General features: G+C 60.2%; 110 protein-coding genes and 5 pseudogenes (1 of these 115 running past the window's edge). 37 read left to right on the top strand and 78 right to left on the bottom strand.

Features of this window, described 5'->3' with window-relative positions:
* A protein-coding gene (locus SB822_RS27545; RefSeq protein WP_007733430.1) for a MaoC family dehydratase N-terminal domain-containing protein crosses the window boundary here: on the bottom strand, positions 1–156 show its 5' end (the start). Its footprint begins 369 nt before the window's first position; 156 of the gene's 525 nt are visible here — the first part of the coding sequence; its start codon is at positions 154–156; the stop codon falls past the left edge of the window.
* Between the two features lie 218 nt (positions 157–374).
* On the opposite strand from SB822_RS27545, the gene SB822_RS27540 reads away from it, so the two are divergent.
* Together SB822_RS27540 and SB822_RS27535 are read left to right on the top strand one after the other, a co-directional pair.
* The gene (locus tag SB822_RS27540) at positions 375–1,463 is read left to right on the top strand and encodes an Ldh family oxidoreductase (protein WP_410856101.1); all 1,089 of its coding nucleotides are present in this window, start codon (positions 375–377) and stop codon (positions 1,461–1,463) included.
* Positions 1,463–3,037 (top strand): UxaA family hydrolase, encoded by a 1,575-nt coding sequence (locus SB822_RS27535; RefSeq protein WP_410856100.1) that lies wholly within the window; start codon positions 1,463–1,465, stop codon positions 3,035–3,037. The genes SB822_RS27540 and SB822_RS27535 overlap by 1 nt, the downstream gene beginning before the upstream one ends.
* Positions 3,038–3,145: 108 nt before the next feature.
* Here SB822_RS27535 and SB822_RS27530 read toward each other — a convergent pair whose 3' ends face one another.
* From SB822_RS27530 to SB822_RS27475, 12 genes are all read right to left on the bottom strand, one after another.
* Positions 3,146–4,012, bottom strand: coding sequence for an oxaloacetate decarboxylase (locus tag SB822_RS27530; RefSeq protein WP_410856114.1), 867 nt, complete (start codon positions 4,010–4,012; stop codon positions 3,146–3,148).
* 70 nt (positions 4,013–4,082) lie between these two features.
* Positions 4,083–4,703: a cysteine hydrolase family protein gene (locus tag SB822_RS27525; RefSeq protein ID WP_007733435.1), complete on the bottom strand. Its 621-nt coding sequence runs from the start codon at positions 4,701–4,703 to the stop codon at positions 4,083–4,085.
* 9 nt (positions 4,704–4,712) lie between these two features.
* The gene (locus SB822_RS27520) at positions 4,713–6,785 is read right to left on the bottom strand and encodes a hydantoinase/oxoprolinase family protein (RefSeq protein ID WP_410856099.1); all 2,073 of its coding nucleotides are present in this window, start codon (positions 6,783–6,785) and stop codon (positions 4,713–4,715) included.
* Positions 6,782–8,452 (bottom strand): hydantoinase B/oxoprolinase family protein, encoded by a 1,671-nt coding sequence (locus SB822_RS27515; protein ID WP_410856098.1) that lies wholly within the window; start codon positions 8,450–8,452, stop codon positions 6,782–6,784. The genes SB822_RS27520 and SB822_RS27515 overlap by 4 nt, the downstream gene beginning before the upstream one ends.
* On the bottom strand, positions 8,446–8,991 hold the full coding sequence (locus tag SB822_RS27510) for a 3-isopropylmalate dehydratase (RefSeq protein ID WP_079487285.1): 546 nt from the start codon (positions 8,989–8,991) through the stop codon (positions 8,446–8,448). The genes SB822_RS27515 and SB822_RS27510 overlap by 7 nt, the downstream gene beginning before the upstream one ends.
* Positions 8,988–10,256 (bottom strand): 3-isopropylmalate dehydratase large subunit, encoded by a 1,269-nt coding sequence (locus tag SB822_RS27505; RefSeq protein WP_009771112.1) that lies wholly within the window; start codon positions 10,254–10,256, stop codon positions 8,988–8,990. Before SB822_RS27505 ends, SB822_RS27510 begins: the two co-directional genes overlap by 4 nt.
* Before the next feature lie 3 nt (positions 10,257–10,259).
* Entirely contained in the window at positions 10,260–10,970 is a 711-nt protein-coding gene (locus SB822_RS27500) for an ABC transporter ATP-binding protein (protein ID WP_007733440.1), read from the bottom strand.
* On the bottom strand, positions 10,967–11,722 hold the full coding sequence (locus SB822_RS27495; RefSeq protein ID WP_007733441.1) for an ABC transporter ATP-binding protein: 756 nt from the start codon (positions 11,720–11,722) through the stop codon (positions 10,967–10,969). The genes SB822_RS27500 and SB822_RS27495 overlap by 4 nt, the downstream gene beginning before the upstream one ends.
* Positions 11,715–12,713: a branched-chain amino acid ABC transporter permease gene (locus tag SB822_RS27490; protein ID WP_009771115.1), complete on the bottom strand. Its 999-nt coding sequence runs from the start codon at positions 12,711–12,713 to the stop codon at positions 11,715–11,717. Before SB822_RS27490 ends, SB822_RS27495 begins: the two co-directional genes overlap by 8 nt.
* A gap of 3 nt (positions 12,714–12,716) precedes the next feature.
* Positions 12,717–13,589 (bottom strand): branched-chain amino acid ABC transporter permease, encoded by an 873-nt coding sequence (locus SB822_RS27485; RefSeq protein ID WP_007733443.1) that lies wholly within the window; start codon positions 13,587–13,589, stop codon positions 12,717–12,719.
* An 8-nt stretch (positions 13,590–13,597) separates the two neighbouring features.
* Complete coding sequence (locus tag SB822_RS27480) at positions 13,598–14,803, bottom strand: ABC transporter substrate-binding protein (protein ID WP_007733444.1); 1,206 nt, start codon at positions 14,801–14,803, stop codon at positions 13,598–13,600.
* 20 nt (positions 14,804–14,823) lie between these two features.
* Positions 14,824–15,630, bottom strand: coding sequence for a GntR family transcriptional regulator (locus SB822_RS27475; protein ID WP_007733445.1), 807 nt, complete (start codon positions 15,628–15,630; stop codon positions 14,824–14,826).
* Positions 15,631–16,229: 599 nt separating this feature from the next.
* Between SB822_RS27475 and SB822_RS27470 the strand changes: the two genes are divergently transcribed.
* A complete protein-coding gene (locus tag SB822_RS27470) occupies positions 16,230–17,420 on the top strand; it encodes a porin (RefSeq protein WP_086915441.1) in 1,191 nt (396 codons plus the stop codon).
* Between the two features lie 168 nt (positions 17,421–17,588).
* Here SB822_RS27470 and SB822_RS27465 read toward each other — a convergent pair.
* Positions 17,589–17,711, bottom strand: a pseudogene (locus tag SB822_RS27465) (IS5/IS1182 family transposase); the annotation flags it as partial.
* 860 nt (positions 17,712–18,571) lie between these two features.
* Between SB822_RS27465 and SB822_RS27460 the strand changes: the two are divergent.
* Positions 18,572–19,468 carry a LysR family transcriptional regulator gene (locus SB822_RS27460; protein WP_007738031.1) on the top strand — a complete coding sequence of 299 codons (897 nt, stop codon included), beginning with the start codon at positions 18,572–18,574 and terminating at the stop codon, positions 19,466–19,468.
* Here the strand turns inward: SB822_RS27460 and SB822_RS27455 are convergent.
* The 10 genes from SB822_RS27455 to leuC all read right to left on the bottom strand — a co-directional run bounded on the left by SB822_RS27455 (position 19,459) and on the right by leuC (position 29,098).
* Complete coding sequence (locus tag SB822_RS27455) at positions 19,459–20,382, bottom strand: SMP-30/gluconolactonase/LRE family protein (RefSeq protein ID WP_007738030.1); 924 nt, start codon at positions 20,380–20,382, stop codon at positions 19,459–19,461. The genes SB822_RS27460 and SB822_RS27455 overlap by 10 nt on opposite strands.
* A gap of 18 nt (positions 20,383–20,400) precedes the next feature.
* Positions 20,401–21,426, bottom strand: coding sequence for an ABC transporter substrate-binding protein (locus tag SB822_RS27450; protein WP_410856097.1), 1,026 nt, complete (start codon positions 21,424–21,426; stop codon positions 20,401–20,403).
* Between the two features lie 44 nt (positions 21,427–21,470).
* A complete protein-coding gene (locus tag SB822_RS27445; protein WP_410856096.1) occupies positions 21,471–22,313 on the bottom strand; it encodes a fumarylacetoacetate hydrolase family protein in 843 nt (280 codons plus the stop codon).
* A 14-nt stretch (positions 22,314–22,327) separates the two neighbouring features.
* On the bottom strand, positions 22,328–23,083 hold the full coding sequence (locus SB822_RS27440; RefSeq protein WP_007738026.1) for an SDR family NAD(P)-dependent oxidoreductase: 756 nt from the start codon (positions 23,081–23,083) through the stop codon (positions 22,328–22,330).
* 43 nt (positions 23,084–23,126) lie between these two features.
* On the bottom strand, positions 23,127–23,933 hold the full coding sequence (locus SB822_RS27435; RefSeq protein ID WP_007738024.1) for an ABC transporter permease: 807 nt from the start codon (positions 23,931–23,933) through the stop codon (positions 23,127–23,129).
* A complete protein-coding gene (locus SB822_RS27430; RefSeq protein ID WP_007738022.1) occupies positions 23,914–24,768 on the bottom strand; it encodes an ABC transporter ATP-binding protein in 855 nt (284 codons plus the stop codon). Before SB822_RS27430 ends, SB822_RS27435 begins: the two co-directional genes overlap by 20 nt.
* Entirely contained in the window at positions 24,765–25,790 is a 1,026-nt protein-coding gene (locus tag SB822_RS27425; protein ID WP_410856095.1) for an ABC transporter substrate-binding protein, read from the bottom strand. Before SB822_RS27425 ends, SB822_RS27430 begins: the two co-directional genes overlap by 4 nt.
* Before the next feature lie 168 nt (positions 25,791–25,958).
* The gene (gene leuB / locus SB822_RS27420; RefSeq protein ID WP_007738018.1) at positions 25,959–27,029 is read right to left on the bottom strand and encodes a 3-isopropylmalate dehydrogenase; all 1,071 of its coding nucleotides are present in this window, start codon (positions 27,027–27,029) and stop codon (positions 25,959–25,961) included.
* Between the two features lie 39 nt (positions 27,030–27,068).
* Positions 27,069–27,665 (bottom strand): 3-isopropylmalate dehydratase small subunit, encoded by a 597-nt coding sequence (gene leuD / locus SB822_RS27415; protein ID WP_079487290.1) that lies wholly within the window; start codon positions 27,663–27,665, stop codon positions 27,069–27,071.
* 2 nt (positions 27,666–27,667) lie between these two features.
* Positions 27,668–29,098 carry a 3-isopropylmalate dehydratase large subunit gene (gene leuC / locus SB822_RS27410; protein WP_079487291.1) on the bottom strand — a complete coding sequence of 477 codons (1,431 nt, stop codon included), beginning with the start codon at positions 29,096–29,098 and terminating at the stop codon, positions 27,668–27,670.
* Between the two features lie 71 nt (positions 29,099–29,169).
* Between leuC and SB822_RS27405 the strand changes: the two are divergent.
* From SB822_RS27405 to SB822_RS27395, 3 genes and pseudogenes are all read left to right on the top strand, one after another.
* A pseudogene (locus tag SB822_RS27405) lies at positions 29,170–29,409 on the top strand (hypothetical protein); the annotation flags it as partial.
* A gap of 172 nt (positions 29,410–29,581) precedes the next feature.
* Positions 29,582–30,064: an IclR family transcriptional regulator C-terminal domain-containing protein gene (locus SB822_RS27400; protein WP_086915470.1), complete on the top strand. Its 483-nt coding sequence runs from the start codon at positions 29,582–29,584 to the stop codon at positions 30,062–30,064.
* A 263-nt stretch (positions 30,065–30,327) separates the two neighbouring features.
* A complete protein-coding gene (locus SB822_RS27395; protein ID WP_009771130.1) occupies positions 30,328–30,462 on the top strand; it encodes a hypothetical protein in 135 nt (44 codons plus the stop codon).
* On the opposite strand, the gene SB822_RS27390 is transcribed toward SB822_RS27395, so the two are convergent.
* From SB822_RS27390 to SB822_RS27365, 6 genes are all read right to left on the bottom strand, one after another.
* The gene (locus SB822_RS27390) at positions 30,459–31,196 is read right to left on the bottom strand and encodes an amino acid ABC transporter ATP-binding protein (RefSeq protein WP_009771143.1); all 738 of its coding nucleotides are present in this window, start codon (positions 31,194–31,196) and stop codon (positions 30,459–30,461) included. The genes SB822_RS27395 and SB822_RS27390 overlap by 4 nt on opposite strands.
* A gap of 27 nt (positions 31,197–31,223) precedes the next feature.
* Positions 31,224–31,895: an amino acid ABC transporter permease gene (locus tag SB822_RS27385; protein ID WP_410856094.1), complete on the bottom strand. Its 672-nt coding sequence runs from the start codon at positions 31,893–31,895 to the stop codon at positions 31,224–31,226.
* A gap of 12 nt (positions 31,896–31,907) precedes the next feature.
* Complete coding sequence (locus tag SB822_RS27380) at positions 31,908–32,663, bottom strand: amino acid ABC transporter permease (protein WP_009771145.1); 756 nt, start codon at positions 32,661–32,663, stop codon at positions 31,908–31,910.
* Between the two features lie 30 nt (positions 32,664–32,693).
* The gene (locus SB822_RS27375) at positions 32,694–33,593 is read right to left on the bottom strand and encodes an amino acid ABC transporter substrate-binding protein (protein WP_410856093.1); all 900 of its coding nucleotides are present in this window, start codon (positions 33,591–33,593) and stop codon (positions 32,694–32,696) included.
* Between the two features lie 202 nt (positions 33,594–33,795).
* Entirely contained in the window at positions 33,796–34,467 is a 672-nt protein-coding gene (locus SB822_RS27370) for an RraA family protein (protein WP_007737991.1), read from the bottom strand.
* Positions 34,468–34,607: 140 nt separating this feature from the next.
* Complete coding sequence (locus SB822_RS27365) at positions 34,608–35,555, bottom strand: LysR substrate-binding domain-containing protein (RefSeq protein WP_009771147.1); 948 nt, start codon at positions 35,553–35,555, stop codon at positions 34,608–34,610.
* A gap of 104 nt (positions 35,556–35,659) precedes the next feature.
* On the opposite strand from SB822_RS27365, the gene SB822_RS27360 reads away from it, so the two are divergent.
* Genes SB822_RS27360 through SB822_RS27345 form a run of 4 tightly spaced genes read left to right on the top strand, consistent with a single transcriptional unit; the run spans position 35,660 to position 39,024 of the window.
* A complete protein-coding gene (locus SB822_RS27360) occupies positions 35,660–36,328 on the top strand; it encodes an RraA family protein (RefSeq protein ID WP_410856092.1) in 669 nt (222 codons plus the stop codon).
* The gene (locus tag SB822_RS27355) at positions 36,325–36,987 is read left to right on the top strand and encodes an RraA family protein (RefSeq protein WP_009771149.1); all 663 of its coding nucleotides are present in this window, start codon (positions 36,325–36,327) and stop codon (positions 36,985–36,987) included. Before SB822_RS27360 ends, SB822_RS27355 begins: the two co-directional genes overlap by 4 nt.
* Positions 36,987–38,225: a pyridoxal phosphate-dependent aminotransferase gene (locus tag SB822_RS27350; protein ID WP_410856091.1), complete on the top strand. Its 1,239-nt coding sequence runs from the start codon at positions 36,987–36,989 to the stop codon at positions 38,223–38,225. Before SB822_RS27355 ends, SB822_RS27350 begins: the two co-directional genes overlap by 1 nt.
* Positions 38,218–39,024 (top strand): alpha/beta fold hydrolase, encoded by an 807-nt coding sequence (locus SB822_RS27345; RefSeq protein WP_410856090.1) that lies wholly within the window; start codon positions 38,218–38,220, stop codon positions 39,022–39,024. Before SB822_RS27350 ends, SB822_RS27345 begins: the two co-directional genes overlap by 8 nt.
* Before the next feature lie 343 nt (positions 39,025–39,367).
* Here SB822_RS27345 and SB822_RS27340 read toward each other — a convergent pair.
* Positions 39,368–39,628 (bottom strand): annotated as a pseudogene (locus tag SB822_RS27340) (hypothetical protein); the annotation flags it as partial.
* 1,571 nt (positions 39,629–41,199) lie between these two features.
* Between SB822_RS27340 and SB822_RS27335 the strand changes: the two are divergent.
* Positions 41,200–41,577, top strand: coding sequence for a YybH family protein (locus tag SB822_RS27335; RefSeq protein WP_410856089.1), 378 nt, complete (start codon positions 41,200–41,202; stop codon positions 41,575–41,577).
* Positions 41,578–42,372: 795 nt separating this feature from the next.
* Positions 42,373–43,107 (top strand): hypothetical protein, encoded by a 735-nt coding sequence (locus tag SB822_RS27330; RefSeq protein ID WP_024163069.1) that lies wholly within the window; start codon positions 42,373–42,375, stop codon positions 43,105–43,107.
* Here SB822_RS27330 and SB822_RS27325 read toward each other — a convergent pair.
* The 4 genes from SB822_RS27325 to SB822_RS27310 all read right to left on the bottom strand — a co-directional run bounded on the left by SB822_RS27325 (position 43,029) and on the right by SB822_RS27310 (position 45,667).
* On the bottom strand, positions 43,029–43,532 hold the full coding sequence (locus tag SB822_RS27325; RefSeq protein WP_410856113.1) for a gamma-glutamyltransferase: 504 nt from the start codon (positions 43,530–43,532) through the stop codon (positions 43,029–43,031). The two genes, SB822_RS27330 and SB822_RS27325, sit on opposite strands and share 79 nt — an antisense overlap.
* Positions 43,533–43,655: 123 nt before the next feature.
* Positions 43,656–44,141: a YybH family protein gene (locus SB822_RS27320; RefSeq protein WP_007734639.1), complete on the bottom strand. Its 486-nt coding sequence runs from the start codon at positions 44,139–44,141 to the stop codon at positions 43,656–43,658.
* Positions 44,142–44,153: 12 nt separating this feature from the next.
* Positions 44,154–44,633 (bottom strand): YybH family protein, encoded by a 480-nt coding sequence (locus SB822_RS27315; protein ID WP_244196713.1) that lies wholly within the window; start codon positions 44,631–44,633, stop codon positions 44,154–44,156.
* Positions 44,634–44,785: 152 nt separating this feature from the next.
* On the bottom strand, positions 44,786–45,667 hold the full coding sequence (locus SB822_RS27310; protein WP_410856088.1) for an NmrA family NAD(P)-binding protein: 882 nt from the start codon (positions 45,665–45,667) through the stop codon (positions 44,786–44,788).
* 79 nt (positions 45,668–45,746) lie between these two features.
* Here SB822_RS27310 and SB822_RS27305 point away from each other — a divergent pair, with 79 nt between their 5' ends.
* Both SB822_RS27305 and SB822_RS27300 read left to right on the top strand, forming a co-directional pair.
* Complete coding sequence (locus SB822_RS27305; RefSeq protein WP_410856087.1) at positions 45,747–46,388, top strand: TetR/AcrR family transcriptional regulator; 642 nt, start codon at positions 45,747–45,749, stop codon at positions 46,386–46,388.
* 105 nt (positions 46,389–46,493) lie between these two features.
* Positions 46,494–47,003 carry a hypothetical protein gene (locus SB822_RS27300; protein ID WP_410856086.1) on the top strand — a complete coding sequence of 170 codons (510 nt, stop codon included), beginning with the start codon at positions 46,494–46,496 and terminating at the stop codon, positions 47,001–47,003.
* 194 nt (positions 47,004–47,197) lie between these two features.
* On the opposite strand, the gene SB822_RS27295 is transcribed toward SB822_RS27300, so the two are convergent.
* The 6 genes from SB822_RS27295 to SB822_RS27270 form a co-directional block, all read right to left on the bottom strand.
* A complete protein-coding gene (locus tag SB822_RS27295) occupies positions 47,198–48,340 on the bottom strand; it encodes a mannitol dehydrogenase family protein (RefSeq protein ID WP_410856085.1) in 1,143 nt (380 codons plus the stop codon).
* Positions 48,341–48,375: 35 nt separating this feature from the next.
* Positions 48,376–49,386 (bottom strand): zinc-binding alcohol dehydrogenase family protein, encoded by a 1,011-nt coding sequence (locus SB822_RS27290; protein ID WP_410856084.1) that lies wholly within the window; start codon positions 49,384–49,386, stop codon positions 48,376–48,378.
* 259 nt (positions 49,387–49,645) lie between these two features.
* On the bottom strand, positions 49,646–50,662 hold the full coding sequence (locus SB822_RS27285; RefSeq protein ID WP_410856083.1) for an aldo/keto reductase: 1,017 nt from the start codon (positions 50,660–50,662) through the stop codon (positions 49,646–49,648).
* Positions 50,663–50,744: 82 nt separating this feature from the next.
* Entirely contained in the window at positions 50,745–51,653 is a 909-nt protein-coding gene (locus SB822_RS27280) for an ABC transporter substrate-binding protein (protein ID WP_410856112.1), read from the bottom strand.
* Positions 51,654–51,729: 76 nt separating this feature from the next.
* Entirely contained in the window at positions 51,730–52,764 is a 1,035-nt protein-coding gene (locus tag SB822_RS27275; protein ID WP_009770575.1) for an ABC transporter permease, read from the bottom strand.
* On the bottom strand, positions 52,757–54,307 hold the full coding sequence (locus tag SB822_RS27270) for a sugar ABC transporter ATP-binding protein (RefSeq protein ID WP_007734663.1): 1,551 nt from the start codon (positions 54,305–54,307) through the stop codon (positions 52,757–52,759). The genes SB822_RS27275 and SB822_RS27270 overlap by 8 nt, the downstream gene beginning before the upstream one ends.
* 245 nt (positions 54,308–54,552) lie before the next feature.
* Between SB822_RS27270 and SB822_RS27265 the strand changes: the two genes are divergently transcribed.
* Entirely contained in the window at positions 54,553–55,278 is a 726-nt protein-coding gene (locus SB822_RS27265) for a FadR/GntR family transcriptional regulator (protein WP_009770577.1), read from the top strand.
* Between the two features lie 212 nt (positions 55,279–55,490).
* Here the strand turns inward: SB822_RS27265 and SB822_RS27260 are convergent, their stop codons facing one another.
* The 4 genes from SB822_RS27260 to SB822_RS27245 all read right to left on the bottom strand — a co-directional run bounded on the left by SB822_RS27260 (position 55,491) and on the right by SB822_RS27245 (position 59,260).
* Entirely contained in the window at positions 55,491–55,946 is a 456-nt protein-coding gene (locus SB822_RS27260) for a RidA family protein (protein WP_079500904.1), read from the bottom strand.
* Between the two features lie 177 nt (positions 55,947–56,123).
* Entirely contained in the window at positions 56,124–56,705 is a 582-nt protein-coding gene (locus SB822_RS27255; protein WP_039902344.1) for a carboxymuconolactone decarboxylase family protein, read from the bottom strand.
* Between the two features lie 222 nt (positions 56,706–56,927).
* Positions 56,928–57,716 carry an alpha/beta fold hydrolase gene (locus SB822_RS27250; RefSeq protein ID WP_410856082.1) on the bottom strand — a complete coding sequence of 263 codons (789 nt, stop codon included), beginning with the start codon at positions 57,714–57,716 and terminating at the stop codon, positions 56,928–56,930.
* Between the two features lie 572 nt (positions 57,717–58,288).
* Positions 58,289–59,260 carry an AraC family transcriptional regulator gene (locus SB822_RS27245; RefSeq protein ID WP_079487310.1) on the bottom strand — a complete coding sequence of 324 codons (972 nt, stop codon included), beginning with the start codon at positions 59,258–59,260 and terminating at the stop codon, positions 58,289–58,291.
* Positions 59,261–59,620: 360 nt separating this feature from the next.
* On the opposite strand from SB822_RS27245, the gene SB822_RS27240 reads away from it, so the two are divergent.
* The 8 genes from SB822_RS27240 (at position 59,621) to chrA (ending at position 68,398) form a co-directional block, all read left to right on the top strand.
* The gene (locus SB822_RS27240; protein WP_114222330.1) at positions 59,621–60,682 is read left to right on the top strand and encodes a DMT family transporter; all 1,062 of its coding nucleotides are present in this window, start codon (positions 59,621–59,623) and stop codon (positions 60,680–60,682) included.
* A 223-nt stretch (positions 60,683–60,905) separates the two neighbouring features.
* Positions 60,906–61,883 carry a chromate resistance protein ChrB domain-containing protein gene (locus SB822_RS27235; RefSeq protein WP_410856081.1) on the top strand — a complete coding sequence of 326 codons (978 nt, stop codon included), beginning with the start codon at positions 60,906–60,908 and terminating at the stop codon, positions 61,881–61,883.
* A complete protein-coding gene (locus SB822_RS27230) occupies positions 61,880–63,064 on the top strand; it encodes a chromate transporter (RefSeq protein ID WP_079487313.1) in 1,185 nt (394 codons plus the stop codon). The genes SB822_RS27235 and SB822_RS27230 overlap by 4 nt, the downstream gene beginning before the upstream one ends.
* Positions 63,065–63,099: 35 nt before the next feature.
* The gene (locus SB822_RS27225) at positions 63,100–63,834 is read left to right on the top strand and encodes a superoxide dismutase (protein ID WP_242684073.1); all 735 of its coding nucleotides are present in this window, start codon (positions 63,100–63,102) and stop codon (positions 63,832–63,834) included.
* Complete coding sequence (locus tag SB822_RS27220) at positions 63,831–64,259, top strand: chromate resistance protein ChrB domain-containing protein (protein WP_410856080.1); 429 nt, start codon at positions 63,831–63,833, stop codon at positions 64,257–64,259. The genes SB822_RS27225 and SB822_RS27220 overlap by 4 nt, the downstream gene beginning before the upstream one ends.
* On the top strand, positions 64,246–65,502 hold the full coding sequence (locus tag SB822_RS27215) for an MFS transporter (RefSeq protein ID WP_035538489.1): 1,257 nt from the start codon (positions 64,246–64,248) through the stop codon (positions 65,500–65,502). The genes SB822_RS27220 and SB822_RS27215 overlap by 14 nt, the downstream gene beginning before the upstream one ends.
* A gap of 9 nt (positions 65,503–65,511) precedes the next feature.
* Positions 65,512–66,561, top strand: coding sequence for a hypothetical protein (locus tag SB822_RS27210; RefSeq protein ID WP_079487316.1), 1,050 nt, complete (start codon positions 65,512–65,514; stop codon positions 66,559–66,561).
* 601 nt (positions 66,562–67,162) lie between these two features.
* The gene (gene chrA, locus SB822_RS27205) at positions 67,163–68,398 is read left to right on the top strand and encodes a chromate efflux transporter (RefSeq protein WP_410856079.1); all 1,236 of its coding nucleotides are present in this window, start codon (positions 67,163–67,165) and stop codon (positions 68,396–68,398) included.
* 114 nt (positions 68,399–68,512) lie between these two features.
* On the opposite strand, the gene SB822_RS27200 is transcribed toward chrA, so the two are convergent.
* The 5 genes from SB822_RS27200 to SB822_RS27180 all read right to left on the bottom strand — a co-directional run bounded on the left by SB822_RS27200 (position 68,513) and on the right by SB822_RS27180 (position 72,322).
* Positions 68,513–68,695, bottom strand: coding sequence for a hypothetical protein (locus SB822_RS27200; protein WP_410856078.1), 183 nt, complete (start codon positions 68,693–68,695; stop codon positions 68,513–68,515).
* Between the two features lie 148 nt (positions 68,696–68,843).
* Complete coding sequence (phaC, locus tag SB822_RS27195) at positions 68,844–70,574, bottom strand: class I poly(R)-hydroxyalkanoic acid synthase (RefSeq protein ID WP_410856077.1); 1,731 nt, start codon at positions 70,572–70,574, stop codon at positions 68,844–68,846.
* A gap of 86 nt (positions 70,575–70,660) precedes the next feature.
* On the bottom strand, positions 70,661–71,062 hold the full coding sequence (gene phaP, locus SB822_RS27190) for a TIGR01841 family phasin (RefSeq protein ID WP_086915466.1): 402 nt from the start codon (positions 71,060–71,062) through the stop codon (positions 70,661–70,663).
* A 360-nt stretch (positions 71,063–71,422) separates the two neighbouring features.
* The gene (locus SB822_RS27185; protein ID WP_410856076.1) at positions 71,423–71,551 is read right to left on the bottom strand and encodes a hypothetical protein; all 129 of its coding nucleotides are present in this window, start codon (positions 71,549–71,551) and stop codon (positions 71,423–71,425) included.
* A 528-nt stretch (positions 71,552–72,079) separates the two neighbouring features.
* Entirely contained in the window at positions 72,080–72,322 is a 243-nt protein-coding gene (locus SB822_RS27180) for a hypothetical protein (protein ID WP_410856075.1), read from the bottom strand.
* Positions 72,323–72,360: 38 nt separating this feature from the next.
* Between SB822_RS27180 and SB822_RS27175 the strand changes: the two genes are divergently transcribed.
* On the top strand, positions 72,361–72,879 hold the full coding sequence (locus SB822_RS27175) for a DUF1643 domain-containing protein (protein ID WP_410856074.1): 519 nt from the start codon (positions 72,361–72,363) through the stop codon (positions 72,877–72,879).
* A gap of 26 nt (positions 72,880–72,905) precedes the next feature.
* Here SB822_RS27175 and SB822_RS27170 read toward each other — a convergent pair whose 3' ends face one another.
* Positions 72,906–73,163 (bottom strand): hypothetical protein, encoded by a 258-nt coding sequence (locus SB822_RS27170; protein WP_410856073.1) that lies wholly within the window; start codon positions 73,161–73,163, stop codon positions 72,906–72,908.
* Positions 73,164–73,289: 126 nt separating this feature from the next.
* Here SB822_RS27170 and SB822_RS27165 point away from each other — a divergent pair.
* From SB822_RS27165 to SB822_RS27150, 4 genes and pseudogenes are all read left to right on the top strand, one after another.
* Positions 73,290–73,643, top strand: a pseudogene (locus tag SB822_RS27165) (SET domain-containing protein-lysine N-methyltransferase); the annotation flags it as partial.
* Positions 73,644–74,105: 462 nt separating this feature from the next.
* Positions 74,106–74,399 (top strand): hypothetical protein, encoded by a 294-nt coding sequence (locus SB822_RS27160; protein WP_007741962.1) that lies wholly within the window; start codon positions 74,106–74,108, stop codon positions 74,397–74,399.
* A gap of 47 nt (positions 74,400–74,446) precedes the next feature.
* A complete protein-coding gene (locus SB822_RS27155) occupies positions 74,447–74,665 on the top strand; it encodes a hypothetical protein (protein ID WP_007741957.1) in 219 nt (72 codons plus the stop codon).
* Positions 74,666–76,286: 1,621 nt separating this feature from the next.
* Complete coding sequence (locus SB822_RS27150) at positions 76,287–76,583, top strand: hypothetical protein (protein WP_094298161.1); 297 nt, start codon at positions 76,287–76,289, stop codon at positions 76,581–76,583.
* A 368-nt stretch (positions 76,584–76,951) separates the two neighbouring features.
* On the opposite strand, the gene SB822_RS27145 is transcribed toward SB822_RS27150, so the two are convergent.
* From SB822_RS27145 to SB822_RS27125, 5 genes are all read right to left on the bottom strand, one after another.
* A complete protein-coding gene (locus tag SB822_RS27145) occupies positions 76,952–77,227 on the bottom strand; it encodes a hypothetical protein (protein WP_410856072.1) in 276 nt (91 codons plus the stop codon).
* A gap of 161 nt (positions 77,228–77,388) precedes the next feature.
* Entirely contained in the window at positions 77,389–79,581 is a 2,193-nt protein-coding gene (locus tag SB822_RS27140) for a penicillin-binding protein 1A (protein ID WP_410856071.1), read from the bottom strand.
* A 261-nt stretch (positions 79,582–79,842) separates the two neighbouring features.
* On the bottom strand, positions 79,843–80,022 hold the full coding sequence (locus tag SB822_RS27135) for a hypothetical protein (protein WP_410856070.1): 180 nt from the start codon (positions 80,020–80,022) through the stop codon (positions 79,843–79,845).
* Between the two features lie 390 nt (positions 80,023–80,412).
* A complete protein-coding gene (locus SB822_RS27130) occupies positions 80,413–80,907 on the bottom strand; it encodes a hypothetical protein (RefSeq protein ID WP_410856069.1) in 495 nt (164 codons plus the stop codon).
* 407 nt (positions 80,908–81,314) lie between these two features.
* Positions 81,315–81,656: a hypothetical protein gene (locus SB822_RS27125; protein ID WP_410856068.1), complete on the bottom strand. Its 342-nt coding sequence runs from the start codon at positions 81,654–81,656 to the stop codon at positions 81,315–81,317.
* Positions 81,657–82,476: 820 nt separating this feature from the next.
* On the opposite strand from SB822_RS27125, the gene hpnJ reads away from it, so the two are divergent.
* Positions 82,477–83,898, top strand: coding sequence for a hopanoid biosynthesis associated radical SAM protein HpnJ (gene hpnJ, locus SB822_RS27120; RefSeq protein ID WP_007741938.1), 1,422 nt, complete (start codon positions 82,477–82,479; stop codon positions 83,896–83,898).
* A 421-nt stretch (positions 83,899–84,319) separates the two neighbouring features.
* Here the strand turns inward: hpnJ and SB822_RS27115 are convergent, their stop codons facing one another.
* Positions 84,320–85,312, bottom strand: a complete 993-nt coding sequence (locus SB822_RS27115; protein WP_410856067.1) for a lysylphosphatidylglycerol synthase domain-containing protein — start codon at positions 85,310–85,312, stop codon at positions 84,320–84,322.
* Positions 85,313–85,691: 379 nt separating this feature from the next.
* Positions 85,692–86,927: a bacteriohopanetetrol glucosamine biosynthesis glycosyltransferase HpnI gene (gene hpnI / locus SB822_RS27110; protein WP_007590246.1), complete on the bottom strand. Its 1,236-nt coding sequence runs from the start codon at positions 86,925–86,927 to the stop codon at positions 85,692–85,694.
* Between the two features lie 862 nt (positions 86,928–87,789).
* Here hpnI and SB822_RS27105 point away from each other — a divergent pair.
* Positions 87,790–88,194, top strand: a complete 405-nt coding sequence (locus SB822_RS27105) for a cupin domain-containing protein (RefSeq protein WP_007741935.1) — start codon at positions 87,790–87,792, stop codon at positions 88,192–88,194.
* Positions 88,195–88,369: 175 nt separating this feature from the next.
* Here SB822_RS27105 and SB822_RS27100 read toward each other — a convergent pair whose 3' ends face one another.
* Positions 88,370–88,657, bottom strand: coding sequence for a DUF1330 domain-containing protein (locus tag SB822_RS27100; RefSeq protein WP_410856066.1), 288 nt, complete (start codon positions 88,655–88,657; stop codon positions 88,370–88,372).
* A 78-nt stretch (positions 88,658–88,735) separates the two neighbouring features.
* Between SB822_RS27100 and SB822_RS27095 the strand changes: the two genes are divergently transcribed.
* Complete coding sequence (locus SB822_RS27095; RefSeq protein ID WP_410856065.1) at positions 88,736–88,966, top strand: hypothetical protein; 231 nt, start codon at positions 88,736–88,738, stop codon at positions 88,964–88,966.
* A 319-nt stretch (positions 88,967–89,285) separates the two neighbouring features.
* On the opposite strand, the gene SB822_RS27090 is transcribed toward SB822_RS27095, so the two are convergent.
* The 15 genes from SB822_RS27090 to SB822_RS27020 form a co-directional block, all read right to left on the bottom strand.
* Positions 89,286–91,247 carry a sigma-54-dependent Fis family transcriptional regulator gene (locus SB822_RS27090; protein ID WP_410856064.1) on the bottom strand — a complete coding sequence of 654 codons (1,962 nt, stop codon included), beginning with the start codon at positions 91,245–91,247 and terminating at the stop codon, positions 89,286–89,288.
* Positions 91,248–91,564: 317 nt separating this feature from the next.
* Positions 91,565–92,884 (bottom strand): Nramp family divalent metal transporter, encoded by a 1,320-nt coding sequence (locus tag SB822_RS27085; RefSeq protein WP_410856063.1) that lies wholly within the window; start codon positions 92,882–92,884, stop codon positions 91,565–91,567.
* A 62-nt stretch (positions 92,885–92,946) separates the two neighbouring features.
* A complete protein-coding gene (locus SB822_RS27080) occupies positions 92,947–93,153 on the bottom strand; it encodes a hypothetical protein (protein ID WP_410856062.1) in 207 nt (68 codons plus the stop codon).
* A gap of 91 nt (positions 93,154–93,244) precedes the next feature.
* Positions 93,245–94,882: a molecular chaperone GroEL gene (locus SB822_RS27075; protein ID WP_079487332.1), complete on the bottom strand. Its 1,638-nt coding sequence runs from the start codon at positions 94,880–94,882 to the stop codon at positions 93,245–93,247.
* A gap of 44 nt (positions 94,883–94,926) precedes the next feature.
* Positions 94,927–95,766 carry a metal-sulfur cluster assembly factor gene (locus SB822_RS27070; RefSeq protein WP_410856061.1) on the bottom strand — a complete coding sequence of 280 codons (840 nt, stop codon included), beginning with the start codon at positions 95,764–95,766 and terminating at the stop codon, positions 94,927–94,929.
* Positions 95,763–96,788: an amidohydrolase family protein gene (locus tag SB822_RS27065; protein ID WP_079487334.1), complete on the bottom strand. Its 1,026-nt coding sequence runs from the start codon at positions 96,786–96,788 to the stop codon at positions 95,763–95,765. Before SB822_RS27065 ends, SB822_RS27070 begins: the two co-directional genes overlap by 4 nt.
* A 79-nt stretch (positions 96,789–96,867) precedes the next feature.
* Positions 96,868–97,221, bottom strand: coding sequence for an MmoB/DmpM family protein (locus SB822_RS27060; protein ID WP_007590215.1), 354 nt, complete (start codon positions 97,219–97,221; stop codon positions 96,868–96,870).
* A gap of 43 nt (positions 97,222–97,264) precedes the next feature.
* Entirely contained in the window at positions 97,265–98,350 is a 1,086-nt protein-coding gene (locus tag SB822_RS27055) for a toluene hydroxylase (RefSeq protein ID WP_007590210.1), read from the bottom strand.
* 62 nt (positions 98,351–98,412) lie between these two features.
* Positions 98,413–99,495 (bottom strand): NADH:ubiquinone reductase (Na(+)-transporting) subunit F, encoded by a 1,083-nt coding sequence (locus SB822_RS27050; protein ID WP_410856060.1) that lies wholly within the window; start codon positions 99,493–99,495, stop codon positions 98,413–98,415.
* A gap of 59 nt (positions 99,496–99,554) precedes the next feature.
* The gene (locus SB822_RS27045; RefSeq protein WP_007590207.1) at positions 99,555–101,225 is read right to left on the bottom strand and encodes an aromatic/alkene/methane monooxygenase hydroxylase/oxygenase subunit alpha; all 1,671 of its coding nucleotides are present in this window, start codon (positions 101,223–101,225) and stop codon (positions 99,555–99,557) included.
* Between the two features lie 654 nt (positions 101,226–101,879).
* Positions 101,880–102,083: a hypothetical protein gene (locus tag SB822_RS27040; protein ID WP_007590206.1), complete on the bottom strand. Its 204-nt coding sequence runs from the start codon at positions 102,081–102,083 to the stop codon at positions 101,880–101,882.
* A 41-nt stretch (positions 102,084–102,124) separates the two neighbouring features.
* Positions 102,125–103,219 carry a WD40 repeat domain-containing protein gene (locus SB822_RS27035; protein WP_410856059.1) on the bottom strand — a complete coding sequence of 365 codons (1,095 nt, stop codon included), beginning with the start codon at positions 103,217–103,219 and terminating at the stop codon, positions 102,125–102,127.
* Positions 103,216–104,238: a CobW family GTP-binding protein gene (locus SB822_RS27030; protein WP_007741900.1), complete on the bottom strand. Its 1,023-nt coding sequence runs from the start codon at positions 104,236–104,238 to the stop codon at positions 103,216–103,218. The genes SB822_RS27035 and SB822_RS27030 overlap by 4 nt, the downstream gene beginning before the upstream one ends.
* Positions 104,235–104,513 carry a hypothetical protein gene (locus SB822_RS27025; RefSeq protein ID WP_122984813.1) on the bottom strand — a complete coding sequence of 93 codons (279 nt, stop codon included), beginning with the start codon at positions 104,511–104,513 and terminating at the stop codon, positions 104,235–104,237. Before SB822_RS27025 ends, SB822_RS27030 begins: the two co-directional genes overlap by 4 nt.
* 67 nt (positions 104,514–104,580) lie before the next feature.
* Positions 104,581–105,624: an NAD(P)-dependent alcohol dehydrogenase gene (locus tag SB822_RS27020; protein WP_007741897.1), complete on the bottom strand. Its 1,044-nt coding sequence runs from the start codon at positions 105,622–105,624 to the stop codon at positions 104,581–104,583.
* Positions 105,625–106,549: 925 nt separating this feature from the next.
* On the opposite strand from SB822_RS27020, the gene SB822_RS27015 reads away from it, so the two are divergent.
* Complete coding sequence (locus SB822_RS27015; RefSeq protein ID WP_410856058.1) at positions 106,550–106,861, top strand: DUF6966 domain-containing protein; 312 nt, start codon at positions 106,550–106,552, stop codon at positions 106,859–106,861.
* Positions 106,858–107,070 (top strand): hypothetical protein, encoded by a 213-nt coding sequence (locus tag SB822_RS27010; RefSeq protein ID WP_079500870.1) that lies wholly within the window; start codon positions 106,858–106,860, stop codon positions 107,068–107,070. Before SB822_RS27015 ends, SB822_RS27010 begins: the two co-directional genes overlap by 4 nt.
* A 650-nt stretch (positions 107,071–107,720) precedes the next feature.
* On the opposite strand, the gene SB822_RS27005 is transcribed toward SB822_RS27010, so the two are convergent.
* The gene (locus SB822_RS27005; RefSeq protein WP_007590196.1) at positions 107,721–107,924 is read right to left on the bottom strand and encodes a hypothetical protein; all 204 of its coding nucleotides are present in this window, start codon (positions 107,922–107,924) and stop codon (positions 107,721–107,723) included.
* 178 nt (positions 107,925–108,102) lie between these two features.
* Between SB822_RS27005 and SB822_RS27000 the strand changes: the two genes are divergently transcribed.
* Positions 108,103–108,339: a hypothetical protein gene (locus SB822_RS27000; protein ID WP_007590193.1), complete on the top strand. Its 237-nt coding sequence runs from the start codon at positions 108,103–108,105 to the stop codon at positions 108,337–108,339.
* Positions 108,340–108,451: 112 nt separating this feature from the next.
* Here SB822_RS27000 and SB822_RS26995 read toward each other — a convergent pair whose 3' ends face one another.
* The 3 genes and pseudogenes from SB822_RS26995 to SB822_RS26985 all read right to left on the bottom strand — a co-directional run bounded on the left by SB822_RS26995 (position 108,452) and on the right by SB822_RS26985 (position 111,635).
* Positions 108,452–108,670: a hypothetical protein gene (locus tag SB822_RS26995; protein WP_007590192.1), complete on the bottom strand. Its 219-nt coding sequence runs from the start codon at positions 108,668–108,670 to the stop codon at positions 108,452–108,454.
* A 488-nt stretch (positions 108,671–109,158) separates the two neighbouring features.
* Positions 109,159–109,617 (bottom strand): annotated as a pseudogene (locus SB822_RS26990) (SDR family oxidoreductase); the annotation flags it as partial.
* Between the two features lie 437 nt (positions 109,618–110,054).
* Positions 110,055–111,635 (bottom strand): isocitrate lyase, encoded by a 1,581-nt coding sequence (locus tag SB822_RS26985; RefSeq protein ID WP_410856057.1) that lies wholly within the window; start codon positions 111,633–111,635, stop codon positions 110,055–110,057.
* Between the two features lie 533 nt (positions 111,636–112,168).
* On the opposite strand from SB822_RS26985, the gene SB822_RS26980 reads away from it, so the two are divergent.
* Both SB822_RS26980 and SB822_RS26975 read left to right on the top strand, forming a co-directional pair.
* On the top strand, positions 112,169–112,513 hold the full coding sequence (locus SB822_RS26980; RefSeq protein WP_007741876.1) for a hypothetical protein: 345 nt from the start codon (positions 112,169–112,171) through the stop codon (positions 112,511–112,513).
* 815 nt (positions 112,514–113,328) lie between these two features.
* A complete protein-coding gene (locus SB822_RS26975; protein WP_410856056.1) occupies positions 113,329–114,030 on the top strand; it encodes a hypothetical protein in 702 nt (233 codons plus the stop codon).
* Positions 114,031–114,131: the final 101 nt, after the last annotated feature.

Here is a 114,131-nt window from a genome sequence, read left to right as displayed (position 1 = left end):
AGCCCAGTCTTCGTCCCAGTAGCGGCGCGCGTCGTCCATCGTCGCGTGATGGAAGCGGCGCACTTCGCCCGCTTCGACGGGATGTGTCGACACAACCCAGTCGGTCTGCGCACCGATGATGGCTTTCACCTTGCCGGTGATGTATTCATTGCTCACAGATGTCTCTCCTCGATCCCCGTTGCTGTCAGCGAGAAGATGCAGCCAGCGCTGTGCTGCATCGGCGAGGCCAGTCTAGGTGAGCATCCGTGCAGCGCACAATACTTGATCATTGAATCAACGTCTTCTCAGCCTTCGTTCATTCGACTATCGTCCGTCTCATACCGCAATGGCCGGCATTCTGTGCGAGCCGCTGCATGACATCGACGAGGGGAGACATGGCGATGGAAAAGAACCGCTACGACGCAAATGCGCTGCGTGACTATGCGCGCAACGTGCTGGGCAAAGCGGGCCTCGCCAGCGGATACGCGGACGACGTTGCACGCACGCTCGTCGAAGGCGACCTGATGGGACACGATACTCACGGCCTCGCGCTGTTGCCCGGTTACGTCCGCGAACTGCAAGCGGGCACGATGACGTGCGACGGAAAGCCCGAAGTTGTCTCCGACCGCGCTGCCACTTTGCTGTGGGATGGTCACCGGCTGCCGGGGCCGGCACTCGTCCACGCCGGAATTGATGCGCTGATGCCCCGCGTGCGAGAACTCGGCAGCGCAACGCTCGTCATCCGACGCAGTCATCACATCGCGTGCCTTGCCGCGTATCTGCTGCGCGCCACCGAGTCGAATCTGGTGATGATGCTGGCGAGCTCCGATCCCAGCGTGCAGAGTGTTGCGCCTTTCGGTGGCACGCGCCCGTTGTTTACACCCAACCCCATCGCGCTCGGTATGCCCACGTCGACCACGCCGATATTGATCGATATTTCGGCATCCGTAACGACCAATGCGATGAGCGCACGCCTTCACCAGAATGGCCAGCTGTTCGACGAACCATGGATGCTCGATGCGCATGGCGAGGCGACACGCGATCCGGGCGTGCTGTTTGCCGATCCGCCTGGCACGATCCTGCCGCTTGGCGGACTGTCGGCGGGTCACAAGGGGTTCGGTCTCGCGTTGCTGATCGAGGCACTCACTGGGGGTCTCGCTGGATTCGGCCGCGCCGACCCTGCGGAGGGCTGGGGCGCGACCGTCTTCATGACGCTGTACGATCCGGCCGCACTGGGTGGCATCGAAGCGTTGCGACGGCAAATGGACTGGCTAGGCGATGCCTGCCGCAGCAATGCACCGCGCGTCCCGCATGATCCCGTGCGCCTGCCCGGCGACCGCGCGATGGCCCGGCGCGGCGAGCAGCTCGCGCATGGCGTGCGCCTGCGTCCTGCTGTCGTCGCGGCGCTCGAAGCATGCGGCGCACGGTACGGCATACCATCCCTTGCGGCGCTGGACGTAGAAACCGGCAAGGAAGCCGTCTGATGCGCACGACCACGGACTCTGAAGCGACGCCGCTTGCCGCTGCCGCGGCATCGACTGATCCCATCATCCGGCTGCATCCCGATGACGATGTCGTGATCGCGCGACATCAACTGGTTGCGGGCATGTGCCTCGGTAACGGCATCACCGTGCGCGGCCTGGTGCCGCCCGGACACAAGGTCGCCCTACGGTCTGTCCAAAGTGGCGCGCCCGTACGACGTTACGGGCAGATCATCGGATTCGCGACGCGCCCCATCGAGTCCGGCGAGCACGTGCACACGCATAATCTCGCCATTGGCACGTTCGAGCGAGACTATGCGTTCGGCGCCGGCGTCCGGCCGACGATACACGTGCGACCGCCCGCGCAGTTTCAGGGCATCGTCCGCAGCAATGGGCGTGTCGCGACCCGCAACTACATCGGGATACTGACGTCGGTGAATTGTTCGGCCACGGCCGCACGCGCCATCGCCGACTACTTCCGGCGCGACGTCAATCCGCAGGCACTTGCCGACTATCCGAACGTGGATGGCGTCGTCGCCCTCACGCACGGACAAGGCTGTGCGATCGACGCCAACGGCGAGGCGCTCGAAGTGCTTCGCCGCACGATCGGCGGCTACGCGCGCCATCCCAACTTCGCCGCTGTGTTGATCGTCGGGCTGGGCTGCGAAACCAATCAGATCGACGGGTTGATGGAGGCACAAGGTCTCGCGGGGAGCGCCACGCTGAAGACGATGATGATCCAGAGCAGTGGCGGCACCTCACGCACGGTGGCGGCAGGCATCGACCAGGTCAAGGCAATGCTTGCCGGGGCCAACCAGGTGCGACGTCAGCCAGTCGATGCCAGTCATCTCCTGGTTGGGCTGCAATGCGGCGGCTCCGATGGCTACTCGGGCATCAGCGCCAATCCGGCATTGGGCGCAGCCGTCGACCGGCTGGTTGCGCACGGCGGCACGGCGATTCTCTCTGAAACGCCGGAAATCTATGGCGCCGAGCATCTGCTCACGCGCCGCGCGGTGTCGCAGGCAGTGGGCGAGAAGCTGGTTGCCCGTATTCGCTGGTGGGAAGCTTACTGTGCGCGGATGAACGCGAGTCTCGACAACAATCCGTCGGCCGGCAACAAGGCGGGAGGACTGACCACGATCCTCGAGAAATCGCTTGGCGCGGTGGCCAAGGGCGGCACGACGAATCTCGTCGACGTGTACAGCTATGCCGGACAGGTCGACGCTCATGGTTTGGTGTTCATGGACACGCCCGGCTACGATCCCGTTTCCGCCACGGGACAGGTCGCGGGGGGCGCGAACCTGATCTGCTTTACAACAGGACGTGGCTCAGCATACGGATGCGTGCCGTCGCCGTCACTGAAACTCGGGACGAATACGGCGCTTTGGCATCGACAGCAGGAAGATCTCGATCTCAACTGCGGCGCGGTCATTGACGGAACACGCACCGTCGAGCAGATGGGGGAGGAAATTTTTCAACTGATGCTGGCGACCGCTTCCGGGCAAAAGTCGAAAAGCGAGTTGCACGGATACGGCCACAACGAGTTCGTGCCGTGGCAACTAGGTGCCATCACCTGAAGCTCGCCACTTGTTTGCGACCGCGTCTGGAATGCCCTGTGACGATGACGCGATCGCCGTCGCGGTTTGCCGGTGGCGGCGATCTCCGCGAGCAGGCGATGAGCGTCTTTAACCGTACAGCTTCGATTCTGCCATCAACGCCTGCGTCCCGATCACGTCGTTAATTCCGTCGAAATCGAGCATGCGATCTTTCCAAGGGTAAGTCGTTCCGGTCTCACGCAGACTGGAGAAATACCCCTGCAACGTATGGGCGACCGCGCGCGCCGTGCCGCCGGGAAAAATAACAATGCGAAATCCCAGTTGCGTCAGCGCCTGCACGCTGTGCACCGGCGTTTTACCGCCCTCGACCATATTCGCGAGCAACGGAACCCGTCCTGCGAAGCGATCGCAGGCCGCTTTCATCTGTTCGACCGAGCGCAGCGCTTCAATGAACAACGCATCGGCACCTGCTTCCAGATATCGCTCGGCGCGATCGAGCGCAGCGTCCAGTCCCTCGACGGCCACCGCATCGGTGCGCGCCAGGATCATCGTCTCGCTGTTCGATCGCGCATCGACTGCCGCGCGCAATTTGCCGCACATCTCTGCAACCGGGATTAATGACTTCCCGTCCAGATGCCCGCAACGTTTCGGGAAGGTCTGATCTTCCAGCTGGATCATGGCCGCGCCAGCGCGTTCGAAGCCACGCACCGTGCGCTTGACGTTCAACGCATTGCCGAAGCCCGTATCGGCATCGACGATCAACGGAACATCGACACGCTCGGTAATCCGCGCAAGCGTATCTTCGACTTCGGATGACGTCGTCAGACCGACATCCGAGCGGCCAAGCCGCGTGTAGGCGATCGATGCGCCGGATAGATACAGCGCCTCGAAGCCAGCCTGTTCGGCGATCAACGCTGTCAATGCGTCGAAGACGCCAGGGGCAAGGACTGAACCTTGCTGAAGGATGGTCTTAAGTCCGTTTACTTTTGTCGCCATCGTCTCTACTCCTGTTTTCGGTCGGGTGATGCCGCCGCCATCCATGGCGACCAACCAGCCTCTTTTCTGCTCACGCGCCAAGGCGGCTCTGGAAAGCCTCGCACGTCGTCACCTCACCGACCGTGCAAAGATCGGCAAGCGCGGCGTCGTGCGCTGCTTGCGTCGATGCCGCGCAACCGTCGCCCAAAACGAGCACGCGATAGTCCCGCATATGCGCGTCGCGCGCGGTGCTGGCCACGCCGCCGTTGGTGACGATGCCGCAGATCGCCACGACCTCGATGCCCGCGCGACGCAACACCCAGTCGAGCTGCGTGTTGAAGAACGCGGAATACGCGACTTTCCACACCGACACATCGACCAGATCGTCGAGTGCGGCGACGGTCGCGTGACCGTTCGACCCAGCGACAAAGTCACCTCGACGCAGGAACGGGCGCAGTTGCCTGAGATGCGGCGAGATCATCGGCTCACCCTGGGCGTCGGGCCATAACGTGAACTGGCTTGCCGCGACAAATCCGCCTCGTTGCTTGAGCACGCGAGCCACTGGCGCCACGCGCAGCGGCAATGCGCGCGCCGCGTCCGACGCCGCGCCGCCGCGATGATAGGCGCCGCCTTCGCTCACAAAGTCGTTTTGCAGATCGACGATGATGAGCGCGGTCTGTCGCGGATCGAGTTGCGTGCCGGAAGTCATCATGCGTATCTCTCAGGTCGTGCGGCGCGTGATCAGCAGATTACCCAATGGGTCGACTCGACCGCTGAAACCGGGTTCGAGCCAGATCGTGGTATCGGCCTGTTCGAGGATCGCGGGACCGTCCACCGTTGCGCCCACCGGCAAGTCGAGGCGTGCATGGCGCACGGCGTCCCACCACTGGCCGTCATGAAATACCGCTTGCGTGCCGGGCGAGGCCGGCATCGTCGTTGCCTTCGGTGCCAGCACGGCCAGATCGAACTTGGGCCGGACACCGATGCGCGCATAGCGGAGGTTCATGATGCGCACGGGAATGCCGTCCAGCGCGCGCCCGAACGCCGTGCGGTACGCGGCTTCGAACGCGGCGCCGATCGCCGCACGATCGAGCGCGTCGCGCTGCACTTCGACGCGAACCGTATGGCTCTGGCCGACGTACAGCATGTCCAGTTCGACGTTCTCGCGCACCGCTTCGAAGGCAACGCCCGCCGAATCGAGCCGCTGCTGGCACGCGTCGGCCATGCCCGCGACGCGGGCACGCAGATCGTCGACATCGAGTTCGGCCAGCCCCCGGTTCAGCGTCTGCACGGCGTCGTGGCGCATATCGGCAATCACGCAGCCGATCGCCGACGTCACGCCCGGAAAACGCGGCACGATGCCCGTCGTGGTGCCAACTTCGCGCATCATCGCGCACACGTGCAGCGCGCCGCCGCCGCCGAACGGCATGTAGGCAAACTCGCGCGGATCATGGCCCCGCTCGATCGACACCAGGCGAATCGCACCCGCCATCTTCGCGTTCGCCACCGTCAGGATCGCTTCGGCCGCGGCGTACGCATCAAGTCCTAGCGGCGCAGCGACGTGCATGTCGATCGCCTCGCGCGACTTGCCGGCGTCCATCCGTGACAGAAGCCCGCCGCCCAGCGGACGATCGGCTGCTATCCGACCGAGCAGCACGTTGGCATCGGTGACGGTCGGGCGCATGTTGCCGCGTCCGTAGCACGCCGGGCCTGGGACGCTGCCGGCGGACTCGGGGCCGACCTGCAGCAGGCCGCCCGCATCGACCGATGCAATCGAGCCGCCGCCCGCGCCGATCGTCTCGATCTGGATCATCGGCGCGCGCACTACCATGCCGAAATCGATCGAGGTCTGCGCGGACAACGACGCTTCACCGCGCGCAACCAGCGACACATCGAACGATGTGCCGCCCATGTCGCCCGTCACCAGATTCGGGAAGCCCGCGGCACGTCCGATCGCGGCACAGGCGATCACGCCCGCAGCCGGGCCGGACAACGCCGTGCGCACGGGCACATCGCACGCGGTCTGGCGCGACATGATCCCGCCATTGCTCTGCACCACCAGCAATTCGCCGCCGAATCCATGCGCTTTCAGATCGCTCTCGAGACGCGTCAGATAGCTGCCTACGACGGGCTGCAACGACGCGTTCAACGTGGCCGTCGAGCATCGTTCGAACTCGCGGATCTCGGGCAACACTTCGGTCGCTGCCGTGACGTTCGCGTTGGGCCAGATCGCGCGCACCGCGGCCACTGCGAGCACTTCATTGACGGAATTCGCGTAGGCATTGACGAAGAACACGCACACTGCCTCGCAGCCGCGTTCGAGCAACGCGCGCGCGGCGGCCTCGACCTGGGCGATGTCCACGGGTGTATGCAACGTGCCGTCGGCCAGCACGCGCTCGCTCACTTCGAGTCGCAGATCGCGTGGCACGACCGGCTCGAACGTCCCGCGCAAGCCCCAGGTGCGCGGCCGGTCGCGGCGCCGCATTTCGAGCACGTCGCGAAAACCTTCCGTCGTGATGATGCCGGTGCGGGCAACCTTTCGTTCGAGCAGTGCATTGGTGCCGACCGTCGTGCCATGCACGACCGTCGCAATCGCACGCGCGCCGCCATGCCCTTCGCCTTCGCCGCCGATGCGTTCGATGCCGTTCATGAAACCGCGCGCTTCTTCGCCCCGTGTCGACGGCACCTTGACCACGCGCGCGGTGCCGGCGGCTTCGTCGAGGACGAACAGGTCGGTGAACGTGCCACCCACGTCGACGCCGACGACCAGAGAACCGTGTGCCGCATCCTTCATGCCTGTTGCTCCTTCACATCCATCGTGACATAACCCATCGCGCGGTCGTGTTCGCGTGCCGCATCCGATCGTTCCGACGGCGCGCCATAGCCGCCCCCGCCGGGCGTTTCCAGCCGCACGCGTTCGCCGCGCTTCAGGCGGATGCCGAGCATCTTCGACGCCATCGGCGGCGTGTGCCATTCGCCATCCTGCTGATAGCGGAACACGTTGCGCACCGACGCCGCGCCGCCCGCGATGCCTTGCGGCGCGGAGCGTCCGCGCTCGCCGAAGATGAACGCTTCCGCTTCGTCTTCGAGCAGTTCGATTTCATAGATCGCGCCCAGCCCGCCACGATAGGTGCCATCGCCGCCCGAATCGGGACGTAACGCCCATTGCGTAAAGCGCACCGGATAGGCGGCCTCCAGAATTTCCAGCGGCGGGATCGTCGCGGTCGAAATCGGCGCATTGCCGTGGCTCAGGCCGTCGCCTTGCGAATGTCCGCCGTGACCGCCGCCAAAGAAACTGAACATCACCCAGCGCTGACCTTTGCGTGCGCCGCTGCTGCGATGACCGGCTATCGACAGCGCGTTGATCGTGCCGTAAGCCTGCGCCATCGCGAGTTCCGGCGCGGCCTGGGCCATCGCACAAAAAATCACGTCGATCATGCGCAAGATAGTTTCCGTATAGCCGCCGACCGGACGCGGCCGGTCGGCTGAGATCACGAGCCCATCCGGCAATACGAACGACACGGCGTCGAGCACGCCCGCATTCGCGGGCACGTCCGGGAACAGATGCTTGAGCGCGACATAGCAGGCGGCGATCGCCGTGGCCCGCGAGATGTTCACAGGTCCGGCGCAAGCCGGCGACGTGCCGGTGAAATCGAGTGTCAGCGTGTCGCCGGCAACGCGCATGCATAAGGCGATCTTCAGCGGCTCGTCGCGCACGCCGTCGTTATCCAGCATGTCGTCGAACGTATAGTCGCCGTCGGGCAGCGCTGCCACGTGCGAGCGCATCAGCCTGACAGCCCGTTCGCGCAACAGCGCGAGCGATTCAAGCACGACGTTGTCGCCGTAGTCGCCGAGCAGATCGTTCAGGCGGCGCGCGCCGAGTTCAAGCGCGGCAAGCTGGCCGTTCAGGTCGCCCCACAGGCTATCGGGCAAGCGGGTGTTCGCTTTGAGAATGGCGAGCACGTCGGCATCGAGTTCGCCGCGCCGCACGATCCGCACGGGCGGAATCTGCACGGCTTCCTGCCAGCACTCCGTAGCGGCCGGGTTGTAATTGCCGGGCACCGCGCCGCCGACGTCGTGCCAGTGAGCCGCTGACGCAAGGAAGCAGAACAGCTTGCCGTCGCGGAACACGGGACGCACCAGCTTGAAGTCGTTCGCGTGCGTGCCGCCTTCGTACGGATCGTTGAAGAGCCAGACGTCGCCGTCGATCATGCCGCCGCGCTCGCCTGCTACGCGGATTGCCGCCTTCACCGCGAACGCCATCGCGCCGACGAACACCGGCAGGCCCGACTTGCCCTGCACCAGCGTCGCGCCCGAAACGGCGTCGTAGATACCGTGGCAGGCGTCGTGTGCTTCCGCGATGATCGGATTGAAGGCGCTGCGGTACAGGGTCGCGTCCATTTCATCGGCGATCTGTTCCAGCCGGCCCTTGAGGACCGCCAGCGTGACCGGGTCTAGCATGAGATGACTCCGTTGGGTGTGGGGTAGCGCTGCTTGAGCAAATTGAGCAGACCGCCTGCGTCGACCATGTCGAGCAGAAATGCAGGGACGGGATCGCACGGCAGCTCGCGCCCATCGGCCAGCAGGATGCCGCCGCCGTGGGGGTCGATCGCGATGCGCTCGCCCTCTCCGATCGTTTCGGCGTCGGCGCACGTCAGCAGCAACAGGCCGACGTTGAATGCGTTGCGAAAGTACAGGCCATTGAACGCTGGTGCGATCACTGCCCGCACGCCCAGGCGTACCAGCGCAGCGGCAGCCTGTTCGCGCGATGAGCCGATGCCGAAGTTCGGCCCGGCCACGAGCACGTCGCCCGTCTGGACGCCCGCTGCAAAATCGGGGCGCTCGTTTTGCAAGCAATGGCGGGCGATTTCGTCGATACCGAATTTCATATACGCGCCGGGCGCGAGCGAATCGGTATTGATATCCCCACCGACCCGCCATACGCGATGCAGATCGGAAGTCCACCCGGTTTCGGCGAACGCCGTGCGGCAAGCGGTCATGCGAGCACCTCGCGAGGATCGGTAATGCGTCCACGTAACGCAGACGCCGCAACCGTATAGGGCGAACCCAGATAGACCTGCGCCGTCTCGGCGCCCATACGGCCTTTGAAGTTGCGCGCGGTGCTCGACACAACTGTGCTGCCTTCGGGAATCGAGCCGCCATAACCGGCACACGCGCCGCATGTCGTAGCGAGCACTTGCGCGCCAGCTGCTTCTAGCACATCCATCACGCCTTCGCTTGCCGCTTGCGACTGGTCGCGGATACTGGCCGGTGCCACGACGAGTTGCACGCCCTCGGCCACCCGGCGCCCGCGCAATATTCTGGCCGCCGCGCGCAAGTCTTCGAGTTTCGCGCCAGTGCACGCGCCGATATAGGCGACCTGCACGGCGACATCGCCGAACGCGCCGACATCGCGCGTATTCGCCGGGCTGTGCGGCGCGGCCACTTGCGGCGCGAGTTGCGCGGCGTCGAAGTCGTGCGTCTCGACGCGTGCTTGCGGATCGCTTTGCCAGCGAGCGACATCGATCTCATCTTGCACGCCCGCGGCGCGAAGATAGTCGACCGTAATCGCGTCCGGCGCAATCAGGCCGACCTGCGACCCCAGTTCCGCGCTCATGTTCGACAGCGTCATGCGTTCCTGCATCGACAGCGCGTTGATGGCTTCGCCGCAGAATTCGACGGCCTGATAGCGGCCGCCGTTCATGCCGAAGCGGCCGATCATATGCAGCATCATGTCTTTCGCCGTCACGCCGCATGAAAGGCGATGACGCCAGTTCATCTGCAAGGTCTCCGGCACCTTGACCCAGATCTGCCCGGATACTGCGACGCCGAGCATCTCCGTGCTGCCGATGCCGAACATGTATGCGCCGAACGCGCCGCCTGTCGGCGAATGCGAGTCGCCGCCCACGCAGAACATGCCCGGTCGCAGGTGGCCACGTTCCGGCAACACCACATGGCAGATGCCGACACTGTCGTAGACGTTCGGCAACTGCTGTGCGCTTGCCCATTGACGCGCGATGCGCACGATCCGGCGCGATTCGTCGTCGGCCTCCGGCACATAGTGGTCGATCACGAGCACGACCTTCGACTTGTCCCACAACGATGCGCCGAGCTGTTCGAGCATCGGCTGCAACCGGCGCGGACCGCTCGAGTCATGGAACATCGCGAGATCGACGTTGCACGTGACGATTTCTCCAACTTCGACTTCGGGCCGCCCGCAGGCCGCCGCAATCAGCTTTTGCGCAAGCGTTTGTGCTGCTGCCATCGACTACATCCCCAAATAGGCGCGACGCAATTCGTCGCTGGCCATCAACTCCGCGCATGTGCCGGAGTAACGGACCAGCCCGTTCTCCAGCACATAGCCACGTTGTCCGGTTTCGAGCGACTGGCCGACGTTCTGTTCGACCAGCAGAATCGCGAGTCCCTCGTTCTGCAGCCGCGCAATGAGCGCGAACATTTCTTCGACCATCAACGGCGACAAACCCAGCGACGGCTCGTCCAGAATCAGCAAACGCGGCTCGGCCATCAAGCCGCGGCCGATCGCGAGCATCTGTTGCTCGCCGCCCGACATCGTGCCCGCCGGCTGATCGATCCGTTCGCCAAGACGCGGGAATATCTCCAGCATCCGCGCGAGGTTGCGGCTCCGATTCGGCTTGCCGCGCGTATATGCACCAAGCTCGAGGTTTTCGCGCACACTCAGGTTCGGGAAAATTCGCCGACCTTCCGGCACCTGGATCAGGCCGGCTCCGACGACGGCGCGGTAGTGTCGCCCGGTCAGGTCGTGACCGTCGAACCGCACGGCGCCCTGCCACGCAGGATTAATGCCGCACACGGTGTTGTTCAGCGTGGTTTTGCCGACACCGTTACTGCCGAGCAGCACGACAATCTCGCCTTCGTCGACACGCATATCCACGCCGCGCAGCACTTCGGTGCGCCCATAGCCTGTGCGAAGCCCGCTCACTTCGAGCAATGCGCTCACCGACGTTCTCCTTCACGCGCCAGCCGTTGGGCCGTGCCGTGACCGAGATACGCTTCGATCACGGACGGATCCGATGTCACTTCACGCGGCGTGCCGCCCGCGATCAACCGGCCTTGCGCCAGCACCCATACGTGTTCGGCCAGGCTCATCACCGCGCGCATCACGTGCTCGATCATCAGCACCGTGACGCCGCTGTCGACCAGGCCACGAATGACGGGAATCATCTCGTCGATCTCGCTTGGATTCAGTCCGGCGAGCACTTCATCGAGCAACAGCAAACGAGGCTTCGTCGCAAGCGCACGCGCCAGTTCGAGACGCTTGCGGCCGCTCACGGTCAGATCTGCTGCTGGTTTATCGAGGTTGTCATGCAGATTCACCCGCGCCGCGACCTCCTCTGCGGCCGCCAGCGCGGCCCGCCGCCCAGGTTGATGCAGGTGTGCGCCAACCGCAATGTTCTCGCGCACAGTCTGTGCGCCGAACGGCTGCACGATCTGGAACGTCCGCGTCAAGCCAAGCCTTGCCGACTGATGCGGCGCCATCCCCGTAATGTCGCGCCCCAGATACTGGACGCGCCCGGCGCCGGGCCGAAGAAACCCCGACAGCAACGCAAACAGCGTCGTCTTGCCGGCACCGTTCGGACCGACGAGTGCCGTCAGCGTGTTGGGCATGACATCGAGACTGACGTCCTGCACCGCCTTCAGGCCGCCGAACGTGATGGACAGGCCACGGGCCTGCAAAAGCGCATCAGACACGGGCTTCCTCCTTGCGCTCGCTAGTGCGATTCGGTTTCGCCGGCCGGCCCATCATGCGACGCACCGACATGCCCGCACCCGTCAGGCCGCGCGGCAAAAACATGACGATCACGACCAGCACCACGCCATAGATCACCATGCTGATACCCGGCAATTCGCCGAACAGGTTGCGGGTCGATTCACCAAGGACATAAAGGAGTGCCGCGCCCAGTACCGGTCCCCACAACGTGCCGACTCCGCCGACAATCACGCCCACCAGCGCTTCGATCGAGATCGACGGGCCGAACGCGATACCTGCATCGATGTACTGGAACATCTGCACATAGCACGCGCCCGCCGCACCCATGAACGCAGCCGACAACGCGATCGCGCCCAGCTTCACGCGCACCGGATCGACGCCGATCGCCCGTGCGGCGCTTTCGTTGTCCCGCACTGCTTGCAGGTATGCGCCGAAACGCGAATGACGCAACCATGCGGTGACCAGCAACGCGGCAATCACGAATGACAGCAGCAAATACACATAGCCGCGCCTGGACCCAAATTGCAGGTTCGCCGCGCTCGCATGCAGCGGCACCATCAGACCCACGCCGCCGCCCGTAAACGACACCGACACCGCGAGAATGCGCGCCACTTCGGCAAACGCCAGCGTCACCAGCGCGAAGTAGGAACCCTTTAATCCGCCGCGAAACGCTAGCGCACCCACCACCAGCCCGGCAAACGCGCCGAATGCGATTGCAACCGGCAACGCGAGCCACGGATTCCAGCCCCAGCTCAATTGCGCAATGGCCTGCGTGTATGCGCCGACGCCGAAGAACAATGCATGTCCAAACGACAATTGCCCGCCATAGCCGCCGAGAATGTTCCATGATTGCGATAGCAACACCGCATATAGCGACATCATCAGAAACGTGAGCAGCACGCCAGATTGCAACACGCTGGCGGCCACGGCCAACAGCACACCGAAGATCAGGATCGAACGAACGTCGCGCATCGGTTAGGCCCTCGCGCCGAAAAGCCCTTGAGGGCGTACCAGCAGCACAACAATGAAGATCGCGAAGATGCCCATCTGGCCGAGCGAATCACCGAACCACAAACCCCCTAGTGATTCAACCACGCCGATGAGCAGACCACCGACCAATGCGCCCGCAAAGCTGCCCATGCCACCCAGCACGACGATCGTGAAGGCGATCAGCACAAAGCCGCTTCCGACCTGAGGATTGACGTAGTACGTCGGCAACAGGAAACAGGCCGCCGCGCCGACACACGCCATGCCGATACCGAAGGACAGCGCATAGACCTTGTCGACATCGATACCCATCAGCTTCGCGCCGTGCTTCTCGCGAGAAACGGCGCGTATCGCGCGGCCCAGATCGGTCATGCGGATGATCAGGAACAACACCGCCGCGACGACCAGCGCACCGAAAAAGGCGATTACCTTGGGTAACGCAATCATGGCCGGGCCGATTTCGATCGTCGACAGCGTATAAGCCGTTTCGATGTTGCGCGTGTCGGAATGGAACCATACGAGGGCGAGGTTTTCGAGCACGATGGACAGGCCGAGGGTAACCAGCAGAATGTTCTCGTCCTTGCCGTGGCTCGCGCGGTTGATCACGAAGCGCTGCAGCAGGTAGCCAAACGCGAACATCCCGAGCATCACGATGGGCAAGGCCATGTACGGGTCGATGCCCAGTCGCTCCTTCAGCAGGAAGACCGCATACAGCGCGATCATCAACGCCGCGCCGTGCGCGAAGTTGATGATATGCAGCACGCCGTAAATCAGCGTGAGGCCGAGCGCGATGAGTGCATACACCGCACCCGTCGTCAGTCCGTTGAGCAGCGCCGACAAAAGGATGACTGGATCGAACATGCGCGGCCTCAGCTCTTCAGCGGAAATTGCGGCGCGACTTCGCGGTAGGCGGGCGGCAGCACGACCTTGATGTCGCCGCCGAGCACCTGTGTCAGCAGCGGCTGCGCCCCCGTGTTCTGACCGTTGACGAAATGCGTCGGCCCATACGGCATCATGTGATCTTTAAACGCGCTCGATGCAAGCGCCGCATTGATTGCCGCGCGATCGGCCGATTTGGCGCGCTCGAGCGCATCGGCAAGCAGCATCGTCGCCGTGTACGTCATGAACACTTCGTACGAGAAATACGCCCCCTTTGCCTCGACCCGCTTGCGCAACGGCTCAACTCGCGCATCCTTCGGATTGAACCAGTGGTTGCAATCGATGATGCCGTCGGCAATATCGGGAAACTCCTTCAGAAACTTGTAGCTCGACGCCGCGCCGCCCAGCACCGAATAGATTGCTTTCGGACGAACCTTCTGCTGCTTCATCGCTCGCAGCAGCAGAGCGTACTCGTTGTAATAGTTTGCCGGAATCACGATATCCGGATTGACCGCGCGCATGCGCAACACGATATTGTTGAAGTCGCGTGTCGGATTCGGATGCTTGATGACTTCCTTGATCTCGAAGCCGTACTTAGGAAGCTCGCTGCTGAGCAACGTGGCGGTGCCCGTCCCGAATAACGACTCTTCGTGCACGATCATTACCGTTTTGGCCGGCTTGCCGGCGTCGGTATTCAGTGCGTTGAGGTTCTCCACCGCGCGTGCACTGCACATCCGGTAGCCGGGGCCGAAGCGAAATGTGTTGGTCAAGCCGCGTTCAACAATCTGATCCGCCACACCCACATCGACGACATGCGGCAAACCGTATTTCGCAGCGGTTTGCGTCGTCGCGAGACAGATTGCCGATGCATATGCGCCGACAATCGCCGAGACACCTGCCTCGTTCATCTTCTCGACTTCGGCCGCACCGGCCTCGGGACGCGACTGCGCGTCGCCCAGCACCGGCTCGATCAGCGCACCGCCCTGCGACTTGATTCCGCCTGCGTTGTTGATGTCTTCAATAGCCAGCAGTGCACCGAGACGACATTGCTGCCCCGAATAAGCCAACGCTCCCGTGACAGGATGCAGCACGCCGACCTTGATGCTCTTGCCGTTCGCCGCGCGAGCGACCCAAGGTGCGGCAACCAGTGCTGCTGCGGCGGTGGACTGGCGCAGAAATGTGCGACGCGAACTCATGCGATCTCCGTTGGATAGCGTTAGTTGAATGTGGCGGACAGTTCTTCGCTGACCCAGACCTTGGCGTCGATGTCGCCGATTCGCGAGAGCTGTAGTTGATATTGATAACGGTCAGGCCTGTAAAGGCCTTGCAACAGTTGTACGGGTCGCTCGTCGGTGTCACGCACCAAACGGGTGACCGCGAGCAGCGCCGAACCGACAGCTACGTCCAGATGGCGCGCCACCACGGCATCGGCAAGGCGCGCGGAAATGGTTTGTGTCGCACCGCCAAGTTGCACGCCCGCTTCCTCGAGCAGCATCAGCAAGGGCTTGCGCTTGAGGTCGCGGCTTTTGATTTCCGCCACTGCTTTCGGCACGTGCGTTGTGATGAACGACACAGGCCCCGCCGACGTGCTACGCACCCGCACGCTTTTATAGACGGCATCGCCCACAGCCAGGTGCAGCGCTTCGGCGACGGCCTCCGAGGCGAGTACCACCGTGCTGTCGAGCACTTCGACCGTGGTCCGCAGGCCCATATTCACGATGTTTTCAAGCAGACCGGTCAGATGCGCTTTCTGGCGCGAAACCGGCGCAGCTTTCGAATCACCCTGCTTTTTTCCTAAGTCAACGCGCAGTGGCCATGTGCCTACGCCCGGTCGCCGTGTTACCAGCCCGTCCGCGACGAGCATCTCCATTGCTTTGCGTATTGTGATACGCGCGACCGAAAACTGTTCGGCGAGAAGATGTTCACCAGGCATGCCTTCGTCGTCGAAGCGGCCTTCCTGAAGTTGCTCGCGCAACACCAGGTAGATCTGGTGGTATTTCGGCAGTGGCAGCGTCGTTTCCATAGAGGTCACTCTAGAAGTGTCGTAATGTCAGGTCAATAGAACAAACTGGAAAATAAAGATTGTTCTACTTCGTATGCGCCTATGAAGGCCAAACTCCTCGTAAGAGGTTCGCAAGCTTTGCTTCCGTCGTCGGATCTTCTCCGGGGCGAATCAAAAACATGCACGCAACGGGTCGCATAGCCGGCACCGCATAACCAATGGAACAAGCACCGTACGAGCTTGTTCCATCGGGAAAACACCCAAAAATCCGTGCATCGCAGACGACTCAACATTCTGCACGGCAATAGGACATTTTGCGCATCAAATGTTCTATTGACAAGACAAAATAGGATGCTTAATTTTCGTCGCAAATGAAATCCGCTGCGGTTCTGATTAGCTATCCGTCGATTGTGACGAGCGCCAGTAGAGCGACCCGAGTGCGCTTGCATGCGCTCCTTGTCCCCACGCGCTGTAGACGATCGAGCCGATATTTCATCGATTTTCTTTGTTTAGGATGCCTGCTTTGCAATTAGCCTCGCGGCCGGTGAATCATGACCGTGAAAAATGCCCTTGGCTTCGCACTAAGGGACCCGACGTCAACGAACAATTCTGGAAACAGGATGAAAAAATCAATTTGCATCGCCGGATTCATCGGAGCACTTGGAACATATTGCGCTGTCGCACAGGCGCAGAGCAGTGTCACCCTTTACGGCATTGTCGATGAAGGCCTGACGTTCAATAACAACTCGCATGGCGCGCGCCAGTACAGCCTCGTCAGCGGTGAAATTCAGGCAAGCCGGTGGGGTTTGAAAGGCGTCGAAGACCTTGGCGGCGGCACGAAGGCGCTATTTGTCCTCGAAGGCGGCATGGATCTCAGCAGCGGGAAGCTTGGTCAAGGCGGGCTGCTCTTCGGGCGCCAGCTGTATGTCGGCCTGGGCACACGGTATGGCACGGTGACACTTGGACGACAGTATGATTCCGTGGTCGACTACGTCGGCCTGTTCGAAGTCGGCGATCAATGGGGCGGATTCTATACCGCACATCCTGGCGACCTCGACAATATCAACAACTCGAACCGGGTCAACAACGCGATCAAGTACACGAGCAACAACTATGGCGGCTTTACGTTCGGTGGCGTGTATAGCCTCGGCGGCGTAGCTGGCCATCTCAGCCAGAACCAGATCTGGTCGCTTGGCGGCTCTTACTACAACGGCCCGCTCGGACTCGGTGTCGGCTACCTGAACATCCGGAATCCGAATACCTCGTTCTACGGCACCAGCGCACTCGCGAATACAACGGGGTCCGCACCGCTCGCGTCACTCAATAACATCGCGTCGCCAGTGTTCTCCGGCTTCGCCGATGCACGCACCCAGGAAGTGTATGCGGCGGGCGGCGCGTACACCTATGGCGCAGCCACGTTTGGCGGAACCTATTCGAATACGCGCTTCGACGATCTCAACGGTGGCGGATCAGGTCCGAATCCGTTCGGCAACCGCGGCACCGCCGTGTTCAACAACGTCGAAGCCAACTTCAAGTATCAGATAACGCCGGGATTCCTCGTCGGCGTGGCCTATGATTACACGAAAGGCAGTTCGGTAAGCGGCAGGGACGGCGCGACCTATCATCAGGCGCAGGCAGGCGCGGACTACTTCCTGTCGAAGCGCACGGATGTGTACTTCGTCGGGATCTATCAGAAAGCATCCGGTACGGATTCGACCGGCAGCAGCGCGGTTGCTGCAATCAACGGCGTCACGCCGTCGAACGACAACCATCAGGTTGTGCTGCGGGTGGGGATGCGTCACAAGTTCTGATGTGAAGCGGCGACGTATGTCGCCGCACTGAGGAAAACTAAACTGATTATGGGTGTGATTCCGCCTGGCAGATGGCGATTGGCTATCCGTCTGAGCGGTTCGCCTGTTATCCACCGGAGCAATTGCATCTCGACACGTGCTCCGGCGAAAGCATACGACACGCAACGTCGCGACGTGCCACTGGACCGCATCCGTCTCGCCCCGCTTCTCGATGTCTACATAGCCCGCATCGGCAAAGGCAATCTGCTCCTTGCCGCGTAACAGATCATGTGCCACCGTGATGTCGTGAACTGGCTTCTTCTCCACATATGATTGTGGCGTCAAAGGTGGACGTCCGGTCATGAGCAAGGCAGTGCGCATCCTCGTGCTACTCCACTCTCGAGCCAAGTCCGTCGAGCGATTGAACAGCGGTAATCTGGCGCCGTCCGACGCGGACGCCGAAACTGCGCTTTCGCTACTGAGCCTGATATACAGAGAGCTGAGATGGGCTCGCTGATACGCGCGTACTTCCTCTCTGATCGAAGTGTCACGACCTTGCGTCGGCCATAACCGGCGCCGCTTTCGAGGATCGCCGTTAGTCCCTTTGCAACTGTGATCGTTTAAAAAGCAGGGGACACATTCAATACGTCTGGCTGCCGCTGCATGAAAGCACTCGCAGATCGGAAGGTCACTGACACGTTCTCCGACCTCTGCTCATCTACCGTTGGCATTTCAACCGGCTAAAGCGCTGAGCACATGCGGACCATCAGTACCGTCTGCCCGACGACGGGCAATTCGGGCGAATTCTGCAGCCAACCCACGGCGTTGCGCTCATCACGAGGTTTGAACCCTACTGCCGGCGTCGATCCTTGCCCGTCTTTCGGATGGACGGCCACGCTACCGTGCTGTCATGCTCCGTGCCGGCACTCACCGCCGCCTATGTCGTATCCGAACCGCTACAGCTCATCATCTGGCCAGGAATCCGTATGCCGCTGGCGGACGTAGCTCCCCTCGCCCGTCCCGCTCGGCCCACGCAAATAGACGCTGGCGGCGTAGAGGCGCGTATAGAGCGAGCGGCTTAAATTTTTGCACTCGGGACCGCCCCCGTGCATACTCTCTTTCCGCCACGAGAAAGTACGGCGCGGCGAGAAGACCGCGCTTCCGGAGACTCAATGCGTTTCGATTTCCAGTCGCTGAAACTGTTCGTTGCCGTCTGCGAGCACGGCAGTATTGCCCGCGCGGCGGAAGCTGAAAACATCGCGCCTTCGGCGCTCAGCAAGCGAATGTCTCATCTTGAGGACACCCTCAAGACCGCCCTCTTTGTGCGAAGCAACAAAGGACTCGAGCTGACGATCGCCGCTACCGCCCTATTGCAGCACGCCCGCGTGCTGCTGCGCGATGTCAAACAAATGGAAAGTGAACTGCTCGACCACGCCGAAGGCGTGCGCGGACAGATCCGGCTACATGCGAGCCTCTCGACCATCGTCCAGTACATTGCCAACGACATTCGCGACTTCCTGGCACTGCACCCGGGACTACGCATCGACCTGCAGGAAAGTTTGAGCCCGGCCGTGGTCCGCGCAGTCGCGGAGAACACAGCCGACATTGGCGTGTTCGGCGGCACGACAGTGACTGCCGGCCTGCAGGTATTTCCCTATCACAGTGACCGGCTGGTGGTGATCATGCCGCCTGATCACCCACTCAGCCGTGCAGACAAGGTGAAATTTCGCGAGATGGCCGAGTACCCACTGGTGGGACCACAAGCTGGCAGCTATCTGAATTCGCTGGTCTTGCGCGCGGCAGCAGACCTGGACCACCCGCTCAAGCTGTCGATCCGGGTAAATGGCTTTGAGCCCGTACGCAGCATGGTCGAAGCGCGGCTTGGCATAGGGCTGGTACCTGAACATCATGCCCACCGCTACGTGAGTTCGGGGCCACTGGTCGCCGTGCAGCTTGACGAAGTCTGGGCCGAACGACACTGGAAGATCTGTGTGCGCGAGGCCGAGACGCTCCCCGCACCAGTTCAACTCTTTCTCAAGCACCTGCTTGCACGTAGCAGTCAGGAATAAGCCAGTCTCAATCCCGCTTGCGGCCAGGCCAAGGTCCCCAGGCGCCCCGTGCCTGAGAGCGTAAGGTAAGCCGTCTTCATGTCGGCACCACCAAAACAGATGTTGGTCACCATGCCATCTGGTACCGTCACCTGGCGCAGTACCTCACCAGAGGGCGCAACCACCGTGATGCAACCCGTGACCAGCGTGGCTACGCAGATATTTCCCTCTGCGTCCACGGCCAGGCTATCAAAGCGTTGGTAGCCCGGTAGCCCGCAAATCAGGCGACCGCCGTGCGGGGACGGATAAGGATGCTTGCGCGCCCGGCCTGGCACCTCAAGATCGAATGCCCATAAGCGCGCGGTCTCGGTCTCCGCCACATACACAACACTATCGTCTGGCGACAGGCCAACCCCGTTGGCCGTCGTGAGCGGATAGGCTACTTCAACGATCATTGATCCGTCGGCTCGCCCGTAATAGAGACCTGCATGATCACGCTCGCGCAACCGGTTCTTGCCGAAGTCGGTAAAGTAGAAGCCGCCGTCGTGGTCAAAGACGATGTCGTTGGGACCGCATAGCGGGTATTCACCACAGTGGTCGTACAAAGTCTTCAGGTCCCCCGTGTGTGGGTCGAAACGCTCGATGCGCCCGCTGGTATAAAGCGGGTGCACGCCTGGTTTGGTGCGATTCAGACCGGCAACGGTACGGAACAGGAAACCTCCGTTATTGCAGATGTAGAAAGCTCCATCCGGCCCCAAGGCCAATCCGTTGGGCCCGCCACCCACCTCCTTCAATACACTGACCGTGCCGTCCGGCGTCACGCGACTGATGGTCTCGCGCTCGATTTCGACCAGGACGATTGAGCCATCGGCCATCGCCACCGGCCCTTCGGGAAACTTCAACCCTTCCGCCAGGATTTGAACGCAGTTCTCCATTATTAAGTTCCTCGCAAGTCAGTGCTTGATGGCATTCTCGACGAAGCGGTTGTCGTACGTGGCTTTCAGGTCGATTGAGGCCTTGCCGATGTCGGGATCGAAGGCGGCGAGCACATCGCGTACCGTGTGCGCGGCGGCGTCCGTCATCAGGCCGTCGCGCGAAATGCAGTTCTGCATGTTGCCGTAGGCTTGGGCGAACACAGCCTTGTCGGCCAGCGCGTATTGCGGCGGCACTGCGGCGGCAACCTGCTCGGGCGTCGCATGCGCCATCCAGCGCTCGGCCTCCAGGATGGCATTCGTCACCGCTTGCACGGTATTCGGATACCTGGCTGCGAATTCCCTGGTGGTGTAGACGGAAGCTTCCGGATAGTCGCCGCCCAGCGTCGCGCGAGTCCCGGCCGGATCACGCATCACCGCCAGAGGAAAAAGGTCACCACTGCCCTGCAGTACGGTTGCGACCGGGTCGTTGCTCATCAATGCATCAATCTGCCCGCTGCGTGCTGCGGCAATCGCACCAGCAGACGAACCAACGCCAATGATTGAGACATCACCCGGTTTGAGGCCGGCCCTGTTTAGCAGATAGTTGACGCCCATGTGGAAGCTGGAACCGGGTGAGCTTACTCCGATGCGTTTTCCCCTGAGGTCCGCATACGTCTTCACCTTGTCGTGGCTGGCGCGGGTCACACCAAATACCCAGCCCGGACACGAGGCCAGGGTCACGAACGACACCAGCTTCTGCCCCTTCGCCGCCATCGTGATCGTGTTGGAATAAGCGCCCGCGACGATATCGGCGCTGCCGCCTAACATCGCCTGCAGAGCCTTCGCGCCACCGCTGAACACGCCAATCTCGACATCCAGTCCAGCCTGCTTGAAGTATCCCCGACTTTCCGCAATGACGAACGGAAGATAGGGGAAGCCCACGCCTGCAGCAGCAAGGCTGAGCTTCGGTTTCTCTGGCGCAGACGCCGCGCTCGCGCCCGACTGGCTCAGGAAGGCCGCGCAAGCGGCTAGTAATGGCAACAGCAGGCGCCTGACCGTTATCACGATGTTTGTCTCCTTGTTGTCCAGACCCGTTCGGCCGCGAATATCTAACCCTGGAGAACGTTCTGGCGTTGCTGCCCCAAGCCCTCGATGCCAAGCGTCACCACGTCACCCGGTTTCAGGTAGACGGGCGGCTTTTGCCCCAACCCAACGCCCGGCGGCGTGCCGGTGGAAATAATGTCGCCCGGCTGCAGCGACATGAACTGCGACAGGTAGGCTACAAGGTAACGCACTCCGTAAATCATGGTGGCCGTATTCCCGTTCTGGTAGCGATGGCCATTAACCTCCAGCCACATGGGTAATGCTTGCGGATTATGCACTTCGTCTGAAGTCACTAGCCACGGGCCCGTCGGACCGAAGGTGTCGGCCGACTTGCCCTTGGTCCATTGCCCCTGACGCTCTGCCTGAAACGCGCGCTCAGAAACGTCATTGATCACGCAGTAGCCGGCCACATGATCCATAGCATCGCTCTCGCTCACGTACTTTGCGGTCTTGCCGATGACGACACCCAGTTCGACCTCCCAGTCCGTCTTGAGAGCGTTGCGCGGGATCTCAATGGCATCGTTCGGACCTACGATCGCGCTGGTAGCCTTCATAAACACGATGGGCTCCGGCGGTATCGCGGCGCCTGTCTCGGCGGCATGGTCGGAGTAGTTCAGCCCGATGCAGATGAATTTTCGCGTACCGCCCACGCACGGGCCCAGGCGTGGATCGCCTCCCACGCGCGGCAGCGAAGTGACGTCGAGCGCTTTCAGGCGGGCCAAACTGTCGGGCAGCAGAACGTCGCCGGAGATGTCGGCCACATGGCCCGACAAGTCCCGCACGTTTCCATCGGTGTCGAGCAGGCCCGGCTTCTCCCCGCCGGGCGGACCGTAGCGTAACAGCTTCATCTTTTAAGTTCCCTTCAATAGGTAGCCCGGCCACCAGACAGATCAAAAACCGAGGCTGTGGTAAATGAATTCTCTTCACTGACAAGCCAGGCGATCATTGCGGCTGCTTCATTGAGTTCGAGGAAACGGCCACGCGGAATCTTGCCCAGCATGTAGCGGATATGCTCGGGCGATTGTTCCATCGCGCCGGGCGTACGCGCCACTGCGGGCGTGACGCAGTTGACCGCGATATCGTGGCTCGCCAGTTCCTTTCCGAGCGACTTGGTCATGGCAATGACAGCAGCCTTGGCTGAACTGTACGCTGCGGCGTTGGGGTTACCTTCCTTGCCGGCGACGGAAGCCAGATTAACGATGCGACCGTAGTTCTGCCCGACCATCACGGGTACCACAGCGCGGCAGCAGTGGAAAGTGCCGTTGACGTCGATGTCGATCACCTGCTTCCAGACGTCGATGGGATACTCGGCCAAGGTCGCATTTGGGCCAACGATCGCCGCGTTATTGATCAGGATATCGATGCGTCCGGCGACTTTCAGCGTACCCGATACAGCAGCTTCGACGCTGGCATAGTCGGCGATATCAACACGTTCGACGTGAATATCGGAATGTCCCAGTTCTGTACGGGCCCGCTCCAGGCCTGCGGCATTGATGTCCCAGATCACGAGGCGCGCGCCGGAGGCCAGCAGCCGGCGGCCGACCTCCAGACCGATGCCTTGCGCGCCGCCGGTCACAACAGCGACGCGGTCGTTCAGATTTATTGCGTTGGTCTGCAAGATAATTTCCTTAACGTTGATGTGTCGATCGCGGTGCACATGCTCATGCGCTCGCGGCCACGGTCTGCCCGGCGACAGGACGCCAGCGCAGAAGGTAGTCCTCGACGAGGGATACCGCTGTATCGAGCAACAGTGCAAATAAGGTCAACACCAGAATGCCCGCGATAACCGAGTTGATGTCGAACACGCCCTCTGCCAGCAGAATCAGATACCCTACGCCCTTCTCCGAGCCTAGATACTCACCGACCACGCTTCCAACAAACGCGATGCCGATCGCGTTGTGCAAGCTTGAGAACACCCAGCTCGTCGCCGAAGGGAGATACACGTGCCGCATTAGCTGACGCGCATTGGCGCCCAGCATTCGGGTGTTGGACAACACCGCAGGGCTGACCTCGCGCACCCCCTGGAAGACGTTAAAGAAGACCACGAAGAAGACGAGCGTCACGCCCAGCGCCACCTTGGACCAGATGCCGAGGCCAAACCAAAGCGCGAAGATCGGTGCAAAGATCAGTCGCGGCATGGAATTCATGGCCTTTATAAATGGATCGAACACGACCGCGAGGAACGGATTGAGCGCGAGCCATAGACCGCAAGCCAGACCGGACACCGTACCGATCGCGAACGCCAGCATGGTTTCGAGCAGAGTTGTGTACAGGTGGCGAAACACCGAGCCGGTCACAGTCCATTCGACGATACGATGCGCAACGCCCAGCGGATCGCCGAAGAAAAAAGGCGACAACCATTTCTGACTGGTGCAGATCCACCACAGGAACAGAACGCCGAACAGGAGTGCGAGCCGCGTGACAAGAACAGCAACGCGATTGTTTGGGTCAAACACGATTGCGCGCATAGCTTTTCAGAACCTCCCCTCGAAGCACGTCCCAGATCTGGGTGTGCAGTTGCAGGAAACGCTGCGTCATACGGATTTCTGACATTTCGCGTGGACGCACAAGGTCGATTTCAAACTCCGCGATAGGCCGCGTACCGGGCCCTGCCGACAGCACGATGACGCGGTCCGATAAGGAAATAGCCTCTTCGAGATCGTGGGTCACGAACATCACAGACTTGCGGTCGTGCGACCACAGCCGCAGTAGCTCGTTTTCCATCAGGTGCCTGGTCTGGATGTCCAGCGCACTGAAGGGTTCGTCCATCAGGATGATGCGAGGATTCAGCGCCAGTGCTTGCGCCAGGCCGGCACGCTTGCGCATGCCGCCCGACATCTGGTGCGGATACTTTTTGCCGTGGCCGTGCAAACCCACCCGCTCAAGCCATTCGTGCGCCACCTTCAGCGCCTCATCGTGGCGCGTGCCACGGAAGATGAGGCCCATGGCGATGTTCTCTTCGGCCGTCTTCCAGGGCATGAGTGCGTCGACCTGGAACAGGTAGGCAGCTTGCTTGTTCAGGCCATTGGTCAGCTTCTCGCCGAACACGCTCAAGCTGCCCGACGATGGCCGGGTGAGCCCGGCTGCCACATTCAGCAACGTGGACTTGCCACACCCCGTAGGTCCAACTATCGAGACGAACTCTCCGTCGCCGATCGCCAGATTGCCGCCGGAAACGGCCGTGTAGGTCTGAGCGTTCTTGCCATTGCCGGCGAAAGTGCAGGTTACATTGTCAAAGCGCAAAGCCTCACGCATTGCAGTCTGGCCACGATCAACGACGATATTGCACGGCACAGTGCTCATGGCTGGATCTCCGCCGCTTTCTCGACAAACCGGTTGTCATAGGTCGAGGAGAGATCAATTTTGGCCGCCGCCACGTTCGGGTCGAACGCCGACAGCACATCACGCACGGTCTGTGCACCTTTGGCCGTAATCTCCCCGTTCTGTGCGATGCACCGGCGGCTATTTGTGAAGGCTTCGGCATACAGTGCCTTGTTCTCGCCCAGGTACTCAGGCGGCACATTGTCCGCGACTTGCTGGGGCGTGGCTTTGGCGATCCACTTCTCCGCGCGCACGATCGCATTGGCGACCGCCTGTACCGTCTTCGGATTCTTATTGATGAAATCCTGAGTCGCAAACAGGCTCGACTCCGGATAATCCGACCCGAACACCTTGACGTTACCCTCTGCGGTACGCATGTTCTCCAACGGTTTGAGGCTGCCGTCCTTCGTCAGGATTGTGGCGCTCGGATCATTGACGATCAGCGCATCGATCTGGCCCGCCCTCACTGCCGCTACGGCTCCCGCAGCCTGACCAACACCGATGATGGATACGTCCGATGGCTGAAGCCCCGCCTTGTGCAGGATGTAGTTCAGTGCCATATGTGTGCTGGAGCCCGGCGCACTCACGCCGATACGCATACCCTTCAGGTCCTTCGTCGACTTGACTTCGGCCTGGCGCTTCTGGGACACGCCGAAGATCCAGCCTGGACAATTGACCTGCGCTGCGATCGTCACCAGGTGCTGCCCCTTGGTAGCCATCGTGATGGTGTTTGAATAGGCGCCCGCTACCATGTCGGAGCTCCCTCCCAACAACGCCTCTAATGTCTTGGAACCCCCTGAGAAGGCAGCGATGTGCACATCTAACCCTTCGTCCTTGAAATAGCCGCGTTGCACGGCGACGAGCATCGGCAGATACGTGATGCCGACGGAGGCCGCCGCAATGTGAAGTTCGGGTTTTTCAGGCACATCCTTGGCCACGGCCGCGACAGAACCGCAGCCAAGCTCGAACGCGGCACAAAGCGCGATGGCAAATTTCAGCTTCATGGTTGTCTCCTCCCTTTTAGGGAATATTTTGGTGCGACCTACTGCCGAGGATGGACCGGGGTCTTCACGAACCCGATACCTTTGATGCAGAGAACTGCCGAGGATCATCGGCTCCTCATGCCCCCGATCCTCTTGCTTCTGACCTTCTTCCTGCTGCGCGATGCGCGCTTACGCCGCCTGCTTGCGCAGTGCCTCGACCACCGCATCGCCCATGTCTCGGGTACCCACGGATTGCGTGCCTTCCTGATGGATGTCGGCAGTTCGATAGCCGGCGCCTAGCACTGCACGCACGGCCTGCTCAACGCGGGTCGCGGCATCTTCCATCTCGAAGCTCTCGCGCAGCATCATCGCAAGCGACAGGATCGCGGCGAGCGGATTGGCGATATCCTTGCCTGCAATGTCCGGCGCCGAGCCGTGCACAGGCTCGTACAAGCCCTTGCGGTTATAGCCCAGCGATGCTGAAGGCAGCATGCCGATTGAACCGGTCAACATCGCCGCAGCATCCGAGAGAATGTCTCCAAACAGATTGCCCGTGACGATCACGTCGAACTGCTTGGGTCGACGCATGAGCATCATGGCGGCGGCATCCACAAAGAGATGGGTCAGTTCGACATCCGGGTAATCGCGCCCGACGCGCGTGACAACTTCGCGCCATAACTGGCTTGCCTCGAGCACATTCGCCTTGTCCACTGAGCACAACTTGCGGCTGCGGCGTCGAGCGCTTTCGAAGGCAGCACGCGCAACCCGCTCGACCTCTGATGCCGAATAGCGCATTGTGTTGAAACCCACGCGCTCCCCGGCCTGGTTGGTTTCGAACCCACGCGGTTGACCGAAATAGACGTCGCCATTCAATTCACGCACGATTACGAGATCCAGCCCATCGACCACCTCTGGCCGCAAGGTCGAAGCACCGATCAGTTCCGGGAACATATAGGCCGGCCGGAAGTTGGCATACAGGGTCAGCGCTTCGCGCAACTGCAGTAATCCCGTACCGGGACGACGTTCACGCGGGATATCGGCCTCGTCGGCCACACCCACCGAGCCGAACAGGATCGCATCGGCCTTGCGAGCCAGCTCCAGAGTGGGTTCGGGAAGTGGCACTCCATGGGCCTGAATGCCTGCCTCGCCGATGGACGCCTCCTGAGTCTCGGCATGAGGCGCCACGACCCGTAGCACCTTGACCGCCTGCGCCACCACCTCTGTGCCGATACCGTCACCCGGCATGACTGCAATCTTCATCTGAGCTTCTCCTTGGTTGTTATCCGTAAGGGTGCGCCTTCAATACGCGCGGGCATGGTTGCGCTCGAACGCGTCGATGCGATCCTGATGCGACAGCGTGTAGTCGATCTCGTCCATCCCTCGCAGCAGACACTCTTTCGCGAACGGCTCCATCTCGAAGACATGGGCCGAGCCGTCGGGCAACGTCGCGGTCTGTGCGGGCAGGTCGATGGCAATGCGACTGCCCGGACTGGTCGACAAGGTGTCCAGCAGCGGCAAAACCACGGCCTCTGGCAATACGATGGGCAGTAGCCCGTTTTTCAGGCAGTTGATGAAAAAGATATCGCCGAAGCCTGGCGCAATCGCCGCCCGGATACCGTAGTCATACAGCGCCCAGACGGCGTGCTCCCGCGAAGAACCGCAACCGAAATTGTGGTTGGCTACGACGATGCGAGACTGCCGGTAAGGCGTCTTGTTGAGCACAAAGTCCGGTCGCTCCGCACCATCGTGGTCGAAGCGCAGTGCACGGAACAGAAATTGGCCGAAATCGTCGGAACGAGGTTTCTGGAGGAAGCGTGCTGGCAGTATCTGGTCGGTATCGCAGTTGATTTCGGCAATTGGCACCGCGACGGAGTCAAGGTATTTCAGGCTGTCCATTTTCAGGCTCCCAAGAGGAGGCGCACGTCCGTCAGATGACCCATCACTGCAGCGGCAGCAGCCATGGACGGGCTCATCAGGTGTGTGCGCACGCCCGGCCCCTGACGGCCCACGAAATTGCGGTTCGAGGTAGAGGCACAGCGCTGGCCGGGGGCAGCGACATCGCCGTTGGTTGCAAGGCACATCGAACAGCCGGGGAAGCGCCACTCGAAACCGGCTTCCCTGAACACGTGATCCAGCCCTTCGGCTTCGGCCTGCGCGCGTACCAGGTGCGATCCGGGCACCACCCATGCCTCGACGCCAGGTGCAACGCGGCGACCGCGCGCGACCTCGGCCGCGCTGCGCAGGTCCTCAATCCGTCCGTTGGTGCATGAGCCGATGAAAACCCTATCGATCGCGACGCCTTCCAGCGCCTCGTGAGGCTTCAGCCCCATGTACTCAAGTGCCCGCAACATTGCCGCACGGAGATCGGGGTCGGCCTCCTCCGCAGGATCGGGCACGCGGTGGTCGATTGCGCACGCGTACTCGGGCGTGGTTCCCCATGTCACCATGGGAGCGATATCAGCCACGTCGATATGCACCTCGCGATCGAACACCGCGCCTGCGTCGGTAAAAAGCTCGCGCCAGTGCACCATCGCCCGATCCCACTGCTCGCCTGCAGGGGCATAAGGGCGGTCAGACAGATAACCGAAAGTGGTGTCGTCGGGAGCGATCATTCCGGCACGGCCGCCCGCCTCGATCGTCATGTTGCATAGCGTCAACCGTCCTTCCATCGATAGGCCCGCGACAGCCGAGCCGGCGTACTCGATTACGTGGCCTGCCGCGCCAGCCACGCCAATCCGCGCAATCACGGCGAGAATCAAGTCTTTAGCAGTAACGCCCTGACCCGCCTTTCCGTCGAGGATGACGCGCATGTTGCCCGATTTGCGCTGCCAGAGGCATTGTGTGGCGAGCACGTGCGCCACCTCGGTTGCGCCGATGCCGAATGCCAGCGCCCCGAGCGCGCCATGCGTCGACGTGTGGCTGTCGGCGCAGACGACGGTCATGCCAGGCAGACTTAAACCTTGCTCGGGTCCGACGACATGGACGATTCCGCGCCGCGAGTCATCCATATCGAACAGCGTGATGCGCGACTCCGCGGTATCACGTTGCAAGGCCGTGATCATGGCTCGCCGCTCGGGGTCTGCCACGGACGCCATATCGTTCGCCGCGCTGGAAACGTAGTGGTCGGCCGTGCCGAAGATGCGATCGGGCGAGCGCGGTTTGAGTCCACGCTCACGCAACATGTCAAACGATTGTGCAGTGACGTCGTGAACGAAATGCCGGTCTATGAACAGCAGGTCCTGCCCATCGTCACGCGTCATCACCCGGTGAGCGTCCCAGATCTTGTCGTAAAGGGTTCTCGGACCACCCATGGCTTGGTCAGATTGCATTGTTTTGTCTCGCTCCATCAATTTATCGGCCGTGGCAAACACGACCGTGCGGTTTCGCAATTGATTCTGGTGTGAAAACATCATGCATCAGGCACGTCGGCTTGTTCGTGGTCTTTTGGAAAGGCACCATCGCCGATCGCGATGACGAGAATCATCAATGTCGATGTTCTCGTCGACGCGACAAAACTTGCCAGGCGGACCGCGATTTCATCGGCGCGTTCGAGAAGGGGCTTGCCGTCATTGATGCATTCAATGCTTCGGAGGTCGCGCTCACAGCGGCAGTCGTCGCCGAGAAGACGGGACTTACGCGTGCCGGGGCACGCCGTTATCTGCTGACGCTCACAAAGCTTGGATACGCGGAGTTCGATGGCAAATTTTTTCGCCTGACGCCGCGTATCCTGAAGCTCGGCTATGCCTACTTGTCGGGCGCGTCGCTGACAAAACTCGCACAGCCGATCCTCGAGGTGATCGGCGAACGCATGAATGAGGTCCATCGCTCACGCTGCTCGATGGCGACGAGGTTGTATTTGTCGGCCGCTCATCCGCGACGTGCATCGCGTCGGTGTCGATCGGCATCGGCACGCGGCTACCCGCCTACCCGCCTGCTGCACGGCTTCCGGCCGCGTGCTGATGATGCACCGTACCGATGCTCAGATCCGGCAGTATCTCGAGAGCATCGACATCAAGCAGTTCAGCGCGAAGACGATTACCGATCGTGCGCAAATCCTTTCGCAGTTTCAGCAGACACGCAACGAACGGCATTCGGTAATTGACGAGGAGTATGAGATCCGATTGCGCTCGATCGCGGTTCCGGTTATGAACGTGCGAAATCAGCTGATCTGTGCGCTAACGGTAAGTGTGCATTCGAGCCGGATGACGCCGGCGCAAATGGTCGACGAGTATTGCCTGCGCTCGAAAGCGGGGCGCGCACACTATCGTCGATGGTTTGATGGTAGTCCGCAATGACCTGAGAATCGCCATGGAAATCAGTCGGTCACAGTTAGCTGGCTAACATCAGCGGCAGCACAATGCGTTGCGTGACTGCGTGAGTGGTTCGCATAATTTTCATTGAAGCAGTGTCGCTGGAACAGCAGTGTCGCTACGCGACGGGCGATTTACTGTTCCAGATGCTAGCTGCGAATTGACAGACAGCCTGAACACGACACCGCCCCCACGTTCGAGGAAAGGGGCTCATCAGGCAGCGTAAGGGGCATCCGGTCGATGCCGGCGTGCTCGAGACACTCTCGCCTTACGGGAAGGACCATATCAACCGCCTCGGCTCCTATCTGCTCGACCTCCAGCGAAAGGTGCCACCGCTCGATCCGACGATCGACTTCGATTTCTCGTTGAGATCAGCGGCTTAGTGCTGAATGATCTTGCTCAGAAAATCCTTTGTGCGCGGCTGCCGGGCCGTCGGATTGCCAAAGAACTCGTCGCGCGTGCAGTCCTCGAGAATGCGCCCGCCGACATCCATGAAGACGATGCGACTACCGACGCGTGAAGCAAATCCCATCTCATGCGTCACACACATCATGGTCATGCCGTCGTCTGCGAGCGCGGTCATCACGTCGAGCACCTCGCCGACCATTTCCGGATCGAGCGCAGATGTAGGTTCGTCGAACAACATGACGACGGGATCCATCGATAACGCACGCGCAATCGCAACGCGCTGTTGCTGCCCGCCCGACAACGTGCCCGGATATTTGTCCTTGTGCGCCAAGAGGCCGACGCGAGCGAGCATTTTGAGGCCACGTGTTCGTGCCTCGTCGAAGCTGCGTCCGAGCACCTTTGTCTGCGCGAGCGTGAGGTTGTCGGTGACGCTCAGATGCGGGAACAGCTCGAAATGCTGAAAGACCATACCGACACGGCTACGCAGCTTCGGCAGGTTCGTGCGTGGCGAATTGACGTGCGTGCCATCGATATGGATAGCACCTTTCTGGATTGCTTCGAGCGCATTGATGGTCTTGATCAGCGTCGATTTGCCTGACCCCGAAGGCCCGCATACGACAACAACTTCGCCCTTCGCGATCGACAAGGAGCATCTGTCCAGCACCTGGACCGTGCCGTACCACTTCGAGACATCGCGCATTTCGATCATGGGCTTCATCTGGCTCATGGATATCCTTCAACGAATAATCTGAACTCGCTTCTGCACGAGTCGCACAGCCGTGGACAACGCCATGCAGACGAGGAAGTACACGACTGCGGCAAGCAGGTAAGCTTCCACCGGCCGGCCGACATTCTTTCCCGCTGTTTCAAATCCCTTTAGCAGGTCGTACGCGCCGATGGCATAGACGAGCGAGGTGTCCTGAAACAAGATGACGACTTGCGTCAGAAACACCGGCAGCATGTTGCGGAACGCCTGCGGCAGCACGACGAATCGCATGTTTTGCCCGTACGTCATCCCGAGCGCAAAGCCCGCATTGAACTGCCCTCGTGCAATAGCCTGAATCCCCGCGCGGACGATCTCAGAGAAGTACGCCGCATCGAAGGCGACGAACGTCACGACCGCCGACATTTCCGCGCCGACGGGTCGGCCCGTCACGAACGGAATGATGAGGAAGAACCACAGCAGCACCATGACCAGCGGAACGGAGCGCATGATGTTGACGTAAATGGCGACCGGCCGTTCGAGAGTCGGTTTGCCGAGCAACCGCACAAGTGCCAGCACCGTACCGAAGCAGATTCCGCCAAGCGTCGCGACGATGGTCAGCCACACGCTGTAGCCCAGACCTTTCGCGACGAATGGCGCGACGACATCCCAGCGGAAGAAATCGAGGTCGAGAGTGCCTGGCATCGCTCCGACTCCTCAATGAACGGCGGCGGCGCCAGCCGACCCGAACCCAGGAATCCGCGCCCTGCGCTCGATGACATGCATCAGGCGGTTCACGCCGAAGGCCGTCAATCCATACAATACAGTGGCCGCGAGATACATCTGAATGGGTGCGGCGGTTTCCTCTCCCGCCTGTCGGGCGAAGAACGTCAACTCGGTGATAGAGACGGCAAAGGCGACAGACGAATTCTTCACGACGTTCATCGCCTCCGACGTGAGCGGCGGAATGATGATGCGCAAGGCCATCGGTAACAGCACATGGCGATAGGTTTGCGCTGTGGTCAGCCCAAGCGCGAGCGCCGCATGACGCTGACCGCGCGAGAGCGAGCGGATGCCAGCGCGCACCTGCTCCGCGATGCGCGCCGACGTGAACAAGCCGATCGCAACGATGACGAGCAACGCGGGCGAGCACTTCTTGAGCAACGGAAAGGCATCGGGAATGACGAAGTACCAGAGAAAGATCTGAACGAGCAACGGAATGTCGCGGAAAAGCTCAACCCATGCCGCGCCAAGTGACGCAAGCCACGGTCTGTCCGGCAACGTGCGCAACGTTCCCACAGCCACGCCGACGATCAACGCGACCAGCAGCGCGCCGAGCGAGACCGTCAACGTCCAGCTCCATGCCGAAAGAATCCAGTTCAGATAGGTCTGGTCGCCACGGCTGCCGAAGCAGTCTGCGATCAAATCGCCCGTCGTCGTTTCCTTGCAGAACACGCTCCAGTCCAGCGCCATCTCCTCTCTCCCTGTGTCGATACAATTGGGTTACTGCGCCGCGTAGCTTTCCATCGGCAGATCGTTTGGCTGCGCCCACAGCTTGACCAGCGCTTCGGGTGGCTCCATGTTCATCCGGATTCCGCGTGGGGGAATCGGCTGAACAAACCATTTGCTCCACAGCGTTTTCATCTCGCCGCTGGCGTCCATCTTTCGGATCGTGCCGTCAACGACCTTCTTGAAGTCGGGATCGTCCTTGCGGAACATGATGGCAATCGGTTCCGTGTTGAACGGCTCGCCCGTGACCGTATAAGCGGCCGGGTTACGCGAGATCGCGATGGTCGCGCGCAGCACGCCCTGATCGAGCACCCACGCATCGGCACGGCCCGATTCAAGCATCAGGAAGCTATCGGCGTGATCCTTGCCGTAGAGGTCCGTCCAGTTCAGGCCCGCCGCGCGTTCATGCTGACGCAGGTGCTGGATCGCAGTCGTTCCCGTCGTCGCCACCACCGTTTTGCCGGAGAGGTCGCGCAGGTTGCGAATGCCTGAATCCGCCCTTACGGCCATGCGATCTTCTTCGATATAGGTCGTGACCGAGAACGCGACGTCCCGCGCACGCGCCTGGTTGTTCGTCGTCGAACCGCATTCGAGATCCACCGTACCGTTCTGCACGAGCACGACACGATTCTGCGAATTGACGGTCTGATACTTCACATCGAGCTTAGGCAAGCCCAGCTGCGTTCGAATGGCTGAGACAATCTGTTTGCAGATATCCATCTGAAAGCCGATGGGCTGGCCGTCGCCGCCCGTGTACGACAGCGGAATCGAACTGTCCCGCACACCAAGCGTGATCGACTGCGACGCCTTGATTTTCGCGAGCGTGGATTCTTCCGCTGCGGCGATCTGGGTCGTTACGCAGCAGGCCATTGCGACAAGCATCCATGTTTTCATCGTCATCCTCCGATTCTTGCGAGTCCGCGAATTGCAGTTTGTGGACACATGCTCGGATGCGCAAAAAGCCACGTCTATTCCGATTTCAGGAAGAGTTCGATACGTCGAGCCTATTGAAACGGCGATAAAAAAACGGCGATGCCAATCGACATCGCCGCCAGGTGTTACGGGAGGGAAGTTTCGAAAAATCGATGCCGATGTGCTATTCGCTCAGCCCATGCGCTGCCAGCACCTTATGAAGCCATGCCTGATCGCGAGCGCCCGTCGCGATCTCATCCTTGATGCGAGACTCGTTCGCAGCAATCTTCGCGACTGCATCGAGGATTCTTCGTGCGTCGCTCGCCGGAAAGGACACGACGCCGTCTTCGTCTCCGACAACCAGATCGCCCGGCGCAACGACTTGTCCGCCGACAGACACGGGCACATTGATCGTGCCCGGTCCGACTTTATAAGGCCCACGATGACTCGAACCGCGCGCATAGCAAGGGAAATCAGCCTCGAAAAACGCGGCGCTGTCCCGGATAGCGGCGTCCAGCACGAAGCCTGCGCATCCGCGCTGTTGCGCGTAAAGCATGATGAGTTCGCCGACCAGTGCGTTGGTCGTGTCCGCGCCGCCGTCCACGACGAGGACGTGACCGGGCGACATATCCATCAACGCCTTGTAGATCAGAAGATTGTCGCCAGGGCGCGTCTTGACGGTAAACGCGGTGCCGACCAGCTTCCGACTGCGGTGATATCGCGTCAGGCCGACCACACCTGAAACGCGCTGAAGGCTGTCGCTGATATGCGGCGTCACGATCTGCCGTAGCGCCTCGACGATCTCGGACGGCGCCAGCGCGGGCGGCGGATGAATATTGAACTCGGAACTCGACACGGCAACGCTCCTCTTCGGTGGCGGATCAACTTCCCGCAAACACGCGGGAGAGCGCGGCCAATATCGGGCTTCGTGTCCATTCTGTAAATTCCGAAGATCGGAACGAATTATTCTGCCGGGCGTATCGAATATGCCGGGTCCTAAGCTCGATCCGTCCGCCTCTTGCGCGCCGCAGGCGCCTTCCCGACCTGAACCATTCTGCTCCTGGATAGCGTCTCAACAGCTGTGTCGACGATCGGATTCGCCCGCTCGGTAGACCATGCGACGGCCGTGGTGACGACAGTGACCGCCTCTTTCAGCGGCCGGAATACAACGTTATCCGCCGCCAACTTTTTCAGCGAATCGGGCACGAGCGCGATCCCCTGTCCACATCCGACGAAAGCGATTTGCGACGCCACAGAACGCACTTCGTGCAACACGCGTGGCGAAAACCCTGCGCCGCGGCACGTCGCGATGATGCTGTCGTAGTAATTCGGACTGAAGTGCCGCGAAAACATGACGAACGCTTCGTCCGCAAGCGATGCAAGCCGCACGCGCGGCAATTCTGCAAAGCGGTGCGTCTTCGGCAAGGCCACAGCAAGGCGGTCCTGCTTGAGCGCCAGCGACTGAATTGACGGCCCCTGCTCTCCCTCAAGACGCGCGAATGCAAGGTCGATGTCGCCGCGCTCGAGTGCTGGCACCGCCTCGACACTGTCGATCTCTTTGACCGAGACGGTTAGCTGGGGAAACTGTGCCTTCAGATGCTCGATGAAAGGCGGAAGCGTATCGATCATCGCGGACGCGATGGCGCCGATCGTCAATACACCGCTATTTCCCTGCGTCGCTTCCTGTACTGCCAGTTCCAGGCGTTCGAGTTGCTCGGCGAATTTTCGGACTGCCGGCAGGATTGCAGCGCCGACCTGCGTGAGCTTCGCGCCATGCCGTCCGCGCTCGAACAACTTGACCTTCAGCGCCTGTTCGAGCACCTGGATCTGTTCGGTCAAAGGCGGCTGGGACATACCGAGTCGCTGGGCGGCGCGGCCGAAATGCTCTTCTTCGGCGACGGCGAGGAACAACCATAAATGGCGAACGAGTCGAAAGTTGATCATGACATTGATAGCTTCGGCGTATGAAAGGGTTCCGTTCTTCGGAATTTACATATGCGACTCTAACGCCGAGACTGCAAGCTCTGCAACGCATCTGGCCATTGACCATGACGCCCCCTTCCCTGCTCGACCGGCTTGCCTCGCTGGATTCCAACACGGTTTCCGATGCGCTCGATTTTCTCGGTCTTCCCGGCGCCACCTTTGGCATCCGGCCGCTTTGGGACTGCCCGCGCATCGTCGGACGCGCGAGCACGATTCAGCTCGGGCCCAAGACGGATGCGACGCCGACTGTTCATCTCATCACCCCCGTGATCGACGAAATTCGCACGGGCGACCGCGTTCTCGTCATTGCCGGCGGCCTCGAAGGCATTTCGTGCTGGGGCGACATCATCGCCAACGCGGCGACGGCAAAGAAGATTCGCGGCTCGGTGATAGACGGATGTAGCCGCGATATCGAAGGCAGCGAATCAATCGGCTATCCCGTGTTCGGGCGCGGCATCACGATGATAAGCGCACGCAATCGCGTCGCGCAGATCAGTTCCAGCAAGCCCGTGACGTTCGCGGGCGTCGTCGTGCATGAAGACGATTATGTCGTCGCGGATCGCTGCGGCACGGTGTTCGTGCCCGCCGCACGTATCGAAGAAGTCGTCGATCTTGGCGAACGCATAGCAAAACGTCAGGACGGCATGGTGAAGGCCGTTCGCGCGGGCCGCTCCGTTGCGGAAGTCATGCACGACAAGGAATTCGAAGCCATCTACGTCAAGGAAGCCAAATGAGCGCTGAAGACAAGGAACTCGTCGCCCTTTTTGAAGGACTGGACACGCCCGGCGTCTCTGATGCAATGGACAAGCTCGGCTTGCCCGGCCAATGTCTCGGGATCGCTGCACTGGACGACTATCGGAAAACCGTCGTCGGTCCGGCCTTCACGGTCAAGTATGTGAGCGCGAGCACGCCGCCGGGCAGCGTCGGCGATTTCATCGACGATGTCGCAGAGGGCGATGTGATCGTCATCGACAACGATGCCCGAACGGACTGCACTGTCTGGGGCGACATCATGACCCAGTATGCAGGCGCGCGCAAAATCGCGGCGACCGTGATCGACGGCGTATGCCGCGATGTGGCCAAAGCGCTCGACGACGGCTATCCCATGTTCAGTCGCGGACGCTTCATGCGAACCGGCAAGGATCGCGTGCAAGTGGAGTCGATCAATGCGCCCGTTTCGATCGGCACGGCGCGCGTGAGCGCGCGTGACATCGTCGTCGCGGATGCGAACGGCGTCGTCGTCGTGCCGCGCAAGCGCGCACGCGAAGTTGCCGCGCTCGCGCGCAAGATCGAGGAAACGGAATCGCAGATCCGCGCGCGTATTGCGGATGGCATGACGCTCGGCGAAGCGCGTGCGGCGCTCGGCTATCACATGTTGCAGAGGAAGTCGTGATGGATCAATCTGCTCACTGGCTCAATGTGAATCTCGCGCGTGCGCAGCCTTCGGCAACCTATCGGATGATGGATCGCGCCGCAGCGCGGCGCGCGAGCGGTGCAAGCGTCATCTCGTTGAGCGCAGGCGAACCGGACTTCGATACGCCCGAGCACGTTCGGGAAGCTGCAATCGAAGCAATCCGCGCCGGACATACGCGCTACACGCAAGTCGCCGGCATGCGCAGCCTGCGCGAAGCGGTTGCTGCGAAGTTTCAGCGCGAGAATGGGCTAGACGTCTGTTGGCAGGACACCATCGTGTGCAGCGGCGGCAAGCAGGTCATCTACAACGCTCTGGCTGCAACGCTCAACGAGGGCGACGAAGTCATCGTGCCCGCGCCTTACTGGGTGAGTTATCCGGAGATGGTCGCGCTTTGCGGCGCACGCGCTGTCGTCGTGCCGTGCGGCATCGAAAGCGGATTCAAACTGACGCCGCACGCGCTTTTGAAAGTGATCGGCCCACGCACGCGATGGGTCATCCTCAATTCGCCCTCGAATCCGACCGGCGCCGTCTATACGCGCGACGAACTGGCCGCCCTGGCAGATGTATTACTCGTGCATCCGCATGTCCTCGTGCTTTCGGACGATATCTATGAACATCTGATTTTCAATGGCGCGCGTTTCTTCACGATCGCTCAAGTCGAGCCTCGGCTCGCAGCGCGCACGCTGACGATGAACGGCGTCTCCAAAGCCTACGCGATGACAGGCTGGCGCATCGGCTACGGAACAGGTCCGCGCTGGCTGCTCGATGCGATGGAAAAGCTGCAGGGTCAGCAGACCTCGGGCGCGAGTTCGATCTCACAATACGCCGCGCTTGCTGCGCTGACCGGTCCGCAGGACTTCATCACCGAATCGTGCATGGTGTTCGAACGCCGACGCAACCTCGTGGTCGACCTGATCAATGCCGCGCCGGGATTGACGTGCTCGATACCAGGCGGTGCTTTCTACGCATTTGCGTCATGTTCGGCCCTGATCGGCCTGACCACTGCAGGCGGCACGACGCTTCGCAACGATGAGGATGTTGCGGCAGCCCTACTCGACGAAGTAGGCGTAGCGACGGTTCATGGAAGCGCGTTCGGGCTCGGTCCGTACATCCGGATCGCGTATGCGCTCGACGACGTGGCGTTGACGGGTGCATGTCGCGCTATCGAAACATTCTGCTCATCGCTTTCAAGGGGAGGGCTCGTCGGACATGGCTGAACTCGAAAAGGAAAACGTAACGCTCGTGGTGGAAGGCATTACGCTCGATCTGGCAGTCATGCGGCGCGCGGGGAACCGCGCGCCAATACTCTTTCTGCATGGATTCGGGTCGACGAAGGAAGACTACGCCGATATCGTGCGTTATCCAGCGTTCGACGGTCATCCTGTCATCGCTTATGATGCGCCCGGCTGTGGTGCAACACACTGCGCTGATCTGTCGAAGATATCGGTGCCCTTTCTTGTTTCGACCGCAAAGACTGTACTCGTGCACTACGGAGTTGAGTACTTTCACCTGGTAGGCCATTCGATGGGCGGACTGACCGCACTCATGCTCGCCGACGAAATACCCGCGCGCGTACTCAGCTTCGTCGATATCGAAGGCAATGTCGCTCCGGAAGACTGCTTCCTGAGCCGGCAGGTGAACGACTATCCTGCGGCGGACTCGCAATCCTTCTTCGACCAGTTCATAGAACGCACATGGCATTCGCCGTTCTTCTCGTGTCCGCTCTATGCCGCGAGTTTGCGACATAAGGTGCGTGCTGACGCGGTGCGACACATTTTCCGCTCGATGGTGGAACTCTCGGATAATGCGTGCCTCATGGACCGCTTCCTCAAGCTGCCATTTCCCCGGATGTTCATGTATGGTGAGCAGAACGCATCGCTTTCCTATTTGCCAACGCTTCGCGAGCACGGCGTGCAACTGGCCGAAGTGAGTCACAGCGGACACTTTCCGATGTACTCGAATCCAGTAGAGATGTGGCAACGGATCGCGCAGATCATCGGACCGGTGCCACGCTGACGGCGAGCGGCGCACGACCGAACGTAGAGGCACGTGTCTACATCGATCGCATATAGCGGTTCGATTCGTCGCAGGCATGTTCCGATGGTGCGGATCGCATCCGGGGCGCTCTTATACAGTTACAGGAGATGGCCGAGAACGGAAGACCGAAGTCGGTCAGTCTCCCTCTCCGACGCGCCGGCCCCGTCTTCTGCAACCAATCCACATCAGTCGGTGGCCCGGTCGCGATTCCAATGGCCGATTCCGTCGGGTGAACCGGCCATTGGAACCACGGCTTTCCAAGGGGCCACGCGCATTCACCCTCTGGCAGATAAGTCAAAGCGAGTGGTGGATTACCGACCAATTACGGTGCACAACATGGTCGTGGCGAACCAATTTTGACCGCAACAGCCGAAGCCACGATCAGATCAGCACGCGTGGCGGGCGCGAGCGTCACGACGGGCACGTTGGCCGGCACCGTGATTGAGTTGCTGCCGCCCTTGTACGAGAGTTTCAGGTCGCGTCCGCTTGTGCTCTCGACAACCGTGTCCACGTTCGCATTCGTCATCGAGTTGTTGGCCCCGAGATCCCATGCATAGTGACCTTCGCCCGTGCCGCGCGCGGCTGCTGTTTCCCGTTCGTGCTCCGGCCCACCCACCGGGAATCGACTTTTTTCAGCGTCCGAACTCTCCGTTTGCACACCAAGGGAGTTCTCGTACCAACCTATTCGTGTCGCATTGACATGCAGACGCTTAGATTTTCGATGTTCTACCCCCTTGATAGAAATCGCATGCCTCAGGTTGTTGATCGCTTCGTCACCTGCATCGCCCACACACGCCCCAGACGGCGCACTCTGATGCGCCCGCAATTCTCGGACTTCGCGTGAAGCAGCAGAGTCGAACGGCGATTCTATATTTTCACTCGAGGGCGGCTAATCGGCGGCCCTACCTGGCATTCATTCATCCGCCATCGAGAAGCAGCTAAGATTTGCGTTACAGCGTTCGCTCGTCGGCAACTGCGAGTGACCGCTCTGGCTGCACTCGAATACGTGCTTACGACCCTCAGCGGTCGGCCGTCACCGAGTCCTTGCGATGGCCACTTGCGAGGTACAACGGCCGTTCGAATTTCTGGTTCGTCCGGACGTCATCGGCCTTTACCGACGTTCGTCGAACGATGCTACGACGACGGCTCAACGAGTCAAACTAGCCGGAGCCAAGGCTGACGCAACTTCGTCGCTCAGGCTTACGTGTAGTCGAGTGCCTTTCTACGGGCTAAGCTCGTTTTTTGTCTCAACAGGGGGGCGTGTTTTTGGGGCTGGTTTGGTATTGGCATCCGGTGTCCCACATTCTTCCAAGGCCGCTACGGCTTTTTTAGCGAGCGCAATCGTTTCGTCGCATGCGGCAGGGTCGCCGCTGGCGATTGCCTCGCATCCGCCGCCGTTATTGACGCGCGCCAATGCGTTGCGTGCCTTCGCGAGGGCTGCTTCCGGAGAACCGCTGTCCGAAATTAGCGCCGCTACATTAAATGCGCTCCCGGCCCGGGTAACGACCCAGCTTGGACAAGGGGATTTCGCTCGGGCGCCGACGGCAACGAAGATTAACAAAAGGCCAGCCGCTGGCCATCGGCGGAGCCATAACTTGGGTAAAAGAATCATGGGATCTCTCAGGTCGGTCTTTTAATGATTTATTGAATTCAAAGCAGATTTATATTTTTATTAATTTGTTTTAAATGGAACATTATTATAATTTTAATTTTTATATTGAAAGCTGTACGATAGGTCATAGGCAGATAATTGCAAGGTAATCCATGAAGCGAAATCTGATATTCACCCGCCGCTAAGGTAGAGCGGGAGGTCATCGCGGACATCGATTAAGGCCTAGTAGTAAAGAACCTATACAAACCAAGTGCCCAGCACGATTCGTGACGACTGCTTCGTGGTCCGGATAAGGCAACCCTTGTAGAAGCATTCCCTGAGGCTTAAGGGCACCCAGAAATGTCCGTTGTATATGCGAAGTTCGGGGTTCCGGGCACGGTGCCGCCGAACGCGGCGATATGGGAGTTATGCTGGACGCCAGGAGGCCAGGAGGCCAGGAGGCCATATGCATCATAAATCTCAACGCGCCTTTACTCGGTTAGCCGTTTCTTAGGTCTTAGGTGCTCTCAGGTCTTTGGACTACGGCATTAGCGCAGGACACGGTGCGCGCGTCGATCGAAGCCAGCAATAAAAAGTTCGAGCAGGCCGTGAGTCATGGCGATGCCGCCGGCATCGCCTCAACATATACGGAAAGCGCGAAGCTCCTTCCGGCTAACGATCATGTCGTCAGTGGGCGCAACGCGATCACTCAATATTGGCAGGCGGCGATCGACTCGGGGCTGAGGGCAATCAAGCTGACTTCAGTTGAAGTCGAGGCGCACGGCAGCACCGCCCACGAAGTCGGTAAATATACGGTTCCAGGTGAAGGCGGCAAAGTCTACGACGCAGGAGACTATGTTGTTATCTGGAAACGAGCGAACGGGCAGTGGAAACAACATCGCGACATCTGGACAACGAACACGCCTGTACCTCGGCAATGAGACGCTATTCGCAAGCCATCGGTTCCCGAGTTTTCCCTGTCTCATCTCAGCCGCCAGAGAAACGCAGTGGGCTCAACACAACTATGCACCGCATAGTCTGGCCACACTTTCATCGCGTCGGTAGACATCTAATTCGGGGTGCCCGTCACTGGCCAATCTGGCGTTGGAGGCTCATAGGGCTTTGTCCCCAATGGGTCACATAGCCACCCTGCGCGAGAAAGAGTTCCGTCGGAAAAGTGGAAAGAAGCTCTTGCCCCCCATTAAGGTAATGGCCGTGTTTCGTGACCGTGAGGCAATCTTTCGACTCGTACCAGTCCAGCAGAAAATCTTCTCCCGTAGGGCCGGCTGTATATGGCCGCGGCCACGGCTTCGGCGAATCGAATCGAATCGCACCCAAAGGACTGTACCGTCCGACACCGCATAAATGATTCGGAAAGCACCAGGTGCCCTGAATTCAACGTCCTCGATGACGTAGGGGCGCACAGAAACGCCGTCCGGAATCTCGGCACACACCTCGTTCGCAAGCCCAATTGCAGGCAGGCAGAGTGCCAGCCATCCCAGTGTTACCTTCGCAAAATTCAAGGATCCATCTCCAGTCTTACTTTCCGCCATCGAGCAATAGCGCATGGTCATTTATCGAGAGTGATGCTCCTCAGTTAGATACCGCCAACTTAAAGTTCACGCAAACAGCGCCGTTAAATAGCTTGCCTGTGTCTGAATGTTGTCGTGAGAGTGACCTCCATCCAAAGACACTGGCCAATGGCGTCCGCACTCTCAATCCACAAATAAAAGATCATGGATAACAAAACGCTTTCAACTTCTGCAGTCGCGAGTTTTATCGTTGCAACAATAGTACTCACGGGCTGTGCTTCACTTCCGAAAACAGATCTCGCCGCCAACAATCGTGAAAAGCTCCATTCGATCGCTATGCTGGATGTCACCGAACCGCGCGGAGAGAGCGTGGTCAACCTCGGTGGTGCCGCCGGAGCATTTGGATTGATTGGTGGACTGGTGCAAGGTGGGATCAACGCCAATCATACGAGTACATACACGCAGCGTGTGGCAAGCGAAAAGATTGCCTTTGCTCCCGTCGTTAACGATAGCCTGACAACGCGACTGTCCAGTAACGGCTACGAAATTGTTCCGTTGCACGACCAGCACGCCAAGCTTTCAAGCGACGGCAAGTCCGACGACTTTTCCGATGTCAAGACCAACGCCGACGCCATCCTGAGCGTGTGGATTACTTCGTTCGGTTACGTATCCCCGCCGGAATCGAGCGATTTCATTCCGTGGGTCGTCGTCCGCGCTCGTCTGCTCGACTCGAAGTCCAAGCAAGACATGTACTTCAAGACATACGCCTGCGGCTGGGATATCAAGGCCAACTCTGTCCATGTCGAAGCGGATGCAAAATATCACTATGGCAGTTTCGGCACCTTGATCGACCAGTTCGATCAGTCGGTCGCAGGTCTCAAGGATTGCGAGCAGGCAGTTGTCGCCGCAATTGGGCAGGATCTAACGAAGCCGCAGTAAAGGTGGTGATGAGTGCAGCCGTCCTCGGCATTGCGGAGAGCGGCCATGTCGACATGGCCGCGAGTAATCGCCCAGGACAGGCATACGAAGCCGCAACGCGTGCGTGTGTGCAACTTGGCAGCCCGGGTGACAATGCGTTGGCCGACTGCATGTCCTGTCCGTAGTCCAGCACCTTCGACAGAAAGCAACCTGAGCACGGGCACGCTGGACGCCTGCGGCGCCCTTCCGGAGCCATTGGAGGCGATGATGCCGTCGCCGCCGCCACGCGAATACAGCGGGAAGCAATCGCCGCCTATCCCCGTCGAGCCGGCCTCGACCACACACGGCACGGCGCAGCCAGCAATCGCTGCATCCCTGGCATTGCCGCCCGCCTCCGGAGTCTTCACGGCGGCAAGCGTCGAAGCGGAATGCGAGGTCGCCGCCATGCCTTCCTTCGACATCACCAGCTATCGTCCCGGTAGCTCGAAATCTCTCATGCTGTTTGCCCTCCCATCAGTTGTTGTGCAGCGGGCCCGGCTGACGAGAGCAACATGAGGCAATACGCGCTGCTACTGCGCGGGCACCGGCACAATCGACGCAATGCGCCAGCCGTCGGCGGTTCGTACTGCTGTTTCATAGACGAGAAACGACGCGGTTTTCGCCGTGGCTTCCGAAGCGCCTGCCGTGACCCGAGTGGGTGCGTATAGCTGCGCGACGTCAGCACTCAGCGGAACAACGCGGATCTTCGCGACGTCGGGCTCGAACTTCCACACGCCCTTGAAGGTTTCCTTGAAATGCTCGATCAGCGCCGGCTTGCCCCAGAACTGATACGAACGGGCGAGGAGCACGATCGGGTCGGGTTCGCCGGCCGGCGCCGAGGCTAGTACGCCGGCGAACGCATCGATGTCGTGCGCGGTCGCAGCCTCCGCCTGCCGGATGAAAACTGCTTCGACCGCTTGCCGGTCTTCATCGGTAAATCGATGCGGCGCTTCAGCATGCGCGGCGCTCACCATCGCAATCGCAGCGCAGCAGGCCAGCACGGTTTGAATGCTCATGTGCGTCTCCCGTTATTGCGCCGGCACCGGAATCACCGCTGCAACCTTCCAGCCGGACGGGCTGCGGACCATAAACTCGTTGATCAGAAACGTCGCGGTCTTCGCTGGTTGGCCCGGCGCACCGATGGTCACCTTGGTAGGCGCGTACACCTGTACCGTATCCTGATTCAGCGGAATGATGCGCAGCGCACTCTGATCCGGCTCGACCCGCCATGTCCCGGCGAAGGTCTCCCTGAAATGATCAAGCACCTCGTCTCTGCCCCAAAAGCGATATGCGCGAGCCACGAACGACACGGGATCCGGCTGTCCCGGTGCGGTGGAAGCGAACATGCCGCTCAGCGCGTCGAGATCATGCGCAGTCTCGGCGGTCGTCTGCTGTAGAAACAGCGCGCGAACCGCCTGAGTATCGGCGGGCGTCACATCGGCTGCTTGCGCGCAGCCCCCTCCCGTCAGCAACGCAAGCAACAAAACAACCGGCAGGCCGCGCCGCACACGCAATGATCGATTAGTCATGGTTAGTCTCATATGCCCGTATTTGCGAAGGAGAGCGGCCGGACGACGGGAACCTCCAGCCGTTGCAACCCAACTACAAACCGCCGCATTCTCACCGCTAGAACGCATCCCGGTGTGAACGCTGATACGTGTCACTGGAAGAGCGTGATGTTTTCACGCAGCCACTCAGACAATGAACGCGGGGGCTTGCCCGTCAATTTTTCGAAAGTCGCCGTGGTCTCCGCGAGTGCAGATTCACGAAAAAGCCTATCCAGGCCAAGAAGCAGGTCAACAACCAGTGGCGGCTGGCCACTCGCGAGCAAGGCCCCGCGATGTTCCGTGGGCGACCGGTCGTTGTAGACGACACGGCGTCTGAGCAGTCGAGATAACTCCTCAGCAACCTGTTGCATCGTCCAGTTCCGCGGCCCGCTCAGGTGATACGCCCGCTGAGATCCGTCGGGAACGTCTTCGAGCAACGCAATGCGCGCCGCTTCGGCAACATCTCGCGTATCGATGAAGTTGACGGCTCCATTGCCCGCCGCACCGGCCCAATTACCGGCAGCAACCGGCGCGCCGGCGCGCTTGAGCACGTCGGCGAACGTCGTCGGCCTGAGCGCGGTCGACGCCACCGGCTGGCGAGCCAGATGTGCTTCGATCCGCATGTGCCAGGCGAATGGGTTGAGCTGCGTTGCGGGTCCCATGACGGACAGCTTGACGATGTGGTGTACTCCCGCGGCGACGGCAGCATCGATGAGCGCAATTTCATTCTCCACCTGCCGGGCGGATGTGCCGTGCGCCACGAAGACCTTGTCGACGCCGACAAGTGCGTCGGCGAGCGTGGCGGGTCGGTCGAAGTCCACCGTCGCGACGGTGACGTTCGGTGCAAACTGCGCCGTAGCGCTTTGGCGAGTAAGGGCGACGATATCGACGGGATCCGAGCCCAATCGATCGATTAACGTACTGCCGACGCGGCCGGTCGCCCCTGCCACGGCTATGCGCATGGGGCGCGATGCATAGGCTGTCTGATTGAGCATGTCGACTCCTTGATGTATGATGGAACGATCAGTCCAAGAATGATGGAACAATCGTTCCAGCTTGTCAACGGGAAGATTTATGAGTGGGAAACCCCAATACGACGAGGCCGCCGTTATCGCTGCTTCAATCGACGTTTTCTGGCGTCACGGCTATGCGACGGCATCCATCAATGACCTCACGGAAGCCACCGGCCTATCGCGCTCCAGCCTCTACCAGCGGTTTGGCGACAAGGACGGCCTGTTCCGCGATGCGCTGGCGGTCTACACCGAGCGCGTGCTACGGCGGATGAGTTCAGCCCGCGTGGACTCTGCGCGGGGAAGCGTGGCAGCAATACTGCGGGATTTTCTGCCGACGCCGGCAGCATCGCGACGGCCGGCCGGCTGCCTGTTGTCGCGAAGTACTGCCGAACTGCTGGATCTTGCAGCGGCGGGAAAGACGACAGCACTTGCTGGTGTCGCACGGCAGCGCCAGATCTTCGCCGATCTACTGCGGGAAGGCATGGCGAACGGCGAAGTTGCGCCGGAGACCGATGTGGACGCCTTTGCCTGGTACTATCTCGGCGTCTTGCGGGCCGTTTTGAATCTTCCGCAGGCGGGCGCATCGGGTGAAGAGCTTGGCAGCATGATCGACATTGCCATGTCCGCGTGGCCAGACGCGGACAAACGCGGATCGCGCGACAAAGGAGATGCGGAAATGCGCGGAGGGTCAGCTGTCCAGTGAGAACTAGTCATTCTCTAAAGGCGAAATTTCCGAACTACGATTACAGCGACATCGTCGATCTCCAGTACAAGCTGGTGACTGAAACGCTGGGCATCGCGCATCTGCATGCGATTTCTCGGCATGTCGATGGGCTGCATGAATGCGTGGCAATGGGCCGAAGCGTATCCCGACAAGATGGACGGCGTGATGCCGGTGGTCTCGCTGCCGATTTCGGTCTCGGGACGCAATCTGCTGTGGCGGCGCATGGTGATCGACGCGATCCGCTCCGATCCGGATTGGAAGAACGGGGATTACACGCAAACACCGCGCGGGTGGATCGACGGCTTCCGGATACTTCGGATGATGATCGACAGTGCCTCCGCGCTGCAGCAGGAAATTCCAGATGGCGCAGCGGCCGACAAGTTCCTCGCAACCACCCGCTTCCAGGCTGAGCACGTCGATCCGAATGACATCCTTTATTCGCTCAGGTCATCATTCAGCTACGATCCCGAGCCGGCGCTTCCTGCCATCAAGGCCAGGCTCTTTGCCCTGAATTTTTCAGACGACGAGTTTAATCAGACACGCTACAGGTCCTCGATAAACTCGCTCCGAAACTACCACAGGGCCGGTACGTAGTGCAGCAGGGCACGCCGTCGTCGCCTGGCCATTTCCCCATGACGCGTCCCGACCTCTGGGCACAGCATGTGGGCGACTTCATGCAATGACCGCGGCTTCAACTGACACATCGGTGTCCAACGCCCGGAGTGCCAAAGCCATGCTGTCATCGTCACGGACGATAAGCGTCTATTTCCTCATGATTTCCGGCCCACCTACGCTGCCTGTGCCAGCCCGTGCCTCGCCAGCGTGCTTCGCAAGCGCGGCTGGAATCCCCGCAATTCGAGAGAATTCGCTAGCCTGATGAGCGGTACTATCCGACGCTGCACTTTCTCAACGTGATGGTGCGCGATGTCTGCGATCCGATGATGCAGATAAGGGTTCAAGAACCGCTCGCGCACGCTCGCGACGTACGTCTCGGCGCGGCCTCGCAGTCCCATCGCGGCAAACACCTCGAGCACTTCTTCCTGCCACACCGCTTCGATTCCGTCACGAAGACGCACATCTGTCATTGCCTCGAGCACTGTCTCACCCGGATTCCGGTGCTCGCTGAGCCACTGATCCGCAAGCCACGTATGACCGAGATTAAGAAAGAACAGCTTCAGCCACTCATAGCTTCGGAGGTCATCGGTGAGCACGATATCCTTGTGCACACATGGCAGCTCGAGGCCCGTGCGTCGTTCGATGGCCCACAGAGCATAAGGCTCTGCTACTGCGCCAACGGGATCGATGGGCTCCGAGACGATCCGGTCTACCAGAGAGTTAGCCCATACGCATTCGTGCTTCAGGTAATCGAGAAATTCTTCTGGCATCGCCCAATGCTGCCCCAGACCGACCACGACGTCCCGCAGCGTATCGCCGTTGCTAGCCACTAGCTCGCACGGGAAGATCGATATGCTGGCGCCGGGACGCTCGCGCCAGCGTGCATGGAGCAATGTCAGCAGTTTGGCGGGATAGCTGCGCGGCACCTGGTCGGTGTTGCTCAACAGCGCGGCCGAGTCGCGTTCGTCGAGGCAATAACCTGCGTCCCCCGTGTTCGATACGATGACCCGCACGTGTTCTATCGTCCCTCGACGAATCGCGGGCCAATCCTGATCGGCAGCCCATGCGGTACGTACAGCATGGCATTCGATCAGGTCATCGACGACCCCGCCCGCTTCCACGCCGCGAATTTTGACGGGATATTTACCCGCTTGCGAGAGAGCACTTACGCGCGCGCGACTCGACGGATTCCCGGTGGTCTGCACAACAGCGATTCCGCCTATCGCGTCTCCACGCTCAAGCGCCTGCGATACGAACAAGGCCACATGCGCGAGGAGAAACCGGCTTGTGCCAAACTGGAGTATGGGTTCGCTCATTGCGCCACCTGCCCTGCATGCATTGCCCTCACTGTTCAACACTCCACAAGTGCCTTCACGACGGTCTGCCCAGGTTCGAGCAGGCGCGCAAACTCGGCTGGAACATCCACAAGCTGCATTCGGTGGGTGTTGAGCGCCTGGTCGGGAATGTGCCCCGCCCGCATTGCTTCCAGGACAGTCTCAAAGTCCTGCGCGGTGGCATTGCGGCTCGCGAGCAAGGTTGCTTCGCGCTTATGGAACTCCGGATCGGAAAAGGCCACTGTACCCGGTACGATCGAAATAAGCGTGTACTTCCCGCCATGGGCGATGAAGCCAAACCCGCGGTTCATCGCATCGATGTTCCCCGTTGCATCAAAAACGGCGTCGAAAAATTCGCCGTCGGTCAGTCTCGCGAGTTGAGCCGTGTCATCGTCGCCGACAGTGACCACCGCGTCCACACGCAATTCTTTCTCACAGAACGAAAGACGATCGGCACGCGTGTCGAGACTGGTCACGTTCGCGCCGCGAAGCTTGGCAAAGATCATTGCGGCCATGCCTATAGGGCCGGCTCCGACCACCAGCAAGCGCTGCCCCGCCTGAACGTCTGCGCGCCGCACGGCATGGGCCCCTATTGCAAGGAATTCCAGCATGGCAGCCTGATCGAGCGTCACGCCTTCGGCCTTGTGAACGAACTCTGCCGGCACACAGAGATATTCGGTGAGCGCACCGTCGCTATGCACTCCCAGCACCTTTATGTTGACGCAACAGTTAGTTTTGCCCTGGCGACACGCGATGCAGTTCCCACACGACAGATACGGCATGACATAGACACCGTCGCCGGCGGCGAGCCCGGAGGCGCGCTCTGCTTCGACGACGACTGCGGAGAGCTCATGCCCCATCACACGGGGATACTGAAGATAGGGCTGAGTCCCAGTGAAGATGTGCAGATCGGTACCGCAAATTCCGACGCGGCTTACGCGCAACAGCACTTCGCCCTTCGCCGGCACGGGTAGCTCCCGCTCCTGTGCGCGCAAGACGCCCGGGGATTCGCAAATCACGCTAAGCATGGTGATGTCCTTTTCGTCATGTTTATGGAACCGTCAACGCGGTCGTAGTCGTTACGGCGATGTGGCGCAAATACTGAGTGTCCATGGCCGCCGGAAGGGACCGCGCGACACCCCCTGCTCCCGATGCAGATCGACGCGAGCAAGGACGCCACGCCATCGAGACGGACGTCACGGCATATTGGCTCAAGCTCGGGAGGCGACCAATAACCTGCCCGCTCGCTCCCACACCAGAGGCGCTGATGACCATCGACGGGTTGCATCACATTTTCCGGTTGGGAAGCGGCGCAGCGGCGGCGACCAACCCTTCATTGCGCAGTGCGATCCAAAACTCCTCGGGCACGCCTTGCTCGAGCCACGCTATGTTCTGCTTCAATTGAGACACAGTGCGCGCGCCCACCACGCATGACATGACTGACGGGTGAGCGAATGGAAATTGCAATGCGGCCGCCGGCAAGGAAACGCCGAAACGCTCGCATAGCGCAGTCAGCCGCCGGACCTTCTCGATGACTTCGGCAGGGGCGTCCGCATAGTTGAATTTTCCGTTCCCGGCAAGGATGCCTGAATTGAAAACACCACCGATGACGATTGCCGTCTGCTCCCGCACGCAGCGGTCAAGCAACGGTACCGACGCTGTCTGTTCGAGAAGCGTGTAACGCCCTGCGAGCAAAATGACGTCGATAGGCAACTCGTCCATCGCGTCTGAAGCGACTTCCCACTCATTCACGCCGAGACCTATCGCACCGACCCCGCCACTCTCGCGCAATTGCACAAGGGCACGAAACCCGCCGCCCGCAACCAGCTGGTTCCAGTAGCTCGCGTGACGCTCGCCGTGCGTCATCGAGCCAATGTCATGCACGTAGACGATGTCGATACGCGGCATACCCAGCCTCTGCTGGCTATCCTCGTAGGAACGCATGATGCCATCGTAGCTGTAGTCGAAAGTGGGCCGGAAAGACAGCGGTTCGGCCCAGCCGTCGTCGCCAGGTAGCACGCTTGCATCGGGCCGCATCAGGCGGCCGACTTTCGAACTCAACGTGAACGCGTCCCTGTCCCGCCGCACAAGTGCATCTCCAACGCGCCGCTCAGAAAGCGTATAGCCGTAGTACGGCGCCGTATCGAAATAGCGCAGGCCTGCCGCCCACGCCGCATCGATCAGCGCCGTCGCATCCATCGACGACATCGGACTGTAAAGTCCACCAAGCTGGGAACAGCCGAGGCCGAGGGCGCTCAGCTTGAGCCCACTGCGTGGCAAGACTCGTATTTCATTTGCGTTCATAGACCAGGGGCGTGAATGGCATATACCGTAGCGGACGGACCGCTTCGAGCCGACACGCGCTCGCTGCAGGTCCGCAGCCTCATCAGTACAAGACGTTCCTGGCATCCTGTGAGTCGAGGTTCTGCTTGTCGACCAATACGACGCCCGTGTCGACCTGCTTGGGGACAGGTTTATGCTCGATGACGTTCACGACCGTCTGGATGCCCTTGTATCCCATTTGATAGGATCCCTGAACGGCTATGGCCTGAATCGTGCCGCCGCGCACAAAATCCTGCAAATCCTGGTTCCCGTCAAACCCGACGGCAACCAGCTTGTCGGCCTTCCCGGTCTGTTTTAGCGCGCGTCCCATTCCAACGGCGGTCGGCTCGTTTGCGCCGAAAATGCCCTTCAGGTCGGGATTCGCTGAAAGCACGTCGGTTGTCTGATTGAGTGCGGTGGCCATTTGCGACTGCGAGTAGTACGGGCCTACGATCTGCAGTTTCGAGTGCGCTTCGATGTATTTGCGAAATCCGCCCACCCGTCCGATCTCCGACCCGGCACCGGGCACGTAAGACATGATCGCGATCTTTCCGTTCTGCCCGACCCGATCAATCAGCGCCTTTGCACACATTTCCCCGGCTTTCTCGTTGTCAGTGGAGAGGAACGACTGGTAATACTGCTTGCCGGCATCTGACAGCGACGAGTCGATCAGCACGACGGGTATGTGGGCTTCCCATGCTTTCTTGATTGCGGGGACGAGCGCGTCCGGGTCAGACGGTGCGAGGACAATTCCCGCTACCTTCCGGTTGACAGCGTTCTCAACCATGTTGACTTCGTCCGCGATGGCCGATTCTGCCGCCGGTCCCTGGAAAGTCATCGTGTAACCCTTGGCTTCGCCAACGGCGGTTTTCGCGCCTTTCTGGACGTTCTGCCAATAGTTGGAGTTGACGGTCTTTACGATCACGGCGATCTCGCCACCCGCGGCGTATGCCCCCGTCGTGGCCATCACCATAACGGCCGATACTGCCAGTAGATAACATTTGCGCATGTCTCGCTCCTTTCTCGCGTGGTTGATAGTCTTCTTGTTGCTACTTGCGGCTTCGCATCCGGTCGATCCACACCGTACCGAGGATCACCAATCCGATAATGATCTGCTGGATAAAGCTGGATACCCCGTTCATGTTCAGACCGTTGCGAAGCACACCGATCACAAATGCGCCGATGGCCGTGCCGGATATCGTTCCCACACCGCCCATCAGCGACGTCCCGCCGATTACCGCGCTCGCGATGGCGTCGAGTTCGTACATGACGCCTTCGTTTGGCTGTCCCGTCACGAGCCGCGACATCAGGACACATCCTGTGACGCCCGCGAGCACGCCTGAAAGCACATAGGTGAAGAGCGTGACGCCCCGGACGTTGACGCCAGACAGACGCGCTGCTTCAGCATTCGAGCCGACTGCATAGATGTGACGGCCAAGCGACGTTTTCGAAAGGAGGATCGACCCCGCAACGAACAGCACAACCATGATCACAACCGGATATGGAATGCCGGGAAATGTGGTGTCCGGGAAGCCATCGGGACCGATGTGAGAGATGCGGAATAGCGCGCCGTTACCGAGCGCGCCGAACGCATCGCCCAGGTCGGAAACAGGACGAGCACCCGTAATCTGCAGCGCGAGGCCTCGCGCGACGAGCATCATGCCCAGCGTCGCAATGAACGGCGGCAAGCCCATCTGTGTCACGCAGATTCCGTTCACGAGGCCGCACACCGCTCCGACGAGAACACCGCCGAGCATCGCGACGGGAACGGGCACGCCGGACTTCACCAGAAGCGCCGCCGTGACCCCCGCGAGGGCAAGCACGGAACCTACCGAAAGATCGATCCCGCCCGTGATGATCACGCAGGTTGCTGCGACACCAAGATAGGCGATGGAGGTCACCTGCAGGCTGACCGTCATCATGTTGCCAACCGAGAAAAACGCCCCGCTCGTTATCGAGAACGCGATGACGAGTGCTACCAGACTGCCGAGTGCCGCAAACTTCTGGATAAGATCGCGGCGACGCCTGCGTGCCGCGGTGCGGTCGACGGCCTCCTGGGTTCGTTCGGATGTGATTTCAAGCATGTGTGTGCCCCGAAGCAAAGTGCATGATTTCCTCCTGACTGGTGCGCTTCGTCTCGAGAAGCGCCGTCTGATGTCCCTCGTGGAATACGGCTATCCGATCCGTCATTCCAAGCAGTTCCGGCAACTCCGAACTGATCAGTACGACACCGACGCCGTCTGCCGCAAGGCGATCCATCAGGCCGTAAATGGCAAACTTCGCACCCACGTCGATACCGCGCGTAGGTTCGTCGAAGAAGAGGATTTTTGATCCGCGGTAGAGCCACTTGCCGATGACGACTTTCTGCTGGTTACCGCCCGAGAGATTGCGCACGACCTGGTCGACGGATGGTGTGCGAATGGCCAGGTCCTGCACGTAACGCCGCGCGATGGCGGCCTCTTCGCCAAACCGCAGAAAGCCGCTGCGCGATGAAACGCCTCGCACATTCGCCAGCGTGATGTTCGCAGCGACGGACATCGAGAGAGCGAGCCCGTCCTGCTTGCGGTCTTCCGACAGGTAAGCAATGCCATGACGGATCGCTTCGCGCGGCGAGCGTATCGTCACCGTCTGGCCGTGCAGCGCAATGGTTCCGTCGTCGATCCTGTCGGCTCCGAATATCGCGCGTGCTATCTCAGTGCGCCCTGCCCCCATGAGGCCCGCGAAGCCGAGGATCTCCCCGCGGCGCAGGTCGAATGAGACGGGGCCGAATACGTCATCGCGCCTGAGGTTGCGCACGCTGAGCAGCACGACGTCGGACGGCTTCGACTGACGCGGCGGATACGCATCGTCCAGAGCGCGCCCAACCATGCGCGCGACGATGTCATTCACGCTTAGTGCCGAAAAATCGTCGGTCGAGATGTGGCGGCCATCCCGCAGCACGGTCACGCGATCGACGATGTGAGCCATTTCGTCGAGGCGGTGCGAGATATAGAGGATTGCCTTACCTGCTGCCCGCAACTCCTTGATGATGCGAAAAAGCTGGACCGTTTCCGATTCCGTCAGCGACGACGTCGGCTCGTCCATGATCAGCACATGCGCATCGAGCGACAGCGCCTTGGCGATCTCGACCATCTGCTGCTGGGCGATTGACAGTGCGCCGAGCGGCGTCGCCGGCGACACGTTGAGGCCGACACGTGCCAGGCAGCGGGCCGCATCGGCGTTCAGCTTGCGCGAGTCGACAAACGGTCCACGCTTGGGTTCGCGTGCGAGGTACAGATTTTCCGCGACCGTCAGGTGCGGTACGAGGTTGAGCTCCTGATGGATGATCGCGATACCCGCGGCCTGTGCATGTGACGTCGATGCGAAGCGGGTCGGCTCGCCACGATAGTGAATGACGCCTTCGTCCGGCTGATACTGGCCACTGATGATTTTCATCAGCGTGGATTTTCCGGCGCCGTTTTCGCCGCAGATGGCGTGAACCTCGCCACAGCGCAAATCGAGATGAATGCCTTCCAGAGCGACGACGCCCGGAAAACGCTTGCCGATACCCTCCAGCCTGAGTATCGCTCCGTCAGCGTGATCCCTGCGTTCGGCCGCATCGCGGGGCGATTCGGAATGCATCTTCATTGCGTCTCCTGTCAGGCAGCCGACCTGTCGTTGCGCGGCGGTCAGTCCAATTTGGTCGAATTAAACCGCGCGGCAATCATTTGGTCAAGCCAATATGGATTTTTGATATTCATCTTACCGCCATCGTTTACCCTATTGTCGGTGCGGATCCCTGCTGTGGCGGGGCTTGGAGCCCGTCGAAACCCATGTGTTAGACTCGGCCGAACGGCACCGGCGCCGTTAAGATACGGGCAACAACCTGCGTCATGAAATCGACAGAACCCAAGCGGCTTTACCAATCCGTTGCCACCCAGATCATCGCGTTGATTCGCAAAGGGGAATTTCCGCCAGGCGAACGGCTGCCGCCTGAGCGGGAGCTGGCGCTGAAGCTCGGCGTGTCACGTCCGTCGCTACGCGAAGCGCTCATCGCACTGGAAATCGGCGGTCAGATCGAAATCCGGATGGGGTCGGGGGTTTATGTGCGCAGCGGAGGCTCGAACGACGTCGAGTCGATCGGCGCCCTTGGCGACAGTCCGTCCGAGCTGATGCAGGCCCGCGCGGCGATAGAGGGCAGCGTCACCGTTCTTGCCACGGCGCGGATGACCGCCGCAATGCTCGACCGGTTGCGTCGTACGGTCGAACGCATGCGCCGGCTGGCGGCGGCGGGCAAGTCGCCCGTCGAGGCAGACCGGCAATTCCACATGTTGATTGCCGAAGCAGCTGGCAACTCCGTCCTGAGCCGCTTTGTCGGAGAGTTATTCGACAGCCGCCATGATCCGATTGCGGCCGCCATGCGTGGCCACACAGAAAGTGCACAGACCTGGACAGCAGCTGTACAGGAACACGAAGAGGTCTTAAGGGCCTTGCAGGCGGGCGACCCCATCGCCGCGCAAACGGCGATGCGAGCGCACCTCCGCGCTTCGGAAGAAAGGTGGATCAGCGGTGCATTGAAGCAGGAGGCAGATCCCAAAGGCCAGGCGAGCGTGCAATAGCTATGGCCTCTGCCACCGCAGGATTCGATCGGGTGGCCGGACTCGGGCCCTGAGCGGTCATCGTCCAGCGAAACGCCAACGGTCCGATATACGCCGCAAAACTGCCAGCCGTCTAGAACGCACAGCATGGGTAGCACACACAATCACGGCCCATCGCGGATGCGGATTTCGCGTCATTGCGCTCGTATTTGCGCGGCGTCGAGCCATGCCCGTCACCCCTTCAACTCAAAGATGCTGTCAATCTCAACCGGGATGCCCATCGGCAACGAATGCACTCCGAGCGCGCTTCGAGCCGGCAGATTGTCTTGTCCAAATAGCGTCAGCAACAGATCACTGGCGCCATTTGCCACTTGCGGATGCTGGGTGAACGACTGTTCAGCACGCACGTAAACTGTTAGCCGGCTGCATCGCTCGACTTTGTCGAGTCCGCAGGCCTGTTCGACACAGGCCAAGATCATGAGCATCGTTAGGCGCGCCGCGTCTTGAGCCTTTTCCAGAGAAATCTCGCGGCCGACCATTCCGACGATTGGCTTGCCATCCTCGAAAGGGCCGAGCCCCGATACATACAGTTGATTCCCCGAAACGGAAACCGTCCGATAGGACCCAAGTGGGTTGATGGGCGATGGCAATTTTAGGCCCGCTTGCGCGAGGCGTTCGAATACGTTCATGTCCGTGCTCAACCTAACGTGAAGAGGAAATGGATTTGGCCTGATGAAATTAGCGCGATGCAGTGAGCTCAACCGTCCGATACAGCGAACGACGTTCGTCGGTTGAGGCTCGATACGCTCGCGGATGGTTGTCCTGCTTACAACACATTGACGCAATCGATCAGTTCGGTCAACGCATCACGTATCGAGAAGCGTGCGAGTCCCGTTCTTCAGGCCCTGATGCGTACGCACTACGGGAAAGTCAATCTCCGTATTTGCAACGACATTGGCGTAGTTCGTCAAGACGCTCAGTGCGATGTGCACGACAATCTCGACGATCTGCGCATCGGTGTAGCCAGCCTCCTTGACGGCGCGCAGATCTTCGTCGGATACGCGGCCACGCTCGCGCGCTACCTTCGCGGCGAACTGCACGGCAGGGGCGGCCTTTGGTTCATTCGAGCCGCCATTTCGATTGGCGGACATTTCCGCATCGTCAAGCTTCGCCACGTTCTTTCCTAAATAGCTGTGCGCCGACATGCAATAGTCGCAGCCGTTGATTTCGGCGACGGCGAGAGCAATACGCTCGCCGGTTTGTGCTGGAAGTGCGCCTTTTGCCAAGGCTCCGGCCAGACCGAGGTACCCCTCTAGCGCCGCGGGGCTGTTGGCCATCAGACGAAACAGATTCGGTACAACACCCAGTTTCTTGTTGACGGCCTCCAGGAAGGGCTGAGAAGCAGAGGGTGCATCTGCGATCGTGGCGGGTATCTGAAGACGGGACATATCGGTTCTGCCTTTTGAAAGCAAGAGAAATTGTCGAAGACAACGGACGCGTACACTTCTATTGGAAAGAGCGTCCCGGCACAGACCATCGAAGAGCGGCCTGCAGGACGGTGCGCGGAAGCCCGGATATTGCAGCCCTCTGCCCAGAGCAAAACACTCGAAGGCAAAGCGCGGGATGACGAAGCCTCCCCGCCTTCGCTTCCCGGACCAACCGTAAGCCGCCTATTTCGCAGCGGCCTCGATCGCCTTTGCCAGACCGTCGGGATCGGTGAGGAACGGCGTATGACCGGTCGGCAGGGAGTACTCGGCTCTCACGGGGGTGGCGGCAACCATCTCGGCCTGGAACGAGGGGCTGATGACCTGGTCTATGGCCGTGTGGATATAGACCTTGTCGACCTGACCAAAGTTGGGGGAAGTCACGTGCACAGGCGTAGCCAGCGGGCCGACGGGTTCATCCAGGATCAGATCCGGGATTGCCTTGCGTAGTTCGTCAGGACCTCCATTGGCAAACAGATCGGCACGTGCCGGATATTCGATGGAGGCAATGCCCTTTTCCTTATCGATCTGCAGGCGCGGGCCGATCTTGGCGTCGGCATCCTTGTTGGCCATCGAAACGAGCGAGTCGCCGTCTTGCGGCAGGTAGGCAGCAACAAAGACCAAAGTCTTGATCTTCTTCGGTGCCGTTTCCGCGGCGTCGGCGATGACGATGCCGCCGAAGCTGTGACCGACCACGACGGCCGGGCGATGGGATTTGTTCAGCGCTGCGACCACGGTGTCGCGATAGAGGTCAAGGCTGACTTTGTCCGGTGTGGCTGGCGCGCCCGGACGCCCTGGCAGATCAACAGCCACCACCTTAAAGCCGTCGGTTTGAAGCCTGGATGTGACATGACCCCAGACCTGGGCGTCTTCGAAAGCGCCGTGGACCAGAACGATGGGGGGCTTTTCCGCAGCCATCGCACCGGTACCAAACGCGAATGCTGACATGGCGAGAACAGCGAGGAGCAGTTTCATCTACATTGCTTCCTTGAAGAGACATCGGTGCCGATGTCGTGAATTGAAACCTGGATTTGAAAGATCCGTGGCGTGCCTCGATCTCTCGATTCCGTTTAGGAATCCAGAACACTACTATGTTAGGGCGGAACTGAACGGCACCAGATCGACGAATTGCCCGAGATCAGCCGACGTTACTTACGCATCGCGGCATGCCCGGCCTTCACGCCACCTATACGACGGTGATGCTGGCGGCCGCACTCCAGCGTCCGATCCAGACGCATGACGCAAGCGTGGGTGTTGCAACGAGAAGTGTTATTGCAAGCTGCCGGAGCATGAGAGATCCGAGCCATAGTGCGTGAGAGCCTTTCCTCCGATTCAGATACCGGACGACCTTGGCTATCCACTCTAAAGAACGAATCCGAGACTGACCATATCTCGGCGTCCGATTTGCATGATCTATCGTACGATCGACGCACTCGGACAAGCGGGCAGATCGGTGTCGCCTGGGGACCGGCGCGATGCCATTGAAACGAAACTGCCGCAATGACAGTTTCAACCGACGTATCTAGCCAACAGTGTAAAAACGACTGTCAAAGGAGTTCCGAACTTCGCGCGACAAAGGCCCCGGTCTGTGCGATTCGATGCGCGTCACGCGGTGGATAGCCAAACTCCTCCTTGAAGGCGCGACTGAAGGCAGCCTCCGAACCATAGCCGGCACGGTGGGCCACTTCGGTCACCTTCAAGGTCCCTCCGCGTAGCAAGTCTGCTGCGACTGTCAATCTCCAGCGTGTCAGATAACGTAACGGTGGAAGCCCCACCACCGCCGTGAAGCGATCCGAGAACATCGATCGCGACATCATCGCCGTCTCGGCGAGCGCCGAGACCGTCCATGCACGGTCAGGTTCCAGATGCATTGCGTTCAACGCACGGCCGACGCGTTCGTCGCTCAGTCCGGACAGCCAGCCGACCCGATCGCCTTGCTGGCTGACCCACATCCGCAAGGTGCGGATAACGAGCAGATCAATAAGCCGCGAGATCATCAGCGATGACCCTGGGCCGGCGCTACGCGATTCCACATCCAGGAAATGCGAGATAGAGGCCAGCCAGGGGGGCTCGCTGACTTTGTCGCATGTCAGATGAATCAGCCCGGGAAGCCCGGTGAGCAAAGAGCGTAACGGCGCCCCGTCAAAATAGAATGATCCTGCGAGAAAGGATCCTGCCATGCCGTCGTCAGCCGCCCATTTGAACGTCTGAGCATCTCTGCTGGAGGTAAAGTCCACCGCCGCCTCAAATCGTTGACGTGCTTTCCTGCTCGGCCCGCTTCGAATCGTATGTCCGTCTGCATGTGGCAAAAGAACGAAGTCGCCTGACCGCAGCGTCACGGAGGGGCCATTGCATTGACACACCGACAGTTCGCCGGCACGCAGATGCAAAAACGTTGCCGGCCCTGGCGGAAAAATCACTTCAGTGGAACTGCCCAGCTCGCCGTGGAAAACGTGATCTCCGCGAAGGCGAATCAACTTGAGTACCTGCGACAAGACATCGGCGTGCTCGGACGGCATGGGTTACTCCTATGGGGCATATTCACAGGGCTGCGCCCATCAACGATGTGTGCGAGGTCAAGAGACTAACAGCTGCTTCAGGGCCACCATCGTACCGTGCCCCTTCCGGTATGCGGACATATCTTCGGCGGAACGAACGCCACGCGGGGCGGGTTGTCCGATCCCAGGTTGCGAGCGGACGGTCGTAGGCGTGGAAGCACGGCGAGTCCGCGTCATCGGCACTTCGGACGACACATATTCCGTAAGCTTGTGGCGGTATCCTATTGAGGAACTCCCGGCCATCTGCGCCGGACTAGCCAACGAAGCGAATCCTATGACGTCCTCGGACGGTACTATTCAACGATCTAAAGCTTCCACTCAATGCATAGCCGTCACAATGCCGCTTTCACTGCTCTTCTTGCAGCCGCGCTATTCGGCGCAACAACGCCGCTTGCCAAAACACTGCTTGGGACCCTCTCGCCCTTTATGGTTGCGGGCTTGTTTTACCTTGGCAGCGGCCTTGGCCTGGCCGTCGCAATCATCATTCGACGTGTAAGCCGAACGGTGGGCGAGCGGCAAAACGAAAGTCGCATCCAGACCGCGGAAATACCTTGGCTTATCGGCGCAATAACCGCAGGCGGCGTTGCCGGCCCCGCGCTGCTGATGCTCGGCCTCAGTACAACGTCGGCGGCGACCAGTTCCCTGCTGCTGAACCTTGAAGGCGTATTTACGGCGGTGATTGCCTGGGTTGTGTTTCGCGAAAACGTCGACGTGCAGATATTTCTCGGGATGGTCGCGATCGTGGCCGGTGGCGTCGTGCTCTCGTGGCAGCCTGGCGACGCTGGCGTCTCGCCCGGTGCGCTGCTCGTCGTCGCAGCCTGCGTTGCGTGGGCAGTCGACAATAATCTGACGCGGAAGGTGTCAGCGAACGACGCGATGGTCATCGCCTGCCTGAAAGGTCTTGTCGCCGGCTCAGTCAATCTGTTTATCGCGCTGCTTCTCGGCGCGCACCTGCAAGGCGTCGGGAAGACGGCGGCTGCCATGCTTACCGGCTTCGCAGGCTACGGCGTCAGCCTGGTTCTTTTTGTCGTTGCCCTTCGAAATCTGGGTACCGCCCGAACCGGGGCGTATTTCTCGGTCGCCCCGATATTCGGCGTCGGGCTATCGCTTGTTCTCTGGCCGGAATTACCACCGCTGCCTTTCTGGATTGCAACTGCGCTCATGGCTTTGGGAATCTGGCTTCATATCCGTGAGAGGCATGAGCATCCCCACACTCACGAGCCACTTGCTCACAACCATCGACATCGACACGACGAGCATCACAGGCACACGCACGACTTTGAATGGGATGGGGAAGAACCGCACACCCATCCACATCAACACGCGCCTATTACCCACACGCACGCGCATTTTCCCGACATTCATCACCGCCACATTCACTGACACCAGGAGCGAGTTCTCGCTTCGTCAGGCTGGCAGCTACGCATGCGCGTCATCTGTCAGAAAGCGGTTCATCTCCTGGTCCGCTCGTTCCACGTTCGTTCATCCATCGCTTCCGACTTCGTCCGCGCGCTCTTCCGCGCGGATCGCGCGTGCCCGGGGTGCGCAAACGCGCCCCACAGTTTCATCCTTGTAGAGTACGCTACCATGTTGTAACGTATACAACATGAGCACATCGAATACCTGGCTGTTACTGGTCCTTACCCTGCCAACAGACAACGCCACCGCCCGGATGCGCTTCTGGCGCGCTCTCAAAGCCAAAGGCTGCGCAGTCCTGCGTGACGGGGTTTATCTGTTGCCCGCGACCGACGCCGCGGAAGCCGAATTGCTGGAACTTGGATCGAGCATTGGCGAAGCCGGCGGGGCGGCTCATATCATCCGCGCTCCCAGTCGCGGAGTGGATCAAGAAGCAGAATTCCGCTCCCTGTTCGACCGGGCTGACGAGTACGCAGCTTTCATACGGGCGCTTGCCGATGCGAGAAAGACCCTGTCGGAACTCTCGCCCGCGGAAATCGCCCGCCTGTTGAGGCGCACAGGCAAGGATTTCGAGGCAATTTCCAGCATCGATTTCTTCAGGAACGAGGCATCTACCCGCGCCGAGGCGGCGTGGCAGGATTTCGTCGCGCTGGCCAACACGGTCTTGTCGCCGGGCGAGCCACATCAGGTCGAAGGCGCTATTCCCAAGCTGCGCCGCGATGACTATCACGGCCGGACCTGGGCGACCCGCCAGCGGCTGTGGGTCGACCGTGTGGCCAGCGCGTGGCTTATTCGGCGCTTCGTTGATTCCGATGCGCGTTTCCTGTGGCTTTCATCCCCCGACGAATGTCCTCCCGACGCTCTCGGTTTCGACTTCGATGGCGCTGCTTTTTCCCATATTGGCGAGCGCGTGACCTTTGAAGTGCTGGTTGCCAGTTTCGGTCTTGAGGACGAACCAGGACTACTCAAACTGGGCGCGCTGGTACACGCGCTGGATATTGGCGGCGGCTCAGTACCGGAAGCCATCGGCTTCGAAGCCGTCATGACGGGAGCGAAAGCGCGTGCGCTGACTGACGACGCGTTGCTGGCAGAAATGAGCAACGTCCTCGATTCGCTGCTTGCGCATTTTGCCGCAACTGAAAGGGCCGACGCAGGGAAACGCCAATGAGTACCGTCACGCACGCTGTGCCCACTTACACGCTTGGTCAACTGGTCCGCTACATGTTGCGCCTTGGCACCGTTGGCTTCGGCGGGCCCGTCGCGCTTGCCGGCTATATGCACCGCGACCTCGTCGAACGGTTGGGCTGGATCAGCGAAGAGGATTACAAGGAAGGGATAGCACTGGCCCAGTTGGCGCCGGGGCCGATGGCAGCTCAACTGGCCATCTATCTCGGATATGTGCACTTCCGTGTGCTCGGCGCCACGCTCGTGGGCATTGCGTTTGTCATCCCTTCGTTCCTGATGGTTGTGGCGCTTGGCTGGGCCTACGCGCACTTTGGCGGCCTGTCGTGGATGCAGGCGGTCTTCTACGGCGTGGGCGCGGCGGTCGTCGGCATTATCGCGATGAGCGCGTACAAGCTGACCAAAAAAACTGTCGGTTCGGACAGGCTGCTGTGGGCCATTTTTCTGACACTGGCCGCCGTCACGTTCGTGACGGAATCGGAGATTGCGTGGCTCTTTATCGCTGCAGGGGTCATCGGATGGTTACGACGCGCGCCACCGAAGTGGCTCACCAAAGGCTCCGTAAACGGGCTTGCTGTGGGATACCTGCCAGCCATGAGCGGCGTGTTCAGCGGGCTCGACCTTCCACTGCTCGGGCAGATCGGGCTGTTCTTCGCGAAAGCCGGCGCGTTCGTCTTCGGCTCCGGTCTCGCCATCGTTCCGTTTCTGTACGGCGGGGTCGTCACCGAGCACCACTGGCTGAATGACCGCCAGTTTGTCGACGCGGTTGCCGTGGCGATGATTACACCGGGACCGGTCGTCATCACAGTCGGATTCATTGGATACCTGGTGGCAGGCTTGGCTGGCGCATGTGTCGCTGCGTTGGGCACATTCCTGCCGTGTTACCTGTTCACCGTGCTTCCGGCACCGTACTTCAAGAAATACGGGAAGCTGCCGGGCGTCAAGGCGTTCGTAGATGGCATCACGGCGGCCGCCGTTGGTGCTATCACGGGCTCGGTTCTGGTCATCGCAAAACGATCACTCATCGATATACCAACCATTGCGCTGGCACTCGCAACCGTGCTGCTTCTATTGCGCTTCAAGAAGTTGCAGGAGCCGGTCATCGTCATCGCAGCGGCACTATTTGGTCTTGTTGTTTATCCACTTGTTCATTCTCACGGTCTCTAGCCGCGCGAGCGCGCAGTCTTCGAGGAAAAGCAATCATGGCAACACGTCGTAACTTCCTGCACGGCACCGCTGTTGTCGGAGCAGGACTCATGTTGGCGCAGGCACAAGCTGCAAATGCTGCAGAGGACATGGGTTATGCCGACAAGCTGATTGACGCGGACGGCAAATACGTCGCGGCACCACTGCCATTCGCTTACGACGCACTCGAACCGGTTATCGACGCGCGCACTGTGGAAGTGCACTACAACTTCCATCACAAGCCCGCAGTCATCGCGGCTAACAAGGCGGAAGAAGCACTCGCCAAGGCGCGCGATTCAAACGATTTCGCGCTGGTGAAGTTTTACGAAAAGGAACTGGCTTTCCAGCTTTCGAGCCACATCCTGCACACCATTTACTGGACCAGCATTTCGGGAAAGGGTGACGTACCGAAAGGCGAACTGGCCAAGGCTATCGACAGGAATTTTGGCTCATATGCGAAATTCAAGGCCCAACTGCTGGCAGCGACGCTGTCCGTGGAAGCCTCCGGTTGGGGCGTTGTCGGATACCTCCCGGCAACCGGCAAGCTGATGGTGCTGCAGTGTGAAAATCATCAGAAGCTGACGGCATGGGGTATCCAGCCGATTCTTGTGCTGGACGTCTTCGAACACGCGTATTACCTGAGATACCAGAACAAACGTAACGAGTACCTCACCCAGATCTTTACGCTGTTGAACTGGGAAAACGCTGCGCAGCGGTTCAGTGCCGCGCAGCCTTCGCGGAGGTTGACATGAAATGGGTTACGCGCGAACGTCCCAAGATTGACCGGATCGCCTGTCCCTGGCTGATCGTCAATTTCATCGACAGGGAAGCTGAGTTTATTTATGTGCCGCTCGATGAGGTGCTGCGGGTGACACGGGAGACAGGTGCCATACCGTATGACGTGCCCAACGTCGAACTAGGTCACCACGGCGAGTTGTGCAGTTTCGATGCATTCCTGCAGAAGTATCAGCTGACCGACTCGGCACTGCAAAAGCTGGCGCACATTGTGCGCGGCGCGGACACCAGTCGCCTCGATCTGGCTCCAGAGGCGAGCGGCCTTTACGCGATCTCGATCGGACTGTCCCGCAATTTCGACAACGACCACGAGCAGCTGCGGCACGGCATGGTTATATACGACGCGCTCTATGCGTGGTGTCGGAGCGATGCGCACACCTAAGACAGCGCCCGCGATTGCCGGTCGCGGCGCACTATCACGCCTGATGTTGCCTGCCGGAGCGGACGGGAGCGCGCTGCCCCTGCTCATCGGCCGCGGGTTGCGCGGTTTCTGTGACGGATTCGTCGCGGTGCTTCTGCCGGCGTACCTGCTGGCTCTTGGTTTCGGCCAGCTGGACGTTGGACTCGTTAGCAGCGCCACGCTGATCGGTTCGGCGCTCGCGACAATCCTGGTCGGAATCTTCGCCGGACGCCATCCGCTGCGTCGCGTGCTCACCCTCGCGGCGGGCCTGATGGCCGCGACCGGCATGGGCTTTATGGGATCGTCTTCGCTCTGGCCGCTGCTCATCGTCGCGTTCGTCGGGACGCTCAACCCCAGTTCAGGGGACGTCAGCCTCTTTCTGCCGCTGGAACTGGCGAGCCTCGCGGGTTCAGCCGCGGGCGATGCGCGGACGGCTATCTTCGCCCGCTATAGCCTGGTCGGCGCGGTGTCCGCCGCGGTGGGTGCTTTGGCGGCAGCGATTCCAGGCTGGCTAGTCATGCATGTCGGTTTGTCACTGCTCGCTGCCCTGCGCGCGATGTTCGGCGTCTATGGGTTGGTCGGACTTGCCCTCTGGCTCCTCTATCGCAGGTTGCCAGAACCGCAACGGCAAGACCGGTCACGCAGCGTATCGTTGGGTCCGTCGCGCGGAATCGTCACGCGCCTCGCGCTGCTTTTCAGCGTGGACGCATTCGCTGGTGGCCTGGTCGTGAACTCGTTGCTGTCGCTGTGGTTGATGCAGCGCTTCGGCCTTTCGCTGGCAGCGGCGGGGCAGTTCTTTTTCTGGGCAGGGTTGTTGACCGCAGGTTCGCAGCTCGCCGCGGTGCCGCTGGCCCGCAAGATCGGATTGCTGAATACCATGGTGTTCACCCATATCCCATCCAGCCTCTGCCTGATTGGTGCCGCCCTCGCGCCGTCCTTGCTGCTGACGCTGGCGTTACTGCTCATGCGCAGCGCGCTCTCGCAGATGGACGTGCCAACACGGACCGCCTATGTGATGGCGGTGGTGACGCCGCCCGAACGGCCGGCAGCTGCGAGCTTCACGGCGGTACCCAGAAGCCTGGCGTCGGCACTCGGCCCCACGCTGGCCGGCGCGTTGCTGGCTGTCGGATGGGTCGGTGCCCCGCTAGTCGCCTGCGGTGTGCTCAAGATTGGCTATGACCTCGCGCTGTTGGGGGTCTTCCGACGGGTGAAACTCACCGAGTAGAGTCTCATCATGAATGCACCTCATATTCGGACGGCTGCATGGTGCCGGCTTCATGTCGCGTTCGCTATCGCTGCTGCAGTTTGCCTGGTCGCGTTCCCTGCGCTGGGAGCTGATGATGGTTTTGAACCCGGCAGTCTGCCATTGAAGCTGCTCGGCGACGTTCCTCTGGGCGGACGGCCGACCCGACTCGACTACGCGAGCCTCGACCCGGCGCGTCATCTGCTGTTCATCGCGCACCTGGGTGACGGACAGGTCATCGTGTTCGATACGCGTGCTGCGCGCGTCGTCAGCCGGATTCCGGACGTAGCCTCAGTGCATGGCGTACTGGCGATTCCTGAACTGTCACGCGTTTATGCGTCGGCCACGGGGTCGAACGAGATTGTCGCGATTGATGAGGTGACACTGAAGGTCACCGCGCGTATGCCGGGTGGCACCTACCCGGACGGCATGGCCTATGCGCCCGATTTGCATAAACTCTATGTATCCGACGAAACAGGTGCGACCGAGACAGTGATTGACATTCGCTCGAACACGCGGATCGCGACGATCCCGCTCGGCGGCGAGGCTGGCAATACACAATACGATCCGGTTTCCCGGCACATTTTCGTGAACGTGCAGTCGCGACGACAGCTGGTGGACATCGACCCGGCCACCGATCAAATCGTCGCGCGTATTGATTTACCCGGCGCACGCGGCAATCACGGACTGCTGATCGATCCGGGGCAACGGCTAGCCTTTATAGCATGCGAAGGCAATGACAAACTGCTTGTAGTCGACATGCGTACGATGCGCGTCACCTCATCGTTTGACGTCGGCCAGGATCCGGATGTTCTGGCTTTCGACTCCGCACTTCATCTGCTTTATGTAGCAGGCGAAACAGGCATTGTCTCGATGTTCAGAGCCGAAGCAGGCAGCGCATCGAAAATCGGCGACGGACGCGTTGGCCCCAATGCACACGTTATTGCGGTGGATCAACTTACGCATCGAGCGTACTTCCCGCTCAAAAATGTCCACGGACAGGCAACGTTGCGTGTCATGGAATCGACGATCGGGCAGTGACGTCGTCGGAGGGTTTGATCGGTGAGCAGACGAGGCAGTTTGGTCTAAGGTGACGTGGATGGGAAGGCTATATGAAGTTCGTTTTCCTGGTCGCCGCTATGGTGGTGGTTGCTATCGCAATATGCTGGTGTACATACTGGCTGGTCGTCAGCAACGCGGACTGGCCCGGCACGCGATTCCGACATCGAATTGCCGCGATCGAAGTTTCGTTGTGGACGACCGCTTTAGGTCTCAGCAGGGACGTACGGTCAGATTCCGACACTGTCTGTTTGTGGCCGAGCCCGAGCCGGCGACCATCGGCTCGGATCGACCCGTTTGAGAGAGTCACGATATACCCGCGAACGCCCGCCTGTTGGGCAGCATGAGACGGTCACGGCGAGCGCACAGGGTAGCGCCTAAAAAACCGAGCCGCCCCCATAGACGGATAACGACATCCGAGACCAGGTGCGAATGGCGCGACATGGACCGTTCACGGCGCTGCACCGTGAGACCAGATCGAGTCATAATTAAAATCCCGATGCTGTCGCCCCCCGAACAACGATAGATGACCGAGATCTTCATGCGGGCGTGCTGATCTTCTCAATCTGGAAAACCGGCAATCATGGAAACTGGTATCACCTCTGCGCACTCGACTCGGGAGGGTTCCGCATCGGAGGTTCTCGCGGTTTTTCTCAAATTGGGGCTGACGTGCTTCGGCGGTCCCATCGCCCATCTGGGATACTTTCGCCGGGAATTCGTTGAGCGGCGCCGCTGGCTTGATGACGAAACCTTCACGGATCTGGTCGGGCTCTGTCAGTTCCTTCCAGGACCGGCCAGCAGCCAGGTGGGGTACTCGATCGGTCTCTTGCGAGCGGGGTGGCTTGGGGGACTCGCGGCCTGGTGCGGATTCACGCTGCCTTCAGTCCTGTTGTTGCTCAGCTTTGCTGCCATCGCCCCGAGTCTTGGCGGCATGGTCGGTGGCGGCTTGATCCATGGCCTGAAGCTCGTCGCTGTCGCTGTCGTCGCTCAAGCAGTTTGGGATATGGCACGGCGCCTGTGTCCGGATCAACGCCGTGCTGCCATCGCGCTCATCGCCATCGGGGTGCTCAGCATTCTGACGACGGTCTATGCGCAACTCATCGTTATCGCCCTCGGCGCTGTGCTCGGGCTCGCGTTTTGCCAGACGACGACATCATCAGACGCCGGTCGAGTACCACGACACACGCACGAAATCCGTGTATCCCGCACGGTGGGTGCCGTCGCGTTGATCCTCTTCTGTGTCTTGCTGTTCGGGCTTCCCGCGCTGGTCCGACTCCACGCGGGCCACGCACTTGAGGTCTTCAATGCGTTCTATCGCTCGGGCGCGCTTGTCTTCGGCGGCGGTCACGTTGTGCTACCGCTTCTTCAGCATCAAACCGTTGAGGCCGGCCTGGTCTCGTCGAACGATTTTCTCGCAGGCTACGGCGCCGCACAGGCCGTCCCGGGCCCCTTATTCACGTTCGCTGCATTTCTCGGATGGATGCTGACCGAAGCGCCGAATCACTGGACCGGCGCGTTGCTCGCCACCGTGGGCATTTTTTTGCCGGGTCTTCTGCTCGTGCTTGCGGCGCTACCTTACTGGCAAGCGCTGCGCGCTCACCCGTCGATGGCTGCACTGCTTGCGGGGGTGAATGCGGCGGTCGTTGGACTGCTGGCCACCGCGCTGTACTCGCCGGTCTGGACCAGCGCGGTTCTCTCGGAGCTCGACTTTGCCATCGCAGCCATCGGGTTTTTCTTGCTGACACGCTGGAAGATTCCACCGCTCGCCGTCGTCGCGCTCTGTGCGCTGGCCGGCATTGCCGAGGCGACCTTGCACTGAGTCGATGTGCGGTCGTCACCCGTGCGGTCATCGCTGCCTCGTGGCCGGCCAAAACTGCCATCGATCGCTCGCAGTGGACGCTATTTCCGCAATGACCGGGTCCGCGTGACGCTGTCAGGGAACATTGTGAAACGTGATGATCGAGGGGAACCCAGACGCCAGGCCAAAGTTCTGCGTCTGATAGGCGACGGTGGTGCTTGTCATCCGGAGCTGCGCCACCACGACGCCGCCAGGACCGGTAACGGTAAGCACGCGCGCGACGGTGTCGAAGTTGCGGTCGGTGGCGTTGGCGGACACTGGGACGATGAGATGCCTTCGCAGCCACCTCAAGCGCAAAGCCCGCAATAGCCACGATCGCGGGCTTGCGCACTAGCCGTCGGCCTCGGTGCATGATGAGTTGCGCTTTTAGACATCCGTCGTCGACGTTTGAAGTGCTCAACGCCGCTCAGGCGCCCATGACTTCCGGGGGATGTTTTTTCACATAACGCCCAGGGGCCGGCTCGATCGGCTTGTACTTCGCGTTGCCCAGCTTCTTCGGCGCTGCGACCTGCTTGCCCGCATACGCCTGCAGCCAGTTGTTCCAGTGCGTCCACCAGCTTCCGGGATGCGATTGCGCCGATTCCAGCCACGCCTGCGGATCGTCGCCGAGCGTGCCGTCGCTCCAGTAGCTGCGCTTGTTCTTCGACGCCGGATTGACCACGCCCGCGATATGCCCGCTCGCGCCGAGCACGAACTGCGTGTCACCGCCGACGAGTTGCGTCGACCGGTACGCGCCCTTCCACGGCACGATGTGATCTTCCTGCGTGCCGAAGATATAGCTCGGAATGTCGATGCTGCCGAGATCCACCTGCGTGCCGCACATCGAGAGGCGGCCCGGCTTGCAGAGGTTGTTCTCGAGATACGTGTTGCGCAGATACCAGGCGTACATCGGGCCGGGCAGATTGGTGCCGTCGGCGTTCCAGTAGAGCAGGTCGAACGCCTGCGGTGCGCCGCCCTTAAGGTAGTTGTTCACGACATACGGCCAGATCAGGTCGTTCGCGCGCAGCGTCTGGAACACGAAGCCGAGTTCACCACCGGAATAGATGCCGCCCTTGCCGATCGTCTGCTCGCGCTGCGACACGCCCTGCTCGTCGATAAACACGCCGAGGTCGCCGGGATCGCTGAAGTCGAGCATCGTCGTGAGGAGCGTCACGCTCGCGACCGACTCGTCGCCGCGCGCGCGCAGCACCGCAAGCGCCGACGACAGGATCGTCCCGCCGACACACCAGCCGACTGTATTGACCTTGTCGGCGCCGCTGATCGCGCGGCCAACTTCGATCGCCTTGATCGCGCCGTTTTCGATGTAGTCGTCCCACGTGACGTGGCCGAGTTCTGCGTCGGGGTTGCGCCACGACACGAGGAACACGGTCAGCCCCTGCTCGGCCGCATAGCGCACGAACGAGTTCTCGGGCTGCAGATCGAGGATGTAGAACTTGTTGATGCAGGGCGGCACAATCACGACCGGCCGCTCGGCGACCTGCTCGGTGAGCGGCGCGTACTGGATCAACTGGAACAGTTCGTTCTCGAACACCACCGATCCCTTCGATACTGCGACGTTCCTCCCCACTTCGAACGCGTTTTCATCGGTGATCGAGATGCGTCCGCGCTTCAGGTCTTCGAGCAGATTGGCGAAGCCCGTGCGCACGCTTTCGCCCTGCGTCTCGATGGCGGTCTTCACCGCTTCGGGATTGGTCACGGCGAAGTTGGCGGGGCTCATCGAATCGATGAACTGGCGTGCGTAGAAACGCAGCCTGTGCTTCTCCTTTTCGCCGACACCCGCAGCCTCGACCATATCGTTGAGCAGACGCGAGTTGAGCAGGTATGTCTGCTTGAGCATGCTGTACCACGGATTCTCGCGCCAGGCATCGGCACTGAAGCGGCGGTCGCCGCGCTCGGGTTCGACGGCGGACGTGGGCTTTTGCCCCATCGCACTCGTCACCATGCCCATGTACAGCGCCATCTGCTGCTGCCAGTAATGCGCCTGTGCTTCTGCCAGCGCAAGCGCCGGGATACCGGTGGGGGTCGAAGGCACTTCGCCGATCTTGCCAGCTGCGCCGGTGTAGGCTTGCAGCAGCGTCTGGCCCGATTTAAAGAAGCCTTGGACGAACTCGTCTGGCATGTTGAACGGTGCGGCCATGCTGCCTCCTGAGAGTTATGATTAATCGTTGCTGGCCGTCCCGCGATGACAACGCACCACTCGCTCGACGGGCCAAGGCGCGCCAGCTATTTGCGCTGCAGCATCTGCTTGATCTCTGCCGCGTGTTCATTCGCGCGTTTTGTGAGGCTCGCCGTTGCCTCCAGTTGCGACTTGCGCGCGATTTCTGCCAGATCCTTTGTATCTTCGACTGCCTTCAGCCACGCATTGCGCGCCATCTCAGCGTGTTTGCCCGGGTCCGCCGCACCCGCACGGGTGGCTGCCTGAATGTCCTGCATCGCCTGGGTCAGCATCTCGGTCTGCTTGCGAGCAAACGCCTGCATCGCGTCGTAAGCGGACTTGTTCGCCTCGACGATCGCCTCAATGTCCTTCCTGCGCGACTCGACCAACGCGGACATATCGACGCCCGGCACCTTGAACTGTTCGAGCATCTTCGTCAGATCGCCAAAGGGATTTGTTTGATCAGCCATGACTGTCTTCTCCTCGATTAATCGGCAAACTACATACGGAAGGTAGCTACTTACTTGCCCTCATTCAGGGCGGGCACTCCCCGACGTCGGCATCACGAGCGCATCGTCGCCGCGGCGTGCATAGCATCGCCATTTCTCCAGCCAGAAGCACTCGATCCATTCATGAGCTCAGGTAGCACGGGCATCGCCGCGCGCCAACCGGTCTCGAACTCGCCGGATTAACCGCAAGGACAACGACACCATGAACGAACAGAATGCACTCGCGACAGGGCCGCTTTGCGGTGCTGCCCCGGCGCCGGTGCACGGAGACCAAATCATCGGCATATCTGAGCCGTTTCGAGGAATCCGTACACGCGTGCCCTATCCAGAGCTGTCGTCGCACCACTTCATCGCCCAACGCTGCGCCGATTCGATAGCGTCCGCGTCGGAGGGATAGGTGCCGAGATCGCCCGAGTATTTCACTTCGAAGGCATCTCCGCCCGACTTCACCAGCTTATTTCGGTAATCACAGTCACGACAAACGAAAAAAGCCCGCTTTCGTCGGTTTAGGCTTCGACCTGATCGAACGAGGAACGTGCCTTGCAGTTTCGGCAAGTCCACATGGCTATCTCCGCCGCCGTTTGCGCCGCATGGGCGGTTGCCCAGGTTCTGAGTGTCGGCGCGGCAATTCAGCGCTCTTGTTCTTTAAGCAGCTTGTTAGCAAGGACGCGCTTCAGGTTAATGTTGCCCTGCGTTCAGCAGCATCCAGACCTGTCGTCGCGGCTCGCCTTTGAGGATACGAGCGAATGCGGCGCCGCATCGAACGCAGGTGTAGTGTTGCTCAACCTGGGCGCCTTTCACTGCGCCGGCTCCCACGAGAGTCAACGTATCGTGCGGATCAACCGTCGAAGGGTGCCCATAAAGGTCTGCGCATGGCTCGCACGGTTGAATCCCGCGTTCCACGTCAGGGCTCCTGCTCCTTCGACTGTTGTGAAAGCTCGCGGAGCTTGGCATTTGTCATTTACCCAACGGAGTAAATCAGGACTCTCGGGAAATGTGCGGGTTTACATCGAACGCGAAAAGCACCTGCGAGATGGCAGTTCCAACGACCGCTCTTGCCTCGATGGTATCGGGTTCCAAACTATATCCGCTCGCAGTCACGCCGTTGCTTCCCTCTGGATAGAGAGACACACGCATCCCGGTTTCATATCCACCGATGCTCGGCAATCGCTTATTCACTTCGGCAATAAACTCTTCTGGCGAAATCACGGGTTTCGACATGGCAGTGGTCTCCTGGATGTTTTGCGAGGAATCCTAGCATGAGTGCCGTCATCAGCCCTTGTGGCACATATCGCTATTTGCTGAAGCGCGCAGCCGAGTCGCTATCACCCGTGAAATCGACGGCCTTGTTCGTGATGCTGAATCCGAGCACGGCGGACGCGGCGCTCGACGATCCGACGATCCGACGCTGCCGTGGTTTCGCGAAGCTTTGGGACTGCAATGGCCTCGCCGTGGCGAACCTGTACGCGCTGCGCTCGACCGACCCGGCCGCGCTGTGGGCGCATCACGACCCAGTCGGGCCTGACAACGATGACTACCTATGGGTTTTCGCGCGCGAGTGCGGCGACGTCGTGTGCGCGTGGGGATCGAATGCCAAGCCTGAGCGCGCCGTTCGTGTCGCCGGCATCTTGACTGATGCTGGCGCGCGCCTCTGGTGTCTCGGCACAACGAAGGACGGCTCGCCGCGCCATCCGCTATACGTGCGCAGCGATCAGCCGTTGATCGAGTGGCGCCCGGCAGCTATCGCGGCATCCGCAGAGAAGGGAGAGAAGGCATGAGCGAAAACACTGCTCTTTGCACTCGCTCAGAAATCGTAGCTGCCCAAAGCGACAACCAGTGCGTCCGGGTTCGCTTTACGCCACTTGACAGCCGCTTCTCGAATCTTGCCAGCATTGTCCCGAATCACTTGAGTCTCACCATATTCGGTGGATGCAGCAAGAACTCTGATCGCCGTTCTGGCGATCGTCGCCGCGCGGCTCCCATCGCGATCGGAGATGACGAAACTCACATAGTCGTCGCTTGTTTCCGTACTGATTTCCGAAATCTTGAATTCGTTTTTCATACGGGCTTCCGTTGTTGTCGGAAACGAATCCTAGCATTTCATTACTCTGCGAATCACGTTCCAGTCAACTCATGACCGAAGCAGCACAACGAGTAATCGAAACGACGAGAAAACACAGGGTAATCAATGAAGATCGGTCGCTCGTATTACGTGGAGGAAGGGACAAACAACGCAAGGCGACTGCGACGTATCACGGGACGGCGCTCTTCAGTGCACGGCAAGGGGCTGCTCGCGTTGCGTCCCCTCTCCGCTGGCGAGCGACTCATCGAATGCAAAGGTGAAGTCACCAGCTGCCGTCGGGCGACTGCTCGCCAGCAATCCGCTGTCGGACATAGGCTTGTTTTTGTGCTGTCTAGCGGACTCGTGATCGACGACAGCCGCGGCGACAACAGCGCGCGCTTTCTGAACCACGCATGCATTCCCAACCGCGAAGCGGTTGAGGTCGGCGATCGTGTGTTCATCCGGCCATTGCCGACATTGGAACAGGCTGTGTTCTGCGTCAGCAATGTGGCGGATTGCTGACGGTGGTGGCATCGAGCATACGACAGCTTCGTCTGTCAGCGAACTCACACTTCGACCCTGACGGGACATTCGACCTTCCAACTCGCATCCGTCGGCTCACAGGCGTGGAACCGCCATTCGAACTAGTACGCTTCGGCATGAGGCGAATTAGCACGTTCGATCCAATGCTGCCCTGCCGATCCGGGAAAGGCAATCGCGCATAGAAGACGGGCAGTGGCCGAATTGCTTCGATATTGAACCATGGTCCAATATCGGCATCCCCACTAGTCGCGTAGACTATCTTTCGAACGAGCGTGGTTGATCTCGCGCCCCTGGACGGGGCGCGTAGAAGAAGTAAAGAACCATGCCTTGCGTGCGGAAGCGCCGATCTTGGAACTCTGACAGACCAGTAGCCGCTTGTGAGGATGCGAGGGTAAGCCCATGAACAAATGTCTTTGGTTTGCGATGGTACCGGCGTTGCTGTTCGCGGAGGCCGCCACTGCTCAATACCCTGTCATGAACATGATCGCTGACGATCTCGTGCAGAAGTACCAGCAAGCGAGTTGCGAGCAACTTTGGCAAGAGAGAATGGCAAAACGAGGCCATCCGAAATCCCAGAGAGAGCAGGAGGCGGTACAGATGCTCCAAAGCGACCCGCAGATGCGCGCTGCGTTCATCAACAGGGTGGCCGCACCCGTTGCCAACAAGATGTTCGAGTGCGGCATGCTTCCCTGATAGCTGCAGGGGCGGCACGCTTAAGACCAGAGACGGAGCATTGCAGGGTGGACCATTTCCTCGTCGCCTTGGTTGTGTTTGTGTGCGTATTCGGCAGCGCAGTGCTTGGCGCATATTTGCGCGCCGTGCTGCCGGAACACCACCTTAGCGATGAATCAGCCGGCTTCGTACAACTGGCGACCAGCCTGATCGCTACCATGGCCGCGCTGGTGCCGATGCCAGCGAGGCCGTTGGTTCTTTGTCGCACTGGTCCAAGTTACCCTTGAATGTGCTCCATATGGGAAATGACGGCGTTGAGCGCGAACGAAAGCGTGTTGGACCTTGGTCCAACCAGACAGATGCTCAGAGCCTAGGCAACGTCTCCAGCTTGTAAATCGAATTCGCACAACCTACCCTTTATTTACCTGACGCGGTTAGAAAGCGGCAGCAGCAATTCCACGCGCTCACATGACGTGCTCACTTACAAGCTGTGCGGTCCGCAGCCTGGCAGATTCATTGCCCTGGCGCCGGTTTCTCTCATGCCTTGAGACTCTGATGTCACTGCGCTTCTTGTCTCGATTTGCCAAGGCACACGGCCTACTCGTCGCCGCATTGATTTACTCAGCCTCGGCTGGCGCGACATGCAGTGACACTCGAATTAAAAACATGGCTGAAGAGAAAACGATCGCGGAGATTGCAAAAAGTTGCGAGATGGATAAGGACGAGGTTTACAAAGTTTTAAACGGTAAAGCGAGCAGCATCGCGGCGTCACCGAACGACGGAGCTAACACAGGCAGTCTTCCACCAGGGACGCCCTTGGAAGAGTGTGGATGCTGGGGAAAACTTGATTCTTCCGTTCGGCAACCACTGCCAAGATGCCGAAGCGGGTACGCCCAAACTAAGCGTTGCGGCGGCTTTTGCGCGTTTTCGGGATTCTATGAGTCGCAACGCGTATGCACTGAATGAGTCCACGCAACCCGATTTGAAAGAAGTCTGGGAGCTAATACATCAACAAACGGTTGTTGGATTTGGCTATGCGTCTTTGGACTCATTCACGATTCGATGCCATGACGGAGACGCTGCAGTCGCCGTTGCACTTTCTGAACTACTTCAAGCAGCGGGCCAGATACGCGGATCAACTGCTGGCCTCACAGGACTTGACGGATCCGAGCATATCACCTGAAGTGACGACTTCTCGGCGGGGCTAGAGATTGCCGTTGCGGTCAGGCGCACGGGGCGGGCGCCACGGGCGCCGCCGGCGCCGCAACGCCGGACCGCGTCCTGACCGTCCCTGATTCTGATGAACGCATCAAGTTTGCGGGGTGCCTCTTTTCGCTTAACTCAGGCCGGCTATTGGGGCCGTTGTATGGGCGGAGCCGACGTTCGAACGTCCGCGTGAAAGCGTGAGCCAACGTCGGTAGATGGCCGACTGTACGCGTTCGGCCGTCTTCCCTGGAAGCCACCGTTCGAAAATACTTAAACTGCACAGGCGGCGGCATTGTGCCCATAAGGGTCGGTTGCGCCCTCTGAGCTCCGCCGTTCTATTTGCCAAACTGCAGCTTTCGAGACGCAGCTGCCGCCAAATTGTGTGCGATGGCCGCCAGTGGATTCTCTTGCACGTCTAGCTTCCGCTTTGCGGTAGCACGCCCCGCTCGACCAGGATGCTCGACCTGCTCCGAAAGGTTGGAGTATCAGCTTACCTAAGCCAAGGTTTCGATAAGAGCATTAGAGTTTGACAATTGCTTTACATAGACAGCATGGTTACTACACTTCGTTGTTGCGGCGACGATCGGTCCTGCCGTGCTCGTGGTCTCTACTGAGCAATGATGAGAGGGTGTGCACTGTGGTCAGTTGTCGGGCGCCCTGCTGATAGTGGCGCCTTATCTTGCGGAATTGGAGGTCGCAATCATGCAAACTGTTTTAAGACGATATTCCGGAAAGGGCGCGAAAGAATTGTTTGATTTGCTCGAGAAGCATAACGCTGAGGTCGAAGAATGGATGGGTGGTGTCAAAGGCTTGGTAACGTACACGCTCGTACGCAGCGGGGATGGCGGATTCTCCGTGACCGTTTGTCAAGACAAGGCAGGTATCGATGAGAGCGTGCAAAGAGCGAAGGAATGGATCACGAAGAATGCGGGGAGTATTGGAGCGGCGGCGCCGGAAGTGACGGAGGGTGCAGTCATTGCTCATTTGAACAAGTCTTAGTTCTTAGACTTACGACGCACGTGCCAGGTGGTGGCATGGACGTGCGTCGCACAAAAGCGTAGACGGTGAGATCAGCAACACGAGATAAATTCCCATAAAGGCCGACATGTTGTCGACATGATCCCAACCACGAAGGTCCGGTGCCTGGTGCGGAGCCGACGCTTGAATGGCCATCTGAGCGTGCGGAGGAACGAACCTAGTTGGCCGGTCCCGCCCCATGTCGAATTTCCTGGTCGACGCCGAGCGCCCACTCGAGACGCCACATAGCGGACATTCGAACCACACGCTTTCATGCGCGGGCATTCAAGAACCGGCCGCTGACTGGACTTGCGTCATTCCTCCCGGCGGCGGCTCGCGGTGCTGGTTTGTCAGCATTCGCCTTTTTTCGCGTGGCCCGGCGGACAGTGATCGTGCCCGTGATGGTGGCGATGCTCCTCCCATTCGTCGCGGTCCAAATAGCGGTGTCCGTCCCAGTACCGGCCCCCGTGCCATCCGGGCGACACTACGACCACCGGTGCCGGCGCGACCACGACGGGCGGCGGTACGCCAATATTGATGCCAACGCCAACGTCGACAGCATTCGCAAGTCCTGACGCCCCCATTCCAATATCCGCTAGCGCCGCGGCAATGAAGAGATGTTTCATCTTGTCCCCCGAAAGAGCAGCAACACGTTGCTGGTCGGCCACCTCACACGTAGCCGTCATTGTTCAATCTCACGCAGTGAGCAGCGTTGTCATGTCCGCTTATCACGGTTTGCTCTACTGATAGCGTGCAAAGCAGCACAGAAGAGCATTATTCAACGACACTAGAATGGCCAGAACAGGAAGTGGCGGTGATGTCGCGCGCGGACCGCGCGAGGGGGGCGCGTTTCGGGGCCAAGCTGAGCACGGGGATCGATGACTCGCGCGCGCAGCGCCATGTCGTAAAATGCGCCCACCATCGGCAACGCGCTGTGGGCCCCCTCACCCCAATAGTCGTTGCCGAGCGTCACACGTGCATCGTCGAAACCAACCCACGCGCCAGCGACCAGTTGCGGATGCATCAGGATGAACCAGCTATCGGTGTTGCCCTGCGTCGTGCCCGTCTTGCCGGCTACGTCGGCGCGAATCCCGAAGCGTGTTCGGATGTCCGAGCCGGTGCCCCGGTTGACGACGTCGCGCATCACGTCGACGAGCGTTTGCGCTGCGCTGGCCGGTAGCGCCGCTTCTGGAGATGCGCTCGGGAATTCTGCGAGCACCTTGCCGTTGTGATCTTCGATGCGCGTGACCATGCGCGGTTCGATATAGGCGCCGCGATCTGCGATCGTGCAATACGCCGAGACCATTTCCTTCAGCGTGACCGGGCTCGTGCCCAGCGCGAGCGACGGCACCGCTTCGAGCGGACTTTCGCGCACACCCATCGCGCGCGCGAGCCGCACGACCTTCTCGGGGCCTTCCTTTTGCATAAGCTGAGCGGTGACGCGGTTGCGCGAATACGCGAGTGCGTCGCGCAGTGTCATTGGTCCGCCAGTGGGCGGTTCCGCGTCGGTCGGCCGCCAGATCGCATCTCCGCTTAGGGGAATGGCGACGCTCCGGTCGACGATCGTATCGCTCGGCCGCGCGCCGTCCGCAAAGGCCGCGCCGTAGACGAACGGCTTGAACGTCGAGCCCGGCTGGCGCCGCGCCTGCTGCACATGATCGAACGGCTCGTCGCCGAAATCGCGACTGCCGACCCATGCCTTGATATCTCCGTTGCGTGGATCGATGGCGACAAAGCCCGCCTGGATCTGCGCTTTGCTCCGGCACAGCGCACGGACGAACGTGGGGTCCGTGGCGAGCTTCCTGAGCGCGGCCTGATCCGATTGACCCGCGTCGCGCGCCGCGCGGTAGTCGGGTGTCTGCCGGATGAAGGTCTGGAACAGGTCGTTGCCCGGCCAGCAGCCCGTGCGTTCGTTCCATGCGTCGTTCGCGATCCATTGCAACTGGTTCGTCTGCCAGTTCATCGCCTGCGTCGCCATGGCCTGCAGACGGGAATCGATGGTCGTACGCACGACGAGCCCGTCGGCATAGATGTTGTAGCCGTTGCGATCGGCCCATCCGATCAGCCACTTGCGCAATTGCGCCGCAAAATGCGGTGCGGGGCCCGGCGACGCGGTCTGGAGCGCGAAATCGACGTTGAGCGGTCGACGCTTCAACCATTCATACTCGCCGGGCTTGAGCTTCCCGTACCTGTTCATCTGCCCGAGCACCGTATTGCGCCGCTGCAATGCACGCTCGGGATTGAGCACCGGGTTGTAGGTGCTGTTGGCCTTCAGCATGCCGACGAGCGTCGCGCTTTCAAGGATGTCGAGCTGAGCAGCCGATTTGCTGAAATAGGTGCGCGCGGCCATTTCCACGCCGTATGCGTTATACAGGAACGGCACCGTGTTCAGGTACGTCTCGAGGATCTGGTCCTTGCTGTCGACGGCTTCGATCTTGAACGCCGTGATGGCTTCCTTGAGCTTGCGCGTGAGGGTCGGCGCGCGGCCGATTTCGTCGGGATACAGGTTGCGCGCGAGCTGCTGCGTGATCGTCGAGCCGCCTTGCCGGTCACCAGAGAACGTATGCAGTGCGGCCGACGCGGTGCGCTTCCAGTCGATGCCGTGATGCTCGTAGAAGCGACGGTCTTCCGTCGCGATCAAGGCATCCACCATGTACGGCGAAATCTGCTTGAGCGACACCCATTCGCGATTGACCGGCTTGAAGTCCGCGAGCAGTTTGCCGTCGGCGGACACGATCAACGCTGGCCGGTCGACACGGACTTTGCGGATGTCGCCGATGCCTGGTGTGAAAGGCACAAGCGCGAGCACGTACAGCAGGAACAGCGCTGGCACCGCGCAGAGTGCCAGCGCGATACCGCGTCGCGTCGGATGACTCAGGCCTCGCAGCGCCGCAATGAAGACGAGTCTGGCTTTCGTTCTGCTGGTAGCGGCCAGTGGTTCGATGCGGGCGAGCCACCTTGTGCAATGTTGATGAAACAAGGACAAATATCGGCGATTCACGGTGACGACGCGCAGGCGGAAAAGGCGGGATCGTACCAAACCGCAAGGACGCTTCTGCCGTCAAAACAGGGCTGCCGCCCGCGCCATTAACAGACGATTACATTTGTTTCGAGTGGACGACGTTCGCTGCTGCGGCCCCCGTTTTGCTCTGGCCGTCTGCGTAAGGTCGGGGCGTTGGCGCAGCGGCCATTTGCACTCGATCATGATCCGCTCGCGGCAGGTGACCGCTTACTGGCGGATTCAACCGGTCGATGCAACACAATTCAGGTCCGTTGCGCCGGCCGCGCATCGATCTGCCAGACCATGGGTGCCCAGCGTTTCCAGCTTGTGCTCCATGACCCTGTTCTCCCAGAAGAACATCACGTCGTCGCCCGACAGTATCCCCGTCAGCTGGCGCAACGCGTAGCCGGCAACTACCATCGTTGCAAGAATGGATAGAGATTTCTAACCCCGCAAAAGCGGACATCTGAACTTGGCTGGACAGCGGACATTTGAATCTGGCCTCGACATTTATTTTTTATGGCGAATGAGTAAACAGATTGATCACGGTCGACTCGATCTCATTGGACGGAAGAAGATGTGACAGCTTGGGTGGTCGCGCTAGTACAGCAAGTTGGCCTGCAGCAGCAGATCCAACGATCCCGGAAGCCTTTTACACGACCGCGCGATTTTTCGGCCCTACGGCCGAAACTGAACTAACGTCCACGCCGTGCGTAGTCCCGTCGGCACTTCGTTCCGCGCCACTATCGCGCTCGACCTCTCGGAACTCTAAAGAAGCGATACAGGTCGTATGTGGCAGGGACTACCACGTCAGTACCAACCGAAGCTTTGCGCCATCAGTTGCCACTGATCGGCATTATCGCTGCCCGACGGCGCGGAAAGCGTCAGTGTCGCGAGCTTGCCGTCCTTTGAGAAAAGGTAGCGCGCATTCTCCCGGCGGATGGCCTCGTTGGCAACCGGGTTGCGTGCCGAACCCGACGCATACCTAACAACGAAGGCGTTGCCCGATGGCAGCCGCACGACCTTGACATGTGACACGTGCACATAGTTTCCGGACCGCTGCAGTTCGCGCACCTCATGGGACTTCACGTCTTCGAGCGTCAATGGGCGCGTCCGCGAAGCGACAGTTACCGAGATCCGGCTGTACCTGTTCGCGAACTCGACGGACTGCAACGTCTCCCGGCGCGCCCATCCTTCGGGGACTTTCAACGAAAACTCTAGTGGCGACCGGTACGTAACAAACACCTGGTTATCCAGAATATCCCCAAGCTGATTCTTCTTCGCATCTGCAGACGGCTGCGCCATCTTGACGACCTGGGATCGCGCCTTGCCATATGACACACCGGTACGAACGACGGCGCGGCATGCTGCGAGCAGTGACACAGCAAAGTTCTTCATCGAGTTCCTCCGTCACAGCGGCGGGGAGGTCGCCATTCGACCGGGCTGTGCCGCGCAGCTCCGTCTGGCCCATTCGACGATCGAAACGAGGTTCATGCTAGACGCGCAAAACTTAACGGATGCTTACCGGCACGACCCGCGTTGCCATCGTGCAGATTCTCACCGCGACGCGCGGCGCACGTGGTCGGCCCAGGCGACGTGCCGAGCGGGCGGGCCGCCATGCAGGTGCCGGGTGCAGATTGTGGTTCAGACAGAAGTCGACTGGCAGACCAGCGTCACGGAGATGATGCGCGGACGCTTGTCGATGACTGCTCTCAAAGGTCCCCCTCGATCGTTACGCCGGCTCTGCGAATCACTCGCAGGTAAGCGGTCGTATCGCCGACGGCAGCGGTGGCCTGCTCCGCAAGCGTCCACATGTGCGCAGACTTTTCCCCGTTCGCCATCATCGCTTCGAGAATGTCCGAATAAGCGAATCCGCGAGCCGCCGCCGCCCCGAGTACGGCATGCAGAACACATCGGGCCGCAGCCTGGGCAGCGGCCGCCGCCAAGGGCGCCCGGTATGCTAGAAAACCTGCCATGAGCAAAAATTCGACGGGGCTGATCTGCTGACCGTTTCCGACAGGCACACTGTCGGTGTTATGTCGATCTTGCGTCATACGTCGCCTCCCGCTTTGGAGCATCAAGCGCGGTGAACATGCGGATTCGCGTCCTTAATGCCACCGGCTTCGCACCTGATTCTACTGCGGCCCGATTGCTATTCGCTGCCGTGCGTGCCGTATTTATGTCGAGAAAGATGTCGCATGCCCTGCGAACATAGTCGTTCTGCAAATGCAAAACACTCACGCACATGCATACCTCGTTTCCCTCGCGACAGAGAACAGCGGGCGGGCGCAGTTACCCTTGTGTGTGAACGCGCTCGTACCGCTGTTGGCGAGCTCGACGTCGAATGAATCGCCCGCATTACCACCGAAATATTGGCAAAGATCGGCGACGCGGCGCATCGCCCGCTGTGCAACGATATTCTCAACGGCGTGGACGGTCCACGAGCTTCGCGTCATCATCGATCCCGGCCATGCATTGCGCTGTGAGGCGCTGGCGAATGGCGCAAAGCTTTTTGAAAGCGGCGCTCACAATTGGACTTCGCTAGGATATCGGCCTGTGATCATGACCCTCGGGGCTTGACGACTTGCCGTTCGATCAGAACAACCGGCATCTGTTGCGGTGAACCTGACATCTGCTTGACATCTCTATGATCGCTGGCTGACAAAGTAGGTTCGCTGTAACACTCGACCCGGGGAAAACCCGGGCTTGGCGATGTCGAGCCGGCAAGTCGTAGTATTCTTGAGCGTCCACCGTTACCCAGTGGCAGCAGCATCCGCCTGGGTAAATCATCAAATTTCGAATATCACCGATGCCCGGCGCGTCCCTGCGAGTGACTGATCTCGCTCAAGCAGAGAATTCTCTTTGAGAGTATCTATGAAAACGTTGTTTCTGCAGGCACCTTCATATGACGGCTTCGATGGTGGAGCGGGCTCACGGTTCCAGACGAAGCGCGAAATTCGATCATTCTGGTATCCAACGTGGCTCGCCCAGCCCGCTGCGCTGGTCGAGGATAGCCGCCTCGTGGATGCTCCCGCAGACGGCCTGTCGCTGGAAACGACACTTGACATTGCTTTGCAATACGAACTGGTTATCATTCACACGAGTTCTCCGTCGTTCCCGAGTGATGTGCAATTCGCGGAACATCTAAAACGGCGCAAGTCCACAATCCTCATCGGAATGGTCGGTGCGAAGGTAGCCGTTGATCCTCACGGCTCACTTACGGCAAGCGATGCACTTGACTTCGTGTGCCGTGAAGAATTCGACTTCACATGTCGAGACATCGCGCAGGGGCTTCCGTTCGAGTCCATTCTCGGACTCAGCTATCGTCTGCCCGACGGCACAATCAAGCACAACGAAGCCCGGCCGATTCTTGAAGACATGGACCAGCTTCCGTTCGTCGCGCCCGTCTATAAGCGCGACCTGACGACCAGAAATTACTTCAGCGGCTATCTCAAGCATCCGTACGTTTCGCTCTACACGGGGCGAGGCTGCAAATCCAGGTGCACCTTTTGTCTCTGGCCGCATACGGTCGGGGGCCATCGTTACCGCACGCGTTCGGTCGAGAACGTCCTTGAAGAAGTGAAATGGATCAGGGACAACATGCCCGAAATCAAGGAGATCATGTTCGATGACGATACCTTTACCGACCTCGCAGCGAGAGCCGAAGAGATCGCCCGCGGTCTTGGCAAGCTTGGAGTAACGTGGTCGTGCAATGCCAAAGCGAATGTACGTTATTCAACCCTGAAGGTGATGAAAGAGAACGGCTTGCGGCTCCTGCTCGTCGGCTACGAATCCGGCGACGACCAGATCCTCGTGAATGTCAAAAAGGGCCTGCGGACCGATATGGCACGCCAGTTCAGTGACGATTGCCGCAAGCTTGGCATCAAGATCCACGGTACGTTCATTCTTGGTCTCCCCGGTGAGACGCACGAAACGATCAAAAAGACGATCCAGTATGCGAAAGAGATCAACCCCCACACGATCCAGGTGTCACTCGCTGCGCCCTACCCGGGCACAGTCCTTCACAAGCAGGCAGTCGAGAATGGATGGCTTAAAGACACCAAGGTCATCACCCTGATCAATGACGCGGGCACCCAGGCGGCAACGATCGGCTATCCGCACCTGTCGCGCGAGGAGATCTATCTTGGCGTGGAGGAGTTCTACAAGCACTTTTATTTCCGGCCATCGAAGATCTGGGAAATCGTCCGCGAGATGCTGGTGAGTTGGGAAATGATGAAACGGCGTCTTCAGGAAGGCGTGGAGTTCTTCAGATTTCTGAGGACGCGTAAGGCATGAGGCCTCAGGCCCCGACCCGCGGCGGTTCTACGTGCCTCGACTTCAGCGCAGCGCGCCCCTCCGAGCCTGACGCCAGCGGGTCGCCTACGCGAAAACGCGGGGCCTGACGGAGCGACGTGCGTCCGCGCTGGTGCCCGTTGCGACTTCACGTTGAATTACGAATCGAAGCTCGCTATGCGGGACACGCGTCGCGTTGGTGCGGCCTCGTCGATTGGCGCCGCCCACTGTTTCCGATGCGGACAATATAACTGTCAACTAGCGGCCGGAATGCACACGTACGCCTGCAGAAATATTCGCGCAATGCATTCGGACATCCCTTGACTACATCGTGAACGGAGCCGGTTATGTGCCTGCATTGACTCAAATCGTACGCGAATTCGTGCATTCGCCGCGTCGTCCGGCTCAAGCATAGGCCCCGTCCTCAGTCCGCGCCTTCAACACGGCGTGTCGACGGCAAGGCATATTCGGCCACCTGCCATGCAAGCAGGCCCGGCACATAGAACAGCAGATCGCGCACGCGCCGGGCTCCTGCGAGCGCGAGGCACGTCGGCGCGTCGAATCCGAGCAGGCCGCCGATCAGCACGAAGCCGCCCTCCTGCACGCCGAGCCCCCCCGGAACCAGGAAGGCGGCGCTGCTGACGAGCTGAATCAGGGCCTCGATCACGAACGCCTGTGCGAAGGTCGCGTCCGCCCCGAGCACGTGCAACGCGAACCAGATCTCCAGCGCATACCCCGCGCATTGCAGCGTCTGCCAGATGAGCAGATAGCGCACGACAGTCCCGGTCTGCCGCCAGATCAGCTTGATAGATTGATCGATGCGTGCGGACCTGCCCACCAGGTCGACCACCTTGCCGCTCGTGATCCGGTTGAGGGTTCGTGCCGCACGCTCGAACGGCCGTGCGTGATGGACGAGCGCGAACAGCACCAGCGCCGGGGCGAGCGCCGCAATGGCCCAGGCGAGGCGGCCTGCGAAGCGCGCCACATCGGAAGACGAATGCTCGAGCACATAGCCCGCGGCGACCAAAGCAAAGAGGAGCTGGCTGATCAGCGTGAGCTGCATGTCGACGACGAGGCTCGCCGCCGCGGTTGCCGGGCGCATAGCGGCGCGCCCGAGCAGCCGGAACGAAACGATTTCCCCGCCGATGCGCGCGACGGGTAAAAGACCATTGATTGACTCGCGGATCCACACGAGCCTGAGCATTGCCGGGAATGACGGCCGCTCACGGACGCGGATCAGGGTGCGCCAGTCCCATGCATTCGCGCACATCGGCAGGATATGCAGCAAGGCTGCCAGCACGAGGCCCATGCCCGCGCCTTTCAGCAGTTGCAGCACGGCGGCAGGATGATCGTGCCACACGAGCCATAGCGCGAACGAGAGACCGCATAAGGCGGCAACACTTCCAAGGTGTTTCATCTGCGGGTGCTCTCTGTTTCATGCGCCCGCGTCACTGCGGCTTCGCATATCTGCCGTAAAGCTCACTCCAGAACACCGCAGAATCTGGAATGAAACGTGTTTGCCGCCGATACGGGCAACCCGCAGCATTCAGTTCACCGACTCGCGTATTCAGACCAGTTTCAACATCGACAGCAACGTTGGGCGGTTTGCACCACGTATCAGTGTTTGCCAGTCGCGCGCGTTGGCCAGCCATTGGCAGAATGTGGGCGAACCCCGCGAGAAGCAATCCCGAGCCTACGTCCCGCAACAGGAGGGGCACTTCTTCCGGGTGACTGCCCCAAAGGATGACTAGCGCGAAAATCATTCCCGAAAACGCTGTGTCTGCTGATATGCCTGATCATCGAGATGGATCACGAGATAGGGTTGATTCTTTGGCGGATCGATTGGCGGGTGTGATTTTCAGCAACCCACGGCGGTCAACATTGAAACTCACGCCTCGCCATACAACTCGTGACGACAGAAAGCTTGCGCAAAGTATGGCGAAAGCAATGAGATCCCACAATGGCAAGAGCCAAAAATCGCGAACCGGCCGCCTCAGCGTGGTATCGATGCGGATCTGCAATAACACTCTCGCGCACAAGGCAGCGATAAGCAACCACACTGACCACATCGACGCCCCCGCGAGCAATAGCGCGAATACCGACAGTGCGACGGGATAGCTCAGCGCCGAACCGAAGTGGCCGAGTGGATCGATCCGCCGGATTGTCCTACTCCAGCGCAACTCATGTTCGATAAGACGAGAAGCCGTGGATTCCGTGCACGCATGTCCGATCACGAATCCCGGGATGACCACCTTTTGTCCTGTCGCGCGCACAGCACACCCAATGGCGTGATCTTCCGCAAGAAAATTGGAAAACTGACGAAGCCCGCCAATCTCATCCAGAGTTTTACGACGCAGCGCGATTGTCTGCCCGAAACACGGCTTGGCCAGGCCAAGCGCGAGACCCATCGCGACACCGGGCAAGAACTGATAGTCGATGGCTCTCGCTGAAAACCTCGGCCAAAAGCCTGGATCGGGTACGCCGACGTATGCGCATGTCACAAGACCCACGCGCTCCGCCTGCAGTTCGTCCATTATTCTGCGAAGGTAATCTCGCCCCACCGACACGTCACTGTCTGCAAAAACGAAGAACTCATGAACCGCTGAAGGAAGCATGTTAAGCAGGTTGCTCACTTTCCGGTTCGAACCGTGCAACTTGCTATCGGCGACAACCGTGATATGTGCGCCCGGGTGCAGACGCCGAAGTTCCTCGACTACCTCCAATGCGGGGTCATCCGGATCATGAACTCCAAAGAGGTATTGCACCGCCCCCGGATAAACCTGTTCGCAGAAGCTCACCAGATTAGGTAGCAACGCTGTTTCCATACCACGTAGAGGCTTGATCACCGTCACAGGCGGATAGCTGGGTGCCTTGATAGTGTTTCGCGCAAAAAACGAACCCACCAGCGCAATGGCCGTGACGGTGTAGGCGATTCCGAATGACGCGCAGGCACCGCAAAAATATGCAAGCGCATGTAGTGCCATTCCGACAGGCAGCAAGGTTGCAGTCGAAAACAAGGCACTCGTCGCCATTGGCGGTGTCCAGTGTGAGAATCAATGGATCGGTCGACCGTCGGCAGTAACCAAGCCGCACGGCACGCCCGAGATGCGAAAGTGCGGCTTCATCACCTACCGCTCAGCACGGCGGCGGAAACACATTCATCGCGATGCTGCCGAGGTGACGGGTGTGTGTCTGATGCGTGTCAGTGTTCTCCTGTCAGGGTGGTAACGCGAGAACTCGTTTTTTGCGCCTCGACAGCGATCGTAACGGGCTTATCTGAAGGGAACATTAAGGCCGACACCCACAATATTTCCGATGCTTACGTAGCGTGGAGATGGGCGCGTTCTCGTACGCAATTAGAGTGAAATTGAAAGGTCTCCAAAAGCAGATCGTGCTTCGGTGCCCGGCCCCGTTTCTCTGCGTTTCGTCTGACTACGGGTATATCGCTCGGCGACTCCCATTCGGCATGCATCATGTCAAGGGACCGTCCTGCGACGTTAAAAGCTATTCGATGCCTGCCCTCATTAAAACTGGTGTGAGCGTGCTGCGGCGCCTGTGAGCAGGCGTCGAATAAGCCTCGAGGGAGGAAACCGCGGAGCGGTCCCATGCGGTTGGAGGCCTGGGTGGCTATGGTGGTTGATTGGCGGGGGCTAAGTAGTGTTGGGCGTGACGCGGTTAATCGATACTCCCATGCAAGTCGTCAATCATTGCGTGCGTTCGCAGCCCGGCGTTGATAGCGATGCGGGCGATAGCGAAGTAGTTCGCTTTGGAGCATGCCCCATTGTGCAAATCTCATTTGCGCAATGAGGTGGTTCCACCGGTCCGTTGTCGTATGGCACGCTGTATTCAGTCACGGCGGACCCGGCAAGCATCCCCCACAAACTGGAGTATGAGTTGTTTAATTTCTTTGACATAGACAAGATCATCGACCAATTTCCGGACGAGGCCGATAGCACGATCGTCGACGTCTACCTGACCGATGAGCCTTCTGCTAGCTCACGACTCTTTCGTGTTTATTACCCGATTCCTCGCCACTACCACGAGACGTGCGAAGAACATCTCTACCTTCTGACCGGGAAGGTTGCCTTCTCGATCGAGGACGAGGCACCTCGCATCCTCGCTGCGGGCCAGCTGGTGACCTTTGAGCGGAACACCATACACGCGATCACTGAAATACTCGACTCGCCAGCGGTCTTCTTTACCGTCGACGCTCCTCGTCGTGTGCCGACCGATGTCGTGTATGTGAATCCGGACGACGCGAAAATCCGGCCTTTCGTGACCCATCTGAAAACTTCCTGAAGGAATGAGCCCATCCAGCTCATCATGCGCGGGCATCGCCCCTTCTAGGCACGACGTTGCAGATGGTGTCACCGGGTGAACGGATTGAATGTGGCTGGCACCATTACCGCGTCGATGTTTCGTAAATCTGCCAAGGCCCGCTGATCCCGACGCGCCCGAGCGTCGCCACCTATCGTTACACGCCTTCGACAAGAACGGCGCGATAGCGTGCGCCCTTGAACCGGTGCTGTGCGACTTCCTGATACGCCGGGCTGTCGTACCACGCACGCGCGGCCGCAGTCGACGGAAACTCCACGATCACGACGCCCTCAGGCGCTTCGCCCTCAAGAACCTGTTGAGGTCCGTAGGCAGCGAGAATCTTGACAGGATGACCTTTGAAGGTCTCGCCCACCTCGCTTTGATAGATGTCGAGTTCACCCTGATCCTGCGTGCTTTCCTTCGTGAAGACAATATAAGTTGCCATGACGTACGCTCCTGCGGTGGTGTGAAGGTGCACACGATGATGCCATAAAACCGCATCGGGCCTCGATATGCAACGTCGGTGCAGATGTCGAGCCGACACCTGGGCAAGAGAATCACCCGATCCCGTCGCCACATCAAATCCAGAACGAATGTGATGCTCGGCTTCAAACGGTTCAGGAGCGCCGCGGCCACGATTTCAAACATCGAGTTGACGCATCGCATTCGCAAAGGCAAGTTCGATCTCGCGGAGCTCGGCCTCAAGGATGCCGCGGCGCGCGCTGCATGGAATGCGGCCTCGTCCGATCGATAAGGTATCCTGCCTATATGGAAATTACCAACCGGCTTACCTATTTGCATCGGAACCGTCTTCACATGCCAGGCGCGGTACTGCAGGGACAAGCTTGGTATCGATCCGGAACGCTACAACGTCAGTGGTGTCGACATGCGCGAAGCGACTGGGTCATCGAGCTCGGGCCGGGCGCCAGCGTCGCGTGCTGCACGCCGGGAGGGTTGACGCGCATCGCGGGCGGATGCACGGCGGCTTATCTGACGGACCACTTTGGCGATTGAAGGTGCGCCATGACGGTAGCGGCTTACAATCGCGAGGGCAATGCGCGCCACCGCGATGCTCATCCGCCGAACGGCTTGACGATACCGTCCAGTCGATAGAGCTCAAGCTTGCGGTAGAGCGTGCTGCGTGACACACCGAGTGCCCGGGCGGCCTGCGCAAGATTTCCGCCCGCGCTGCGCACGGCGCGGGCGATGGCCAGACGCTCGGTGTCCTCCAAACTTGTCGACTGATCGGGCAATGGCGGGACAACGCTGACAGTCGCCGTTTCGTCGAGTAGCTCAGCAGGTAACTCGTCGAGCGATACCACTTCCTCGTTGGACGTCAACAACAGATTCTCGATCACATTGCGTATCTCTCTCACGTTGCCCGGCCAGGAATAGGCACGCAGCACCGCCATGATCTCGGCACTCAATCGCCGCTCGGCAACGCCGTGGCGCTGAGCAAGACGCCGGTTGAAATGCTCGACGAGCAGATCGATATCGATGTCCCGCTCGCGCAGCGGCGGAATGCGCAGGCGCGTGACGCTGATACGGTAATAGAGATCGCGGCGGAAGTGGCCCGACTCGACCTCTTCGCGCAGATTACGATTGGTCATCGCCAGCAGGCGCACGTCAACATGTCGCGGCTGCGTGTCCCCCAGCCGATAAATGACGCCCTCTTCGAGCGCGCGCAACAGGACCGGTTGTAGTTCGAGCGGCATCTCACCAATTTCGTCGAGGCATAGTGTGCCTCCATGAGCCAGTTCAAACCGGCCAGGGCGCCCCTCTGCAGTGGCGCCGGTAAAAGCGCCGCGCACGTGGCCGAACAGTTCGCTGGCGATCAGTTCTTTCGATGCGGCTCCGCAGTTGTAAGCGACGAAAGGTCCGCCACCCCCTTCTTCGCCATGTATCGCGCGCGCGAACAGCTCTTTGCCGACGCCGGTTTCCCCCTCGATCAGGACGGGCACCCGTCTGCGTGCAAGCTGCCGCCCACGCTTGACGGCGGCCTGCATCGCTGTACTTTGCCCCTGGATCTGTGCGAAGCAGCTGCGCTGCGGATCGGCCTCGCCACTTCGCTCGGCAATCCGTGCGCTGACGGACCGCGCCCGCGCGGGAACCACCAGCATCGCGCCGATCGTGCTGCCATCCACGACAACCGGGTTGAACCATTCGCTACGCAACCCTTCGGGCAAGTGCCGCGCCCAGTCTTCCACCGCGGAGCTCTCATCCATACCGGGGAAGCGCTCTCCGATGCCGACCGGCAATGACACGCGGCCAGTCGTATGCACGAGCCGACCTGCGCGATCGATCGCGATCATCCCGGTTGCGTCGGATGACGACAAACGCTGCAGGCAGAAGGCCAGCAGCCGCATATGTTCGCATGCCGCCTGCTCGGCCAGCACCATTTCGATTTGGCGCGCTGCCGTCACCGCCAGGGTGAGGTTATTGATGTGATAAGTGGTAGGCGGTCCGGAAATGTCGAGCACACCCATAATCGCGCCCGTTCCCGGTTCGCAGATGGGCGCCGCTGCGCAACTCCACGACTTGATGCCTTCACAGAAGTGTTCCGAACCATGGATGTAAGTCGGCTGACGGGTGGCGAGCGCGGTGCCGATGCCGTTGGTCCCGGCCTGGTCCTCACGCCAGTCGCCGCCAACTGTTAAATGGATTTTCTCGCCAGCTGCCAGTGTACGCAGATCGCCTGCAGCCTTAAGGATGACACCGTCCTGATTGGTCAGCAGCAGCATCGAATGCGAATCGGCGAAAAGATCCGCGGTCACAGTGAAAAGACGCTCGGAGGCCGCCAACAACTCACGATGGCGCCAGGACAACGCCGCGAGTGCGTCGCCATGTACCGCGAACGGTGCGGATCCCGCTGTGGGGCTGACTCCTGATCGCAAACTGCGTTGCCAGGAGTCGATCAGAGCCGAGGGAGCGGACGTCGACGCCTCGCCCGCAAGAAAACGCTCCCATGCAAGCATCGTGACCCTGTCGGAGTGACGGGCGTTCGCACGCTGCGCGTTGGCTACTATGCTGCGCATAGTAGCGTGGTCGCCTAGACCCGACATGCCATGCTGGTGTCTCGCCACAACTCTCCTCCTATGCGGTCAGACAGCGAAGAAGCGGCTCTAGGGCAGCCTTCGACGTGCCTCGCAGGAATGTCGCGCCTTAGGTTTTTCGGTGTTGGATAAAGCAACCCGGCATCGCGATCGCTGAACAGTATAGGCCTACATCTTCATCCAGTCAGTTCGCGAAAACCCGCCGGGCATCGCTGCCTCAAGATTTTGCTGTCTGTTTGCCTGCCGACAGAGCCACGTCCAATATCAATCTCTTTATAGTTGCGTTAGTTGGCGGTGCATCAATGTGGCAGCCCGGCAATGTCGACGCCGAACGTCTGCAGCACCAGTATCACGTTGAACGACAGGACCGCGAGCGCCGCCAGCGTCGCAAGCACGGCCACGCACTTGCGATTCCTGTACCTGCCCATCACATCCTCGCGGCATGTCAACCAGACCAACGCCGCCATCGGCAGCGGCAACGCAAGACTCAGCACAACCTGACTGATGACGAGCGCATGGGTCGCATTGGTGCCAAGCGCAACGACGACGAGACTCGGCACCATGGTCACGGCTCTGCGCAGCCACAGCGGAATTCGAAAACCGACGAACCCTTGCATGATCATCTGGCCCGCCATCGTGCCGACTACGGAACTCGAGATGCCCGACGCAATCAGCGATAAAAGGAATATGCCCGCCGCCCCAAAGCCTAATAGCGGCGCCAGCGTGTGATACGCGCTCTCGATCTCCGCAACGTCCGGATGCCCATCGTGAAATGCACCCGCCGCCATGATGACCATCGCGATGTTGATCAGGCCGGCAATGGTCAATGCGATAACGACCTCGATGTTCGAAAATTTCAGCAGTCTTGCGCGCTCTAGCTCGGTCCTGACGGAAGCACGATGTTGCGTCAGCCCCGAATGCAAAAAGAGCGCGTGCGGCATCACGGTCGCACCTACGATGCCGACGGAAATCATCAGCGCATCCGCGTCGGGCACCTGGACGGAGAACATATTCGCGAAAGCATCCGGCCAGCCAACCGGCGTGATGAACAGTTCGGCAAGATAGGACAAGCCAATGATCCCGACCAGCGCGCCGATTACCAGTTCGAGCGGTCGAAAACCGGCGTTCTCGAACAGCAGAAGACCATACGTCACGACCGCCGTGACCATCATGCCGGCAAGCAACGGCATGTGAAACAGCAACGACGGCCCGATTGCGCCACCGAGAAACTCGGCAAGATCGGTTGCCATCGCGGCGATTTCGCTTACGCCCCACATCAGAAGCACAACCGGTTTCGGGAACCGCTCACGACACAGTTCTGCAAGGTTTCGCCCGGTGACGATTCCGAGTTTCGCCGATAACGACTGAAACAGCATGGCGATAAGGTTCGCCAGCAGTACGACCCACAGCAACGCATATCCGTAGCGGGCGCCCGCGCGAATGTTCGTCGCAAAGTTGCCCGGGTCCATATATGCAACGGAGACCACGACGGCCGGTCCCGCGAACGGCAGAAGCATCCGCGCACCGCGGCGGCGGCCGTCCAATATTTCTCTTACCGCAAGCGTCGTGCGTCCGGTTAGGGTCGTCGGTTCGACTACGCCGCGCACGCGATCGTCCAAGGTCGTCGCTCCTTGCTCGTCAAAGTCATAGGCGTGCCCCGTTCAGCAGGCAGGCATGGCGTTCACGCGATCGCGCTTCGGATTGCGTCGACGAGGCTGCGCAACAGCGGAGTGCTCGCTGCGCTCACATCGGTCATCAGAAGAACCGCGCCCCAGAGCGTAATTGACCAGCCCAATGTGAGCTTGAGCAGGCGGGGCGCTGACATCGCGCCCACGCGGCGTACCGTCGGCGCCCGTGTATTGTCGTGTGAGGCCAGTTTCATAGCCATTGCTGTCTCCTTCCATGGGTGGCCGCCCGATCCACGCCGGGCACGCCCTTTCTTTAGCCGGTCTTCGACGCGAAAACCGGTTGCCGTGCGACTACTTGCGGCCGAGCAATTCGGCCCCCGCGCCTAGCGCCGGCCCCGCAGTAGGATCGATCGTGTCCGGCTTTTTCGCAATCAGCGTCTGCGTGGTGAGGATGAGTCCGGCGACCGAGGCCGCGTTGCGCACCGCGCTGTAACTGACCTTCACAGGATCGATGATGCCGGCCGCCTTCAGATCGACGAACGAACCCGTGCGCGCATCGAGGCCCATGTCGGGTTTCGCTCGCACCGCTTCGCCGACGATCGCAGTTCCGTCAAGGCCGCAATTCGTCGCGATGTGATACAGCGGTTTCGCGAGCACGCGTTGCAGCAACCTCACGCCCTGCTGCCTGCTGCCATGCGTCCGTGCAATGACGCCTTCGAGTTCGGAGGACACCCGCAGCAGCGCCATCCCGCCTCCCGGCACGACGCCCTCGGCGATCGCCGCGCGCGCCGCGTTGATCGCATCTTCGATCAGATGAAGGCGGCGCTTCTGTTCGACGGGCGTTGCTCCGCCCGCCAGAATGAGCGCAGTGCCACCCGATAGCTTGGCGAGGCGCACCTGAAACTTGTCCCGCTCCACATTCTCGGGGGCCATCTCATACTGGCGCGCCACCTGCTGGCGACGCGCGGCGACGGCGCCCGGATCGCCGCCGCCGGCTGAGATGATGGTCTGGTTCGACGATATGCGGACCTGCCGCGCGCTGCCGAGATCGCGCAATTCCGTGGCTTCGAGCCTGCCACCCAGATCCCGCGCGATCACCCGTCCGCCCGTGACGATGGCGATATCCTCGAGCATCGCTTTGCGCCAATGCCCGTACTCCGGCGGATGGATCGCCGCGACGGGACCGCCGCCCTTGTCCCGCCACGCGAGCAAGGTCATGACGCAAGCGGGCGCGACCTCTTCTGCGATGATCAGCAACGGGCGCTTGCTCTGCGAAGCGAGCGCCTGAAGCGCCGCCACTTCTTCCAGCGACTGCAGCCGCTGGTCGGTCATCAGAATAAGTGGGTTATCGAGCACCACCTGCATTCTTTCGATGTCCGTGACCATGTGATGGGAAAGGTAGCCGCGATCGAATGCCATCCCGTCGACGACTTCCAGACGCGTTTCGACGGTGGTGCCGTACTCGACGTCGACGATGCCATCGGGGCCCACGCGCTCCAGCGCTTCGGCAACCATCTTGCCGGTGACTTCGTCATTAGCTGCGACCACGGCAACCGCGCAGACCTCTTCAGTGCCGCGCAGCGGCGTCGCGGCACGCTTGAGCGCCGCGATCACCTCGTCCACCGCGATCTCCAGCCCCTGCACCAGTTCAACGGGGTTGGCGCCCTCGGCAAGGCACGCCAGCCCGTCCTGGACCAATGCGTCGGCGAGCACGGTGGCCGTGGTCGTGCCGTCGCCGGCAACCTCGTTGGTTTGTTTCGACACTTCGCGCACCACCTGCGCACCGATATTCTCGAATGGGTCTTCCAGTTCGATTTCGTTGGCGATGCTCACCCCGTCGCGCGAGATGATCGGCGAGCCGATCGGCCGGTCGATGATGGCGTTCATCCCGCGAGGGCCGAGCGTACCCCGCACCGCCTTGGCCAGCTTCGCGACTCCGCGGCCCAGCGCCAAACGAGCCTCGTCGTCATGCAGCATGATGTTCGGCATGATCCTGCTCCTCCTGTCCCAGTTATTCTGGATCGCTCTCTATTTCAAATGGACCCGGCTGTCTTCCCGGTCGTCTGTGCAAACCCGTCGTCGCGCTTCAAGTCGCCGGCACGAACGAAGCGCACCGGTTTGATGTCGCCCTGCGGCGCGCCTGCGTCTCCGTAACGCGCCGCCAGCAAGCCCCGGCACAATGCGCCGTTGAATTCCGCGTTGACGCCGATCCGCCGCAGCGCACGCAGGTAGCCGGGCAGTCCGTCGGCATCGAGCGATGCGCCGCTGCTGTCGACGAAGGCCAGTTCGTTGGCTCGCGCCGCATCGCTGGCGTGGTGCGCGACGACAAAGCGCCGCTCCAGATAGCGGCCGAGGAGCCGCGGGCTGGCGAGATGGTCCGGCAGTTCAGCGAGTTCCGCGACCTTCATGCGCACCGCCACCGCAGGTTCAAGGCCGTGTTCGAGCAGAGACGTCAGCAGGGCTTCCTGCCGCCGCTGAAAGGCCTTGATCAGGAACGTTCGGCGGACTTCTTCAAGTTCGCCGCTGGCCTCATCGCCAAAGGTGTGCTGAAACGACAGGCCCGCCGCCACGCCACGGTTGATTGCGTCGGCGTACATATGCTCGCCCAGCCCAACCGTGACCTTCGTCACCCACGGCAAGCCTGCTACGACGCGGCGCATGTCGTCGGCCATCAGGTACGCGAAGTTGGCGGCGCACCAGTACGTCGGCAGCCGGAAACCAATCTGGACGCCCCCGGCTGCATCCACGTCGACACGCGTCACAAAACCCAGCTCGGTCACCGGTTCGTCCAGTTCGGGATCGGTGACGGACTGGAGCTGGGCCCATACTTGCGCGGACCGATCGGCGGCGGGCCTTGCGGCCATGATGCTCATACGCCGACCGGCACCGGCTGCCGGGTCTCAACGAGCAGCTTCTTCTGCGCGTCGACGTCGATGCCGTACAGCCGCGCCGCATTGAGCCCGAGGATCTTCTTCTTGGCCGCAAGCGACAGTTGAACGCCCGTTTCCTTGCTCACGCTTTCCGGCAACTCGAACGCCATGAATTTCTCGATCAGCCATTTGGGCGACCAGATACCGTAGTCGCTGCCGTACAGGATCTTGTCCTCGCCGATCCAGAACAGCAGTTCCGAGATCACATGCGCGAAGTACTCGGGACGGGTGTGAATGAACGGCAACACCACCGCGAGACCACCGTAGACGTTGGTTTCCTGCGTCGCGATCCAGCAGAAATCGTCAAGACGCGGCAGGCCGCAATGTTCGACAATGAAGTTCAGGTTCTGGAAGCTGGTGGCCGCGTCGTCGACATCGGCAACGTCAAACGCGTCGCGGTTCAGCGGCAGGATAGTCGGGCCCTTGTGGACGTGGATGTTGCGGATGCCCAGCTTCTCGCAGCGTTCGAGGTATCGCTGCACGCCTGGGTCCGACAGCTTGTAGCCCTTGCTGTCGCCGCGCCATTCGGCCGTATAGAGCTTGACCCCCTGGATCTTGTAGAGTTCGGAAAGCTCATCCAGGCGATCGAGACCCGCCTCGCCGTCGCGCGGATCGAATGCGCCATTGACGATGAACCGGTGCGGGTACTTCTTCTTCAGCACATAGTTGCTTTCGGTCGTATTGAAACCGTTCTTGTAGAAGTCGATCAGATAGGTCGGCTGACAGATCGCCATATCGTCATAACCCGTGACGAACAGGTCTTCATACATGGCTTCCTCGCCGTACTTGTCGAACTTGTCCTTGGGCCACAAGTATTCCTTCGGGCTCAGGTTCGAGTGATACGCATAGAAGCAATCGATGAACTGCTGGCCATGTACGTTTTTCACGTTGGCCTTGCTGCCGTCCCATAGGTGGACGTGTCCGTCGATGATGAAAATCTCTTCACCGTCTGTGGTTCGATACATGGCTATTGTCTCCGTGGTTGTGTGCGCGGCCTTCCGCATAGGCAGGCGGCCGGCCGCGATTCGAGGTGGCACGGCGTGCTCATTCGTAGGCCATCGCGTCGTCCATATTGCCGAACAGGACGACCGTCTCGTCATCGATCATCACCATTCGCCCGTAGTGGGTCGAAGTGGATATCTCGAACAGATGCGGGGTCATTTCGCGACCTAGCGCTTCGCTGATCTCACCCATCTTGAATTCGATCTTGCCCTGCCCATCGATGCGAATCATCGCGGGCAGATAAGTCACCGTGATGCCGGGCTTGTGGCCCATCAGTTCGGCGATCGCACGCGCCTCGACGCTGTCATTCATCGTGACGCCGCATTGATGGGAAATCGTCTGCTCGAAGCGAACGTCCTTCATCGACTTGAAGATATTGTCGGTATGCACTGACATTGCGTACTCCTCTTGCGGTTAGGTCGTATGGGCAGGAAACCGCTCAGGCCTGAATTGCCAATGGAAAGTGGATGCCGATTTCTCTGGCGATCATCTCGGCCCGCTCGATCGAGTTGCTCAGACAATCGTTGAACTGCGCCGTTTTGACATGCGGGATCGACCAGATCGGCTGAAGCTGCTTCGCTGCGGAAGAGGCCAGCGCGCCGTGCTTTTCGAGCCATTCGCCGAACAGCTTGCGGTTGCTTTCGCCGTGCTTCGGATCGTTGGCAAGCATATGGAACAGTTCAACAGCGTTGGCCAGATTGCGCTCATAGTCGCCCTCTGCTGCGGACACCACCGTGGGTGTCAGGAAGTCGTTCTGCGCAGCGGCCACCTGCATGATGAAACCGCTACGAAACAGATCGGCAACCAGCGGCTCGAATACGACGTTCACTGCAAAGTACTTTTCGAGGAAGTCAGTCGCGCCGCCGATAGCCTCGACCGCCCGCCGCGTTTCCTGCCAGATCGGATCGGTCAGCCAATGCACCTTGCCGGCGTCGAGATCCACGTTTGGCAGGTCCAGTGCGATCTCGCCGAGGTAGAGAGTCAAGTCCTGAGCGAACCGCAGCTTGTACGATGCGTTCGTCAGAATCGCGCTGTTGATCATCTGCGTGTAGCCGTAGCGCTGCGCATGCATGGTTGAGGTGCCCAGACCGAACTCCGCATGCTTGTATGCGCCCAGATGCTGCTCCAGCACCTTGACCCAGGTCTTGTCGAAACGCTTCACCGCACCCGATCGCCGGGCGTTGTTGACGGCGGTTGTGATCATTCCGACGATCGTCGACTGCCGCTGATAGTGCGTACGTTCCCACTCTTCGTCGACTGCGCGGAACTTGTGCCAGTCGGTACATTGCGCTGCCGTCCACGTTTCCGAGTAGGTCGGTGTGCCATCCGCGAACGCGAGGATCCAGTCCTGAAGCAGATAGCGCTTCGGATCGGGCTGAACATCGACGGTCATGTCCTCGTAGTGGGTCGCCTTGCGCCCCTTCGGCTCGAAGTAGTTGTACTTGCGGCTCTCCCAGCCGGCAAACTGGGCCGCGCCGGCGGCGCCTGACTTCACCGGTGCTGATTGCTCTGGCAACGTGCTCATGTTGGTCCTCCTTCGTCCTTCAGTTATCGGAACTTCGATTGGGGGCGCCGGCAACGCGCCAGTCAGCGAATGGCCTGGGTGAACTTGTCGAAATAGAGCCGCTCGGGCGAGACACCCGCCATCTGCAGGACCGGTATCACCGCATCGATCATCGGCGGTGGTCCGCAGGTGTACGCGTCGATCTCCCCTTCAAGCGATTCCTCACGCAATGTGCGGCCTAGCACCTCGTGGATGAAACCCGTCTCGCCGGTCCAGTCGTCGCCCGGTTCAGCGTCCGACAGTGCCGGAATAAAGCGGAAGTCGGGCAGCCGATTTTCGAGTTCCGCGAACTCGTCCAGATAGAACAAGTCGCGACGACTTCGCGCGCCGTAGAAAAAACGGATCGCCCGTTGCTCGCCGCTTTCCAGGTGATCGTTGAGGATCGACCACAGCGGGGACATCCCTGACCCTCCCCCAACCAGCACCATCGGTCCCGGCTGGTCTTCACGCCGGAAACAGGTGCCGTATGGTCCCTTGGCCACCAGCCTGTCGCCGGCCTTCAGGCCGCCGTCCAATTGCGACGAGAACGCGCCATTCGGGTACTTCCTGATGATGAATTCGACTTTCCTCTCACCGTTCGGTGTGCTGGCCATCGAGAAAGACCGCGTAATACCGGGGCCCGGAAGCGTCAGGTCCACATATTGCCCAGCCCAGAAGCGCAGTGGCCGTGACAGATCCACTTCCAGCAACCGGATGTCGTGTGTCAGCGCGGTGATCCTCGTCAGCGTCGCGTCGAATTCGCCGACCGCTATCGAACGGCGCATCAGGTCTTCATCGTAGTTGAGCAGTTCGACCGTCAGATCGCTGTAGGCGAGTGTCCGGCACAACAGAATGTGATTGGTCTCGCGCTCATAATCAGGCAACGCGAATGTCGAGTACTTCTTCATCTCGACATCGCCTTCGACCAGCAGCGACTTGCAACTGCTGCACTGCCCCTCCTTGCAGCCATGCATCACCGAGATGCCCTGACGGAAAGCCGCATCGAGCACGGTCTCACCTTCCGCGACCGTCATTTCGACGCCGACCGGTTCGAACCGCACGGTATGAAATACCTTGTCGTCGCCCGCATCCGGCATGTCGCTCCCCTTCTCTTGCGTGTCGCTCATCGTGCGCTCCTGACACGCCCGAAACAGGCGCATCACCTGTTCCGGACGACGTCGCTGAGTCAGTTCACCGGGTTGATCCTGAACCCGGCGCGATAGTCGGCAATGTGCTTCTCACGCTGCTCCGGTGTCATGCCACGCAGCAGAACAATCGGGCTCTGGATCGTGTGTCCCTTGACGTGGTCCAGCGTCCACATGTTCTTGTCGTCGAACCGCAGATGCGGCTGTGGTACCAACGTCTTGCCGTCGCTGCGCACGAAACCGAGATCCTTGATGCAATCGGCGAGATCCCAGCCGTGGTAGCACTCTTCCCACTCGCGGCGTCCGCTGAAGCGTCCCATAGCAGGCGTCGGACGCCCCTCGTATTCGGAAGCGAACGCGACCTTGTGGGTCCAGCGGCACAACTCGGAGCAGTAGGTGTACAGCTGACCGTCCACTTCATCGACGACGAAGTCCTCGCGAATCAGACATGGCACGAGGCAACTCCAGCAGCGATGCGGATACACATAGCCGTTCTCCTGGTCGAACAGCATGTTGGTCTCGCCGGGCACGCTCTTCTTTGCATACCACTTCCAGAAGTCGCCGAATTCCGCGTACCAGCCGGGGTACTTGTGCTCGAACCACTCGAAGTCCTTTTCGGTTTGCGCTTCTATACGCCAGAAGTTGACCGGCCAGCCGACGGCAAAGAACTGCGCGACCTTGTGGACATAGTTCTGCTTGACGATGCGATCCCATGCAGCGGCGACATCGTCGTGATGGATCTTGATGCCGTACTTTTCCAGAGGAAGCATGTAGGTGCGGTAGTAATCCTCGTAGATCCACCGGTGCCACAACTCGGCGTACGATTCCTTGTTTTTGTCGCGATCCGCGGTGCCGTATTCGATGAACGTGCCGATTGCCGCATCGACGATCGCGTGGTTTTGCCAGAAGGCATAGCGAAGGTCGCGCTCCAGCAACAGGTGATTGTCCGGGTCGTTGATGATCGACATCACCAGGGAATGGCCGTTGCCGATATGCCGACTCTCGTCGGACTGCACCGACAGAAAGACCGTCGGCAAAGCATAGTCGCCGTTGCGCGCGGCTTCCGAAGGCATCGCCACGAACAGCGTGTTGGTAAAGGCCGTCTCCGCAACAACCTGCAGAAACACGTTGGCTGCCGTCACCGCATCACCCGTCAGGAAACCTTCCGCAAACTGACGGCCGATGGTGGTCGCATAGCACTTGCCGAATGCCGCTTCCGTAATATCGAACCCGGCGGGATCGATATAGTTTTCCATGTACCACTTCTTCAGATTCATCTGGATCGTCGAATGGCGGAATTCGTCGACCATCTGCATCGTGAAGCCGGTACGCAACTCTTCACCCGGCGCGAGCCGGCCGAGCATTGCCATGGAGCGCGCCGCCGAAATTTCCGGGAAAGGGATGATTGCCAGAAACAGCTTCATCCACTCGACCCAGCGCGGCTGGACGTTGCGAAACATGTCGCCGCGCAACGCCGCGTCGAGCGCGCCATAGACGCGGTTATCCTTTTCCTCCTGCATCGGGAAGTACGAGCGCAGCACCTGTTTCATCGGGTCGCGCGGCGCCTTGCTGATCTTGTAGTCCGTCGGGAAGGTCATCGCTTCCTGGACATAACTGGGCGTCCAGCCGAGATCGGCGACGCGGCGGGCAGCCTCACCGATACTGATTCCACGCTGGGACGTGATCTTATTGAGCGTTAATCCATCAGACATTGGGCTCTCCTGGTTCCACTTCACGATTACCGTCGAACGGCGATACTTCGGGCAGGGCCGCTTAGCGCAAGGCCACTAAAGGCAGTGGTCGGCTGATGCCGCGGCCGTAGTCAATTACACGAAAACGTGGCCGCAGCCGCTGGCGAAAATTGGCGGGAGCAAAGTTGAAAGCACGGGTGTCCAGATCCGTTCTTCATGAACGTGCCTCCTGTCGTTTTCATTTCGTGCTTCGGGACGTCAACGCTTTCCTGTCGACATCAGCCCAAAGAGCGATAAGCGTGCCATGTCGTTGCGCATCGTGATTGACAAGGCTCGGCGGCCTGAAGAAGCTCTAAGCAATCCTCTGCGAGCCTTCTCTGTCGTGTTATGCGACATTCGTGTTCGCCAGACCTGTCCGATGTTGGGACGCTTCTAATCCGTCGCGGCGCCTGTTTCCCCTTCTACGCATCGCCGGCTTAATGCGCAGGCCGCGATGTCTTTAAACCTGAATCTGATCGTCACGCACCATCGGCTTCACTAGCGGTCCGCTGAAGAACAGATACGTAATCCTTATTACACTCCGGACGCCCTGTTTCAACCAGACGAACCTGCTAGATGCCGGTGTACGACTCCACGCGTCAGAGCACGCCTGCAACGTGCTCAGACACAAAGCAGCTACGGGGCAACGCCTCGCCGGCTTTCTCCCTGATAGTTCATGCCGGGAGAAGTGTCGGCAGGTTGCCTGCCCTCGGCGACGAAGCGTGCAGCGAGAACCAGCGCGCCCATCGCGAAGTCCTTGCCGTAGGCTGCAATCATCGCGTCGGCGAGCGCGCCCAACCGCTCGAAAAACAGATCCTTGGACGGGTGTGGGTCGTTCATCGTCGTCTCCTTCGTTGTATGTGATGCCTCTCGCTGCGCGTTTACGCCGCACTGCGGAAGCGGAACAACACATCCGGCAAGAACACCAGAGCGAGTTCGCCCTCCTCCGTACCGAGCGCGAGGCGTTCTCCGTCGGGCGACCAGGCGATCGCGCTAACAGGACCGCGACCGGGATTCCTGATGAAGAGCGCATCATTGCTGCCCGGTTGACATAGCAGCACCGCACCGTTGTGATAACCCACCGCGATCAGCGGATGCGCGGGGTGACAGGCAACCTGGCTGACGGGCGTCTTGCCCGCCATGCCGCACTCATGCGGCTGTCCGTCGCGGCCGGGCGGATCGAAGCGCCAGCAGACGGCACGCAATCCGCCGCTTGTGGCGAGAAAGCGACCGTCCGCGGAAAACGACAGTGAGCGCGGTTGCCCAGGATAGCCACCCATTTCGATGTCGCCGACGTCGGAGAGACGCCATCCGTGCAGCGCGTTCTCCTCCATGCCGCTCACCAGATAGCGGCTGTCCGGGCTCCACGCGACGGTGCGGTGATAACCGGGCCACGTCAGACGGCAATGTTCATGCGTGTCAGCGGACCATAGCGTGACTCCGCCATGATGGGAGATGGCCAACTGCGCGCCGTCCGTATCGAAGGCAAGCGCGGTCGCCGAACCGGGCAACGTCAGCACCTCCGGCTTCGTCCCAGACAAGTGGACGCGGCGGCCGGTTGCATAGGCATAGCCTCCGGCTGAACGGGTCGTCACGAGGTCGATCCATTCGCCGCCCGTATCCACGAGTACTTCGCTGGCGCCATCGGCGGCGAGGTGGACAAGCCGGCCGTCGTCGCCGCCGCTGAGAAAGCCACCTGCGCAACTGGCGGCCAGCGCGAGACAGGTGCCGTCGTGCACGCTGAAACGTCTCAGCGGTGCGGGTGGCGCTAGCGCTTGCGTGAACTCGACACCGCCGTGCTCGCGCGGCGTGAGTCGCGGGCCACCGTCCCACGTGCCGGCAGCGAGCGCCAGCGTGCCGTCGCCCAGTGCGAATCCGGCGTATTGGCCCGCGGCGTCCCAAACAGCCGCCACCACAGGGGCCTCTGTTATCCAGCGCGCCCCAAGCAGGTCGATCAGAGTCGGCGGTGCGTTCATGAGTCGATCTCGCAGTATCGGATGCTCTCGCGCAGGTCGCGCCGGTCGAGGTTCCGACCGATGAACACCAAACGGCTGTCACGATGTTCGTCGGCTCGCCATGGCCGGTCGAAATCGGTGTCCATCGTCATGTGCACCCCGTGAAACACGAAGCGGCGCTCCGATCCCGCGAGGTCGACAATACCTTTCGTCCGCAACAGGTCCCGGCCTTGTTCGACCACCAGCTGCTGCAGCCACGAGAGGAAGCGCGTGCGCTCGAGAGGTGTATCGACGCGCAGCGACACGTTGTCTATCCCGTGACTGTGCCGTCCCAGATCGACAGCCGCACGCGGATTGACTGGAACATAGCGCCAGCTGCGCTCGCCGCGCGCAAACTCGCTGCCTCCAGGTTGGGGTGCGGCCAGATGCAGACGCTTGAGATCGAACGCACCGCGATCGAGCAGCGTCGAAAGCGCAACCGCGCACCTGACGCCCTGCAGCATCTCGGCAGTCGGGTTGATGCGGTGGATGGCCTCCTTCACCGAGGCGAGCTCCGCTGTGCCGACAAGGTCGGCCTTATTGAGCAGCACGACGTCAGCTTGTGCGAGTTGCTCCGCTGCCTCCCGACTATCGGCCAGATGCATATGTAGATGACAGGCATCCGCGACGCAAATCACGCTGTCGAGCCGGGTGTGTTGACGGATGAGGTCGTCGACGAAGAACGTCTGAACGACGGGCGCGGGGTCCGCGAGGCCGGACATTTCAATCAGGATCCCGTCGAAACCGCTCTTGCGCCTGATCAGCCCCGACACCACGCGGATCAGATCACCACGCACCTTGCAACAGACGCAACCGTTGTTCAGTTCGACGACCTCGTCTTCAGCGCCCACGACCAGGCCGCCATCGATACCGATCGCGCCGTACTCGTTGACAATCACCGCATAGCGCCGGCCATGCTGCTCGCGCAGAATGCGATTGAGAAGCGTGGTCTTGCCGGCGCCGAGAAACCCGGTGAGAACCGTAATCGGGATCCGGTTCATTGCCAGTCCCGCCCGTTCGCACGCGGCACCGTCGCGTCGAAATCGGCCAGTTCGCTCTCGAGCCGGCCACGCTCGGATTCGATCGCCTGCAAGCTGCGCTCGGCATCGCGCAGTCGCTCCCGTAATTGCGCGATATCGTGCGTTTCATCGGGCGACGCGCCTTCGCGCTTCCCGGATTCCAGCGCACACGCCAGTTCGATCTCCGCGCCCGCGCGACGGCTCTCGCCGCGCAAGTGTCGGGAGTTGACGTCGGTCAATGCGATGACCAGACGCACGCGCTCGAAAAATAGGGGCGTTATATTTCTCTGTGATATCACGGCCGTTCCCCTTAAGACCTATCCGCTACGGAATCAGCACAGCCCTGCCCTTCACCTTGCCATGGTGCAGGTCTTTGAGCGCCTGGTTCGCCTCACTCAGACGGTATTCGCGGGTGGCCAGATGGACCAGTCCACGATCGGCGAGCGCCATCAACTCGACGAGTTCGGGATAGGTGCCGACCAGGTTGCCAACAATGGTCTTCTCGCTGGTGATCATGTCGATCGTCGGCAACTCGATCTTCCCGCCATAGCCGACGATGTAGTAGAACCCGGCGTTGCGGGTCATCGCGAGGCCCTTGGCAATCGCATCGCCTTCGCCGACGAAGTCGATGACCGCCTCTGCGCCGTTGCCGCCCGTCAACTCCAGAACGCTCGCCACCTCGTGGCCGTCGGCCTTGATCGTGTGGTGCGCACCGCATTCCTTCGCAAGTTGCAACGCGACGTCGGAGCGGTCGACCACAATGATTTCGGCCGCGCACAAAGCCTTCAACACCTGGATGCCGATGTGTCCCAGACCGCCGGCGCCGATCACCACTGAGAACTGACCCGGCAGCAGATGACGCGATGCCTTTTTGGCAGCGCGATACGCAGTCAGCCCGGCGTCGGTGTAAGGCGCGACGTCCTTCGGCGCAAGCGATTTCGGCAACCTGATCAGTGAGCGTTCGCCCGTCAACAGGTACTGGGCGTAGCCGCCGTTGGCGTTGATGCCGGGAAACCGGCTGTCCGTCGCATGCATATCGTCGCCGCGCCGACATGCAAGACAATGCCCGCTTGTCACCAGCGGATGGCAGATCACCGCATCGCCAACCTTCACGCTCTCGACACCACTTCCCACCGCTTCGACCCAGCCGGCATTCTCATGCCCCATGATATAGGGCAGCGCCACGTCCACTTTGCTGCGCCAGATACCCTCCACCACGTGCAGATCAGTCCGGCAGACACCAGCGCCACCGATACGCACGATAACGTCCGTAGTTCGTTCGATCTTCGGATCGGCGACATCTTCGTAGCGCACGAACTCGTCGCGGCTCAACGACTCGTCGTACTGATGCAGGACAGCAGCTTTCACGTTGTATCTCCTCCAGGCAGGCGTTGAACGGGCGACCTGCGGACCATTGGGATCGCCTCTTCGTGAGTCAGGATTGTTATCACGATGTATCTCGATCTTTGTGAAGACGGGAGCCCCGACTGCGGCGCACAGAAGATCCGACGCAATCAGGACACCGTCAGCCCATCCTTCCGGGAGATGAAATGACGCCCACTTACTGTCGGCGACCCCGTGCAGACGGACAGTGCGTACATGTCAATCCATGCTGGAGCGAAAGCAGCACCCATTAGTTTCCGCCCCGACTGCCTGCACTCGACAAGCAAGGTTCGAGTTTCAGCGTTGGGTGGAAATAACTGCCGGACTCTCGTTCCCTACAACTCTTGCGATCTTTCTCGAGTCGGTCATCATGCAACGTCTGTGCCAATGACGACGCAATCGCCACATGCGGCGCCATTGACATGAAGCGCAAGGGAAACCACACGTGGATGACAAACGTGACTCTGCAACGCCGCTGACCAATGTCGCAAAATCGGACGCCTGGAAGACCCCAGAGCGCCGCATGTGTTTTAAATTGGGACGTTGCGCATCCCAAGTCTCTGACGTGATGGAATAGAACCGCGCGCGCAAGATAGTTGCATACGCTTCTATGTCTCGTCGGCCGGAGCGGCAGCGCGCTCTTACGGGCCGGACAATCTACGTGACCAACGAAGTCAATCGGATAGCAGAACCGCTTTTGTGCTCCGATACGATCGACTATTTGCTGACACGGAACCTTCGGCTTCTGTTGCGCAATTGTTGTCGAGCGGCGGCGAGCGCCTAACGCTCAAAGCGTAAGACTCCAGAAACGGGCACTCGCCAACGTGGCCTAGGTCGTTGACAATCGGCTTGCTCCTGCGTTTGGATAAAGCATCACACTTGCAGCAACCCTCAATGTTGAGGAACGTTAATGCCTTCAGAAATAGACGCTCTTGCCCAAATGCTTGATCAGGCGGAAGCACTGCTTCCCTCCTACGGACAGGTTCGATGCGCGGAATGGTTGACCAAGGACGCGAGGCTGATTCGCTCTTTGGATGGCTATGGACTCGAACATTTGCTTTCCGCATACGGAGGAATGGGGAGCCTGAACGACGTCGTTTTGCAGCGAAGTAATGGTGGCGCCGGAGTGCTGCTCGACGTGTGCGACAAGGGGCTTTTCGATAAGCTTCGTAGCGAAATTTACGATCTTGCGAGGAGACTGAGAACGGGAAAATCGAAATGACTCAGCGTTACAGCTCGGAAACCTTGCAAAGAACGGCGAGGCTCATCCAAGAGCGCTTTAACATGTCGGCTGCCCGCTCGGAGCAATTGGCTGCAGAAGCGCTGAACGGGATCGACGCACACGGTCTCGATCCTGACGATTGGAATACTGTTGCGGCCACTGTTGATGTCGTCGTTCGAACCTGGATTTCTGGCGATGCTGGTCAATAGGCAAGTCATTACCGAAAGACGATGAATTCGACAGCGCGGATTAAGTCCTCAACTCGGCCAAGTTCCGTATTGGGAATCTCCGCACGACAATCTGCTCGCACTGTTCGTAAAGCATCGCGAAGCGCACCCCAATCGTCCGTTAGGCCACTTGTCAGTGGCCATGCGGAGAGCAGATGTCGCAAAGGGCGAACGGCACGACGTTCGCACCACGCATCAAATAGCTCGGAGCATCCTGTGTTGATCTCTTCTGGGGACGTGGATCGGTCGGTAAGCAATCACTTTTGTTGACTATGCTGGCAATGATGCAATATTTGAATGGCCGCTGCTGGATACGACGAAGGTCCCTTACGGGGTCGACTTCCGACAACCCTACGTGACAAATCGCGGCGACGGCAGGCTACATCTCATAGCGCCACGTCGCCAACCTCGCGACGCAATTGTCGTGTATTCCGCGAACAATCGGAGACTGATAATCCAGTCGCCCCCCCGTCGGTGAATAGCATTGCTAGTTCGCCAGCGTCCTGCAGCAGTTCGATAGCCCAAACGGTCGTTGCGAGTTCTACGGACACACGGCATAGCCGTATGCTTTCAAACCAATCAAGCGAGACGCGTTTGGCAGACAACCAGACCTCCGCGTCATTTTCAACGGCTCACTTCATCGCATCGATCCGACGCTCCGCGTCGAAACGCGCCTCTTCGATCGCCTGCTCTGGGGTTGCCGCTGGCGTTTCAGGGTTTTTCCAGTAGATGGGCGGCTTCGTCAACGTGTATGCCCAGTCCCACCTTCCGTCCTTTTGTTGCGTCACATAAACGCTATAGGTGACTTCTTTGTACGAGAAATTGTTGCTGGTCATGACAGTCTCGCCACGGGTTTTGGATAAATCCTAGCATGACTGCCTATTACAACGAGATCGACCCATACGCCGCGCCGTGGCTGCGCAACCTGATAAAGAGCACCAGCATATGAGCGATCCATACGTCATCGACGGAGCCACGCAGATTTGATTCAGTTGCGGCCGCACGAGCGGCTACATGCTGCATCAGATCCTCGAAGCGAACGGCGGCCTGCCCGATGACTGCATCGTTTCGTACCAGAACACTGGCAAGGAGCGCGAAGAAACGATCGATCGCCCTCCGCGGAGCTGCAGCACGAAGCAGCGTTCTACGCGAAACAGATTCCGCTCGACCTCCAACAAACGGAAGGCGACGAAGCACTGGTCGACCACATGTGCGGCGACCGATCTAACCGCAAGGACAACGACAGCATGAACGAACAGAAAGTACTGGCGCGAGGCCGTTTCGCGGCGCTTTTCCGAAGCCGGCTCACGGAGACCGAATCATCGGCAAATCTGAGCCGTTTCGAGGAATCCGTACCCGTGCCCTATCCGGAGTTGTTGTCGCACCACTGCATCGCCCAACGCTGCGCCGCTTCGATCGCGTCCGCGTCGGAGGGATAGTCACCGAGGTCGCCCGAATATTTCACTTCGACGGAATCTCCGGTCGCCGAGGCGCGCCGGTAGATCTTTGCTCGAGCGTAGTAACGGCCGCCTTCATCAAGAGGCGACGCGTTGATGTGAAACTCCCTATAGTCGAATTGCATGGCCGCCTCCGAAAAGTTGCTCTACTTGTCGTCGCGCTGGATAAGCTGCGGCCGGCCCGCCGCATCTGGACCCATGTTCACCAGGTTATTTCGGTAGTCACAGTCGCGACAAATAAAAAAGAATCCGCTTTCGTCGATTTGGGCTTCGACCTGATTGAACGAGAAGCGCGCATTGCAGTTTCGGCAAGTCCACATGGCTATCTCCGCCGCCGTTTGCGCCGCTTGGGTGGTTGCCTCCGAGGGTCGGCGCGGCAATTCAGGACTCTTGTTCTTTAAGCAGCTTGTTAGCAAGGGCGCGCGCTCCAGCTCAATGTTGCCCCGCGTTCAGCAGCACCCAGACTTGTTTTCGCGGCTCGCCTTTGAGGATACGCGCAAATGCGGCGCCGCATCGCGTGCAGGTGTAGTGCTGCGCGACCTGGGCGTCTTTCACTGCCCCGGCTCCGACCAGAGTCAACGTGTCGTGAGGACGGACGTCGCGGCAGCGACCGCTATTGAGGCGCCAGTTCTCCAAACCAGTACGATGCGGTGACACCACCGTCCATCAGAACGTCGCTGCCAGTGATGAAAGCGCCTTCGCGCCCCATCAGCAGCGCCACAACATTTCCAACCTCGTCCGGCGTGCCAGCACGTTTCGCCGGGCAGCCGTCGATCATGCGTTGATAGCCTGCGCCGCGTGGACCAGACAATTCGTCTTTCGCCAGCGGAGTCATGATGATGCCGGGACTAATCGTATTGACCCGCGCGCCGCGCTTGCCCCAACGAACAGCCTCGAACATCACGCGTAGAGAGTTTGCCCGCTTGGATAGCTGATAGGCATGGAGAGAATCCTTCACCTGATCGAGCCGAAGTAGCTTCAGATTGAGAAGGTCTTCAACGGGCGTCGTCGCCAGGGCGTTGTTCTGTTCCGTCGTCAGCGGAGGCAGACGATGCCCGGATTGCGATGCGATGTCAACAGAGCCAGAATGATAACGCCAGCAAAACGTTTCATATTTCGTGGGTGGATATTACGGACGAGCGAGAGCGGCCAGTAACTCGGCGAGGTTTCCTTGCCCTGCAGAGGCTTCGAGCAGACCAAGGTAGACGCGGTTGTATAGTTGGTCTTGACGGGGGACAGGAAGATCGAAGCGAGTACGGACGATGGCCTGCGCAGCATGATGCGCGGCGCTTGCAATCTGTTGAGCAGTCTCTTTGTCCATGTCTGCGCTAACGGCGCAGCAGGACAAAACTTGAAGTGTGAATTGGACAATTTGCGGGCGTCCGACTTTTTAACCGGAAATGGCGCACCCAAGAAGAAAGGCCCGCGAATCGGCGGGCCGAGCTATCTCGCAGCATAAAGGAACGCCAACCCTCTTGGGTCGGCGTTTTGCTTGGGGTATTGCTGGTATCAGAACTGGTTCATGGTGTTGTCTTTGCCTGCTGCCTTCAGGGCTGCTTCGCCGCTGAAATACTCCTTGTGGTCGTCGCCGATGTCCGAGCCGGACATGTTCTGATGCTTGACGCAGGCGATGCCCTGACGGATCTCCTTACGCTGCACGCCGGCCACATAACCCAGCATGCCCTGGTCGCCGAAGTACTCCTTCGCCAGGTTGTCGGTCGACAGTGCGGCGGTGTGGTACGTCGGCAGCGTAATCAGGTGGTGGAAGATACCTGCTTCGCGCGACGCGTCGGCCTGGAAGGTCCGGATCTTTTCGTCGGCGAGCTTCGCCAATTCGGTCTGGTCGTATTCCACGCTCATCAACTGGGCGCGATCGTATGCCGATACATCCTTGCCCGCGGCCTTCATCGCGTCATACGTCTGCTGACGGAAATTCAGGGTCCAGTTGAACGAAGGGCTGTTGTTGTACACCAGCTTGGCGTTCGGGATGACCTTGCGAATCTCGCTGACCATGCCGCCGATCTGGGCGATGTGCGGCTTTTCGGTTTCGATCCACAGCAGGTCAGCGCCGTTTTGCAGCGCGGTGATGCAATCCAGTACGCAGCGTGCTTCGCCCGTGCCGGCGCGGAACTGGAACAGGTTACTAGGCAGGCGCTTGGGACGCAGCAGCTTGCCGTCACGCTTGATGATGACGTCGCCATTGCCCAGTTCGTCGGCCGACAACTCTTCGCAATCGAGGAAGGAATTGTATTGGTCGCCCAGGTCGCCCGGCGTGCTGGTCACGGCGATCTGCTTGGTCAGGCCGGCGCCCAGAGAGTCGGTACGGGCCACGATGATGCCGTCGTCCACGCCCAGCTCCAGGAAGGCGTAGCGGATGGCGCGAATCTTGGCAAGGAAGTCCTCGTGAGGCACGGTGACTTTGCCATCCTGGTGGCCGCACTGCTTCTCGTCGGACACCTGGTTTTCGATCTGAATGCAGCATGCGCCTGCTTCGATGAACTGCTTGGCCAGCAGATAGGTTGCTTCCGCGTTGCCAAAACCCGCGTCGATGTCGGCGATGATGGGCACGACATGGGTGACGTGGTTGTCGATTTTTTCCTGGATGGCGGCCTTGGCAGGGCCTTCAGCAGCATCCAGCTGGCGGAACAGGCCGCCCAATTCACGGGCGTCGGCCTGGCGCAGGAAGGTGTACAGCTCGCGGATGAGCGCGCTGACGGAGGTTTTTTCGTGCATCGACTGGTCCGGCAGCGGGCCGAACTCGGAGCGCAGCGCGGCCACCATCCAGCCGGACAGGTAAAGGTAGCGGCGCTCGGTGCTGTTGAAGTGTTTCTTGATCGAGATCATCTTCTGCTGGCCGATGAAGCCATGCCAGCAGCCCAGCGACTGGGTGTACTTCGACGGGTCGGCATCGTAGGCGGCCATGTCGGCGCGCATGATTCTGGCGGTGTACCTGGCGATGTCCAGGCCCGTCTTGAATTTGTTTTGAGCACGCATGCGCGCGGCATACTCGGGGTTGATGGCATTCCAGGCGCTGCCGTGATTCTCTTTCAAACCAGCAACTGCCTTGATGTCGTCTTGATATTGGGCCATGTGTATCTCCTAAGAGCAAAGCGCGTTTGTCTAAATGATTCAGCGTGTCGCTACGTCTTTCGAAGCGAGCTGCATGACTAGATAGTAGCGCCGTCTTGGCAGAGTCTTATATAAGACATAAGACATAATTTACTATTATATTTCAAGGAGATACGTTCCAAATTTTGCGATGTAAAACATGTTTTCAAGCGGCAAAATGATGATCGCGCGGAAACTCGATGTAAATCCCGCAATGTGAAACGCACTTTCGCTGCCGGAGACGGGACAGCCACCGATGTCTTGACCAATGATCGCTAGCGGGATGATTTTGCAGACGTCTGTTTTCGAAGAGCCGATCCGACGCGCGATCACACGCGCTGCAGAAGCCGCCAGCTTTAACCGTGCGGGGACATCGCTCAGCTGTAGCCATTCGTGTCAACGATCGACAAAGCTGTGTTGAATGTTCCAAACTGCCCGATCCGGCTCGGTCGACTGGCCGACTCGCTTCACCAGCAGCCGCAGTATGATCAGTCCATTGCCCGTCTGGGGACCCAATGGGCATCTACGACCTGTACAAGCCGTTCCGCAATCAGCTGAGACCGCTCGCGCTGCGCTTATCCCTCGAGCGCATCTGGGCCTGTCAGCGCTTGGCTGATGTCTCAGGCGTAGTGAAAATTTCGGTTCGCCAAGGGCAATGGTTCGAACTCTATGTCTGGGAGCTTCATCTGCTGTGCCGCGAAATCCTGCTGCACGCCGATGACAGCGACGACACTTTGTTCAGCGTCGAAAGCCTTCTCGAACTGGTGAACCATGTCCGGCGAATCGACCAGGGCATCTCCGAGCGCAGTGTCACCTCGAGCGAAAGTGCGATGAGCGCTCTTCATCCGCTGATCCACTAACAGGTGCGCTGGCAGCATGTCAATCATGGAGCCGCGATCTTTCGCGCGTAGCACGTGCGCCCGAGAAGATCTGAGGCCGTCAATCCGTGATAACTGTCTCCTTATCACGGCAATCACGCTTGCGATGATCGGTGATCGGACCGGTGTCGACCCATCCCAGCCGTTCGTTGCTGCACATGACCGATGGCTGTTAGCGGAGTGGAACGGTCATTCCGCGCCGGCACTCGCCGACAAGTCATCGGCCTTTGCAGACATTGGGGAGGTCTGGGTTCTATGTCAGCAACGTGGCAGGTTGTTGACGCTGGCGGCACCGAGCAGCCGGACGGCAGCTTCCCGCATCAGAGAATTCACGCTCTCGACCCTGACCCGTCACCCTGGCTCCGTGCGCCGCAATGACAGCTTCCGGGGCGCAACGGACACTCTCCTCTCCGAGTTGGTCGACAAGTTGTCGGCCAAACCCGCCGTTGGCACGAGCATCGGCCAACGGCTGCTGTGATCAGCATTGCCGACGTCGGCCCCGCGACAAGTTCGAACGGCGGCTTGGTTCCCGTTGGGAGGTCAGCAGACGACCCTCTCCGGCCGCTCGAGCCCGCGAAAGGGAATTGGCGGCTTCCAAGGTAAAAGCGTAGATTGTCAATTATGACTGCCCCCCGTGCGACAACTATCATGGCCGGTCCGTGATTAGCCACATTAAGGTTGCCCCGCAGCACACGGAGCCTCTTGATGGACCTGCCGGCTCGTCACTTCAGGTCCGAGTTCGGGAAAATATGTGACCCCGTTTCCCGTTTCTGCTCACCCTGAGATTAGGAGAAGGCATGCGTATCTACTTTCAGAGCACATCGATCCCGACACGGGCCGCCGATCGGCTCAAATACCGCCTTTCGCTAAAGGAATCCCAGGCGCGACAGGTGACCTCCGAGGTCTTCGGCTATAAAGACTGGGCCGACCTCCACAGCAAGCTGGGCACCAAAGCAGCCTCCGCGCTCGATGAGGCATGTGACGGCGCGACAGTAACCGAGAGGCGCGTATATCAGGCGTCGCAATTGGCCGCATCGTTAGTTGATCTTCACGGTGAATCCGCGGACGACTTTGTCCGATGGTGGCGACCATCGGCCGCGCATGCGCAAGAAGAGTGCGGGGACCGGCCACAAACGCCGTTCGCAGGCTCAAAGGATGATCTGAATTTCCAAGACGCGCTGAGCACGCTGGCACACGCCGCCCACGATCCCGTTGGCCACTTCGAACTAGCGCTCATCGCTGGCATACACGGAACGAAAAACGAGAGCTCGTTGAGGTTTGTAGAATCGCTTGCTGATGAGTTGCTAAGCGGCAACCGAACCCGAGAGCCGGAAGTGGCCCGTCACCTCCTCGAGGCTTTGGCGGCGCGAGGGCTGCCCCGGTCAATACTTAACCTCGCGACGAGTTTGACGCTTGGCGACGGTGGCCCAAAAGACGAAAACAGAGCCGCTGATTTGCTCAAGCAGTGGCTGAATCTGCTTCAACTCCCGATGAGCTGAAGCGGATTGCCGAATCACGCCTAGTCTCACTGTGTCATAAAAAGGTGTTTGCAGCAAAGTGATACCTGGTAGTATTGAATAATACATACTTCGAGCGACCG

Source organism: Paraburkholderia sp. SIMBA_054, from assembly GCF_046534875.1.
GTDB lineage: Bacteria > Pseudomonadota > Gammaproteobacteria > Burkholderiales > Burkholderiaceae > Paraburkholderia > Paraburkholderia hospita.
This window is presented reverse-complemented; position numbering and strand designations above follow the sequence as displayed.

What these genes read in the sequence shown, in the direction of transcription:
- SB822_RS27520 (WP_410856099.1), bottom strand. Translation starts at nt 6,785, where the DNA reads ATGAAGGATGCGGCACACGGTTCTCTGGTCGTCGGCGTCGACGTGGGT.
- SB822_RS27215 (WP_035538489.1), top strand. Translation starts at nt 64,246, where the DNA reads ATGCGCACACCTAAGACAGCGCCCGCGATTGCCGGTCGCGGCGCACTA.
- SB822_RS27070 (WP_410856061.1), bottom strand. Translation starts at nt 95,766, where the DNA reads ATGAGCATCATGGCCGCAAGGCCCGCCGCCGATCGGTCCGCGCAAGTA.
- SB822_RS27380 (WP_009771145.1), bottom strand. Translation starts at nt 32,663, where the DNA reads ATGGCGCTGGACTGGAGCGTGTTCTGCAAGGAAACGACGACGGGCGAT.
- SB822_RS27015 (WP_410856058.1), top strand. Translation starts at nt 106,550, where the DNA reads ATGCCTTCAGAAATAGACGCTCTTGCCCAAATGCTTGATCAGGCGGAA.
- SB822_RS27515 (WP_410856098.1), bottom strand. Translation starts at nt 8,452, where the DNA reads ATGCTAGACCCGGTCACGCTGGCGGTCCTCAAGGGCCGGCTGGAACAG.
- SB822_RS27000 (WP_007590193.1), top strand. Translation starts at nt 108,103, where the DNA reads ATGCTGCATCAGATCCTCGAAGCGAACGGCGGCCTGCCCGATGACTGC.
- SB822_RS26975 (WP_410856056.1), top strand. Translation starts at nt 113,329, where the DNA reads ATGCGTATCTACTTTCAGAGCACATCGATCCCGACACGGGCCGCCGAT.
- SB822_RS27100 (WP_410856066.1), bottom strand. Translation starts at nt 88,657, where the DNA reads ATGGCAACTTATATTGTCTTCACGAAGGAAAGCACGCAGGATCAGGGT.
- SB822_RS27115 (WP_410856067.1), bottom strand. Translation starts at nt 85,312, where the DNA reads ATGAAACACCTTGGAAGTGTTGCCGCCTTATGCGGTCTCTCGTTCGCG.
- SB822_RS27390 (WP_009771143.1), bottom strand. Translation starts at nt 31,196, where the DNA reads ATGATCGAAATGCGCGATGTCTCGAAGTGGTACGGCACGGTCCAGGTG.
- SB822_RS27435 (WP_007738024.1), bottom strand. Translation starts at nt 23,933, where the DNA reads ATGCGCGCAATCGTGTTTGACCCAAACAATCGCGTTGCTGTTCTTGTC.
- SB822_RS27065 (WP_079487334.1), bottom strand. Translation starts at nt 96,788, where the DNA reads ATGTATCGAACCACAGACGGTGAAGAGATTTTCATCATCGACGGACAC.
- SB822_RS27125 (WP_410856068.1), bottom strand. Translation starts at nt 81,656, where the DNA reads ATGACGCAAGATCGACATAACACCGACAGTGTGCCTGTCGGAAACGGT.
- SB822_RS27430 (WP_007738022.1), bottom strand. Translation starts at nt 24,768, where the DNA reads ATGAGCACTGTGCCGTGCAATATCGTCGTTGATCGTGGCCAGACTGCA.
- SB822_RS27045 (WP_007590207.1), bottom strand. Translation starts at nt 101,225, where the DNA reads ATGTCTGATGGATTAACGCTCAATAAGATCACGTCCCAGCGTGGAATC.
- SB822_RS26980 (WP_007741876.1), top strand. Translation starts at nt 112,169, where the DNA reads ATGGGCATCTACGACCTGTACAAGCCGTTCCGCAATCAGCTGAGACCG.
- SB822_RS27365 (WP_009771147.1), bottom strand. Translation starts at nt 35,555, where the DNA reads ATGATCAACTTTCGACTCGTTCGCCATTTATGGTTGTTCCTCGCCGTC.
- SB822_RS27225 (WP_242684073.1), top strand. Translation starts at nt 63,100, where the DNA reads ATGGCAACACGTCGTAACTTCCTGCACGGCACCGCTGTTGTCGGAGCA.
- SB822_RS27535 (WP_410856100.1), top strand. Translation starts at nt 1,463, where the DNA reads ATGCGCACGACCACGGACTCTGAAGCGACGCCGCTTGCCGCTGCCGCG.
- SB822_RS27130 (WP_410856069.1), bottom strand. Translation starts at nt 80,907, where the DNA reads ATGGCGCAGCCGTCTGCAGATGCGAAGAAGAATCAGCTTGGGGATATT.
- SB822_RS27005 (WP_007590196.1), bottom strand. Translation starts at nt 107,924, where the DNA reads ATGACCAGCAACAATTTCTCGTACAAAGAAGTCACCTATAGCGTTTAT.
- SB822_RS27505 (WP_009771112.1), bottom strand. Translation starts at nt 10,256, where the DNA reads ATGGCAGCAGCACAAACGCTTGCGCAAAAGCTGATTGCGGCGGCCTGC.
- SB822_RS27230 (WP_079487313.1), top strand. Translation starts at nt 61,880, where the DNA reads ATGAGTACCGTCACGCACGCTGTGCCCACTTACACGCTTGGTCAACTG.
- leuB (WP_007738018.1), bottom strand. Translation starts at nt 27,029, where the DNA reads ATGAAGATTGCAGTCATGCCGGGTGACGGTATCGGCACAGAGGTGGTG.
- SB822_RS27255 (WP_039902344.1), bottom strand. Translation starts at nt 56,705, where the DNA reads ATGTCCCGTCTTCAGATACCCGCCACGATCGCAGATGCACCCTCTGCT.
- SB822_RS27245 (WP_079487310.1), bottom strand. Translation starts at nt 59,260, where the DNA reads ATGCCGTCCGAGCACGCCGATGTCTTGTCGCAGGTACTCAAGTTGATT.
- SB822_RS27260 (WP_079500904.1), bottom strand. Translation starts at nt 55,946, where the DNA reads ATGAACGTATTCGAACGCCTCGCGCAAGCGGGCCTAAAATTGCCATCG.
- SB822_RS27480 (WP_007733444.1), bottom strand. Translation starts at nt 14,803, where the DNA reads ATGAGTTCGCGTCGCACATTTCTGCGCCAGTCCACCGCCGCAGCAGCA.
- SB822_RS27250 (WP_410856082.1), bottom strand. Translation starts at nt 57,716, where the DNA reads ATGAAACTGCTCCTCGCTGTTCTCGCCATGTCAGCATTCGCGTTTGGT.
- SB822_RS27135 (WP_410856070.1), bottom strand. Translation starts at nt 80,022, where the DNA reads ATGGTAGTTGCCGGCTACGCGTTGCGCCAGCTGACGGGGATACTGTCG.
- leuC (WP_079487291.1), bottom strand. Translation starts at nt 29,098, where the DNA reads ATGCAATCTGACCAAGCCATGGGTGGTCCGAGAACCCTTTACGACAAG.
- SB822_RS27445 (WP_410856096.1), bottom strand. Translation starts at nt 22,313, where the DNA reads ATGAAGCTGTTACGCTACGGTCCGCCCGGCGGGGAGAAGCCGGGCCTG.
- SB822_RS26985 (WP_410856057.1), bottom strand. Translation starts at nt 111,635, where the DNA reads ATGGCCCAATATCAAGACGACATCAAGGCAGTTGCTGGTTTGAAAGAG.
- SB822_RS27460 (WP_007738031.1), top strand. Translation starts at nt 18,572, where the DNA reads ATGCGTTTCGATTTCCAGTCGCTGAAACTGTTCGTTGCCGTCTGCGAG.
- SB822_RS27170 (WP_410856073.1), bottom strand. Translation starts at nt 73,163, where the DNA reads ATGAAAAACGAATTCAAGATTTCGGAAATCAGTACGGAAACAAGCGAC.
- SB822_RS27350 (WP_410856091.1), top strand. Translation starts at nt 36,987, where the DNA reads ATGGATCAATCTGCTCACTGGCTCAATGTGAATCTCGCGCGTGCGCAG.
- SB822_RS27030 (WP_007741900.1), bottom strand. Translation starts at nt 104,238, where the DNA reads ATGAACCGGATCCCGATTACGGTTCTCACCGGGTTTCTCGGCGCCGGC.
- SB822_RS27310 (WP_410856088.1), bottom strand. Translation starts at nt 45,667, where the DNA reads ATGCTCAATCAGACAGCCTATGCATCGCGCCCCATGCGCATAGCCGTG.
- SB822_RS27280 (WP_410856112.1), bottom strand. Translation starts at nt 51,653, where the DNA reads ATGGTGATGGCCACGACGGGGGCATACGCCGCGGGTGGCGAGATCGCC.
- SB822_RS27060 (WP_007590215.1), bottom strand. Translation starts at nt 97,221, where the DNA reads ATGTCAGTGCATACCGACAATATCTTCAAGTCGATGAAGGACGTTCGC.
- SB822_RS27385 (WP_410856094.1), bottom strand. Translation starts at nt 31,895, where the DNA reads ATGCCAGGCACTCTCGACCTCGATTTCTTCCGCTGGGATGTCGTCGCG.
- SB822_RS27375 (WP_410856093.1), bottom strand. Translation starts at nt 33,593, where the DNA reads ATGAAAACATGGATGCTTGTCGCAATGGCCTGCTGCGTAACGACCCAG.
- SB822_RS27345 (WP_410856090.1), top strand. Translation starts at nt 38,218, where the DNA reads ATGGCTGAACTCGAAAAGGAAAACGTAACGCTCGTGGTGGAAGGCATT.
- SB822_RS27210 (WP_079487316.1), top strand. Translation starts at nt 65,512, where the DNA reads ATGAATGCACCTCATATTCGGACGGCTGCATGGTGCCGGCTTCATGTC.
- SB822_RS27425 (WP_410856095.1), bottom strand. Translation starts at nt 25,790, where the DNA reads ATGAAGCTGAAATTTGCCATCGCGCTTTGTGCCGCGTTCGAGCTTGGC.
- SB822_RS26995 (WP_007590192.1), bottom strand. Translation starts at nt 108,670, where the DNA reads ATGCAATTCGACTATAGGGAGTTTCACATCAACGCGTCGCCTCTTGAT.
- SB822_RS27080 (WP_410856062.1), bottom strand. Translation starts at nt 93,153, where the DNA reads ATGGCTATGAAACTGGCCTCACACGACAATACACGGGCGCCGACGGTA.
- SB822_RS27175 (WP_410856074.1), top strand. Translation starts at nt 72,361, where the DNA reads ATGAGTGCCGTCATCAGCCCTTGTGGCACATATCGCTATTTGCTGAAG.
- SB822_RS27485 (WP_007733443.1), bottom strand. Translation starts at nt 13,589, where the DNA reads ATGTTCGATCCAGTCATCCTTTTGTCGGCGCTGCTCAACGGACTGACG.
- SB822_RS27530 (WP_410856114.1), bottom strand. Translation starts at nt 4,012, where the DNA reads ATGGCGACAAAAGTAAACGGACTTAAGACCATCCTTCAGCAAGGTTCA.
- SB822_RS27270 (WP_007734663.1), bottom strand. Translation starts at nt 54,307, where the DNA reads ATGAAGATGCATTCCGAATCGCCCCGCGATGCGGCCGAACGCAGGGAT.
- SB822_RS27295 (WP_410856085.1), bottom strand. Translation starts at nt 48,340, where the DNA reads ATGAGCGAACCCATACTCCAGTTTGGCACAAGCCGGTTTCTCCTCGCG.
- SB822_RS27160 (WP_007741962.1), top strand. Translation starts at nt 74,106, where the DNA reads ATGAACAAATGTCTTTGGTTTGCGATGGTACCGGCGTTGCTGTTCGCG.
- SB822_RS27360 (WP_410856092.1), top strand. Translation starts at nt 35,660, where the DNA reads ATGACGCCCCCTTCCCTGCTCGACCGGCTTGCCTCGCTGGATTCCAAC.
- SB822_RS27320 (WP_007734639.1), bottom strand. Translation starts at nt 44,141, where the DNA reads ATGAGCATTCAAACCGTGCTGGCCTGCTGCGCTGCGATTGCGATGGTG.
- SB822_RS27305 (WP_410856087.1), top strand. Translation starts at nt 45,747, where the DNA reads ATGAGTGGGAAACCCCAATACGACGAGGCCGCCGTTATCGCTGCTTCA.
- SB822_RS27400 (WP_086915470.1), top strand. Translation starts at nt 29,582, where the DNA reads ATGAGGTCCATCGCTCACGCTGCTCGATGGCGACGAGGTTGTATTTGT.
- SB822_RS27055 (WP_007590210.1), bottom strand. Translation starts at nt 98,350, where the DNA reads ATGAGCACGTTGCCAGAGCAATCAGCACCGGTGAAGTCAGGCGCCGCC.
- SB822_RS27490 (WP_009771115.1), bottom strand. Translation starts at nt 12,713, where the DNA reads ATGCGCGACGTTCGTTCGATCCTGATCTTCGGTGTGCTGTTGGCCGTG.
- SB822_RS27355 (WP_009771149.1), top strand. Translation starts at nt 36,325, where the DNA reads ATGAGCGCTGAAGACAAGGAACTCGTCGCCCTTTTTGAAGGACTGGAC.
- SB822_RS27290 (WP_410856084.1), bottom strand. Translation starts at nt 49,386, where the DNA reads ATGCTTAGCGTGATTTGCGAATCCCCGGGCGTCTTGCGCGCACAGGAG.
- SB822_RS27540 (WP_410856101.1), top strand. Translation starts at nt 375, where the DNA reads ATGGCGATGGAAAAGAACCGCTACGACGCAAATGCGCTGCGTGACTAT.
- SB822_RS27330 (WP_024163069.1), top strand. Translation starts at nt 42,373, where the DNA reads ATGGATAACAAAACGCTTTCAACTTCTGCAGTCGCGAGTTTTATCGTT.
- SB822_RS27050 (WP_410856060.1), bottom strand. Translation starts at nt 99,495, where the DNA reads ATGAGCGACACGCAAGAGAAGGGGAGCGACATGCCGGATGCGGGCGAC.
- SB822_RS27285 (WP_410856083.1), bottom strand. Translation starts at nt 50,662, where the DNA reads ATGAACGCAAATGAAATACGAGTCTTGCCACGCAGTGGGCTCAAGCTG.
- SB822_RS27040 (WP_007590206.1), bottom strand. Translation starts at nt 102,083, where the DNA reads ATGAACGACCCACACCCGTCCAAGGATCTGTTTTTCGAGCGGTTGGGC.
- SB822_RS27145 (WP_410856072.1), bottom strand. Translation starts at nt 77,227, where the DNA reads ATGAAACATCTCTTCATTGCCGCGGCGCTAGCGGATATTGGAATGGGG.
- SB822_RS27090 (WP_410856064.1), bottom strand. Translation starts at nt 91,247, where the DNA reads ATGCGCAGCATAGTAGCCAACGCGCAGCGTGCGAACGCCCGTCACTCC.
- phaP (WP_086915466.1), bottom strand. Translation starts at nt 71,062, where the DNA reads ATGGCTGATCAAACAAATCCCTTTGGCGATCTGACGAAGATGCTCGAA.
- SB822_RS27325 (WP_410856113.1), bottom strand. Translation starts at nt 43,532, where the DNA reads ATGGCGGCGACCTCGCATTCCGCTTCGACGCTTGCCGCCGTGAAGACT.
- hpnI (WP_007590246.1), bottom strand. Translation starts at nt 86,927, where the DNA reads ATGGCGACGAGTGCCTTGTTTTCGACTGCAACCTTGCTGCCTGTCGGA.
- SB822_RS27010 (WP_079500870.1), top strand. Translation starts at nt 106,858, where the DNA reads ATGACTCAGCGTTACAGCTCGGAAACCTTGCAAAGAACGGCGAGGCTC.
- hpnJ (WP_007741938.1), top strand. Translation starts at nt 82,477, where the DNA reads ATGAAAACGTTGTTTCTGCAGGCACCTTCATATGACGGCTTCGATGGT.
- SB822_RS27035 (WP_410856059.1), bottom strand. Translation starts at nt 103,219, where the DNA reads ATGAACGCACCGCCGACTCTGATCGACCTGCTTGGGGCGCGCTGGATA.
- chrA (WP_410856079.1), top strand. Translation starts at nt 67,163, where the DNA reads ATGGAAACTGGTATCACCTCTGCGCACTCGACTCGGGAGGGTTCCGCA.
- SB822_RS27240 (WP_114222330.1), top strand. Translation starts at nt 59,621, where the DNA reads ATGCATAGCCGTCACAATGCCGCTTTCACTGCTCTTCTTGCAGCCGCG.
- SB822_RS27510 (WP_079487285.1), bottom strand. Translation starts at nt 8,991, where the DNA reads ATGACCGCTTGCCGCACGGCGTTCGCCGAAACCGGGTGGACTTCCGAT.
- SB822_RS27300 (WP_410856086.1), top strand. Translation starts at nt 46,494, where the DNA reads ATGCGATTTCTCGGCATGTCGATGGGCTGCATGAATGCGTGGCAATGG.
- SB822_RS27475 (WP_007733445.1), bottom strand. Translation starts at nt 15,630, where the DNA reads ATGGAAACGACGCTGCCACTGCCGAAATACCACCAGATCTACCTGGTG.
- SB822_RS27235 (WP_410856081.1), top strand. Translation starts at nt 60,906, where the DNA reads ATGAGCACATCGAATACCTGGCTGTTACTGGTCCTTACCCTGCCAACA.
- SB822_RS27220 (WP_410856080.1), top strand. Translation starts at nt 63,831, where the DNA reads ATGAAATGGGTTACGCGCGAACGTCCCAAGATTGACCGGATCGCCTGT.
- leuD (WP_079487290.1), bottom strand. Translation starts at nt 27,665, where the DNA reads ATGGACAGCCTGAAATACCTTGACTCCGTCGCGGTGCCAATTGCCGAA.
- SB822_RS27275 (WP_009770575.1), bottom strand. Translation starts at nt 52,764, where the DNA reads ATGCTTGAAATCACATCCGAACGAACCCAGGAGGCCGTCGACCGCACC.
- SB822_RS27265 (WP_009770577.1), top strand. Translation starts at nt 54,553, where the DNA reads ATGAAATCGACAGAACCCAAGCGGCTTTACCAATCCGTTGCCACCCAG.
- SB822_RS27075 (WP_079487332.1), bottom strand. Translation starts at nt 94,882, where the DNA reads ATGCCGAACATCATGCTGCATGACGACGAGGCTCGTTTGGCGCTGGGC.
- SB822_RS27525 (WP_007733435.1), bottom strand. Translation starts at nt 4,703, where the DNA reads ATGATGACTTCCGGCACGCAACTCGATCCGCGACAGACCGCGCTCATC.
- SB822_RS27180 (WP_410856075.1), bottom strand. Translation starts at nt 72,322, where the DNA reads ATGTCGAAACCCGTGATTTCGCCAGAAGAGTTTATTGCCGAAGTGAAT.
- SB822_RS27150 (WP_094298161.1), top strand. Translation starts at nt 76,287, where the DNA reads ATGCAAACTGTTTTAAGACGATATTCCGGAAAGGGCGCGAAAGAATTG.
- SB822_RS27470 (WP_086915441.1), top strand. Translation starts at nt 16,230, where the DNA reads ATGAAAAAATCAATTTGCATCGCCGGATTCATCGGAGCACTTGGAACA.
- SB822_RS27455 (WP_007738030.1), bottom strand. Translation starts at nt 20,382, where the DNA reads ATGGAGAACTGCGTTCAAATCCTGGCGGAAGGGTTGAAGTTTCCCGAA.
- phaC (WP_410856077.1), bottom strand. Translation starts at nt 70,574, where the DNA reads ATGGCCGCACCGTTCAACATGCCAGACGAGTTCGTCCAAGGCTTCTTT.